A 115,343-nucleotide genomic window follows, 5' to 3' on the forward strand; every position below is an offset into this window, starting at 1 on the left:
TTATGTTCGCATACTTGGTAATGCCCGAAAAAATCACTATTTTGGCGGGCTTAGTTTTGTTCGGTCTTAAAACGAAGTTTTTACTCGAATAACTACTCCTTTTCACTTGACTTACTACCACTAGACTCTTCCCTATTTCGATTACTGCAAGGATAGCAGATATCTACTCACTTCGCATGTATTTTGCTTACAACTAGATAACTGTATGTACCACTTTTTTTGAAAAGTTAAACTTTTTTTGATAAAAGCTTAAAATATAATTTAATACCTCAGTATGATTGATAACTAAACACGACAAAAAATCGCCAAACCTATTATGCCAGGTAAGACGAAAATTTTGCTTTAAACAAATCGAGCGAAAGCGTTTGTATTCAGGGAGTTTGGTGGAACGAGGATGTATCACATCCTTGTTTTAAATATCTAGAAGGAACGCCTATTCTCGATGCTTATAGGTATAACTCATTTCGAACAGCCGGGAAGGATTACATGCTCGCTTCGCTCTCATGCATATTGGGGCTGTAGCTCATTTCATTTCGAACAGCCCCAACAATACGAGCGCTTGTCGCCGATTTATCTGGGATATAATCTATTTCTCTAGAGGTCCTTTTCCTAGGAAGGCTTTGAACATCCAGATATGTTTGTCAATCGATGCTTTGAAGCCGATGAGCATGTCTTGTGTCACGTCGTCGCCTTCTTTTCCTGTTAGTTCGATGCCTTGTTGGTATTCGTCACGTAATAATTCTAACGTGCCAACAAGATCTGCCATGAACTGCTCGATTGTTTTTGGTTTTGTGTATGGTGCTTCTTCTACGCTTGCGTTTTCTGAAAACTCTTTTAGGGTGGAGAATGGTGCGCCACCGATTGCTAGTAAGCGTTCTGCCACTTCATCCATTTGTTCGCCGAATTCGCTGTAAAGGTCATCCATTTTTTCGTGCAGTGTGAAGAAATTGTGCCCGCGCATGAACCAGTGGATTTGGTGAATTTTTACCGTAAATACGTTTAAGTTCGCCACCTGATGGTTTAAAAATTCTTTTGTGTCTACTGAATTGATTGTTTTCATTTATAATTCTCCTCCTTATTTATAATAACTATTATCTAATAATAATTATAAACTAGTTTTACCGATTTGTCCAATCGTGTTATGCCTCACAATAACTTGTACCACTATGCGTCATTTTAAAACATGGTTGACATCTTCTTATTTTGTAACTACAATGGTTACAAAGGAGTTGGTTTGGATGAAAATAAGTAGCCGTTTCACCGTTGCTACCCATATTTTATCACTAATTGCTACCCAAGAGCCACCATTAACCTCTGAACGAATTGCTGGGAGTGTTAATACGAATCCAGTTGTGATTCGGCGCATCAGTGGTCAGCTGAAAAAGGCTGGGCTTATTGCAGTCAAGGCTGGGACTGGCGGCGCGACGCTTTTGAAGCCTCTCGATCAAATCACGCTTTTGGAAGTGTATAAGGCCGTGGATAGTGTCGAGGATGGGGAATTGTTTCAATTTCATGAGAATCCGAATCCGCATTGTGAGGTTGGAGCGCATATTCAAGGTGCGATGGAGCAGACATTGCGTGACGCACAAACCGCGATGGAGCAGGTTTTGGCGGATAAAACGATGGCGGATGTTGTGGAATCGATTCGTGCGGAACTGGCATAAAAAAAGAACGGAATCATTTTTGATGTTAAGGCGCGTCAAAAATGATTCTTTTTGGTATACTGGGTGTAGAAAGAGGTGAATCGGATGAGTATTTGGTTGCGTGGAGCGAGTCCTGCTTTGGATAGTGAGATCGAGGCTTGGGAAGAAACGCATCATCTTTCGCTACCGGGCGGATATAAGGATATGTTGCGTGTACATAATGGTGGTTTGCTTGCGAAAAATCATTTTCCGGTTGCGGAGCCGACGTCGTATGGACTCGCGGATGCAGAAATTTATTCGATCGCGGGGCTTGATGGGTTGCAGCGCCACATTTTGGAGGAGCAGGATGTGGATTTGCCGGGTAATCAGGTGTATTTTCATCAAGATGGGCATCGGTATATTGGGCTCGATTATCAGAGGGCGGAACCGCGCGTGATTTATGTGGATTTCGAGACGTTGCAAACGCTTGTTGTCGCGGAAAATTTTGCGGATTTCGTGGAATCGCTGTACTTTTCTCCTTTTGATGTGGCTTTTGCGCCGGATTATCCGCTTGAAAAATTGGAGCAGATGTTGGCGATGGCGAATGTGAAGAAGGCATTGGAAATTTTGCAGTTGCTGGAGGATCGTGCCGAGAAGGATTGGTATTTGACGCAGATTGATTGTTTGCTACATTCTGAGGAAGCGCCTTTTCGACAAATCGGGGTGACGTTGCTTGAGAATCAGATTTATTATTTCAGGAGAAAATTGGATGCTACGCGTGTTGATGATATGTTGCGTTGGCTGGAATCACAGCATTTTTGGCAGGAAAAGGTCGCGGAGTTAAGAAAGGAATGGGAGGATTAAGATGGTAGTTCGTGTGTTGTTTGTGTGTTTGGGAAATATATGTCGGTCTCCGATGGCGGAAGGAATGTTTCGTGCAAAGGTTAATGCGGCGGGGCTGACGGATCAGATTCGAATTGATTCGGCGGCGACGGGAAATTGGAATTTAGGTAATCCGCCACATCGCGGGACGCAGCAAGTTTTGACGAAGCACGGCATTGATTATTCGCAAATGCGTGCGCGCCTTATTGGTCAGGATGATTTTTCTGATTTCGATTATGTGATTGGGATGGATAGCTCAAATATGGCAGATTTGGAGGCGTTGAAACCGCTGGACAGTGATGTTGTCCTGAAAAAATTGATGGACTTTGCGCCTGATGAAAAAGAGTCGGAGGTTCCCGATCCTTATTATACGGGGAATTTCGAGGAAACAGAACGGCTTGTGAGCGCTGGTTGTGAAGGGCTTTTACACGCAATTCGTGAAAAATTCGATATGTAACAAAAACGACGATTCAGGCTCGAATCGTCGTTTTTTCTTATTTTTTGCCTAGGTTCTTGCTCGCTAGAAAATCTTTGATATCCTGTCTTGTGGTATGTCGCAAGCCGCGTTCGATTTGGTCGGTCCAGCCCTCTACGCGTTTACCACCCGTTCGCGCCGCATAATAATCGCGAATCGTCGCGTCATAGTTTTTGAAGTCTTCCATGTCTTTTGGTTGATAGTGATTTTCGTGGTAGACAAGTTCCGTCGCAAGCCTTGGTTTGGGTTCGGAACTCGTTGTCGGATGGCCAATCGTCAGGCCAAATAAGGGTGTCGCGTAGTCCGGAATATGTAGTAATTCGGAAACTTTTGCAAGATTGTTTCGGATTCCGCCGATGTAACAAATACCTAACCCCATCGATTCTGCTGCGATTGCCATGTTTTGAGCGGCCAGTGTTGCGTCCACGGTTGCCACGAGGAAACGTTCCATCGTTGACAGCGATTCTGTGTCTGCACCGCGCGCCTTCCCGATTTCATGATGCCTTGACAAATCTGCGACGAAAACGAAGAATTGGCCTGTTTTCACGACATAATCTTGATTTCCTGCAATCACAGAGAGCTCCTGACGCAGTTTTAAATCGGAAACACCGATAATCGAGTAGGCTTGCACAAAACTCGACGTAGAGGCCGCCTGTGCGCTTTTTACAAGCAAAGCAATCTCGTTCTCCGTCAATGCCTGATCCTTGAAATCACGCACCGAATAATGACTTAAAATTCCTTCAATCGTTTCGTTCATTGGACTCATCCCCTAGTCTTTAAAAATTTTACGATCATAGTGCGGCAGTTGATCCAGCGTCCCGAACTCTTGTTGACGCAAGCATTCATAAATTAAAATAGCCGCCGTATTTGACAGATTGAGCGACCGAATATGGTCTGTCATCGGAATCCGCAAACACGTATCCTCATGCGCCTCTAAAACCGCATCCGGCAAGCCCGTCGTTTCCTTCCCAAAAATAAAGAAGTAATCCTTATTCGTGTCTCGATAATCCACATCACTATACAAATGGCGTCCAAATTTTGTAATAAAATAAAATTCGCCGCCCGCATTCACTTCAAAAAATTCCTCTATCGAATCGTAGTATTTCAATTTCACGTGATCCCAATAATCAAGCCCAGCCCGCTTCAACATCTTGTCATCCGTCGAAAATCCGAGCGGTCGAATCAGATGCAAATACGTATCTGTCCCCGCACATGTTCGTGAAATGTTCCCTGTATTTGCCGGAATTTCCGGTTGATAAAGCACAATATGATTTGCCAATTTCTTCACCTTACTCCTATTAAATTCTTTGCCCGCGTCATTTCTGCTACAACTTCTGCGTCATCGTCATGCGCCTGCATCAACGCCTGTTCCGCGTCTGCCCCGCCAATTTTTCCGAGTGCCCAAGCCGCCGTTCCTCGAATAACCGGTCGCGGATCTTCCGTCATACACCGAATCAGCTCTGGCACCGCCGTTTTATCCTTATAGCGCGCCAACACAATAATCGCATTACGCTGAATCGGCTTCTTCCCACGCCACGAGCCCGCCATCGGACCAAATTTTTCCTTGAATTCCTTATTCGAAATCGACAAAAGCGGCTTCAATTCAGGTTTCACCAATTCCGGATTAGGCTCCATCGCCTCGTGAAAATGGAAATCATGCCCACGATTATACGGACACACCACCTGGCACGTATCGCAACCGTATAACCGATTATGCAACACTTCGCGATATTTTTCATCCAAAAAGCCTTTCGTCTGGCTCAAATAACTCAGACAAATTTTCGGATTCATCTTCCCTTCCCCGAGCAAACTCCCCGTAGGACAGGCCTCCACACACTTATTACAATCGCCACACAAATCTCCCATCGGCTTATCCGGCGCTAAAGGCAAATTCGTCAGCGTCTCGCCCAAATAAACAAATGAACCAAACTCCGGCGTTATCAAAAGCGTATTCTTAGCACGCGAACCAAGCCCAGCCCGTTCCGCCACTGCAACATCGGAAAACTCTCCCGTATCCACCATCGATTTAAAGCGAGCCTCCGGAACACGTTCGGTGATAAAAGTCTCGAGTAGCATCAATTTCTCACGAAGCACCGTATGATAATCCGTTCCCCACGAAGCCCGAGAAAAAACACCACGACGCGCCTCTTTCCGGCTCACCGGCTCATTCTTCATTTTCGAAGGATACGCCAACGCAATCGCAATAATCGACCGTGGCTCCTTAAAAATCAGATCAGGATACACACGCTCATCGATATTTGGATGCTCAAAACCAGTTAAAACATCCTCCTTCGCTGCAACTTCTAATCGCGTTTTCAATTCCAAAAAAGGATCAGCCGAAGCAAATCCTATTTTTTGAATACCTATTTCATCTGCGTACTCAATGATGTCTTGTTTTAATCCGTTCATATCTATATTCTGCAAGGTTCGCACCTCAGTTCTTAGTATCTTGTTTTTTTGTCTTTTTATCTTTTGTCTTTTTGGGTAAGAGTTAGATATGGCTTTAAACAAATCGAGCGAAAGCGTTTGTATTCAAGAAGTTTGGTGGAAGCCGGAAGCGGAGCGTACTCGTGTACGTGAGAACCGGAAGTCCACCAAACTTCTTGAATGCGAACGCTTGCCGCCGATTTACAGCGCATATGATCCACACAAAAATAAAACGCAATGCTTCGCTTATAAAGGTCGAAACACTGCGTTGATAACATATTTAAGAGCGGGTGATGAGAATCGAACTCACGACAACAGCTTGGAAGGCTGTAGTTTTACCACTAAACTACACCCGCATAGTTTAGAACAAGTTGTTCTAGCAACATTTAATATATTATCACTACTACGCGTGTTTGGCAAGGGGTTTTTTAAAACTTTTTTCAAATTCTTTTCGAAAAGCTAAACGGAGTTGAAATGCATCTATTATTAGACTACTTCTTCCCTCCTAAAATAAACATTTAAAACTATGTTCCCACTCTGTTCACTCATTTTTCACATTTGCCAGATACACTGGGATTATCAGTAAATGAAGGAAGTGATGGAAATGGTGAAACAACGACGGATTGATTGGTTTTTAATTGGTATTGCAGTGCTCGCTGCGTTTCTGAATTTTTGGGCTGTATGGAATGATGATACGGTAAACCCTTATTATACGGCGGCGGTTACGAGTATGACGGAGAATTGGTCTAACTTTTTCTACGGGGCGCTTGATCCTTCTGGGTTTGTAACGGTGGATAAGCCGCCTGTCGCGCTCTGGTTACAAACGATTAGTGCTCTTATTTTTGGGATTCATGGATGGAGCGTTATTTTACCGCAAGCGCTCGCAGGTGTAGCCTCGGTTCTATTACTTTATTTCCTCGTAAAACCGACATTTGGTAGCTGGGCCGCTCGAATCGCAGCACTTGTAATGGCTACGACGCCGATTGCTGTTGCAGTTAGTCGGACGAATAACGTAGATAGTATTCTCGTTTTCGTACTATTACTAGGTGCATGGGCGTTATTTAAAGCAGTACGCAGAGGAAAAATCGGCTTTTTATTATTGGCATTCGTTTTAATCGGTGTCGGATTTAATGTCAAAATGTTACAAGCTTACATGGTTGTTCCCGCCTTTTTATTATTTTATTTAATCGCAGCAAAATTAAACTGGAAGAAAAAACTGCTACATTTGGTGATTGCGCTCGTAATGATGCTCGGTGTTTCCGTATCATGGGCGGTTATCGTGGACAGCACCTCAGCGGACTCACGACCTTACATCGGCAGTAGTCAGACAAACTCCGTGTTAGAGCTTGCATTTGGCTATAACGGGATGGAGCGACTTCTAGGGCAGGAAACTGGTATGAGTACTGGTGGCGGTCAAGATGGAGCAAATGTACAAGCTGGAGCACCCGGCAGCTCCACTAATAACGACAATATCGCACCTGACGCAAGCACGGAATCGGCTCAAAATGGGCAATCAATGTCCGGTCAACCGCCACAACCTCCAAGCGGTTCCACAAATGGCATGAATGGCGGTGGTCCTGGTGGAAACGGTGGCGGCCCTGGTGGCGGCTCCAAAATGATGGGTGGTACAGGCATGTTTGGTACTGGTACAGCCGGCCCATTACGTCTTTTCCAAACGGCACTCGGTGATCAAATCAGTTGGTTATTACCAATGGCATTGTTCGGCACGGCGGCTATTTTCATCGCTAACTGGAGTCGTAAACGTCGCTTCTTCCAATGGAATACGGAGCAAAAAGAGATGGCTTTCTGGGCTGCGTGGCTTATTCCAGTTGCCGGATTCTTCAGTATTGCTGGCTTCTTCCATCACTATTATTTAATCATGTTAGCTCCTGCAATCGCAGCGTTAACTGGTGCTGGATTTATGGCCCTACTCAAACTTTATCGCAAAAATAAAGGCGTGCCTGGTTACTTATTACCAAGTGCAGTAGTCGCAACAACAGGTCTACAAATGTTCTTCATCGCACAATATTCGATGCTTTGGATGGGATTCGTCGGCGTGATTGGTCTAGGTCTTGCAACGACACTATTCATCGTGAAGCATAAACAACCTGCATGGACTTCTTGGATCGCCGTAGCCTCCTTGGTTGCGCTCCTTTTAGCCCCGACTTATTGGGCATTAACGCCGATGATGTACGGTGGCAACAGCGCGCTTCCAGAAGCTGGTCCACAACTGAAAACAAGTAGTGGTGACGGTTTTGCCGATGCAACGGTGAACGAAAAATTGATTTCCTATCTAGAGGAAAACAGTAGCGGAACGGAATTCTTATTTGGAACAACAGATGCTTCCACAGCAGCACCTTACATTATCAAAACTGGTGAATCCGTGATGGCACTTGGTGGGTTCAACGGCACCGATCCAATTTTGACAGTGAAGGAATTGAAGCAAATAATCAAGGATGGCAAAATAAAATACTTCTATTTACCATCGAATAATAAGGCGAGTAATTCAGATGTTGTGGCTTGGATCGAGGAAAATGGTATGAAAGTGGATAGCTCGGAATGGAGCGACGAAACGACGACGACAGATGCAACAACGAGCGCGACAACAGGGGGAAATTCGCAACGTGGCGGCATGCAAGGTGGACAATCTGGTGGCACACTCTACAAACTGACGGAGGAGGATGGAGGACAATGACGAAAAAAATCTCTGTGGTTATCCCGCTCTATAATGAGGCAGCGGTCATGGAACAAACGTATCAGCGCTTGAAAAATGTGATGGAGCAGTTGGCCTTGGATTACGAACTCCTCTTCGTGAATGATGGGAGTAAAGATAAGACGCTAGCCATCGTTCAGGCGATTAGTTTCGCCGATCCACACGTGAAATGCCTCGCTTTTTCTAGGAATTTTGGGCATCAAGTGGCAATCACGGCTGGGACGGATTACGCAAGTGGCGATGCGGTCATTATTATCGACGCTGATTTGCAAGATCCGCCAGAGCTAATTCTAGAAATGGTGCATAAGTGGCAGGAAGGTTACGATGTCGTCTATGCGCAACGGTCAAAACGAGATGGTGAGACTTTATTCAAAAAATGGAGTGCCAAGATGTTCTATCGGATGCTGCATAAACTGACAGATGTGGAGATTCCCGTTGATACTGGGGATTTCCGCCTCATGGATCGAAAAGTTTATACGGAGCTGAAAAAGCTGAATGAGAAAAATCCATTTGTTCGTGGTTTGGTGAGCTGGCTGGGCTTTAAGCAGATTGCAGTAGCATATGAACGTGATGCACGGGCGGCTGGAGAAACGAAATATCCCCTCAAAAAAATGCTCAAACTCTCCATCGACGGTATTACTTCTTTTTCCCACCAGCCGTTGAAACTAGCGAGTTACGCAGGTGTCGTCTTATCGGGCGCTGGTTTCATATACATGTTGATCGTGCTGTTTCAAGCGTTATTCACAAGCACGACGGTGAGCGGTTGGTCTTCGATGATTGTTATTCAGTTATTGTTTAGCGGATTTGTCCTCGTGATTCTAGGTATGATTGGCGAATATATCGGTCGGATTTACGATGAGGTCAAGGATCGACCGCTGTATATCGTCGCCGAACAGTATGGCTTTGAAAAATCGCGCGTGCAGAGTGAAGCAGTATTTATGAATCAAAAAGCGAATTAACCAGACGCAAAACCATAGTTTCTCGTGATGCCCAAATATCGCGGAAAATATGGTTTTGTTTTGCTTCAGTAGCTTGAAAATGCAATTTTGCGGGTATTATGAGAAAATAATAGAAAACTGTTAGGAATTGGGTGGGGTAGCTATGATAGATTGGTATAATTCGATGAAAGAGTTTTTCTCATATGATAATGTGATGCAGTGGATGCAGTCGTATCGGGCATTTGGGCCGTTATTAGCATTTTTCTTGCCGTTTATTGAAGCTTTTCTGCCATTTTTACCGTTCTCTTTGTTTGTGATTGTCAACGTGAGCGCGTACGGTTTATTTTGGGGCTTCGTGATTTCGTGTAGCGCGGCGATCCTTGGGAGCTTGTGCGTCTTCTGGATTGTGCGACGGTTCGGGCAAACTCGTTTTTTGCGGTTTGTGACGCATCATCGGCACGTTCGCAAAGTCATGGATTGGATTGATGAACATGGATTTGGTCCGATTTTTATTTTGCTTGTGATGCCGTTTACACCGTCTTCTGCAGTCAATGTGGTCGCTGCTTTGTCGGAAATCCGCTTTTTCCAATTTTTGATGGCGCTTATCGGTGGGAAAGTGATTAAGGTTTTTGCGATTAGTTACATTGGATATGATCTGCGGGACATCTTGCAACATCCTGTGAAATTGCTTATTTTGATCGTGATTGTCGTTGTTTTGTGGTACGTCGGCAAGCGGTTGGAGCGTTGGATGGGGTCGAAAAAGAAGGATATCGTTTAGGAGGTTAGGATGAACATACATGAGCTATTTTTTCACATTCATTATTGTAACGGCGGTGGTTCGAAGTTGATTTTGGCGAAAAAGTTGACGCGGACATTGCAACACCATGCGTTGATTCTAGTGACTAGCGGGACTGGTACGTATGACATTGCGGATAAAGTCGGGACTTTTCGTGAGGGAACGCTTTTCTATATGCCTGCAAATGTGTCGCATTCGATCGAAACGAGCGGCGCTTCCCTGTTTACCGTTCATTTTAGTTACGCGCGTGTTGGATTTAGCGATACCGCTTGGACGATTCAGCCGGAACAAGATTTGCTGGCTTTTTCTCCTGTGATGGCACTTCAAGATTATTATGCTGTGAGTGAAACTTTTGAGAAGTTAGTTACTAGCTGGCACGCAAAGTTACCTGGCTATGAATTTGTGGCCAAAACATTCTTACAACAACTATTTCTCGCGATTAATCAGAATCTTCGGGCACAACATAAAAATGACGGTGCACGTTTAAAAGTGGAAAAAGTGATTGCCTATATGCGGCGTCACGTGCAACAAAATATCACACTGACAGAACTAGCGAATCTTGTCCAGCTCTCTCCGACTTACTTATCCCGAATTTTCAAGGAAACGACTGGCTATTCTGTGATTGCTTTTTTCAATAAAATGAAGGTGGATTATGCGAAAGAATTGATGATGAACGGGATGAAAAAGGTGAAAGATATCGCCGGACAGCTTGGTTTTAGCGATGAATTTTACTTTAGTCGGCTTTTTAAACAGCTGGAAGGAGTCAGCCCAACGGAATATTATCATAGGAATATCCATGGCTTTTAAAATTGTGCATGGATTAGCGATGTTTCCTCGTTTATACTTAGGTTGTTATTGTCTAAGATAACAAAAGGAGATGCGGTCACATGCCGATTTGGAAGCGAAATTTAATTGTTTGTTGGTTTGGAACGTTTGTTACCAGCATCGGGATGAGTCAGATAGCTCCTGTTTTACCGCTTTACATAAAGCATCTCGGCGTTGATAATACGGCGCTTGTCGCTCAGCTAGCCGGCGTGACATTCGGCATTACTTTTATTATGTCCGCTATTTTTTCACCGATTTGGGGGCAGGCGGCGGATCGATTTGGACGGAAACCCATGTTGTTGCGCGCGAGTCTTGGGATGGCGATTATTATTGGCTGCATGGGATTTGCGCACAACGTCTATGAACTGATTGCTCTGCGTACGTTGCAGGGTGTCGTAACTGGATTCGCAACAGCTTGTACAGCACTCGTCGCCACGCAAACCGATGAGGCGCACGCGGGTTGGGCACTCGGAACGCTTTCGACTGGCGCCATCACAGGTTCGCTGCTCGGTCCACTCGTCGGCGGCATCATCGCGGAACATTTCGGATTGCAAAATGTCTTTTTCATGACTGGCGGACTTTTATTCGCCGCTTTTATTTTAACAGCGCTGTTCGTGAAAGAGAATTTTGTGCGGTCGGAGAAAAAGGTGATGAATACGAAGGAAGTTTGGCGTGCTTTGCCGAACAAAAGCTTTATTTTGACGATGTTTGTGACTTTTTTTACGCTGACTTTAGCGCTTTACTCAGTGGAACCTATCATCACAGTCTATATGCAACAACTATCGAGGGGGGCGTCGCATATCGCGCTACTTTCAGGGCTCGCATTCTCTGCGTCAGGCCTAGCGAGCATCATCGCAGCACCACGACTCGGCAAACTTTCGGATAAAATTGGGGCACAACGCGTTATTTTCGTCGCCCTGATTGTGGCGGGTGTTGTTTTTATTCCTCAAGCCTTTGTAAACCATCCGTGGGAACTGATTGCGTTGCGATTTATACTTGGTCTCGCGGTCGCCGGTCTCAATCCTTCCGTCAATATTTTGATTAAAAAAATGACACCACCGGATTTCACTGGTCGCGTCTTTGGTATCACAAATTCGGCGGGTTATCTAGGAATTTTCATGGGATCGGTTTTTGGCGGTCAAATTGAGGCATGGCTCGGCATCCAATACGTCTTTTTCATTACCAGCGCCCTGCTTTTCGTCAACGCTGTCTGGGTTTATTTTAAAGTGTATAAAAAGCTAAATGTAAAACACCAACTAGTAAAGGAGCAAATAAAATGAATTTATCAATCGAAAAAACAGCACTTGTCCTCATCGACTTACAAAATGGAATTATCGGACATCATAGCGCGCCGTATACGCCAGAAGCTATTATCGAGCGTGCAGGAGCGCTAGTCAAAGCCTTTGTAGAAAAAGGCGGATTCGTGGTATTAGTTCGTGTTTCGACGTTAGATGGGAAAGATATGCTACATCCAATAACAGACACGGAGCAAGGCCCAGCCTCGTATCCAGCAGGTTGGGATGCGATTGTCCCGGCACTTGCGGAAATAGATGGCACGTATACGATGACAAAACGGCAATGGGGCGCGTTTCATGGTACAGACCTTGATTTGCAATTACGTCGCCGTGGTATGGATACGATTGTGCTCGGTGGTGTGTCTACTGGCATCGGCGTGGATACGACAGCCCGCGAAGCCTTCCAACTTGGCTATAATCAAGTTTTTGTGGAAGATGTAATGGGCGCTGCGAACAAAGAAATGCATGATTATGTATGCCAAACTATTTTTCCAAGAATCGGAAAAGTACGGTCTAGCGCGGAAGTTATTTCGTATCTATAAAAAAGAGACGATGCAACATGTATGTTAGAATGCAGCAGACTGTAGAAAACTGCTTTACATGATATTTCTCCAAACTTCAGCATGTCGAAAAATACTTAGTTTCTAGGCAAAAGCGAGTACCAGAGCGGAGCGTACTGAGGTACGTGAGCACTGGAACGGAGCTTTTAACGACGAAAATGAGTGTTTGTCGACATGCTGAGCATGTATTTTAGAATGCTGTAACTTCTCTTTTTCGCTTTAGTTGAAGAAAAATCCATAGGCTGCGATGCTGGTTTCATGAATATTCGCGGACTCTAAAACCGGCCGCCAATCATCACGCTCTGGATAGATCGTCGTTACGTCCACTTGCTGCTCCTGGCCTGTCGGATTCATCACAAACAGGTGCCAATTATCGTCGTCAATATAACGAATCACACCGAATAACAGGCCTAACGAGAATGGATAATACCGACCTTTTCGCAGCGCTTCATTCTGGTTTCGAAGCTGAATCGCTGTATGGAAAAAGTCGCTAATATCAGCGTCTTCACGCCCCCACGGATAAAACTTGCGATTGTCCGGATCCGCACCACCTGTTAGTCCCGCCTCATCTCCGTAATACACGCACGGCACACCCGGCAACACCATCAACAGATAAATCGCCAAACGCAACTTCGCTTTATTTTCTGATAGCATCGTAAAAATCCGCGCGGTATCATGCGTCCCGATATTATTCAAATTCGCCTGCAACGCCTCATTGGGATAATTCTCCTTCAGCGCCATCATTTTTTGCGCCGCTTGTTGTGCCGTCAAGCTTCCGTTAATCAAGTCAATAATAATTTGGCGGAACGGGTAGTTCATCACGCCTTGCAACATACCACCCTCTAAATAATGTCGCCGGTTATCATACGCAATTTTGTTCGTGGCATCTTCCCAAACCTCACCGATTAACACGCGATCTGGATATTTCATCAACGTCTGGCGAATCCCACCGATAAACGCATCCGGAAGCTCATCCGCGACATCTAACCGCCAGCCAGCAATCCCGCGCGACGTCCAATAATCGATGACACTGTCCGGCCCGCCATAAATCAACCGCTGAAAATCTGCATCCTGCTTGTTCACAACTGGCAAATTACTAACGCCCCACCAAGCATCGTACTGATCCGGAAACTGGTGGAACGTAAACCAAGAATGATACGGCGAATCCACGCTTTGATAAGCCCCGACCGAATCAAAATTCCCATACCGATTAAAATACACACTATCCTCACCAACATGGTTGAAAACGCCATCTAGAACGATCCGCATCCCCATCTCGCCAGCCTTCTGAATCAGCTCCGCCAAAATCGACTCATCGCCAAACATCGGATCAATTTTCTTATAATCAGACGTATCGTATTTATGATTACTCTTCGCCTCAAAAATTGGACTCAAATACAGCCCCGTGATGCCGAGCTCCTTCAAATACGTCAGCTTCTGCGTAATCCCGTCCAAATTCCCGCCAAAGAATTCCCAGCGCACAATTTCACCTTGCGCATTTTTAATATAATAAGGCGTGTCCTCAGATCTCGCATAAATAAACGAATCCGGCTTCGGCGAGTGCACATGATCATCCGCATTGAAAAACCGATCCACAAAAATATGATAGAAAACCGCATTCTGATACCATTCTGGCGCCTTATCCGCATACTGGAAACACGTCAGCTGATACGTGCACATATCATGATAATTCTCCGTGAAAAAACCTTCCCCACCATGCAAATCATGATTATTAAAATAGTACGTCGTCCGCGTCTGCGTATCAAAATCCTGCTGAATTTTAAAATAATAAAAATAAAGCCCCGTTGCCGCATATGGCTGGAAGGAAACCTGGTAAGCATTACCCTGCGTAGGGTTCATCTCAAAACTTTGCTCCTCCATGCCATCTTTGTGAATCTTAAGTTCCACTTTGGAAACGTAAGGAAGCGCGACATCGATTCGAAAATCAATCGTCGCGCTCACATTCACTGCGCCAAAAGGTCGTTTGTAAAGCTCATTCCATGAATCAAATAAGACTACTTTCACCACTGGCTAAACTCCCTCTCGTCACAGATTTTTATTGTGGTGCACATTCCAAATCTCATCCGCATAATGCATAATCGTATAATCCGACGAAAACTCGCCCGCATGTGCAATATTCAAAAGCGACATCTGATTCCACTTCTTCCGATCACGATACAGCCCGTCAATCCGCGACTGCGCGTGCACATACGACTCATAATCCTTCAACACAAAATACTCATCATTGTACTTCAAAAGCGAATCAAAAATCTCGCGTCCTTCCGCCTCAATGTTCGGAATCGTTCCATCAACCAGCGCATCCAGACAACGTTTCAAGCGCGGATTGTGATCATAAATCTCCTGTGAATGATACGAATTAGAATCATAAAAATGATACAATTCCTGATCCTGCATCCCAAACAACAGCATATTCTCATCGCCTACTTTATCCCGAATTTCCACATTCGCCCCGTCAAGCGTCGCAAGCGTAATCGCCCCGTTTAGCATCAATTTCATATTACTCGTTCCCGACGCCTCTTTCGTCACAAGCGAGATCTGCTCACTAATGTCCGCCGCTGGAATAATTTTCTCCGCCAATGTCACGCCGTAGTTTTCCACAAAAACGACCTTAATTTTGTTATCAATCGTCGTGTCGTTGTTGATCAAATCCGCCACCGCATTAATCAGCTTGATAATTTCCTTCGCGTACGAGTAACTCGGTGCCGCCTTCGCCCCAAAAATAAAGACGCGCGGTACTATCTCTTCCTCCGAATGCGTTTCCTTCAACTTCAAATACAGTGATAAAATATGCAACACATTCAAGAGTTGGCGTTTATACGCGTGAAGTCGCTTGATTTGAACATCAAAAACCGCATTAGGATCAATCTCAATCCCCATCGCTTCCTTCACGTAATCCGCCAACCGTTTCTTATTCGCCAATTTGACCTGTTCTAATTTTTCAAGCAGAACCGTGTCTTCTTTAAAGGCTTTCAGTAAGTATAGCTCATTTGGCTTCTTCTTCCATTCGGTGCCGATATAGTCGCTAATCAAATCGCTCAAACCTTCATTGCTCAGAAGCAACCACCGGCGATGCGTAATGCCATTCGTCTTATTATTAAAACGAGCCGGATACGCCAAATAAAAATCATGCAGCGCCTTCTCTTTCAAAATTTCCGTATGCAGCTTAGCCACACCGTTAATACTGTGGCTACCAATAATCGCCAAATGCGCCATGTGAATAACGCCATCTTGAATCACCGCTGTACGATGCGTAAAATTCTCCCCATAAAGCGGCGTCATGCTTTCCAGATGTCGGCGATTAATCTCACAAATAATCTGGTAAATCCGCGGCACTAGATTCGAAACCATTTGCTCCGGCCACTTCTCAAGCGCTTCCGCCATAATCGTATGGTTCGTGTACGAGCACGTTTTCATCGTAATCGCCCAAGCAGCATCCCAGCTCAAACCCTCTTCATCAAGCAAAATCCGCATCAATTCAGGGATACACATCGTCGGGTGCGTGTCATTAATATGAATCGAAATCTTCTCCGCCAAATGCTCCATCGGCACGCCCAGCTTCCGGTAATACCGAATAATGCTCTGCACACCCGCCGACACGAAAAAGTACTCCTGCTTCAAGCGTAGCAAGCGACCATCATAACTCGAATCATCCGGATAAAGCATCTCTGAAATACTATGAATCGACTTCCGCCGCTCTTCCGAAAAGTAATCCATTTCCTCACTCGGCGGAATTTCAGCCGACCAAAGCCGCAAATTGTTCACCGTGTCATTTTCATAACCCGTCATTGCCGTATCGTAAGGCACTGCCAAAATATCCTCCGTATGCGCATAAATCGGCTTAATATTGCCATCCTTGTCCTCTTCCAAATGCACATCACCGAAAAAGCGCACAATCTCCGCCTTATTCTCGCGCCGCGTTTCCCACACATTCGCATGTCTCAACCAATCATCCGGCAGCTCCACTTGGTAACCATTCACAAACTTCTGCTTAAACAAGCCATAGCGATACCGAATCCCGTTCCCATTTCCAGGCACATCACACGTCGCCATCGAATCCATAAAGCAAGCCGCCAATCGGCCTAGCCCGCCATTTCCAAGTCCAGGATCCGCCTCAATCGCCTCTAAACTGGCAAATTCCACGCCAAGCTCCGCCAATCCCTCACGAACCGTATCCAAAATTCCTAAATTCAACAAATTGCTTTTTAATAACTTCCCAGGTAGAAACTCAATCGAAAAATAGTAAACTTGCTTTGCCTGATCCTGCTGATATTCCTTCTTCGTCTGCATCCAATTTTGAGCCGTGTACTCCTTGACTACACTTCCCAATGTGATGTACTGTTCCAATGGCGTCAAATCATGAATTTCAGAGGCATAAAGACTCGTCAATGCACGACTATACTCTTTCTTAAAATGCTCCTTACTAATTTCCAATATGATTCCTCCTTATCGGGCTTAAAAAAACTATGTGTTTCCGCCAAACCACAAGCGCGGCGACAAATGATTAGATCCTAGGCAAAAGCGAGTACCAGCGCGGAGCTGATCGTGTGTCGCCGCGCTTGATCAGTGTTCCTCGTAAATACCCTTATACTTTTCCGCTGAAACTTTCCAGCTGAAATCCTTGTTCATCGCTTGTGTCACGAGTTGTTGCCAGACAGCGGGTTGCGTATCATAAAGCGCGATTGCCGATTCCAAAATATTTCTGAAAACACCAGCCTCATAATTATGAAAACTAAAACCAGTTCCCTCTCCTGTATACTGATTAAAAGGCTGTACGGTATCTTTCAAACCACCCGTTTCATGCACAACAGGAAGCGTCCCGTACCGCATCGCAATCAACTGCGCAATCCCGCACGGTTCAAACCAAGACGGCATCAACAACATGTCCCCAGCCGCATACAACTGTTGTGCAAAACCAATATCAAAATCAATATTCGCCGACATTTTTTCAGGATACACATGCTCGAAAAAGCGATACGAATCCTCAAAACCTGTCTCGCCCATGCCAAGAATCGCGATTTGAATATCCTTTTGCAATAACGCATCTAGGCTTTCCTCGACTAAATGGCATCCTTTTTGATGGGTTAATCGCGAGACCATGATGATTAGCGGCACATCCGTACGAACCGGTAATCCCAAACGTTTCTGCATCGCCGCCTTATTCGCCGCTTTTCCAGACATATCCGCCTGACTAAAAGCGTTTGGAATGAGCGAATCCCTCGCCGGATCATTCAACTCCTGATCAATCCCGTTCAGAATCCCCGTCAATTTCCAAGCATTCGCGCGAAGCAAACCATCCAAACGCTCCCCATAAAGCGGCGTCTGAATTTCCTGCGCATAGCTCGGACTCACCGTCGTAATCCGATCCGCAAACTGAATCGCGCCCTTCATAAAGTTCACATCATCATAATACTTAATCCCGTCCTCATGCCACGTCTGCATCCCAATCCCGAGCAATTCCTCCAACACACGCGGCGAATAAATCCCCTGGAACTGCAAATTATGAATCGTGAGCACCGTCCGAATCCCGCGATAAGCCTCAATCCAATGATACTTATCCGCAAGAAGCAGCGGAATAATCCCCGTATGCCAATCATTCACGTGTAGCCAATCTGGAATAAAATCAATTTTCTCCATCATTTCACAAACCGCCATCGAGAAAAACGCGTAACGCTCCGCATCATCATAATCCCCATACACATTCGGGCGGTCAAAATAATACAAGTTATCAATAAAGTAAAACGTCACACCGTCACGCACCAGTGTCTTCACACCACAAAACTGCTTGCGCCAACCAACGTCCACCGTAAACTGCGTCACATCAACCATCTCGTCCTTAAATTCCTGCACCATCTTCGTGTGAAACGGCAACACCACGCGAATATCCACGCCCTGCTTCACCAACTCTTTCGGCAACGCATACGCCACATCCGCCAAGCCACCCACTTTCACAAACGGAAAGACCTCCGCTGCTGCAAATAAGACTTTCATCCGACTTCCGCCCCTCTGCTCGTCTCAATCTGTTCATCCTTTTTAACCACAATCGGGTTCTCACGCGTACCTATCAACTCGACACCCGGCGCAATCACGCTCTTCTTATCCGCAATCACGTACTCCAATCGCGCACCCGCACCGACTCGCGCACCCTGCATCACCATCGAATGCTTCACACGCGCGCCCTCTTCCAGCACCACATTCCGGAACAGAAGCGAATGCTCCGCCGATCCACGCAACAAGCAACCGTTCGCGACCAAGCAATCCTTAACATCCGAATGCTCCGCGTAAAAAGTTGGCACCTCGTTCTTCGCTTTCGTATGGATTTTCTGGTTTTCTTGGAACAACGCCGACAAATGACGATCCTCCAACATATCAAAATTCCCTTCAAAATACGAGTTCACCGAATAAATTTGGCGCAAATAACCCGTATACTCAAACCCATTCGCATTCGTATGTTCCACCGCCTGTTTCATCACCGCATCCAGCGAAAAATCACGCCCGGTTTCCCGATAATTCGCAAGCAATTTCAACAACAATTCCTGCTTCAACAAATAAATTTCCAAGCTAAGCGCACTACTTTCAGTCACCCGCTCCGATTTGCCCACTTCCTCATGCGCCAAAATTTTACCTTCCGGCGTCACATCAAGCGTCATCAAATTCTCATGATTCCCCGCCTCAATCGGCGCCGTTAGCTTTTTATAAACGACCGTAATATCCGCTTCCTGCTGCTTATGATGTTGCAAAACACCCTTCAAATCGATATTACAAATCATCTTACTTCCCATAATAACCACGTATTCCGTCGCCGATTTCGTCAAGAAGTTCAGGCTATTATCATAATTCTCCTGCGAAAAATCATCCGCATTCCGCTCATCAAACACGAACAAACCACCGTACATCGTGTTCAAATCCCATTCCTTCCCGCTCCGAATATGATCAAATAACGAACGATTATTCTCATTCAAAAACATCGCAATCGTATTGATACCAGCATTCGTCATATTCGACAACGGGAAATCAATCAAGCGATACCGACATGCAAATGGCATCGCCGCAAGAGGCCGGTTTTTCGTCAAAGGCTGCAGTCCTTCTTTATTTTCCGATAAGTTTAAGATTCCACATATTTTATTAGCCTTCATCTTCCGACACTCCTATCATTTCATGGTGACCAACAACCTCAATCTCGTCGCCACCCAAAATTTCCACATTATCCGCAATAACCGCATTTTCGCCTACAATCGCGCGTTTTAACACGACATTTTTCCCAATCACCGCATTTGGCATGATGACACTATCCTCAATCACGCTATTCTCGCCAACCTTCACATTTTGCGACAATATCGAATGCTTCACCTGCCCATTAATAAAACAGCCATCCACAATCAGCGCATTTTTCACATCCGCCTGCTTCGTAATATGCTGTGGCGGCGCAATCGGGTTTTTCGAATAAATTCGCCATTCCCTATCCCGAATATTCAACTCGTGGCAAGGATTAATGAACTCCATATTCGCCTCCCACAAACTCGAAATCGTCCCAACATCCTTCCAATAACCCGAAAAACGGTACGCGAAAATAGGCTCGCCATTATTCAAATACGCTGGCACGATATTTTTACCGAAGTCACTCATATCAATATTTTTAGACTGCGCATCTTTCAAATACTGCTTCAACAAACTCCATTTAAATATATAAATCCCCATCGATGCCAAATTACTCTTCGGCTCAGCAGGTTTCTCATCAAACTCAATAATCCGCTCCGTATTATCCACGTTCATAATCCCGAACCGCGACGCCTCTTCCATCGGCACCTCAATAACAGCCACCGTCAACGCCGCATTTTTCGCCTTATGATAATCGAGCATTTTCTCATAATCCATTTTATAAATATGATCACCCGACAAAATAAGCACATACTCAGGATCATGACTATCGATAAAACTCACATTCTGATGAATCGCGTGCGCCGTCCCCTTAAACCACTTCTCACCTTCCAAACTAAGATGCGGTTGCAAAATCGTCACGCCACCATTTTTATAATCCAGATCAAAATAAGACCCATCTCCAATATGATCGTTCAACTCGAGCGGCTGGTACTGCGTCACCACGCCCACCGTATCAATCCCTGAATTCGAACAATTGCTCAGCGAAAAATCAATAATGCGATATTTCCCGCCAAACGAAACAGCCGGTTTTGCCATCGTTTTCGTTAAATCGCCGAGCCTTGAACCTTGTCCACCTGCTAAAATCATTGCAATCATGTCATTTTTCATAATTATCTGGGACTGCTAACGAAAGCAAATCCCTCTCACCGCCCTTTTTTATATCCTTTTATCCGTTTCGGTTTTATAATCAGTACACTCATTGCTGGCATTATTACTTCAATACTATAGGCTTGCCCGTTATGCCCCTCATGACTCGTGCGCATTTCCGGCTGAGCCACATGCCACGTTCCGCCAAAATCATGCGACTCCGTATTCAATAGCTCCTCGTAAATCCCTTCATAAGGTACGCCAATCCGCACCCGCTGTCTTTCCACTGGCACAAAATTACACGCCACAATCAAGAAATCGCGAGGCTTTACACCTTGGCGAATAAACGTCAACAACGACTCATCCCGATTATCCGCATCCAAAATCGCCATTCCTGCCGGATCATGATCCAGCTCAAACAACGCCCGATGCTCCACATAAATCTCATTCAACGTCCGCACAAAAAACTGATACTGGTGATTCAAATCCTGCTCCAAATCCGTCCATTCCAATTCCTCCGCAAACTTCCATTCCAAAAATTGCCCCGTCTCATTGCCCATGAAATTCAATTTTTTCCCAGGGTGCGTCATCAAAAACGCCTCCAGCGTTCGGATCCCAGCAAATTGATTATAACGATCGCCTGGCATTTTGTGCATCATCGACTTCTTGCCATGCACCACTTCATCATGGGACAGCGCCAAAATATAATTCTCCTTAAACATATACATAAACGAAAACGTCACGAGGTTAAAATGATCCTTGCGAAACAATGGGTCCATCTCGAAAAATTTCAAAATATCGTTCATCCAACCCATATTCCACTTATAATTAAAACCAAGTCCGTTCGCATCCACAGGCATCGTCACAGCAGGATAAGCCGTACTTTCCTCCGCGATCATCAACATATCCGGATACCGCTTAAAAACCTCGGTGTTTAACTTTTGAACAAAAGCGACACCCGCCTTATTCACGTTGCCGCCATCCTCGTTCGCTTCCCAATACCCATCGTCATAATCCAAATAAATCATGGCAGACACCGCATCGACACGCAAACCATCCAAATGGCACATCTCAATCCAAAACAGCGCATTCGAAATCAAAAAACTATGCACCTCAGCCTTAGATAAGTCAAAATTAAGCGTTCCCCAGCGCACATTATCCGCCTGAAACGACTTCCAATACTCAAATTGCGGCGTCCCATCAAAATAAGACAACGCATTATCATTCCGGCAAAAATGCCCCGGCACCCAGTCCATAATCACGCCAATATTCGCCGCATGACACGCATCCACAAAGCCCATAAAATCTTCCAAGCTCCCGTAACGCGCCGACAATGCATAATATCCCGTAATCTGATAGCCCCAAGACGCGTCCAGCGGGTGTTCCATGAGCGGCATAAACTCAATATGCGTAAAGCCCATCTCCGCCACATAAGGAATCAACGTCTCCGCAAGTTCCGAAAACGTGTAAAACTCCGCATCTCTGCCATCCTGTGGTTTCCGCCAAGAACCCGCATGAACCTCATAAATATTCAGCGGCGCCTGATACACACTTTTGCGCTTCCGCTTCGCCATCCAGCGCCCATCCGACCACTTAAAATCCGGTAATTTCGTCACAACCGCCGCATCTTTCGGCCTCGTCTCAAACGCCAATGCATACGGGTCCATTTTTAATTTCCTGTGCCCATTCGCATCTTCCACCAGAACCTTATAATGCTGTCCCGGCTCCGCATCCGTCGAAAACCCTTCCCAAATCCCAGTCTCACCAATTTTCCTCAATTTCATTCCAGCATCCCAATCGCAAAAATCGCCCACAATGGCAATTCCCCTCGCGTTAGGAGCCCAGACACGAAACGAGAATCCTTCCTTACCGCGTCCATCAACTGCAAACTGACATCCCATCAGCTGATAACTCTGAAAATGACTCCCCGTATTAAATAAATATGTATCCGCTTCTGACATGTTCCCGATCTGCAATTTATTGCTCACTTCACCACACCCTTTTTGAATAATCTGTTTTTTCTCTTTCTCAAAACAAAAAAATCATTCTGTCGCGTTCATTATGAAGTCAATCGGAAACCGTCAAACCTAATTTCCTTATTTCTAATATACCAGATTTCTTCCCTTTTTGAAAATAATACCACCAGTAAAATATATAACATTTTCATATTTTTAGAAATACGTCCAAAATAAAGAGCCTAAGCGCCGTAGCCTAGACTCTCCCGTCCTATTTAATAAACCAAATCTAAAAAATCTTCCATTGTAATGTTACCAAAATAATGTTTTATCTCCACATCGGATAACGCTTTTTCAATCGCTTTTCGCTCGTAATTGACACCACGAAGCTTATCCTCAATCTCCGTCACATCACCAACCCCGAAGAAATCACCGAAAATTTTCACGTCCGCAATCACGCTCTTCACAACGTCAAGACGCACATCGATGCCACCGACTGGAAAGCGCTTCGTCCGCTCCAAGTTAAACTTAGGTGACTTGCCATAATTCCAATCCCAGTTATTATAACGCTTCTCAGAAATCGCATGAATCTTCTCCCAGTCCGCCTCCGTGAGCACATACTCCTTCACATCCGCGACATTCTCCACATCGAAAATATCGAGCAATAACAAATCGCGAAACTCCTCCGTCGTCATCTTGTTTTCCATGAACTCCGAAATGTTCGCAACCCGGCTACGCACCGACTTAATGCCCTTCGATTCGATCTTATCCTTGCGCACCTTCAGCGACGCCACAACATGATCCAAATTCAGATCAAGCATCAACGTTCCATGTGAAAACATCTTGCCCTTCGTTGCAAATTGCGCATTCCCAGACACTTTGAAGCCATCAATCAGCAAATCATTGCGCCCTTTCAACTCTGCATTCACACCTTGCTTCTTAAGCGCCGTCACAATCGGCTCCGTAAATTTCGCGAAGTTGTGGAACGAATCCCCATCATCCTTCGTAATAAAGCTGAAATTCAGATTCCCCTCATCATGATAAACCGCGCCACCGCCCGATAAACGACGCACAACCTTGACGTTATTTGCCGCCACATATTCCGTATTAATTTCCTCAATCGTATTCTGATTCCGCCCAATAATAATCGACGGCTGGTTAATATAGAAAAGCAACACCGGCTCGTCCAAATCGAGCTCCGTCAAAATAAACTCTTCCACCGCCAAATTTATCGTCGGATCCAACACATTCTTATTATCAATAAAATACACGCCTTACTTCCTCCTTAAAACTCGATAATCAGGCCTTTTTCAGCCAACACAATTTGCCCATCAAATGCCGACGCCGCTTCTGCTTTTAGCGTCGCCAACTCACCAAACTGCGGCAAATGCGATAACAATAACGTCTTCACGCCAGCATCCTGCGCCAATTTTCCAACTTCCGTACTCGCCATATGAATCTGACTTTTCCCAGCCAAATCCTTATAAAAATTCGTGTCCGCCATCAACAAATCCGCCCCCTTCGCAAAAGGAACAAACGACTCCTGATACGCCGAATCAGCCGTGAATACAAACACCTTCCCGTTCGCCTCCATCCGCATCGCATAACAAACAACCGGATGCACCGTCTTCAAAAACGTAATCGCAAAAGGCCCAACGTGGAGCGGCTTGTTCGGATCATACGCCATACCCTCCGAGACATTTGGCATCGAAAGATAAGAAAAACCACGCGCATCCTCGTCATGCCCATACATCGGCAACACCGGAACATCCGCGTTCATCCCACCAATCAAACGATAATGCTGCAAAATCCCAACATCCGCCACATGATCCGGATGATAATGCGAAATAATCGCCGCATCAATCTCGTTCGGATCCACATAATTCTGCATAATAGAAACGGCACTCGCACCGACATCAATCAATAATTTAAATCCATCCTCTTCCAATAAATAACTTGACGTTCCCTCATCCACTTTCGGAAAGCCACCCCAATGACCAAACACAGTCAACTTCATGCCGCCACGTCCTCTCTCGATTTAGTTTACCTATTTATCATACACTAAAATGGAGGTGGAGGGTAGATTTTGCGACTGAAAAAAACACGCCATCTTTTTCATGACCTGCTCTCTTCTTATTACCTATTTCAGTTATTGATTTTGCATTGAGGCTGGCGGTTGGTATTTTAGTTCCTTGGTTCTAGGATCATCTATGCCAACCTCCGTTCCTTTTATATATGCGCTATAATCTACACGTTTTTCCTTTGAAATGTATTGGAATATATAACGGATATCATCACCCTCGTTCTTGGAGTACACAATTTTCACAAACCCCGGTGGCGCATTCGCATAGCCAAAAGATTCATCTCTGATTGCGCTCTGAGGTATACCATATTCCGCGATATAAGCATCAATCGCATTTTCCGCTACATTTTTCTTGTATAGATAAACGCCGAAAACTACTAAGAAAGCTATCACAATCACACCGAGTATTTTCACAACTTTTTTCAAAATTTCACCTCCAAGGTAGATAACAATCGAGACCCTTCAGAAAAACGGAATGAAGATTCTTTTATACATTTTTAATTTCACGACTTCTTCATAGTTTTTTCCATCTTTCTCCCAAGCCATTTTTATTGCCTAAACACTGCTGATATCTGGACCATTGTAAAGTGTTTCAGGATCAAAGATAGCTCGTCCGTCAAAATTGCCATCTTTTCATTTTTCAGATCATGCTCTTCAAGGAAATTAACTAATTCGCTACCCATCATCATATCTACTCGTAACACTCTTGGTTCTCTATGGCCTCACCACTTTATATAGCCACTCCAAGGACACTCTGTTGAATCCGTCACCCCCGCAGCTCTCGGTTTATATACAACTTTCCAATACTCTCCTTTTGAATATACAATAACTGGTTGCAGTAAAGAGTAGGTTATCCAGCCGCTCATAAAAATAATCACAAGGAACCAGCGATATTTCTTTTTTATCCTAACAAAGCTCTCCATTATCTAATAATTCAAATCCTCTGCCGCTAAAATAATGATGTCACGAAAAACCTTCTCTTCCAGTGTAAAACTACAAGCTCTGACTTTATTTCACCATATTTCTTCCACGTCAATTTAAACGTTATCCCATCACTCAAATCAGTTTTTTTAGGCGGATTATAAAACGTTTCATTATCCACTAATTTCTTCCCATTAAAGTTACCTGATTCAACTGCTAGCATTTCTTTGTCGAATAAAGGATATGTTTTTCTGCCATCAAGCTGTTCAACTTTTAATAACTCAACTTTACTTAATTTCTTCCATTTCATTACGCCTACCCATGGATATTTCTCAGTATCTTCCTCGTCACCTTTTCTCGGTTTATAAACTATGCACCAATTTTCACTACCGCCCTTAAGAATTGGTGGTTGACTGAAAGAAATACCTAAATAAACTAAGATCACGCTTAGCGCTACAACTACAAATATTTTCTTTTTCATATTACCACTTAAATTTGAATGCCTTTTATTGACTTTGTAGCTGTTACTCATTTTCCCAACCCCCTCGCTTCATCTATTTTCCAAGACTTCATACTAAAAGTACCTCAAAATTCTCATCTAAGCAATGCCATATGAACCTTCTTTAGGATATATTTAATATCATAGGCGCTTTCTTTAACAATTATTAAGAACTATAGTTGATTGAACTAGGAAAATAGTTTTACGAAAAATAATCCCAACAAAAAAACACGCCACACAGAATAAAAATCCCATGTGACGCATTCTAAAAATCTTATTCAAAATATTTTTCTTTCTTCTCTTTCGTTAGCTTCTCTGTCGAAACCAATTTCCCTGTCGCGATAAAACGTTGATCGGTCTCTGTCGCAACATCACACGTGACTAGCGTAATCTGCGGTTCTTCCGTATCATCAATCACGCCGACTTCTGTATCTTTCACGATTTTTGTGTTCGTTACTTCATAGGTGTACAGATTCGTCAAATCGGTCAAATATACTTTGGCGCCTTCTTTCACATTCATTACTGGGCCAAATAGCATCGAACCGTTGCGCATATGATGTCCGGCAAGTGGGTAATTTCCTTTCCCCATCACCTGATCTGATCGCATTGTCGTCGCACCAGCAAGTAGGTTCGCTGTGTTTGTCCCTTTTAAGACCATCAAACTGAGGTCAACGCTCGGAATGGCAATCGAGCCTACAACGGCATTTTTGTCATAATCTGCGGCACCTTTCACCACCGATGTCATCGAGGGCAATTCGACGCTCGCAAAATCAAAGTTCGCGTCTCTGTTATTATTTTTTTCAAGCGTTTCTGCACTGTAATTCGTTACCGAGTCCCGTCCACTTAGGTACTTCACAATCCCGCTTTTAATGAACGGCGAAAGTACAAGAAGTAACCCGACTATTAAAATGATAATGGCAATCGTTTTCTTCAATATATATTCCTCCTTGCTGTTCTTTTTATTATATAGTAGGTTTAGTGTCAAATGCAACCTAGAAAAGTGTTCGATATTATTCTCTACGTTTTTATTATACACGTAATCTCCTTCCTATATTCCCCAGTCTATTTCCAAATAAACCACCCAAGATTCCCCCTCCGAGCATCGATATTCCGCGCCGTTGAGGCATTCCTAGATGAACTCGGTCTCTAGACGCATGTTTTTTAGTTTTGTTTTTGTTAAAGTTATGTTACAATTAGATTAACGTGGGTTTGGAATTAGCGTAACGCTTCTTACATATAGAGCCCAGTTTTTTTTATTCTATTAAAGATGAAAGTACTTACTCACACAGAGTATTAGGAGAGGTGAACTATGAACGAATGGAAACAAAAAGTCCTCAGCTTCTTAAGTAAGAACTACGGATTTTTTATTCTAGCCGTCATTCTATTCTGGCTAAAAACGTATATTGCTTATCAAACGGAATTTAATCTTGGTATCGAGAATGCTATGCAACAATTTTTATTACTTATTAATCCGCTGAGTTCGGCTGTGTTCTTTATGGGACTTGCCTTATTTGCGAAAGGTCGACGCTCGTTTGTCTGGATTATTATCATCGATCTACTATTGACTATCGTCTTGTTTGCGAACATGGTTTACTACCGGTTCTTCAGTGATTTTATTACACTGCCAAACATTAAAGAGGCGTCAAGCCTTGGCGAACAAAGTGGTAGTATCGGCGCTTTAATGAACTGGACCGATGCGCTTTACTTCTTGGATATCGTTTTCCTGATTGGTTTATTGGTATTCCGCGTTGTGAAACCAAATAAAGAAGCGCGTATTCGTGCTCGTAAAACGGTTGGTGTGTTGACGCTAGGTGTGGCGATGTTCTTTGCTAACTTAGGTCTTGCTGAAATCGATCGTCCGGAGCTGTTAACGCGTACTTTTGACCGGACGTATATTGTGAAATATCTTGGTATGACGAACTTCCAGCTGTATGATGCAGTGAAAAGTACACAGAACTCGACCCAGCGTGCCCTTGCTGATAGTAGCGATGTCAATGCCGTGTTGAACTATACGAAATCGAATTATGCCGCGCCAAATCCAGAATACTTTGGTAAAGCGAAAGGCAAAAACGTGATTTACATTCACTTGGAGAGTTTCCAGCAGTTCTTGATTGGTTACAAGCTTCATGGTGAAGAAGTTACGCCATTTATCAACTCGTTCTTTAAGGACAAAAATACATTTAGCTTCACGAATTTCTTCCATCAAACTGGACAAGGAAAAACTTCCGATGCCGAAATGATGCTTGAGAATTCTTTATTCGGACTTCCACAAGGTTCTGCCTTCTCAACAAAAGGTAAGAATACGTATCAATCAGCGCCTGCGATTTTAGGTCAGCAAGGTTATGATTCAGCGGTTTTCCACGGTAACTATAAGAGTTTCTGGAATCGCGACGAAATTTACAAGCAATTCGGTTATAATCATTTCTTCGATGCCAGTTATTATGACATGAATGAAAAAGATGTTTCCAACTACGGTTTGAAAGATAAGCCTTTCTTCCAAGAATCAGAGAAGTATATTCAAACACTGAAACAGCCGTTTTACGCGAAGTTTATCACGCTGACGAACCACTTCCCTTATCCGATTTCGGAGGAAGAAGCAACGATTAAACCAGCAGAGACTGGTGATGCTTCCGTGGATAGCTACTTCCAAACTGCGCGTTATTTAGATGAATCTGTGAAAAGTTTTGTCCAGTATTTGAAGGATAGCGGTTTGTATGAGAATTCGGTTATCGTGATGTACGGCGATCACTACGGTATTTCTGATAATCACGCGCAGGCTATGAGTAAAGTGCTTGGTACGGATTACGATGCTTACCAAAACGCTCAAGCGCAACGTGTACCATTCATGGTTCGTGTTCCTGGTGTGGAAGGTGGCGTGAAAGATACGTACGGCGGTGAAATCGATATTTTACCTACGCTTCTTCACTTGCTAGGTACGGATACGAAAAACTACGTCCAATTAGGTAATGACCTGCTTTCTAAAGATGCGAAACAAGTCGTGCCATTCCGAAACGGCGATTTCATTACTCCTGCTTACTCGATGATTGGTGGCAAGTTCTACAATCAGAAAACAGGCGAGGAAATCACAACTGAGACGGACGCTATGAAAGCAATGAAAGACAATGTAGCTAAAGAGCTCGAACTTTCCGATGAAGTGTTACAAGGCGACCTGCTTCGTTTCTACACACCGGAAGGCTTCAAGAAAACAGATCCTTCGAAGTACAACTATAACAACAAGAATAAAACAATCAGCACAGACAAAGATAGTACAGACGGCACTTCGACTGAAACTAAATAATCATCCAACCTCCCGTTCTAAGAAACTTTTAGGATGGGAGGTTTTCTTTTGCACTTCTTTTAAAAAGCGCTTCCCTTTCGTGCTTTAAAATGCTATTCTAGAAAAAGATAAAGGGAGGTTTACTACATATGAAAATACTGAAAAACTACGCATTCAGCTTATTCTTAATCGCTGGAATTATCGTCGGAGGTGCGGCTGGCCTTATTTTTGGAGATAAGACATCGGTGGTTCGGCCGATTGGGGAATTATTTCTTAACTTGATGTTTGTCGTGATTGTGCCGCTGGTGTTTTTGAGCGTTTCGAGTGCGATTGCGAACATGCAAGGAATGAAGCGGCTTGGGAAGATTATGGGGACTATTTTTGCGGTATTCTTTACGACGGCTTTGATTGCTGCGGTGATTGCGTTTATCGGGACGACGATTTATAATCCGCTAAAAGGCGTGGATATGACGCAGATTATCAAGAACTTGCCTGCTGCTCCAGAGGCGGCTAGCTCGACAATTGGCGAGACGATCGTCAAAACGTTCACAGTGCCTGATTTTCTGGACTTATTCTCTAAATCTAACTTATTGCCCTTGATTGTGTTTTCGATCCTCTTGGGGCTCGCTACGTCGATGGCAGGCGCGAAAGGAAAACCAGTGGCTGATTTCTTGAACGCTGGAACGGAAGTTATTTTGAAAATGGTGAAGGTGATTATGTACGCCGCGCCGATTGGTCTTGGTTGTTACTTTGCAGATACAGTTGGAAAACTCGGACCGCAGATTATTAATGGTTATTTGAATTCTTTCTTACTTTATTTAGTACTCGCGGTTATTTATTATTTCGGCGCTTTCACCTTGTATGCTTTTATCGCGGGTGGTCCGCTAGGTGTCAAAGTTTACTGGAAAAACGTTATTACACCTTCGATTACAGCGATTGCTACATCATCGAGTGCGGCGTGTATTCCGGTTAACTTGCAGGCGACGAAAAAAATGGGTGTGCCGGATGATATCGCTGAAACGGTCATTCCTCTTGGGGCTAATACGCATAAGGATGGCTCTGTGATGGGCGGAATTATCAAGATTATCTTCCTGTTCACGTTGTTTGGGAAGGATATGACTTCGCCGATGAGCATTCTTGCAATTATTGGTGTCGCTTTCCTTGTTGGTGCCGTCATGGGCGCGATTCCAAGTGGCGGTATGACTGGGGAATTGATGATTTGTGCGGTGTTTGGTTTCAATCCTGAGCTCGTTGGGACGATTATGATTATTAGCACTATAATTGATATACCTGCAACATTATTGAATTCCACAGGAAACACGGTTTGTGCGATGCTTGTCAGCCGATTTGTGGAAGGTAAGAATTGGCTTTCGAAACAGTTTGCTTAGATTTACTTGCAAGGCGAAGAGAGGTTTTAGGACTTCTCTTCGTCTTTTTATTTTGCCTAAAATCGTGGCCCCTCCCCGCTTCAAAAAATTATTTTAAATTATGGTTTACTTTTCTCAGTTTTAGGAGTATGATATGTCGCATAGCTCGAAATAGAAATAATAGTTCACTTTATGAAGTACTGGTATAACTAGCGTTTCGGGATTTTTCGACAACTATGTTTTCGTTTGAAAATCGATTTCTAACAAGTGCATACGGCGTGAATCACAGGATACAGAACCTGTATTTCGCGATAAGAAAAGGGAGATGAAGCATTGTTTAGTTAAGGTTCCTTACTTATGATCCGCGGATGATGAATCTGGGGTGTTTTTTTATTGGACTCTAGCTTAAAACTTAGCCTAGGGAATTGTGGGAGGTTTATTGGATGATACTAATGCTGGTATTTGCGATTTTGTTGTTGGGTTACTTGGTTTATGCGTTAATCCATCCGGAGAAATTTTAGTTGAGGGAGATAGGGAGACATGGAGATTTTACAAATTGTTGTTGTCATTTTGATTTTGTTTTGCTTAATCAAGCCGCTTGGGAGTTACATGTACAAGATTTTTGCGGGGGCACCGACAAAGGGGAATCGCTTTTTTGAGAAAATAGAAGCCGGGATTTTTCGGTTGGCTGGCTTGAGCGAGCGCCCTGCGATGACTTGGAAACGGTATGCTTTTTCACTCGTTTTAGTCAACGGGATTTTGATGATTGTTGGTTTTGTGATTGTTTTTATGCAAGGGCTTTGGGCGAATCCTGATGGTTTGAAGGGGCTTGATCCGACGCTTGCTTTTAATACGGTGATTAGTTTTATGACGAATACGAACCTGCAACATTATAGCGGGGAAACGGCGCTGACGAACATGACGCAGATGATTTTTATTACGATGATGATGTTTACGTCGGCGGCAACTGGAATTTCGGTGGCGATTGCTTTTATTCGTGGGATTACGAGTAAGGGCGAGACGCTGGGCAATTTTTATGAGGATTTCACGAAGGCGATAACGCGCTTATTGTTGCCACTGGCTTTTATTTTAACGCTTGTTTTGGTTGGGCTCGCGGTACCGCAGACGTTGGCGAGCTCGCATGTGATGACGACGCTGGAAGGTGTGAAGCAGACGATTGCGCTTGGTCCTGTGGCGTCGCTTGAGGCGATTAAACACTTGGGCACGAACGGTGGTGGCTTTTTCGGGGCTAACTCGGCGCATCCTTTTGAGAACCCGACGCCGCTCACGAATGTGCTCGAAATGCTGGCGATGTGGTGTATCCCTGCTTCCTTGACCTACACGTACGGTCGCTTCGCTAAAAATCAAAAGCAAGGCTGGGTCATTTTTTCAGCGATGTTTGTCTTGTTTATCGTGTTTCTCGGACTTATTTTCATGTCGGAAAAAGCGGGAAATCCGGTGTTGACGGAGCTTGGTGTTTCGAACGCGCAGGGCAGCATGGAAGGCAAGGAAATGCGATTTGGACTTGGCGGTTCTACGTTGTTTAGTACGATTACGACGGCGGCTACGACTGGTTCGGTGAATAATATGCATGATACGTTGACGCCGCTTGGTGGTATGGGGACGCTCGCGCTAATGATGCTGAACGTGGTGTTTGGCGGTGACGGTGTTGGCTTGATTAATATGTTGATGTACGCGATGCTAGGCGTGTTTTTATGCGGGCTTTTGATTGGTCGCACACCGGAATTTCTCGGTCGCAAAATTGAGCCGCGCGAGATGAAGTTGATTACGCTGACGCTTCTGATACATCCGATTATTATTTTGATCCCTACTGCGGTGGCCTTGCTTACATCAGCAGGAACGGATGCAATTTCCAATCCTGGTTTTCACGGGATGACGCAGGTTTTATATGAATTTACGTCTTCTGCTGCGAATAATGGTTCGGGATTTGAGGGGCTTGGCGATAATACGGCGTTTTGGAATATGACGACCGGCATTGTGATGTTTTTAGGTCGGTATCTGTCGATTGTGCTGCTACTCGCCGTCGCTGGTTCGATGACGCGCAAGCAATTTATTCCAGAAACGATTGGAACTTTCAGAACGGACAATGGCTTGTTTACTGGGATTTTAGTGATGGTTGTGCTCATTATCGGCGCCCTCACCTTCTTGCCAGTTCTCGTACTTGGACCGATTGCAGAAAGTTTAACTTTATAGGAGTGTGTGAAAATGGAGAAAAAAAACGTATTATTTAACCGCGAAATGATGCTCACTGCTGTGAAAGATAGCTTTGTGAAATTAAATCCAGTAGCGATGATTAAAAATCCAGTCATGTTTGTTGTGGAAGTCGGAACTTTTGTGGTCTTGTTGTTAATGCTTTTTCCGCAGTTCTTCGGAATTAGCGCTTCGCTTGGCTATGAGTTGACGGTTTTTCTGATTTTGTTGGTAACAATTTTGTTCGCTAATTTTGCAGAGAGTTTGGCAGAAGGTCGCGGAAAAGCTCAGGCTGATTCACTCAAAAAAACGAAGCAAGATACAACGGCCAAACTTATTCAAAAAGATGGTTCGGTGAAGGAAGTCGCGGCCTCGACATTGCATAAAGAGGACATTGTGCTTGTCGAAATGGGTGATTTGATACCGAGTGATGGCGAAATTATTGAAGGGCTTGCCTCGATTGATGAGTCCGCGATTACTGGGGAATCCGCGCCTGTCATTAAGGAAAGTGGCGGTGATTTTGCCTCGGTTACGGGCGGAACGATGGTGCTGAGTGATTCGATTAAAGTTCGGATTGAGAGTAATCCCGGTGAATCTTTCCTCGATAAAATGATTTCCATGGTCGAAGGAGCTAAGCGTCAAAAAACACCGAATGAGATTGCGCTCACGATTTTGCTGATTACACTCACGATTATTTTTATGATCGTTGTGATTACGCTTTATCCGATTGCTCGTTTTAATGGTGTCGAGCTTTCGATTCCAACGCTTGTTGCGCTACTTGTTTGCCTGATTCCAACGACGATTGGTGCTCTGCTTTCGGCGATTGGTATTGCAGGAATGGACCGGGTGACGCGTTTTAACGTCCTTGCGATGAGCGGGAAAGCCGTGGAGGCTGCCGGTGATATCAACACGATTATTTTGGACAAAACGGGAACGATTACGTTTGGAAATCGGATGGCGAGTGAATTTTTGCCTGTGGGTGGTCATTCGGTGGCGGAGATAGCTGAAATTGCAGCGATAAGTTCGCTAAAAGATGATACGCCAGAAGGTAAGTCGGTCTTGGCACTCGCAAAGCAAATGCACATCGCGTTCCCTAGTGATGACGCGCAAATTGCTGAGGAAATCGAGTTCCAAGCAGAAACACGGATGAGCGGCATTACACTACAAGATGGTCGCAAAATTCGAAAAGGCGCGGCGGATTCGATTAGCCGCTGGGTCGAGAGTCTTGGTGGCATTTTGCCCGCAGAAATGCAAGAAGTTGGGGATAGCATCGCGCGCCTTGGTGGTACGCCGCTCGCTGTCTCGGTTGATTCGGAGGTTTACGGCTTTATTTATTTGAAAGATACCGTGAAACCTGGAATGCAAGAACGATTCGCCGAGCTCCGAAAAATGGGAATCAAAACGATTATGTGTACCGGTGACAATCCATTGACCGCCAAAACGATTGCGGCAGAGGCTGGCGTCGATGATTATATCGCAGAATCAAAACCCGAGGATAAGATTCAGGTCATTAAAGATGAACAAGCGCTCGGCAAACTCGTTGCGATGACTGGCGACGGAACCAACGATGCGCCGGCTCTGGCTCAAGCAGATGTCGGTCTCGCGATGAATTCTGGAACGATCGCTGCAAAAGAAGCGGCTAACATGGTCGATCTCGATTCTGATCCAACAAAAATCATCGAAGTCGTGTCGATTGGTAAGCAGTTACTTATGACACGTGGCGCGTTGACAACGTTCAGCATTGCAAATGACATTGCCAAATACTTTGCGATTATTCCAGCCATGTTTGCCATCGCGATTCCTGCCATGGACAAGCTGAATATTATGCAACTCGACTCCCCTACTAGCGCGATTATTTCGGCACTGATTTTTAACGCCGTCATTATTCCGATTTTGATTCCACTCGCGATGAAAGGCGTCAAGTATGTACCGATGAAAGCTAGCAAACTGCTTAAAAAGAACCTATTCGTCTACGGACTTGGCGGCGTCATTGCCCCATTTTTCGGTATTAAAATCATTGATATGGCCGTTTCGGTCTTTATGTAGGAGGGAAAACAAGATGAAAGCACTACGATTATGTCTCGTGTTCACCGTCATTTGCGGGCTGATCTATCCGCTCGCTGCAACCGGCGTCGCACAAGTTATATTTCCAAGCCAAGCGAACGGTTCTTTGATTAAAAAGGATAACCAGGTCGTCGGCTCCAAATGGATCGGTCAAAATTTTGCATCAGAAAAATTCTTTCACGGCCGCGTTTCATCGATTGAAAATGATGCCAGCGCAAGCGGTTCGATGAATTTAGCACCATCAAATCCAGAACTGAAAAAACGCGTGGAAGCATCGATTAAGCGTCTAGAAAAAGAAAATCCATCGATGCCACGCACGAATATCCCTGCTGATTTAGTCACGAATTCAGGCTCAGGACTCGATCCTGATATCTCGGTTGACAGTGCAAATTTACAAGTCGCACGTGTTGCCAAAGCAAACAACCTAAAACCCGACGCTGTTCAAAAACTGGTAGCAAACAACACGACAACACGCTCCCTCGGTATTTTTGGTGAACCGCGCATCAACGTTCTTGAACTAAATCTAGCCTTGGAAAAACTACTTGATTAAGGAGGTCCACCGCCATGTCCGAAGAAGCTGATTTTTCCTTTCGCCGTAAAAGTCCAGAAGAAATCCTTGCCGAAATCGAGCGCTTGAAAAAAGGGAAGCTGAAAATCTACATCGGCTCGGCTCCGGGCGTCGGCAAAACCTATCGGATGCTCTCAGAGGCTCAAGATTTGCGTAAAGAAGGCATCGATGTCGTTATCGGTCTTGTGGAAACGCATAATCGCCCAGAAACAGCAGCCATGATTGGTAATCTCGAAACGATTCCTTTAAAAGAGATTCCCTACAAAGGCACCGTTTTCCAAGACCTAGACGTTGAAGCGATTCTAGCACGCAATCCAGATGTTGTGGTGATTGACGAACTCGCGCACACCAACATCCCCGGCTCCAAGCATAGCAAGCGATATCAAGATGTGCTCGAAATCCTCGATCATCGCATTAATGTGTTATCCGCCGTCAATATTCAACATTTAGAAAGTCTACATGACGCTGTGCAAACCGTTACCGGTGTCAAAGTCCGTGAACGCATTCCCGACCATCTTTTGGACACAGCAAGCGAAGTCATCCTGATCGACGTCTCCGCTGAAACGCTTCAAAAACGGCTTCGTGAAGGAAAAATATATGCCAGTCATAAAATCAACCAATCACTCGAAAATTTCTTTACGCAACGCAACTTGTCCGCCCTTCGTGAAATGGCGCTTCGAGAAGTTGCCGATGACGTCGATGACAAAACGGACAAAACCGAAGCAAAACTCCGCGCTGCTGCCGTAAATGAGAAAATTCTTGTTTGCGTTAAAAATGACGACAATGCAGAAAAACTAATCCGGCGTGGCTGGCGAATTGCCAATCGCTTGCGTGCCGAGCTATTCATTCTAACCGCCATACCCGGGAGCCTTAGCGATTTAGATCCCTATACACGTAAAAAATACGAATCCTGGAAAAAACTTGCGAATGAATTCGATGCCCATTTTCTAATTGAAACAAACCATAATCGCAAAATTTTCAGCGTCATTACAGAGGTGGCCAAAAAACATCACATCACGCAAATCATCCTGGGTCAATCGGTAAAAACACGATTGGAAGAGCTCACAAAAGGCTCCGTTGTCAACGCGATTATGCGAGAAACAGACGGCATCGATATTCACATCGTCGCAGATTCCAGAAAAAACTAAAGAAACAGGGTGGATATGCTAAATCTGGCGCATCCACCCTGTTTTGTTAACTAATACCATTTAAAATACAACTCACCGTCCGCTCAATCTCCGCCTCATCGTCCCACTCCGCGCTCGGCATAATCATAAACCGCGTCACCAAAAAGCCAACAATATTCGTAATCAACGTCCGCATAATCGTACTGTTCGGCATCTCACTTATTTCCCCACGCTCTTTATAAAAGCCAATAATCCGATCAAACTGCCCCTTCACATGCACCATAAATACCCTCGAAAACTGATCCCGCATCTCCTCGTGATACAGCAATTCCTGCATATAAATCTTGATCACCTGACTATTCTCTCGCGCAAACTCAAACCGATTCCGAACAAGCGTCATTAAAAAAGTCCGAAAATCAGGATATTCCTGCTCAAAAACCTCCGCCACAAAAGCCTGCGCTAAAAACGGAGCCACGCTATCAATCATAATCGGCACCGTAATCGAGGTCAACAAATCCTTCTTCGTCTTATAATGCCTAAAAATCGTCCCCTCTGCAACACCAGCACGCTTCGCAATTTCACTCGTCGATGTCGCTGCAAAACCACGTTCCGCAAACAATTCAATCGCCGCCGCCACGATTTTTTTCTGCTTCTCACTCATTTTTTTATCCTGCTCTGCCACCTCTAACATTTGCGTCAGAATGTCCTTACTTTCCGCCATCGCCGCCAGTCCTTCCTATATTTTACGATATTTTTTCAATGCAAAAATGTTTAGAATCATGAATACGAGCGCAAATCCGACCAAAATGTAGAAATCCGTTGCAAAACCACTGAATCCTTCTCCTTTTACCATAATCGACGTCAAAGCATCCGCACCATAATAAAGCGGCATAATGTGAGCGATCCACTGCAACCAATCCGCCATGCCCTCCAGCGGGAAAATCCCACAAAATAGCACTTGCGGCACAATCACAATCGGGATAAACTGCACAATTTGGAACTCATTATTCGCAAACGTCGACAGCAAAATTCCGAGCGTCAAAGCAACCATAGCCAGCATCAACGTGATCAGCAAGACATACCAAATCGACCCCATCTGCACCATATCTAGCACATGAATCGAGTACAGCGCCACAATAATCGACTGCGCTAGGGCAAAAATACCAAATCCGAGCAAATATCCCGTTTCCAGCTCCCACCGCTTAATCGGCGTCGCCATCAACCGTTCCAAAGTCCCCGTTGTCCGCTCCCGCAAGAAAGAAATTCCAGCAATCAAAAAGACAAAGAAGAAAACAAAGAACCCAATAAAAATCGGTCCAATCGTATCAAAAAACGTCGTGTCCGCATCTCCATATATATACGCCGTGTCAATCGATAACTGCTGCTGTTCCGGAATCTTCAAATTCACCGCCGGAATATCCAATTGTTGCCCTGTTTGCGCCGCATACTGTTTAGCAATTCCCGCCAACGACTGCTGTATCTTCGCACTCGCCTCCTGCATCGAAACGCCCAGCTGCTTCATCGCGTCCTTTTGCTCCGCCATCAAAGCCGCCTGCAATTTCATCTGAATCTGCTTACTAACACCAGGATCACTATTCTCAAAAGTCAGCATCACATCCGCGCCATCCTGCTTCACGAAAGCATCCAGCCCGTCTGACTTTATCGTCCCCTTCACGTCTCCAACAGAACTATACTGCTTCACCGACATATCCGTATCCTTGAGCTGCGTTACCATCGATGACGACACACCTTCCACGCCAATTTTCGGCTTCACCGTATCCCCATCAAACAAATAATTAATCAACGTAATCAAAATAAGCGGCGCAATAAACATCAAAGCCAGCGTCCTTTTATCCCGTCTAAACTGATTCGCAATCCGCTTCACAATCGCCATAACTCGCATCATGATTTCGCACCCCCGAATTGTAAAAAGGCATCTTCCAATTTCCCAGTCGACGTCTGCGCTTCCAATTCCGCTGGCGTCCCAACCGCGATAATTTTCCCATCACGAACCATCGCCAACCGATCACATTTCTCCGCCTCATCCATCACATGCGTCGTCACGAGAATACATTTGCCTTCCCCCTTCAACATGTCCAGTTCCTCCCAAATCGACTTCCGCAATTCCGGATCAATCCCAACTGTCGGCTCATCCAAAATCAGCACATCAGGATCCTGCAACATCGAAATGGCCAGCGACAACCGCCGCTTCATCCCCCCCGAAAAATCGCTCACCTGCTTATTCAATTCCCCTTCCAAATTCACAAGTTTCGCCGCATACGCAATCCGTTCCTTCCGTTTCGCCCCTTTAAGCGAATACAGCGCCGCAAAAAACTCCATGTTCTCCTTCGCCGTCAAATCAATGTATAACGCATCCGATTGCGCCATATAACCAATATTGGCAATCACACTAAGATCCGGCATCCGCTTATACAGCACCGTCACCTCGCCAGAATCCCCTTTTTCCATTCCGACAATGACTTTCACAAGCGTCGTTTTCCCAGCCCCAGAAGGACCAATCAATCCAAAAATTTCACCCTTCGCCACTTCCAGTCCAATATCCGTTAAAATCTGTTTTTTCCCGAATGACACATCAAGATCTGCCACCCGAATCGCTACTTCTCCCATTTCTAAAACCTCCTCTAGGTTAAAAACCATAAATGAGTGATTACTCACTTTTATTTTAACCTAAAAAAAATAAAAGTAAAGTAAAAAGCTGTAAACAGGGGTAGAAAAACATCCAAATGCATTAGAATAAAAATTTACAATAAAGACTTAATTTAGTCAGGGAGGCGTGTTCCATTGATTCTGATTTTTTCCAGCATTGTTGCTCCGATTCTTGTAGGTATAACGCTCGTCACTTATAAGTATTGGTTAGAACATCGTGGCAAATCGAGCTCATATTTATGTACAGCAATTAGTCACGTATAACCACTAAAGGATTACATGTTCACTTCGTTCTCATGCATATTGAGGCTCTAATTCAGCAAGAAATGCTTCATAAGAGCCACAACAAAAGCCCCGACGTCTCTAACCAGATTCGGGGCTCTTCTGTGTGTCCATTGATTCTTTTTCCTAACACCATCTTAACACATTTTTTTCCTTTTTCAACACCTTGCGCTACTTCCTTAAATAAACATCCGATATCAAATGGTCTGCGCCTTTTTTCAAAATAAGTTGGGCGCGATATTTCGTCCGTTCAATGTTTTCCCTCAAATTCACGCCATTAATTTTATCCCAAGTATCTAAGGCGAACTGGCGTGCTTCGGCCTCACTGATTTTTGTATAGCGGTGGAAATAGGAGCTTGTATCTTGAAAAGCGGTCTCGCGCAGCATGAAGAATCTCTCCAAATACCAACGCTTAATCTCGCTTTCTTCCGCGTCCATATAAATCGTGAAATCAAAGAAATCACTTGGAAAAACGGCTTGTTCAGGGTCCACTTGCAACACATTAATCCCTTCTACAATGATGATATCCGGCTGACTAATCATGCGCGTCTCCTCCAAGATATCATACGTAAAATGCGAATAAAGCGGCACTTCTACGTTCTCCTTATTACTTTTCAAATCGCTCAAAAAAGCAACAAACCGACTCCGATCATAGCTCTCTGGAAAACCTTTACGCTCCATCAAGCCTTTCTCCTCGAGCACCGCGTTTGGATATAAAAAGCCATCCGTCGTGATCAACTCGACTTTACGCGTTTTCGAAAACCAGCGATCAAGCATGATTTTCAGCACCCGCGCCGTTGTACTTTTGCCAACAGCCACACTACCTGCGATACCGATCACGAACGGTGTGTGCGTCGCATGTCGTTTCAAGTATTCCATTTTTTCACCGTGAATGAAGATTTGCTCATGATAATGAATCGCGAGTAATTTCACGAGTGGTAAATATATTTCAGCGATATCTTCGAGTGAGATTCGGTCGTTTAAACCACGTATATCTTCCAATTCTTCCGCCGATAACATCTGGTCTTTACTTACTTCCAGCTTACGCCAATCCTCGCGCGGAAAATGAAAGTAGGGGGAATAATGATTCATAGTCATTCCATCCTTCTCTAGTTTGTTTTCGTTTTCACAGGTTTAAGCATAACGTATCTGACCCGATTCCGCAACCTAATATTTGCGATATACATACACATCTTTTGGCTTCGAAATTTCGCCGTATTTCGTCACCTTGACAGCCGGGATATCCATTTTAAAAGGAGCATAGTATTCCTGCTCAATCACGCCGCTCACCTTCACCCATGTATCATTGCTCAGATCCGTCTCCTCATCCGGCATATGCACAAGCATTCCGTAAACGCCAGAATCCGCAACACAATGAATAATACCAAAACGGAATACAAACAGATTCGCGCCCTTCGTCACAGGATCGTTATAAACAAAACCAGTAAATTCAATCCGCTTCCCTTCAAATTCACCAGGATAGCTGTAAATAATCTCCATCGTCATCAAGTAATTCGCATCCGTTACTTTAATTGGATCCTGATCAATAATCTGGTTCTTCTCTTTTGCAATCATCTTCTCATAATCAGACTTACCAAAATAACCACTCGTATCCGGCTTCAAAAACTGATTCATCGCATACGGATCATCGCCCGCCGCATTATTTTTAGGAAAATGGAATCCTTTTGCGTCCACAATCGTCGAATTCAGCGTCGCAATCGGAAACATAAATCCAGCAATCAGAGGATAAATAAGCAGTCCATATACCAAAATCTTTTTCCAAAACGTATTCTCGCCGTCATGCGTGTGCCCCATATGCGCATGATCCTGCTCCAAATCCTCGTCGCGGAAAATCATGATAAGCTGCACCAAACCGAGGAAAAACGCAGCAATCATCGCAGCTAGAGACAAATAGGAGTATTTCATATTAATATACTTACTAATATCGCCCGTCACGTGCAGTTGCATCAAGTAGAAGGCGAATCCGAATAAAATAAACACACGAAACATCAAAACGCCCTCTTTCTAAATAAATAATGCATAGACAAACACCGTCACCGTAACGCCGATCACGATAAATGCCACAAACTTCGCTTTAAAAGTCGCCAGCATCATCATGAGATTTTTAATATCGAGCATCGGTCCAAAAACAAGAAACGCAACAATCGATTGCGTCGAAAAAACACTGCGGAAAGAAGCACCAATAAACGCGTCCGCCTCCGAGCAAAGCGATAAAACAAACGCCAAAACCATCATTAATAGGATTGACAAAACTGGCCCGTGCCCAATCGAAACGAGCGTCGACGTCTTAATATACGTCTGCATCACCGCCGCTAGTAACGCGCCAAACACAAGAAATTTCCCAACTGAGAAAAATTCATCCACCGCATGTTGCAACGTATGCCAAATCCTATCTTTCATCGGCATTTTAGCATCATCATGACTATGATCGTGATGATGGTGGTGTTCCGTCTCCATTGGCATCGTATGCGCCGTTCCCGAAGCAACCGCCCCGCCCATTCCGGCAATCGCCATCACAGCAGGTGCCTCAGCCTTCTCCCTGCGCTCACCCGCCGTTTCATACAATAGAAACTTTTCCTTCAAACCCTCACCTTTATAAAAATAAGCAATCGCGTTCCCTACAACCATCGCGACGACTAAACTCCCTAAAACACGAAGCAGTGGCACTTCCCACGTACTTCCAAACGCAACATAGGTCGAAAATAGCACGACTGGATTAATGATTGGCGCCGTCAACATAAACGCGATTCCCGCATGAAGCGGTACCCCTTTTGCAATCAAATTCCGGACAATCGGTACTATCCCGCACTCACACGACGGAAAAAGCACACCGATAACCGAACCAACAATCACCGCTAAAAATCGATTTTTGGGTATAATCTTAGCAATAAACGCCTCAGAAATAAACATTTGAATGAAACCTGCAATAAAAACACCAATCAACACAAACGGCAAAGCCTCAATCATAATCGAGATAAAAATCGTATTCATTTGTAAAAAAGAATCTGGTAAATTTTGAAACATATGTTCACTTCCTTGCCTCTTTCAGTTTTGCTAAGCTAACCTCTTGATTTTATGCTTCTTGGGGCAAGAAATCAAGTTGTACATGTCATTTCGAAGTCATACAAATAAAGATAGTAAGTAAAGCCAATGTATCGCGACTCTACCTACCATCTCTCTATACTTTATTAACCTCCAATTTGTACATCTAAATCATCCACTTCTACGTAAGCACCATACCCGATTTTTGTCCTCCCCCAACTACTTTCATATTTCAGTTTATTTACGTTTCCTATTACATCAACGTTAAATAGTTGATGATTAATAAAATAATAAGTCGTGCTGTTGCCGTCTAGTCTCACACCAGAGAGGCTAGAATAGCTACCTGTTGAATTGCCAATCAAATTTCGTAATTGGAGTGTTGCTGCGTCTATCCATTTTATTTCGAGTAAAGCTACATCATCAGGACTCAGTATGCTTAATGTTCTACCAAGATTTTGATTGTGTGCATTAATACGTTCCAATGGTTTAGAAGAAATCGTAGGAGCCCAATCTGATAATATTTTACTATTCATTATTTGATTCCCACTAATATCCACGGTGACCAGTTTTGCTAGCTTTGTTGCTGGAACAATGCCCTCGTTCGTAATTCTGTTGTTATCCAGTTTTAGCGTCTTTAAATTGCTTGCATACTCGATTCCTGTTAAATCCACAATACCTTTATCCAATGCTGTAAATTCCGTTAAGGTTTCCATCTTTGTTTTTGTGATTTGATTGTCATCCGTTACACGAAGCGCCTCTTTTATAGCTGTGCGCAAATGACTATCGGGAATTTCGACTACTTCATCTGGAATGGTCGTCGATGGATCTGCGACGATATTCCAGTTTAAGGAGGCTTGCTGTTTCCCAACCGTGGCGTCTTTCGGAATCGTTAGCGTCACGCCGTCCATTCCGCCAAGTAACGCCGAGTGACTCCCCATTCCAGCATTTTCTCCTGCAATCAGTAAATCTATCTCATCGCCGTCACTAGCAAGCTCGCCACCGACCGTCTCGATACCTTTGTCAGCGCCATTATATTCTGGTTGGAACCCAAGAACACCGCCACGAACAAGCTCACCATTTTGCGATACTTTTAAAGACCAACCTTCTCCAGTCCCACGTAAATCGGCAATATTGATAAACGCTGGTAGTTCTTGATCTGTTTTCGTCTTCACTTTTTCAGCGTGTAGCGTTTCTTTCCGACCCGTTAATGTGACATCGCCAAAATTCAAGTCTGATACGTGGTTAATTCGCAGTGCACCAGGATTCGGATTGATTGGGTCAACTGGCACGCTAGGCTCTCCTGGATCGATTGGATTTGTGATTTCAGGATCAGTCGTGCCTGTCCCTGGTAAAATTCGAATGGACGCCTCGCTTTCGGCACTGTCTGGTCCATCAAATGTTGCTGCTAACACCGAATTTCCCGGTGTTGTCGTAACCAGTAAACCAGTCATGACAATGATACTTAATTTCTTCATAAATGTGTCGCACTCCTTTAAAATTTTACTTTAAAGGTTAATGATACCTGTACGCTCACCGTTCTGCCATCACTTCTTTTACAGTTTTTTGGAAAATTACGATAGAAAAAAGCAACGAGCTTACATCTAATTTTAGATTTATACTCGTCGCCTTTCACATATTATTTAGCAAATCGCGAATACGGTTGCGCGTGGAACATCCATGTTAAACCGTATTTATCTTTAATAATACCCATTCTACCGCCCCAGAATTGTTCTTTTAGCGGGTCGATAATTTCTACGCCACTTTCTGTGACATTCTTGTATAGTGTCTCTAGTGCCGCAACTTCTTCTGCGTCTTCTGAATTGAAATCAAGCATCAACGTAACGCTTGAGGAAAACGGTTGGCCTTCACCAAAACGGTCGCTACAGAAAATCGTATTTCCCAACACAACAAATCCGCCATGAATCGTTGTATCCTCTAGATTGTCTGTTGTTACGCCCCACTCTTTCGCCATGTTTGCATCCATTTTCATACGCTCCAATAAAGTTGCTCCAAACACGTCTTTATAGTATTCCATCGATTCTTTCGCATTTTCAAAACTTAAATAGGAATGTAATTTTGCCATCTTATTTTCCACCTTTCAAATGAAGTTACATCTGGATTATAAGGGATGAATCGATGAATTACAATCTATAACCTAGCTGCACACAAAAGTTGGGTGATTTCACAAAAATGGTCTACTTACGATACATTTTGAATTCCAAGAATAATTCATTATAATGCGCCAACATTTTCTTTCCTAGATTATCGTAAACCTCTAAATTTTTCAATTGGTCTAGGTCTGGATAGAAGCGTTCATCACTCGAAATTTCTTTTGGCAAAAGTTTCACCGCGGCTTCATTTGGCGTCGCATAACCGACATATTCCGCATTTTGCGCTGCATTTTCAGGTTTTAGCATGAAATTGATGAATTTATGCGCCCCATCGACGTTTTTCGCAGTTTTCGGGATGACCATATTATCAAACCATAGATTCGAGCCCTCTTTTGGAATCACGTACTCCAAATCCTCATTTTGGTCCAGCATCTCGGCAGCCTCACCAGAGAACGTCACCGCAACTCCGGCCTCATTTCCAGCCATCAAAATCTTGATTTCATCCCCAACAATCGCCTTCACATTCGGCGTCATTTCCTTCAATTTCATCAACGCTTCCTGCAATTGCGCCTCATCCGTACTGTTCAGCGAGAAGCCAAGGCTGTTCAGTCCCAGCCCCATCACCTCACGCGCACCGTCAATGAGCAGAATCTGATTTTTCAATTCCGGGCGCCACAAATCATTCCAACTCGTGAACGGGATGTCCTGAATCATTTTCTTGTTGTAAATAATGCCCAGCGTGCCCCAGAAATACGGCATCGAATACTTGTTTCCCGGATCAAACGACAAGTCCATAAAACGCGGATTCAAGTACTTCATATTCGGCAATTTCGCCTTATCGAGCGGAATCAACAAATTCTCCTCCCGCATCTTACTAATCGCGTAATCACTCGGCACCGCGATGTCAAACGTTGTCCCGCCTTGCTCAATCTTCGTCATCATCGCCTCATTCGAATCAAACGTCTGGTAAATCACTTTGATACCAGATTCTTTTTCAAATTTTTTCAGTAAGTCGGGGTCCACATAATCGCCCCAATTGTAAATTGTCAGCGTGTTGCCACCTGAATAGCCTTCCGATTTGTTCAGCGAATACGTCAGCACCATCATCAGAAGCGCCGCAACAACGACCAGACCAAAAACACGAACTAATTGCTTCATTTTTTCGGCACCTCCATCGCTTGTGCGGCCTTCGCATTGCGCTGATTAATGAAGTAGTAGCCAATCACGAGCACAATCGTAAATAGGAATAGCAAGGTCGACAACGCATTAATCGATAGCGAAATCCCCTGGCGCGCCCGCGAATAAATCTCTACAGAAAGCGTCGAAAAGCCATTTCCCGTTACGAAAAAAGTCACCGCAAAATCATCGAGTGAATACGTTAAAGCCATAAAGAATCCGGCAAAAATACCAGGCGAAATATACGGCAAAATCACCTTGCTAAGCACGTTCCACTGGCTTGCTCCCAAGTCACGCGCTGCATCGATTAGCGTCGGACTCATCTCTTGCAATTTTGGCAAAACCATCAAGACGACAATCGGAATACTAAACGCAATATGCGATACGAGTACCGAAATAAAGCCCAGTTTCACACCTAAAATCGTGAAGAAGATCAGAAACGAAGCACCAATCACAACATCCGGACTAACGATCAGCACGTTGTTCAAGCTCAGCAAGGAATTTTTAGCAAACGGGCGCGGCATGTAGCGAATCGCCAGTGCACCGAGAACGCCGAGAATCGTTGCTACGACAGAAGAAAGTAGCGCAATCACGAACGTATTCAACACAATAATCAACAGTCGCGTATCCTGAAATACTTCTTTATAATAATCCCACGTAAAGCCACTAAAATGATTCATCGTTCCGCCCGCATTAAAGGAGTAGAACATCAAATAGAAGATTGGCGCGTACAAAACAAAGAATACGACGGCTAAATAAATTTTTCCCAACTTGTTATTTTTCTTCATTTCACCGCCCCTTTCTTCCGTTTGGCACCACTTACAAACATAATAATAAACATCGCAATAATCAAGAATACGCCAATTGTCGAGCCCATTCCCCAGTCCTGTGTCACCAAGAAATGCTCCTCAATCGCCGTCCCAAGCGTGATCACCCGGTTTCCCGCAATCAAACGCGTAATCATAAAGAGCGACAAGGCCGGAATAAACACCGCTTGACATCCCGCTTTGACACCATCGAGCGTAATCGGAAAAACAACCCGCCAAAAAGTAGTCCAGCGCGTAGCACCCAAATCCTGCGCCGCGTGTGTGAGCGACGGATTCATCTCCTCGAGTGCATTATAAATCGGCAAAATCATAAACGGAATAAAAATATACGTCGACACAAACAGGAAACTAAAGTCCGTAAACAAAATCTGCTGCGTGCCGATCCCGATAAATTCTAAAAACTTGTTTGCCGTCCCGTACGTCCCAAAAATCCCCATAAACGCGTAGGCTTTCAACAACAAATTAATCCAAGTCGGCAAAATAATCAACAATAACCAAAGCTGTTTATGCTTCAATTTTGTCAAAACGAGCGCCGTCGGATATGAAATCAATAAGGTGAATAGCATAATCAAAAACGCATACCAGAACGAGCTCACCGTCATTTTTAAATAAACCGGCGTAAAGAAATTCACGTAATTCGAAAACGTAAAGTTCCCATCAATATCAAAAAACGAATAGTAGGCGATCAACACGATCGGCGCAATAACAAAAAGCAAAATCCAAAAGGCATAAGGAATCAGATAAAAAGTCCGCGCTCGTCTCGTCATCTCATTACGCCTCTTCGTAACTTTCTAGACGGGCATCAAACTCTTCTTCGGTTTCCCCAAGACGCATAATATGGATTGCTTCTGGATCAAACGCCAGTCCTAATTTTTCACCAATTCGTGCTTTTTTAGTCGAATGCACAAGCCACTCATTCCCGTCCTCATCGATACAACCAATCTCATAGTGAACGCCGCGGAACAAGACCCAGTCAACCGTCACGCGCAGATTCCCTTTTTCCTCCGCCGTAATTTCCAAATCCTCCGGTCGAATAATGACTTCGACAACCTCATTCGGATTGAAACCTTGGTCGACACACTCAAACCGGCGTTCCACAAACTCGACCTCGAAATCCTGCACCATTTTACCAGAAACGATGTTCGACTCCCCGATAAAGTCCGCCACAAAGCGATTAATCGGCTCATCATAAATGTCCATCGGCGTCCCACTTTGCTGAATCTCGCCCTTATTCAACACAAAAATCTCATCGCTCATCGCGAGCGCCTCTTCTTGATCATGCGTGACAAAAATAAACGTAATGCCAAGCCGACGTTGCAAATCACGCAACTCATATTGCATCTCCGTCCGCAACTTCAAATCAAGTGCCGACAACGGCTCATCTAGCAAAATAACTTCCGGCTCATTCACAATCGCGCGCGCAATCGCCACACGTTGACGCTGACCACCAGACATTTCCGTAATCTCACGCTGCTCATATCCCGCCAAATTCACAAACCGCAACGCCTCCGTCACTTTTTGCTGAATCACGTCTTTCTTCAATTTCTTAATACGCAACCCAAAAGCCACATTCTCAAACACATTCAAGTGCGGAAATAGCGCATAATCCTGAAAAACCGTATTGACCGGTCGCTTATTCGCCGGAATATCATTAATCACCTTATCATTCAGAAAAATCTTGCCATCACTTGCCTCCAAAAAACCAGCAATCAGCCGCAAAATCGTCGTTTTACCACAACCAGACGGCCCGAGCAGCGTATAGAATTTCCCTTTTTCAATCTCAAAACTTACATTATCAAGTACTGGTGGATCATTATCGAACTGCTTTGTCACATTTTCAAAGCGAATAATTGTTTCTGCCATTTGCGTCTTCCTCCTTACAAATACGAATCCGTCGCCACCAAAATCAGCGTCGCCGGCACGTCTTCCTCATTACAAATTTGGTGTTCATCCGAAGCATGGAAATAAATTGCCTCGCCTTTTTCCGCCGTATATATTTTCCTACCTAATTTGATAGTCACTTTCCCCTCTAACACATAGGCAAACGTCTCTGATAACGAAGGCTCAAATTGTTTAAAAGCCCCTTTTCCAGAGAGCGTTAAATACACTGGTTCGATTTCCTTCTCGTTCGATTCAGGTACCAACCACTTTACTTGATACCCTTTTTCCTCATCTTCAAAAAAAGTATGCTCACTCGCGCCGTACACAACCTTCTGCTCCTGCTCTTCCTCATCAAAAAATTCTTTCGGCGTACAACCCAGCACCTCTAATATATCAAATAACGTTTCAATAGAAGGCGAGCTCAGATCCCGCTCTAACTGTGAAATATAGCCCTTCGTTAGATCCGTTCGCTCCCCAAGCTCTTCCTGCGTCAAATTCTTGCTAAGTCGTAAATTCTTAATCCTCTTGCCAATATCCATAGTCGCAACCTTCCTATTAGTTTAGTAGAAGTAAACTCCGAGTCATTATTGTTTAGTAATAGTAAACTCCATGTTTACTACAGCACCGCTAATTATACATCATCCCCCCTACTACCGCAATACTTTTTTATAAAAAAACAAGCCTGTGAAAGTTGGATACTCCCATCAGGCTTGCCTATTCACGCTAATTCTTCATTCCCAAAATAATACGTTTCATATAAATTCAAGTTCTGCCTCAACTCACGCGCCAAATCCCTTGAAATTTTACCTTGTTCGAATAGATTTTGGATGACATCCCGCTCAATTTGGACCGCTTGAAGTTGCACATCTTTTTTCGCTTGTTCGAATTTCTCTCTGGATTTGATAGTGCCACGTTCTTGCTTCATCTGTTCCATAATCCGTTTATTCTCATTGATGAGCGGCCAAATCACCGCTTGGTTCGTATCGTTCAACAAAGCCATCAAGTTCTCATTGACAACATGCGTATTCTTTTCACGCAAATCCCTAATCTCGCCAATCATTTCTTGGTATTGTTCCGGATTTTGCTTCATCTCGCTCATTTTTTCCTTCGCCTTTTGCCACTGCTTCGGATGCATCACTTGGCGCATCAGCCGTTTGAACATCATACCCATCATACCAGAGCGCGAACGGCCCCTACCTGATAGGGCTTTTTCCATCGCATCTAGATAGTTATTATAACGATTAGCCGCCTGCTTACTAGCCTCGCCCTGCGTCAACAATTTCTCCGTATTTTGCTTTTCCCACTCTACAATTTGTAATCGCAAAGCATGTTGCTCTTTATCGATTTCTCGTTGTTTGCCCGCATCTATATCCTCTTTCTGAATAGCACGCATACGCCCGCGGTAATCGTCCATCACAACCTGTGTCGCCGCCTTGTTTTCCGATGTTATTTCTCGATTTAATTGCTCTACGACATGCCGACAAACGCTCAGCTTCATTGATTTCTCCGCGCGAGGACTATCCGACTTGCTCTCATCTTTTCGAGCTAAAATTGGTAAAATCGCCGTCGCAATAATCAGCGAGCATAAAATAACGCCGGATGCGATGCAAATAATCAAAGATCGCTGCGGAAACGGGCTGCCATCTCCGAGTACAAACGGAATCGAGAGCGCCGAAGCAAGCGTTACCGCGCCACGAACACCCGATAAAGAAGTCAGCACCGTCGCTCGTAAATTCGGCTTACTCAAATCATTTCCCTTCATCAAATGCGGAATCAGCCAGCCTAAATGAATCCACAAGAAGCGAATCCCAATCAAGCTAAACGTAATGAGAAGAACGTAAAACACGACTTGCCAGTTACTCACGCCCGAATTTTGCCAAACGACTTGAATAATATCTGGCAATTGTGTTCCTAAAATGATAAAAACTAAACCGTTCAACACGAAAATAATAACCGACCACGTACCTTGTGAAACCACGTTCAATTTCACCGTCATCGGATCCATTTTCCGCTTCTCGAACGCATGCATAATCCCAGCCGCAACGACCGCTAAAATACCAGATACATGCAGTTCCTCCGCCACCAAATAAATCACAAATGGCGTCAAAATTTGAATCAACATATGTAGCGTAACATCCTCCATGCCCAAACTACGAATCCATTTTAGAAATTTAAATTTAATGAAAGTCAGCACGAGACCGCAAATAATCCCGCCAACCGCGATAATCACAAAGCTAACCGAAGCACTCCAAATCGAGAACACTCCCGTTACCATCGCCGCAATCGCAAATTGGAAGGCAACCAAGCCCGAAGCATCGTTCATGAGCGCCTCGCCCTCTAAAAGATGCGTGATTTTTTTCGGCAAATCGATGCGTCCAGAAAGCGAACCTACAGCCACAGCGTCCGTCGGTGCAAGTGCTGCTGCCAGTGCAAACGCCGCCGCGAGTGGAATCGTTGGAATCATCCAGTTGACAAAATACCCAATCACGAGCACCGTCACAAACACAAGCCCTAACGCCAACATTAAAATCGGCGCGCGCAGGTTCCACAACGCCTGCCGATCCGTTCGCTTCCCATCATTAAATAGCAATGGCGCGATAAATAACACCAAAAATAGTTCCGGATTCAATTTCAACTCGAACGCAAGCGGCATGCAAGCCACCAAAACACCCAATCCGATTTGTATCAACGGTATCGACACAAACGGAATGAACCGGTTTACAACGTTCGAAATTAAAATCGTCGCCAGCATGATTAATACGTAATAAAATATGTCCACCCTTTTTCAACCCCTTATTCGCCTTCAACCTCAGTTTTATATTGGTCAATTTCGTCATTTAAATACTTCATTTTCTCATCTAAGTGCTGGATAATTGCCGCAGCTTCATAAAGTTCCTGCGTCAGATGCGCCGGCGCCGTCGATTTATATTTATAGTAAATCTTATGCTCCAAACTCGCCCAAAAATCCATCGCAACCGTTCTAATCTGAATTTCCACACACATTTTGCGCGAGGTATTCGTCAAGAAAATTGGCACTTCACAAATCAAATGCAGACTCCGATACCCATTAGGCTTTGGATTCTCCACATAATCCTTCACATTCAAAATAGTCATATCATCTTGGTTCGCCAACATCTCATAAATCTTATAAATATCCGACACAAACGAACACGTCACTCGGATGCCGGCAATATCATGCACATGCTCATAGGCATTCTCCGGCGTAATATCGAGTCCTTTTTTCTCCAATTTCGCCGTCAAACTCTCAAAACTCTTCACCCGTGATTTCAAATGCTCCATCGGGTTATAATCATGCAGGAATTGGAACTCATCATTCAATATTTTTAATTTTGTATTCACTTCTTCTAAGGCAAAACGATGCATTAACATCACATTACGCCATTCTTTCAACTCATTTACGGAAGGTTGTTGTTGCACAAAAATTACTCCTCTCTCCACTTCACTATTCTACCCTCCTATGTTACTACATTTTGCACATTTTCGCACAGTAATTCGTCAAATAAAAGAGCTTTCTTACTATATTATCATCATTTTATCAGAAAAAAAGCTATTTTTAACAATACCGTACCTTTATGAACGGCAGATGAATTTTCCAAAAAGCCATTTCTATTTGCTGTCATTTTTGGTATGATGGACATATCTAAAAATCGAAAACGGGGGCTTGTTTGGCATGTTAAATAAAGAAGCAGAGTTGCAATTCAATATTATTCTAAAAGCATTAAATATGACCAGTGTTGGCGTTATCATTACGGACGGCGATTTACCGAAAAATCCAATTATTTATGTGAATAGTGGCTTCGAACGAATCACCGGCTACACCTCCGAAGAAGTTATGGGGAAAAACTGCCACATGCTCCAAGGTCGCAAAACAGACAAATCCGCGCTAGCTAAAATCGGCCAAGCCATTAAAAATCGCACAACCGTCAGCGTCTTCCTTCAAAATTACCGCAAAAATGGCGATATCTTTTTCAATGAATTGACGATCGATCCGATTCACGACGAAGCATCTGGGAAAAACTACTTTATCGGCATTCAACGAGATGTCACGCGTGAAGAAAAATACAAAATGCTGCTCGAAGATTCAATTGAAGAAATCGTCAAAATGTCGACGCCGATCGTTCCCGTCCAAGAAGGCGTCGCTGTTCTTCCCTTAGTTGGCGCGTTATCGACAGATCGCTTTGAAGAAATGACGCAAAATGTAGCTTCCTATCTTGAGGTAAGTCACATCGATTATTTAATTATGGACATTTCTGGGCTAGCTGATTTCAATGAAGAAGTGGCCGCGAATTTGATCAAATTTTTAGCCTTAACGAAATTAACGGGCGTGAGCCTCATGTTGACCGGTGTTTCCCCACGATTCGCGATGTTGATGGTTAATTACGACAATCGCCTACCAAGCATTCCCACTTACAGCACCGTTCGTGAAGCCTTAAAAAACGTTTAAAATACAAAAAAGCCTTGCAATTCCTCGCTATATTCGTTACTATAGAACATGAAAACTTAATAAAATCCTCATCCAAACGGTGAGGTAGAGGTTGCGAAATTCACAAGTAACGCTGACGAGGTGCATCACACACCGATGACTCATCGCGAAAAGGATGCTCGCCGAAGTGAAGACAGGTGTATGACTGCTCTTTAGCTGGGACTGTTGTCGAAAGAAACAGGACTGCCGTTTTTGCCATTAGCTTGACGAAACGGATGTGCTATCTAACGCTTTTTGATGTTGGTATCTATAGACTGATCTCGAAAGAAGCACACGGGATCGGTTTTTTTGTTCCCAAAACCTCATTTTCAAACAGAGAAGAAAGGGAGTTTTACTTGTGAAAAAAGAACATCAACAAGGTCACATTCGTAGAGATTTAAAAACGCGTCATTTATCGATGATCGCGATTGGGGGCTCGATTGGAACAGGATTATTCCTAGCGAGCGGAAATGCCATTGCAGTAGCAGGTCCCGGCGGCGCACTTGTCGCTTACGCTGCGATTGGCTTAATGGTTTACTTTTTAATGACGAGCCTCGGGGAAATGGCGACATACATGCCTGTCTCGGGTTCCTTTAGTACGTATGCCTCCCGTTTTGTTGATCCAGCATTTGGATTCGCACTCGGCTGGAACTATTGGTTCAACTGGGCGATCACACTTGCTGTCGATATTTCAACTGCCGCACTCATTATTCAATTTTGGTATCCAGATGCACCGGCTTGGCTGTGGAGCGCCGTATTCCTATTGCTCATATTCGGCCTAAATGCCCTATCCGTCAAAGCTTATGGGGAATCAGAATACTGGTTCTCGATTATCAAAGTAGTCACCGTTATCGTCTTTTTAATCATCGGTGTGCTAACGATTCTTGGTATTCTTGGTGGTCATTTCATCGGTTTTGAGAACTTCACAATGGGAGATGCACCATTTAACGGTGGATTCTTCGCGATACTCGGGACCTTCCTGCTCGCCGGTTTCTCCTTCCAAGGAACGGAGCTCGTAGGTATTGCAGCTGGCGAAAGCGCGACACCTGAAAAAAGCGTGCCTAAAGCTATTAAACAAGTATTCTGGCGTATCTTACTCTTCTATATTTTTGCGATTTTCGTTATCGGGATGATTATTCCTTACACTAGTCCAAATTTACTTGGCGGCGAAGCAACAGACGTAGCGATCAGCCCGTTCACGCTCGTTTTTGAAAAAGCTGGTCTGGCCATTGCAGCCTCTGTGATGAACGCGGTTATCTTGACGTCCGTGCTATCCGCTGGTAACTCTGGACTTTATGCTTCGACGCGGATGTTATGGTCCATGGCAAAAGACGGGAAAGCACCGAAATTCCTATCCAAAGTAAACCGCCGCGGGATTCCGATGGCAGCTCTTATTTTGACAACAATTGTTGGTGCAATGACATTTATCACGACGTTAAGCGACAATGGTGCCGTTATTTACACTTGGCTTCTAAGCGCATCTGGTCTGACCGGTTTCATCGCTTGGGTCGGCATCGCGATTAGTCATTATCGTTTCCGACGTGCATACGTGAAACAAGGTCTGAACTTAGACGACCTGAAATATAAGGCCAAATTCTTCCCATTCGGCCCGATTTTGGCGCTAGTACTGTGTTTATTAGTTATCGTTGGGCAAGATTACAACGCCTTCTTACATCCAGATATTACAAACCCACAATGGTGGCAGAAAATCGCGATTTCCTATATCGGATTACCGATTTTCCTAGCATTTTGGCTTATTTACAAGTATACGCAAAAATCAAAAGTGATCCCACTCGACGAATGTTCTTTTGATGAACACTCATATGCAGATGGAAAACGTGACTGAAAAAAGCAGATTGGCTTGATGCCAATCTGCTTTTTTCAATCTCTCAATGCGCTGACATTTGCCGTCTTCGATAGAGACGTTTCGCAGTTTTTCCTAGTCTGTTTTTAACAAACTTTCAATTCTCCGGTTAATCTCAATCAACTTATCTATATCCGCATCATCGATTTCATCCAACGCTTTCATCATGGCTTTATAAGCAAAAGCGTTTTGCGTCGAGCGCTCTGACATCTCTTTGCCCTTTTCCGTCAATTGCAAGCGCCAAGCATCTGCGTTTTCCACGAATTCCGTATTCATTTTTTCGACTAGTCTGGCGTGAACTAAGCCATCAACATTTGCCGAAATGACTTCTGTCGATGTGAATAGTTTCTTCTTTAAATCATCTACCGTCGATTCTGGACGTCCATACAAAATATTAAGTATCGCCATTTGTTGCAATGACAGGCCTAAACTCAATGCGTTCTGTTCCGCATGTTTCGCGGTAATCCGGTTGATTGCCCAATACGAGCCCAACACGTCCCGTACCCGATTTACTCTATCTTCACTCAATTCCATCTATCATCACCTCTTCCTCTTCTATTTTACGCTACTTTCTATTATACACAATCATCTTTACATAAACTTAACGAAATCCACTTTTTTTAAAATTTTTTTCTAAATCTCTTGACTTACTTTTTATAAGTATGTTATTATTTGTTTGTAAGATATTTCGATATTAAAACATTTTGTTGAAACGAGGTGGTTTCCTTGGACAATGTTGATCTGAAATTGTTTACCGTTTTGTTAAGATCAGCAGGCTGGATTCAAAAACTCACGGCCAGATTGGTCGAGGAACATGGTATTACGCCAAGTGAATTCGGTGTTTTAGAGCAGATTTATCATCTTGGACCACAACAACTGCAAGCTATCGGTCAGAAAAATCTGATTTCAAACGGCAACACGACGTACATGGTCACCAAACTTGAAAAGAAACAATACTTAGTTCGCACAGCAGACCCGAATGATCGCCGTATCATTTATGCAGAGCTAACAGAACAAGGCACAGCTTTCATCAGCAACTTATTTCCGCAGTTCGAAGCATTGATAAAAGCACAACTCGATGTGTTAGACGAGGAAGAGAAGGAAACCTTAATAATGGGACTAAAAACAATCGGTCTAAACGCCGAATCCCACTGGCGAGCAAAATGAAGATGGCGCCAACAAAAAATTATATTAATTGGAGGAATTTTAAAATGACAGTAGAAAAATGGAATGTAGACCCAGCACACAGTTCAATCGAGTTTCAAGTAAAACACATGATGGTATCTAAAGTGAAAGGCGTTTTCAAAGATTTCAGCGCTGATTTAACGCTTGATCCAGAAGACTTAACAACGGCTAGCCTAACGTTCACCGTTGATGCGGCGTCTATCGATACGCGTCAAGAAGCGCGCGATGGTCACTTGAAGAGCCCGGATTTCTTCGATGTTGAGAACTACCCATCGATTACTTTTAAATCTACTAATATCGTTGCAGATGGCGGTAACGAGTACAAAGTGACTGGTGATTTGACGGTTCGTTCCGTTACAAAACCAATCACGCTAAATGTGGAGTACGAAGGAACAAGCAAAGACCCAATGTCAGGCAATATGGTTGCTGGCTTTGAAGGAACTGGAAAATTCAATCGTAAAGACTTTGGCCTAAATTACAACGCAGTACTTGAAACTGGCGGCGTACTGATTGGCGACGAAGTAAAACTTAACATCCAAATCGAAGTTTCCAAATAATGCAAAAGGTGAAGTTAAGACGCTCAATCTACAATGGTACCTATAGAATGGACACTTCAAAAAAGAAGTGCATTCTATAGGTTTTTTTTATACTCAAATAAAGCAATAACTCCGCTAGAAAGGAAGCAATCATGAGCAAAAAACTATTCTCGAACGCCGAAATCCAAAAAATAAAACAAAATCCAAATGGAAGAAACGTTTCGAGCAATGTGCCAGCCACTGGAAAAAGCCTATGAAAAAGACAGTGTCATTGGTTTGATGGACAATCGCAAAAGGCTCAAAAAATCTCAAACGAGTACTGACACTTGAAGAATCAATCCAACGACAACAAGCAAGAACAGCTGTATTAGAAGAACAAGTAGAGGTTTTAAAAAAAGCTTGAGAAGATAGAAGGAAGGTGCTTCACAAGAAAAAACAGATTAACAACGGATATGAAATTTCAATAGATTCAAACACTGGTCTCAAATAACAACTTTTCTCGTTGCGTTAGCTATTTCTGTAGCTTATTAGAGGTATCTAGATCAGGCTATTATCGGTATGTACAGTGTCAATCGCAACGAACACAGCTAGAAAATCAAGACGAGGCCTCGCGCGATATTATACTAAAAGCTTTCCATCGTCACGGTTTTAAAAAGGGCGCTAGAAGTATCAAAATGATACTAGAGAATGAATTTGGCATCATTTTCTCCATCTATCGCCACATCTACACCATACAAGTTTCTAGTAGTTATTGGACTTCGGCTTCTTTTGCAACCTTATCCTTGCATGTCGCCTTCTATGTGATTTCTGTTTGTCGGATCAGAGATTTGCCTTGAGCTTCCTTCAGATTCCACGTCGCCATGGACACCCTTGCTGTTGGCTAGGTGCTTACCACTACCAGATCGCACTCGGGACTTTCATCCGTTAGAGTTTGCCCAGCATGGGCAAACAAAAAATGGCTCCTGTACAATACAGAAACCATCTTCTAGCAAGTGCTTAATTCTTTTTTTACAAGCGTCCGTGACATGGGTACCACTTTATTTAGGGGGTAAAAGGGCGCTTTTTGTTTGTTAGTGTTACTTGCTTTTTTTATTTTTTTTGTAATTTCGGTAGGTAATTAGTGTCATCAATATGAAATATATCATGGCTCCTAATGATAAGAGTATAAGGCTTTTATCTGCTTTTGTGATTGTCATATAGCTTAAGAATAGAAAAAATATTATGCTTCCGAATATATGTACAATTAATGAAAGACGCATATGATTTATCTCCTTTTTGATTATGAGTATCATAACTTCACCTTTTATTTTTCTGGATTTTTTTCCATACGAGTGCCGCTGTCATAAATCCTCCAACGCCTAGTATCAATTCAAACAAAGCTCCGCCGCTCATTACGGGGCCTAGGTCTGGCAAAATCATCAACAAGAATACAAGTACAAAAACATACATAACGACAATACCACTGCCTATTAAAAAGTAGGCAGCCATTGATTTCGATTCTGTGACCGAATAATGCTTCCACAATATGTACCCGCCTATTAAAATACACACGATACAAATAAAAACCATCAAAACGGTCAACACAAATGTCCCTGCATAAATAACACTATCTTTAGTGACCAGGCCGATAATCCCCATAGCGACTAAAAAGAGACTTATGCCCAAAATTCCTATCAAAACAAACAACGGAATCTGACTCGTATAATCCGTCTTTGTATTTGGTGATTGCTCCGCCTTTTGCTTCGTCAATTGCCTACCGTAAGCTGTTGCATCCATCCCTAGAACCTGAGCGGGATTTGCTTTTTCTGATGCTACGAGTTGATCCATCGCCTGCAACACAAATGCATCTTTCTCCTGCTCTGACACATTTTTCTCAGCGCCAATGATCCATTCCACCGTCTTCATGTACGCTTTTTTATCAGGCGTCAACTGTTCTCTTTTCTCATCAATCACTTGCTTTTTCGTTAGCATAAATCACGCACCTACTCCCATAGTTCTCCCCTTATCATATGCGAAAAAAAATATTTCAGCAACTTATATTAAATTTCCGCCTTGTCCCCTCCAAATATGTGTTACAATGGTTCTATTATTTTTTAATAGAAAAGGTGAGGACATGCATGCAGAAAAAGAAAAAACATTAGGTATATTAGCTGCTATCGGGGCTTATATTATCTGGGGAGTATTACCGCTATATTGGAAAATGGCTGGGGCTGTCCCGGCTAGCGAAATTCTAGCGTACCGAATTATTTGGTCGTTCGTATTTATGGTGGCGATTATAGCGATTCTTGGCAAAACAAAAGAGGTATGGACGGAAATCATCTCGATTTTCAAACGTCCCAAACTGATTCTAGCGATTTCCGTTGCTTCCGTTTTAATCACGGCCAATTGGTTCATTTTTATCTTCACCGTGAATGACGGTCATGTAATCAGCGCGAGCCTTGGTTACTATATTAATCCACTCGTGAACGTCCTGCTTGCAACAGTCTTTCTAAAAGAAAAACTCAGCCGTGGCGAAATGTTAGCCGTGCTATCCGCTGCAATCGGCGTACTTATTTTAGCCATTCATCAAGGCGTTTTCCCATGGGCGGCAATTTCGATGGCTGTCACATTCGGACTTTACGGCTTGATTAAGAAATTAGTTCCCATCAGTGCGTGGGGCGGGTTAACGATTGAAACGCTTATTATGACACCATTCGCGATGATCTTTTTGCTATTTTTCGCGCAGGATGCTTTCATGCAATTCGGTTTGGATACTAATCTCGTTCTTTTCGGAGCTGGCGTCGTTACAGCCATTCCACTACTGCTCTTTGCAACAAGTGCGAGACGAATTTCCTACGTCATGCTCGGCTTCATCCAATACGTTGGGCCAACACTCATGCTCATCCTAGGCGTCTTCGTATTCCACGAAGCCTTCGATAGCACACAACTCATCGCGTTCCTATTCATCTGGGCCGCACTGCTTATTTTCACGGTCTCCAACATCGTCATCACACAAAAAATGAAAAAAGTGACTCTATCTTAATACAGCAATGAGGCAAGGTCTACCAACGACTTCTTGCCTCTTTTTTTATGCTCGAAAAACTTTATCCTTTACATTTCACAGGATTATCGGTATACTAAAATCAATCGTTGTAACAATAATAGTTACAACTAAAATCATGAGGAGGTCATTTATTATGAAAATCGGTATTATCGGAGCAACAGGTCGCACAGGTTCACGCGTATTGACGGAGGCCAAAAATCGAGGGCATGAGGTAACAGCCATCGTTCGCAACGCTAGTAAACTAGAGGACACATCATTGCCCGCGATTGAAAAAGATATTTTCAGCCTCACAAAAGAAGATGTCGCCGCTTTTGACGTTTTAGTGGATGCTTTTAGCGCACCAATCGAGGTATCAGATAACCATTGGAAATCGATCGACCATCTGATTACGGAACTAAATGGAACAACAACGCCTCGTCTCATCGTTGTTGGCGGTGCAGCAAGCTCGCTAGTGGACGATAAAGGAACGCGCGTTCTAGACACACCATTATTCAAAGAAGCTCCCTATTACGCAACAGGAGCCGCACAAGCGATTCAATTAGACCACCTAAAATCAGATGCGACGTTTGACTGGACGTTCATCAGCCCAGCAGGATTATTCGAACCCGGCGAACGCACAGGTACTTACACAACAGGAACAGACGAGCTCATTGTTGATGCAAAAGGAAACAGCTACATCAGCATGGAAGACTACGCCATCGCACTTGTAGACGAAGCCGAGAACGCGAAACACGTACGCGCTCGTTTCACAGTCGGACAACGATAATATCAAAAGAAGCCCGATGAACGCTGCATGTTACGCGTTCGTCGGGCTTCCCTTATTGGCTCAAATATTAAGATTGAACCGTGCCAGTGAAGAAGGCTAAATAAAGATTTTGTGCAAACTTGTCTGCATCTTTAATTTTCCACTGATCTTTGTTTGATTCTAGATTCATTTTCACTTTAACGGCTTTCTCAGAAACTTTTGCTTTTGCGATGGTTTCTTGATACACGTCAAGCATGGCAGTAGCGGCTTTTTTCGCATCGGTTTGAATCGATGGGTCGGCTTTTACTTTAGCTTGTAAAGCGGTTGTCATTTCTGCTTGCACGCCTGTCATATCAAGGCCGTTTACAGAGATTTCAACGGTTGGTTTGTCTTTATCGTCATTTGTTACTTTTGTTGTATATTTTGTGACTTCTTTTACGCGTTTGGCGAACGTATCGTATAATTTATCAACCTCATCATCGATACTACCATCTGTAATATTTAAGCTACTCGTGAACCCTTTTTTGAAACCTGTTTTGATTTCTTTTTCTAAATTCTTCGCATCTTCCCCAAATACGTCCTCGAACTTATCTGTGTCTTTGTTGAAGATGATTGTGTTAACAGCGATATCTGCCGCTTCTTTCGGCTCTACCGCACTACTTCCACATGCAGCTAGGGTAATCGCAGCTGTTAAAACAACGACAAGCATTAAAGCTAACTTTTTCTTCATGTGATACACTCCTTTTTCCCAACCTTATTTTCATACTCTTCCTATTTTAAAGGAATCCCAGCAGATTACAAGTATTTAGACGGGAATGTTTCGCATAATAGTTTCAAGTCAGCTAGCCTCTTTGCGACGCAACTCTTTTATTGTGCGGTTCCAGTAAAGAACGCTCGGTATAAATTGTTGGCAAAATCTTCGTCATCCTTGATCTTCCACTGATCTTCATTAGCTTCTAGATTCAGTTTTACTTGAACTGCTTTTTTGGACGCTTTTGCTTTTGGAATCGTTGTTTTATAGCCATCAATGACCGCTTTTGCAGATTTTTTTTTGTCTTTTTCAATGGATGGGTCTGCTTTCACTTTTGCTTTAAAAGCGGCCAATCTTTCTGCCTGCATGCTTGCCATATCCAGACCGTTGACAGAAATTTCGACAGTTGGCTTTTTCTTGTCGTCGTTCGTTACTTTTGATGTATATTTGGTTACTTCTTTCGCACGTTTTGTATAGGCATCGTATAAATCGCCTATTTCCTCATTCATACTACCATCCGTTATTTTTAAGTTCGCTGCAAATCGCTTTGTAAAGGTTTCTTTATTGTTTATTTGCAGAGCGGTGGCACTTTTACCGAATGTATCTTTGTATTTCTCGACATCTTTATTGAAGATAATCGTATTCACAGCGATGTCTGCGGCTGCCTTTGGTTCCACGGCATTGTTACTCCCACATGCACTTAGAGTAATCACAGCTGTCAAAACGACTACGAACATTAAAGTAAGTTTTTTCTTCATGCAGTACACTCCTCATTGTTATCCATTTTTTCACACTCCTTTTATTCTAAAGGAATCCAGATAGATTACAAGAGGTTGGGCAATACCGTCACAAAGTCTACATACAATGACTAAAATTGCATGACCCTTACTTTTCGATTTCTTTCTTTGGAATGCTCGGAATGAATTTCGATGTTCGCTTGGCATAAGCCTGAAAATCGGGGCGGTCCTTGTATTTCTTTTCAAGAAGTGGCACGCCGGATACGAATAAAAGTAGCAGTGTGATAATGATGGGACCAATAATGCCCCACAGACTGGTTGCACCAATGATGCTCACTAGAAAAATTCCCCACCAACTGAGCGCCTCGCCAAAATAATTCGGATGGCGTGTATATTTCCAGAGCCCCGTCATGATGAGTTTACCTTTATTGGCTGGATTCTTTTTGAAACGGCGCAATTGTTCGTCTCCCACGACTTCGAAAAAGAAACCGATAATCCAAATCGCGATTCCTGCGTAGTTCCACCAAGCCAGTTCGTTTGCGGGTGTTGTATTCACAAGTAGAATCGGCAAACTAATAATATAAAGCAGCACGCCTTGCAAAATAAAGACGTTCAAATACGCTTTTAGTTTCGCAAAATTTGTCCCCCAACGTTTGCGCATATTGACGTAGCGATAGTCCTCTGGTTTTCCGATATTTCGATTCGCCAAGTGTAGAAAAAGGCGCATGCCCCAAATAAAGACGAAGATCGTTACCATCAAGCCTTGCGTTGTCATCTCGCCACCGAAAAAATACGTATAGAGCGCGACAATAACAAATCCTGGTCCCCACGCTAAATCGACAATCGAGTTATTTTTTAATTTTTGCGCCCATAGGAACAAAATTGTAAAGTAAATCCATAATAATAAGCCTGCTATCCAATATACCATCTTATGTTTCCTCCCCTTCATCTAACTGCATTCGAATCGCAATCGCCACGCAGCCCTCGCCCGCACTCATCGCAATAATCGATGAAATCTCCATCATGTAGGCTGGCGGCTTTCCAACGATGCCCGTAAACAATGCCTCATATTCCGCCGCTCGTTCTGGCGTGTGCGCATGGACAATCGCGTATTCTGCTACTTCGGCCCGCGCGACCATTTTCTTCACGCGCGACGCAATTTTCTTCGTGCTACTCTGTAAGCTAAAAGCAATATCGCTCACCGTTCCAGCGCCAGTATCAGACAGCGAAACGACCGGCTTCAAGCGCAACGTATTGCCAATCGCGCCCCCTTTTTCACCGAGGCGTCCCGATCGAATCATCGCATCCAAATTCGGCACACTGACAAAAATCTTCGTTTGCGAAATGCTCTGCGTCACGAACGACTGCACTTCCGCAAACGTTTTTCCAAGCGCAATTTGTTCAGCCGCCGCCTTCACGAGCAATCCTTGCGCACCCGAATTCTGCCGCGTATCCAGCACCACAATATCCCGCGACACACTCTCCGCCGCTTTTTTCACCGTTTCATGCGTACCGCTAAGTTTTCCCGATACCGTCAAAACCAGCACATGCTCATAATGATTCGCCAAAAATGACAACTGATTCGCGACCGCTTTCACACTCGGCTGAGAAGACGTCGGATACGCATCACTACCTTCCAAACGCTCAAACAACGTTCCCGTATCCATCGTGACCTTATCCAAATAATCATTCCCAGCAAGCGTGATGTGTAGCGGAATAACCTGAATTTGGTAGTCCTCCATCACACTCTGTGGCAAATCCGCCACCGAATCCGTCACCAACGCAATCCGATATTTTCGATGATGAATCACGTCAAATTGATTTTGCATATCATCCACTTTCTGCTGCACCATCACGCCATAATCAGCCAAATAAGCACAAACCGCGCGTGGCTCATCCGTATGAATATGTACCCGAATTTTCACATCCGTTCCCGCAACAATCAGCGAATCCCCAAACGACGCCAATCCTGATTGGATCTCGTCCACGTCCAGCCCCTCGCCCTGCAACAAAACCTCCGTGCAATAACGAAAAACCGGCGCCTGATCCAACGCTTCCTCCTTCACCAACTGCGGCAAACTTGCCGTCTCCGCCACATATACCTCGTCATTAATCACAGACGTAAACCCTTCAACAAACGTGAAAAAGCCCTTCGCACCAGCGTCCACGACCCCATTATCCCGCAAGACACGCAACATATTCGGCGTGCCCTCCAAAGCCGTTTTAGCCTGTTGCAACGCATGTATTAACACCTCTTGAAAAGTCGCGCTATGATGCTTCGCCTGCGCAATCGCCTCCGACCACGCCCGAATCACCGTAATCATCGTGCCTTCCACTGGATTTCCCATCGCGTTATACGCATAATCAGCACCGCCCGCGACACTACGCGCAAAACAGCCTAACGAAACACGCTTATCATCCGATAAATGAACGTGCATACCATTCACATATTGCGCAAAAATAATCCCCGAGTTCCCACGAGCACCGAATAAAGCAGCTTCTGAAATCGTATACAGCGTCTCTTTTGCCGATGCTGCCATTTTCGACTCTTCCACAATCGATAACATCGTCGACGCGAGATTGCTCCCCGTATCACCATCCGCCACCGGAAAAACATTGATCGCATTCAGCCCATCCTTTGCATCAATAACTGCCTTGGCTCCACCCAAAAAGGCATGATACAACTTTTTACTATCTAAAAAATCCGTCATCGTTCCCGTCCTCACTTTCATGAAATCTGCCATACTCTTGCTAGCCAAAATACAATGCCCGACGTTGCTGCCGTAATAAACGCGCCCCAAACCAAATCAATCACCGTGACAAATACTGGCCAATCTTTTAGCGTCGCCAAGTTCGTTAAATCGTATGTCGCGTAACAAAGCAAACCTAAAAATGCTCCTGCAAAAATCGCAAATTGGAGGCTGTCTTTTGCAAGCGCTGGTTCAATAACGAAAAAGACCATCCCAACTATAAACAAAAGATAAAACAAAAGTGCCGCGCCAAATCGGATATTCGTTGCCATCAAATCACCTAAATAATGCTTATATAGATTTTTAGCAATGACTCCTAGCCATACAGCGTCAATCACTAAAAAGACAACAAAGGCGATTCCAGCAAGCTTCGCGAAATAAATCATCGTGAATTCCCCCTTCCTGCTTTCTTTACCCGTTCTAACATCAAATTATAGCAATGAAGTAGTATTTTTAGCTATTTTTCTGTTTGTGAATTTTGTTACATGAAAAACAGGTTTCCTGCTAATCAAGAAACCTGCATCTATATTCATGATTCTGTTTGTACTTTTTCTGATTCCGTGGAAGCTTTCACTTTCCCTGCGATGTGGCCAACAGGATCGGCTTCACGTGCCCGTTTTACCGTACTGCCGAGTTTTTCAATTGGCGCGGAATCCCGCACGCGTTTTGCTGTATCCACAATTTTTTCTTTCGGATGGAAGCCTTCTTTTTTAACGATAACTTCCGACTCAGATGTAGCTGCTGTTTCAAGCTGTTTTTTCGCAATCGAAAGCATCAGTTTCATCCGATTTAGCTGGTTGACTGAACTCGAACCCGCGTCGTAATCGATGGACATGATGTTTGCGCTCGGGTACATTTTTTTCAAGCCTTTGATCATGCCACGGCCTGTAATATGGTTCGGCAAACACGCGAATGGCTGCAAGCACGCGATATTCGGCACATCACTATCCAGCAACTCAATCATTTCGCCCGTCAAGAACCAGCCTTCTCCCATCTTGTTTCCAAGCGACAACAATCGGCTCGCTTTTTCCGCGATGACCTCAATATTTTCAGGCGCCTCAAATCGCTTACTCGCGCGCAAAGCATCCGACATCGGCTTCCGATATTTATTGATCATTGGAATCGCCAAACTATGCTTCGCGAACGATTTCACCTTCGACATCCCGAACGTATTCGCTGCAAAATGACTGTCATAACAACAATACAGCAAGAAATCGACAAAATCAGGCACGACCGCTTCCCCGCCTTCCTCCTCAATCACGCCAACAATATCATTATTCGCACCAGGATGGAATTTCACTAAAATCTCCCCGACAACGCCAACTTTCGGCTTCACTTCCTCTTTCAACGGCAAACTATCAAAAGCCATCACCATTTCCTTGCAAAATTTCGCGTACGCCGCTTGACTATAATTCGCCAGCATCTCCTTGCCCTTTTCGATAAAATGACGGTGCAGTTTATTCGCGCTACCCGGAATCACCTCATAGGGACGCGTCTTATACAACATCCGGTCCAAGCCGTCACCAACACAAAGCCCAACCAAGAAACGAACACCGACTTTTGGCGTTATTTTGAATCCCGGCTGTTTTTCCAAGCCATTAGCGTTCAGCGAAATCACCGGAATATGATCCAAATCCGCCTGTCCTAGCGCCTTTTTCAGCATCGAAATATAGTTCGTCGCGCGGCAACCACCACCCGTTTGCGTCATCAAAACCGCCAAATTATCCAGATCATAGTCCCCATGTTTGAGCGCATCCATCATTTGCCCAATCGTCAAAATCGCAGGGAAACACGCGTCATTATTCACATAACGCAATCCTTCATCCACCGCGCGCGGCGTCACAGCAGGCAATACTTCCAGCTTATACCCAACCTCACGCCCCGCAGCTTCCACCAACTCGAAATGCGTCGGAGCCAGTTGCGGCGCCAAAATCGTATAGTTTTTTCGCATCTCTTTCGTAAACATCACGCGTGGCTTCGGCGCTGGCATCTCCGTCGGCAACACGTTATGACGCGCCCGCTCATCCATCGCCGCTTTTAACGAACGAATCCGAATCCGCGCCGCACCCAGGTTATTAATCTCATCAATTTTTAGCAACGTGTAGACTTTATTATGCCCCTCAATAATTTCCTGCACCATATCCGTCGTAATCGCGTCCAAGCCGCAACCAAAAGAAGTCAGCTGCACAACCTCCAGATTCTCCTGCTCCGCGACAAAGCTCGCCGCCCGGTAAAGCCGCGCATGATATTTCCACTGGTTCTCGACACGTAACGGATGCTTGATTTCGCCAAGATGCGACACCGAATCCTCCGTCAAAACCGCCATCCCATTCATCGTAATCAACTCCGGCAAACCGTGATTCACCTCCGGGTCAATATGATACGGATGCCCACAAAGCACAATCCCGCGAATCTTGTTTTTCTCGATATATTCGAGCGCCTCTTCCCCTTTTTGGCGAATATCATCCCGGAAGTTCCGAGCCTCTAAAAGTCCCGCCGCAACCGCAAGCTCCATCTCTTTTAGCGGTATATCAGGAAACGCCTCATGCATCCCTTTCACTAGAGCCGCCTCATTATCCAACGTCAAAAATGGCGCAATCAGCGGTACATTCTCTTCTTCCAGCGCATCAATATTCACGCGAATCACTTCTGGATATCCCGCAACCACAGGACAATTAAAGTTATTCGTTGCTTCGCCAAATTCCTTATTTTCATACACGACCGCTGGATAAAAAATCCTATCCACTTTCTTCTTAATCAAATCCATCACATGCCCGTGCGTCAATTTCGCCGGATAGCAAACCGCTTCGGACGCAATCGTTTCAATCCCTTTTTCATATAAGTTCTTCGAGGATTTCATCGATAACTTCACCTGAAAACCGAGCTCCGTAAATATCGTGTGCCACAACGGATAATTTTCAAAAACGTTCAATGCCCGCGGAATCCCAATCGTCCCACGCGTCGCCTCGTCTTTTTTCAACGACTTATAATCAAACACGCGCTTGTATTTATACGCATACACATTCGGCAGCAAATTCTTCGTAGACTCCACCCGTTCGCCACGCTCACAGCGATTCCCACTGACAAACTTGCGATCATCGCCAAATCTCGTAATCGTTAATTGACAGGAATTACTGCATAAATTACATCTCGATTGGGACGTCTCCGCCTGGAATTCGCGCAATTTTTCCAAGACAAGGAGTTGCGTCACTTCCCCGGTTTCGTAGTTCTCCTTCGCAATTAGCGCCGCACCGTAAGCGCCCATCATGCCCGCGATGTCTGGACGCACAACTTCGCGCTCCGTCAACAACTCAAACGCCCGCAGAACCGCCTCATTGTAGAAGGTTCCGCCTTGCACGATGACCTTGTTCCCGATATCTTTTGGACTCCGCAGTTTAATCACCTTTTGCAAAGCATTTTTGACGACCGAATAAGCCAATCCCGCCGACAAATCCTCCATCTGCACGCCCTCTTTTTGCACCTGTTTCACTTTGGAATTCATAAATACCGTACAACGCGAGCCCAAATCCACCGGTTCCCGCGCCTGCAACGCCTTATCCGCAAAATCTTGAATCGACACGCCAAGCGTCTGCGCAAATGTCTCCAAAAACGAGCCACAGCCTGCCGAACACGCCTCATTTAACATCAAACTATCCAGCGCCTGATTCTTGATTTTCATACATTTCATATCTTGCCCGCCGATATCCAAAATAAAATCCACATCCGGCAAAAACTCGCGCGCCGCCCGATAATGCGCCACCGTCTCAATTTCCCCGACATCAATTTTCAGTGCAGCCTTAATCAGCGACTCACCGTAACCCGTAATCCCCGACTGCCGAATCTTCACCTTCTCCGGCAAAATTTCATACAAATCGCTCGTCGCATCAATCACAGACTGCAACGGATTTCCCTTATTACTATCATAAAACGAATACAAAATCTCATGATCCGCGCCCATCAACACCAGTTTCGTCGTCGTGGAACCCGCATCAATGCCCAAATAAACATCGCCCACGTAACTCGCTAAATCCCCGCGCGGCGCCTTCATCTGATTGTGCCGCTCCCGAAAAGCAACCAAATCCCCCGCACGCGTAAATAAAGCTGGCAAAATCGTCGTATCCGTCGCCATACTCGAAAAATCCAAATCACGCAACCGCGCAATCATCTCCGCAATCTCCACAGCCTCATCATTCCAGCCATTGTAAGCCGTTCCAAGCGCAATAAAATACTCCGCATTCGCCGGCGCAATAATGTCCGCATCCCGCATTTTCAACGTCTCCGTAAACCGGTAGCGCAACTGATCCAAAAACGTCAGCGGTCCGCCCAAAAACGCAACTTTTCCACGAATCGGCCGTCCACACGCCAGCCCACTTATTGTCTGCGTCACTACACTCTGAAAAATTGACGCCGCAATATCCTCTTTTCGCGCGCCCTCATTGAGCAAGGGCTGCACATCCGTTTTCGCAAAAACACCACAACGCGAAGCAATCGGATAAATCGTCTCCGCCCCTTTTGCCAGCGCGTTTAAGCCATTCGGGTCCGTCTGAAGCAGCGTCGCAATCTGGTCAATAAACGCCCCCGTCCCGCCAGCACACGCATTATTCATCCGCTGCTCAATCCCGCCAGAAAAATAAACAATCTTCGCATCCTCACCGCCAAGCTCAATCACGACATCCGTCTCCGGAATCACCTGCTCCACAGCCTCCGTGCACGCGATAACCTCCTGAATAAACGCCACCTTCAAAAACTTCGCAATCGCAAGCCCCGAAGATCCCGTAATCTTAAAAGTCATCTCCGTTTCGCCACACGTCTTCTCTAAATCCTGCATAATTTGCAATGTCACCGCTTTAATATCCGAGAAATGGCGCCGATACGTCTGAAAAATAATCGCGCCCGATGCATCCATGGCCACCACTTTTGCCGTCGTCGAACCTACATCTAAACCTACATGAATCATTTCCCCATCATTCCTTCCCCATAGCTATCATTTTGATTGCTCATAAAATCACAAAAATAAGCATAAATGAGTGATTACTCACTTTTAAAACCCGCGAAATATTGTTACGCTATACACAAGGATAATTTTACACTTTTATAATAGAAAGTAAAGTAAAAATAAGCATAACTGGATTAGATTTACATCCTAATCCAGTTATGCTTCCGTTCCTAAGTCCTATTATCAATGGCTAACCCGTTTTCTTTAAAACTCATATACATTCCATTTTTTAAATACAGGACGGCACAATATAAAGAATCCAAACCCAATCATCGCTCCTGCTGTATTCAAAATTAAGTCATCTATATCAATTCTATGCGGAACAGTCTGATATAAAATATTCTGCATAAGCTGTAGTAATTCAATAGAGACCGTACTAACAAACGCCAAAACAAGCATTCGTTTCCAGCTTACTTTATATTTAGAACACAGCGGATATAAACACCCTAATGGCACGAACATAATAATATTAGCTACTACTTGGAATACGGAAGCGTACGTGTCATATTCTCTGTATGTGTATATCTCACTTATTGTTCCAAAGGGTATTAAATTAAACCAACTTAAATCAGAAAACATTGCCGCTCTATCACCAGTAGCCAAATCTATAGGAAATAACGTGAATGAAATAACACCAACAATATAGACAAACATAAAACTTTTGAATACTATTTTTTCAATGGCTGCTTTTTGTTTCATCCAATGAATTAAAAACGGAATATATACAAGTGGTGCAATAACAAGTAATATTTCAGCTTTTATGACTATCAAATTTATTCCACCTACCTATTTATTTTTAAGCGTTCCTGTAGCTCTAACCTCATAATATCTACCTGATTTCTCAGCAACTAAATAATAACTCGATGAATTGCCATCAACATAATATTGGTGTGTTGTGGTTTTGGAGCTCCACTTTTTTCCGGGAATGAAGTTGCGCTTACCATATGACGTATCAAAGCCAAACTTTTCTTTCATAAGTGAAACTGTCACAGTAGGTGTTGCTGCACCTGATGCTGCCACACTTAGCTTTAAATTAGCATACCCTTTAGATAGTTTGTGGTATTTATTATTCTTCGCTCCATTAGTCACCTCGTGTTGCATCGAAATATCTACGTTTTGACTTACTGACGCGTACGCTGTAACTAGTGGAATACTGAGCAAAGCACTCCCCAATGCAAACGCTGTTATAAATTTTTTTAACTCTTTCTTTCTCATACCTTCCAACTCCTCTTTTATGTTTTATTTATATCAAATTTGACTATAACTTAAATCAGTACTATTCGCAAAACATTTCCATTTCATATTTATGAATATCAAACAAAAAACGATACCCCAATGTAGAGGTACCGCTTGGACTGCAAAAAACGATTAAAACAAGCTAATCCGACGAGCACTTTCCTCAATCGCCGCGTTCAAAATCTCATCTTTACGCGTTGGATCGTAGTCCACGCCTTCTACAAACACGCTCGGCAATGTCTCCACTCCAATAAAATTCAAAATCGTGTTGATATAAGGCTCGCCATGCGTTTCCAAATCTGATTCACCCGTAGAATAAACGCCGCCACTTCCGTGAATTTGTAATGCTTTCTTATCTTTCAACAAGGCTTCCGGACCATTCGCTGTATAACGGAATGTTTTTCCAGCAACGACCACGGTATCAAAATACGCTTTCAACATTGGCGGGATACCAAGATTCCAAAGCGGCGACACAATCACATAACGATCCGCGTCCATGAACTGCTGTGTCAACGCGTCAAACTTCGTCAACTGTTCTTGCATCGCAGGATCTAGGTCCGTAAAAGCCTTGCCAGCGCGTAACTCATTCCCGGCTGCCAAGAAAGCCCCATCAATCATCGGAATATCTTGCTCGTACACGTCTACACGCTCAATCACGTCATCCGGATTTTCTTGTTTATACTTCTCCAAAAAAGCGCTTGCTACAACCATGCTGCGTGAAACATCGTCTGGAAGCGGCGATGCTTTAATAAATAATAATTTTGTCAAAGGGATTCAACTCCAATTTTTAATAATTTCTTTCCTATTTTAGCCCACTTATCTGGGCTCGTCAATCAGCCGACCTGTAAGCGCTTGACAAATCGGCAAAGCATGCTAAACTAAATACAGAAATTCACTAGTGTATCACGGTTATTAATACACTATTTTTCCAATCAAGGAACTGGAGGGATACGTCATGAAGCGCATCGAGCGTATTTATCAGTATATAAAGCAATACGACTATGACAATATAAAGCAACAATTGGAACAAAATGAAGGCGTTACTGCAACGGAAGTATCAGATGCCCTCGACATTTTACGAAATAACGTCAGCATGGAGCTCAATGAACTGCACCGCCAAGGAAAAATCATCAAGATTGCCGGTCGGCCCGTTCGTTATTTTGACCGCCAAGCCATCGAGGAAAAAATCGAACGGTTACTACCAGATGACGAACTCGAATTCGAAAATTGCCAGTCATTACTAAAAATTATGCATCATAATATCGTGCAAAGAAGCCCATTCGACGACTTAATCGGATCAGACGCTAGCCTGCGAACACAAGTCGAACAAGCCAAAGCCGCTGTGCTCTATCCACCAAATGGCCTGCACACGCTCATCGTTGGGCAAACCGGTGTCGGCAAAACATTATTCGCCAACCTCATGTACCGCTATTCCCAGCACGCGGAACGCTTATCGAGCCAATCCCCGTTCATCATTTTTAACTGTGCAGATTATTATAACAACCCGCAACTATTGATGTCTCACATTTTTGGCCATACGAAAGGCGCTTTTACAGGTGCGGAAAATGAAAAAGAAGGCCTCGTTGAAAAAGCGGACGGCGGTATTTTGTTCCTAGATGAGATTCACCGTCTCCCACCGGAAGGCCAAGAAATGATTTTCTACTTGATGGATACCGGCACATTTAATAAGTTAGGCGAGACAGATCGGCGTCGCAAATCGAATGTACTGATCATTGGTGCCACGACAGAAGACCCTGAGTCCTCTTTACTGCGCACTTTTGTTCGGCGGATTCCGATTGTGATTTCCTTACCAAGCTTGGAAGAGCGAACCGCCAAAGAACGCGTCGACCTCTTGAAAAACTTACTTTCAAACGAAGCACACCGTATTAGTAAGCCATTACGCATTGAAGACGAAGCCGCAAAAGCCTTGATCGGGAACACCACTTTTGGTAATATCGGGCAATTGAAATCGAATATTCAACTCGTCTGCGCGCAAGGATTTTTAAATAGTTTTGATAAAGAGGAAGAAATCTTGATTAACTTTAAAACGCTGCCGATGAATATCAAAGACGGTTTCTTCCATTTTAGTGGGCGTAGAAAAGAGCTACAGGAAATTTCGAAATATCTCGATCCATACACGATAATTATGCCAGAACGCGGCAAACAGCTCATCAATTCCGACGAGTACGAGCCCAATTTTAACCTGTACAAAATCATCGAAGACAAGGCGTCTATTCTGATGGATCAAGGCGTGGAGGATGAGGACATCAAGAAATTCATCACGATGGACATCGACGTGCACCTCAATAGCTTCTATAACAAATTCAAAAATACGATACACGACCGCGAAAACATTTTGAAAATCGTCAATGAGGACATTCTTAATTTCACGGAAGATATCCAAATCAAGATTGAGCAACAACTTGGGAAAAAATTAAACGAGCGTTTCCTACTCGCGTTCAGTCTGCACCTCACATCATTTCTCAAACGAGCGCGTAGTAATAAGCCGTTGAAGTACACCAATATCGAGAATGTCGTCAATGATAAGCCGGAGAGTTATGCGATTGCGCGTGAAATGAAGAAAGAAATCGAAGCCGAATTTCAGATTCGCGTGCCCAATATGGAAGTCCTCTATTTGACTTTGCTAATCAGTTCACTTCTGAAAGATCAAGAGGAAAATCGCGTCGCCGTCCTCGTTGCAACACACGGAAATAGTAGCGCAACAAGTATGGTCAACGTGGCGAAGAAATTGCTTGGCGAAGGCCTCGTGGACAGCATCGATATGCCACTTGATCTCAGCCCGAAAGTCGTTCTCGACAAAATTACCCAACGTGCGCGGGAACTCGATATGGGGCGCGGCGTCTTGCTGCTTGTCGACATGGGCTCGCTCACCAGTTTTGGCTCGGTGATTTCTGAGCGCACTGGCATCCCTGTTCGCACGATCGACATGGTTTCCACCGCCACCGTCATCGAAGCCGTCCGCAAATCCAACATTCTCGACATGGATTTAGACAGCATTTACGATTCGCTAAAAGATTTTCGCGGCTACGGCGGTTACGATTCCGAGGCTACCGCGACACTAAGCGATAAGCCACACGCGATCGTCACCATTTGCGCGACCGGCGAAGGCACTGCGGAGAAACTGCAAGCCTTCATCGAGCACATCCTAGAAACCATCACCACCGTCAACATCAAAGTCATTCCCATCGGCGTCCATGAAGCCAATCAAAAAATCGAGCAGCTACAAGAGGAAAATGACATCCTGATGATTGTCGGCATCCACGACCCGAAAGTCCAAATTCCATTCCTGCCAATTGAGCGACTTTTTGCCAAAGATGGCGAGGATCAAATCATCCAGATCGTCAAACAACGCGATATTTTCATCAAAAAAAGTGAGACAAGCTGGATTGCCCGCGAAGTCATTGAGGACAGCCTCAGCGAATTTTTAACGTATCTCAATCCTAAAAAAATTCTGCCAAGCCTGTTGAAATTCGCAAGCATCCTCGAAACGCAGTTACAATACACGATGGAAAACACGCTCAAGATTAACCTGCTCATCCACGTCGGTTGCGCTATCGAACGCATGGTTTTAAAAGATAGCCTCACCTATCATGACTCGAGTGACGCCATCATCGGCACAACTATTTTTCAAGCAATTCAAGAAGCAAGTCACGCGTGTTTCCATCCGATGAAGCTAGCACTGACCAGCGATGAACAATATTATATTTATGACATCCTGACTAAAACACATCAAACAATTGAATAAAATAACCGCTCCTGCGAAAAAAACTCCTATTTATAAGTTTTTTTCGCAGTTTTTTGTTTTTAAGCCATCGTATTAGGGTAATAAACACTGTATGTACGGATTGATATTCTAGTACGCTATAGTATATCATTCAGCATCCCTACCGTATCAATCTACTAGCATACATAATTGATAAGGACACGTTAGCCCACATTTAGGCGCAATGAAGCACCACATAAAAATGAATACAAAACATTGGCACGCTCCTTGCAAATACATGAGGTGATGACAGAATCCTGACAAAGAGAAAAAGGAGGAATAACTATGCCAGTAGGTATCATTATTGGGACGCACGGTGAATCAGCCCGCGAATTGCTTAAATCGACAGAAATGATTATCGGTAAGCAAGATAACGTGGAATTCATCACCTTCGTTCCAGGGGAAAACACAGATACATTAATTCAAAAGTTCACTGACAAATTGGATGCGATTGACGCTTCAGAAGGTGTACTTTTCATGGTTGATTTATTTGGCGGCAGCCCGTATAATGCGGCGAGCCAGATTGCTTTACCGAAAGAAAAAATGGATGTCGTGACAGGCGTCAACATTCCGATGTTGCTTGAAACACTATCCATGCGCACAGTCAGTGGTTTTGAAGACTTACTTAACATAGCTCTTACAGCTGGTCGTGAAGGCGTAAAATCACTAAAACAATCACTGAAAAATGTCGAGGAGGATGATTTATAATGGAAATCCGTTTAGCAAGAATTGATGACCGCCTTATTCACGGTCAAGTAGCCACAGTTTGGACAAAAGAAACACAGGTAGAGCGTATTATTGTCTGCAATGATGAAGTTGCCAAAGACGAGATTCGCAGCACTTTGCTAAAACAAGTTGCACCACCTGGCGTTAAATCAAGTGTGGTAGATGTGGAGAAAGGGATTCGTGTATATAACAATCCAAAATACGAAACAACTCCCGTTATGCTACTTTTCACGAACCCAACCGATGTGTTGCGTTTCGTCGAAGCTGGTGTACCAATTACAACGGTAAACATTGGTGGCATGGCGTTCCGTGAAGGCAAAACCCAAATTACCAATGCCGTTTCAGTAGATGAAAAAGATGTTGCTGCTTTTAGAGCACTGAACGAAAAAGGCATTGAGCTTGAAATTCGCAAAGTTGCCGCTGACAGCAAAGTGATGATGATTCAACTGCTGGATAAAGAAGGTATGTAATTTTTGTGATTTTTGAATGAAAGTAGCACATTTCTTTTGCTCTATTCATTTATTTTTAGGAAAGCAAAATTGGGAGGGAATTTTATATGGATCCGATACAAATAGTTCTCGTCTTCCTTGTAGCTTGTATCTGTGGTATGGGAAGTATCTTGGATGAGTGGCAATCTCACCGTCCGTTGATCGCTTGTACGCTTACAGGTCTTGTACTTGGTGACATGACAACTGGTATTATTATTGGTGGTTCACTGGAAATGATCGCGCTAGGTTGGATGAACATTGGAGCAGCCGTTGCGCCAGATACAGCCTTGGCATCATTAATTTCTACTATCTTAGTTATTTCAGGGGGACAAGACATCAGCGTGGGTATCTCACTTGCGATTCCACTAGCTGCTGCTGGTCAAGTTTTAACAATTCTAGTTCGTACAATTACAGTCGGTTTCCAACATTCAGCGGATAAAATGGCGGAATCAGGGAATCTGAGGGGAATAGATCTGCTGCACGTCACGGCCTTGCTCCTACAGGCGATGCGGATTGCTATTCCAGTTTTAATCGTTGCCCTATCGATGGGTACAGATGTCGTAACAAACATGTTGAATGCCATTCCAGATTGGCTCGTTAACGGTCTAAACGTTTCCGGTGGCTTTATCGTTGTTGTCGGGTACGCGATGGTTATTAACATGATGGAAGCGAAATACTTAATGCCGTTCTTCTTCCTTGGTTTCGTAGTCGCAGCCTTCACCACGTTCAACTTAGTAGCACTTGGTGTTCTTGGACTTGTAGCAGCTATCATCTACATCCAACTGAGCCCTAAATATTATCTAAAAGAAGCACTTGCCCAATATGGTGCAGCAGGTGGCGGTGGGTCTAAACCAGCGAACGATCTGGATGACGACCTAGACGACTAAAAAAAGGGAGGTAACCAAATTATGAGTAACGAAACAGCAAAAGTAACCGTTGGCGAGAAAAAGCTAACAAAAGGTGACTTAATGGCCGTATTTATTCGTTCCAACCTATTCCAAGGGTCATGGAACTTTGAACGTATGCAAGCTTTGGGATTCTGTTTTACCGTTGTCCCGATTATTAACCGCTTATATGAAGGCGAAGAACGTACCGAAGCCATTAAGCGGCATCTCGAGTTTTTCAATACGCATCCATACATGGGAGCTCCGATTTTAGGGGTAACCGCAGCGATGGAGGAACAAAAATCTAACGGGTCACCAATCGATCAGGCCGCTATCAATGGTATTAAAGTAGGTCTCATGGGACCACTTGCCGGTGTTGGGGATCCTGTCTTCTGGGGAACTGTTCGTCCGGTACTTGCCGCGCTTGGTGCCACTTTTGCATCGACTGGTAGTATCTTTGGACCGATTCTATTCTTCGTACTCTTTAACGCGATTCGCCTTGGATTCCGTTACTGGGGTGTTTTCTACGGGTATCGCAAAGGAACCGACGTAGTTTCCGATATGGCCGGTGGGGTTATTCAGAAACTGACGGAAGGCGCCTCGATTCTTGGACTGTTCGTTATGGGTGGTCTGGTTAACAAGTGGACAAATATCGATATTCCACTCGTTGTTTCTAAAACGACGAACCAAGAAGGAAAAACAACAACAACTACCGTACAAGATATTTTGGACAGCTTGATGCCTGGTATCCTTGCATTAGGTTTAACATTCGCTTGTATGTGGTTGCTGAAGAAAAAAATCAACGCACTATGGATTATCTTCATGTTGTTTGGACTTGGTATTGTAGGTTATGTACTAGGAATTTTCGCAGTTCCTGGGTCTTGATTAGAGTTGAAAAACAAGGTCTAGGACATAACCCAAATAAATCGGCGGCAAGCGTTCGCATTCAGGAGATTTGGCGGACTTCCGGTTCTCACATACACCAGTATGCTCCGCTTTGTTGTGGTTCTTTGAAGCAAAGCAAATTAGAACCTCAATATGCAAAAAAATGGAATGAGTTTGCCATCCTCATTCCACCAAATCCCCTGAATACAAACGCTTTCGCTCGATTTGTGTAAAGCATGATTATCGTCTTACCCAAATAACGGGTAAGGCGATTTTATCTTGTTTGGAGTTTGTCACAGCTCCTTTTTTCATTTGAAGACGACATATAGGATAACGCTTTGCTCTCTATTCTTTAGACCTTCTTTGGCAAAAGTTTTATCATTAATACCCATCTCGCCTTTGCCCATTCCCCATGCTTGTAATATATAACGCTCCCCTTTTTTGATTTTTCCATCATCAAACGGCTGTGTTTGTGCTACCTGATTCTCTAATTTTCCAAAGACATCTTTTGGAACCGTAAAGGCATCTTGTGAGATTGCTCCACCATTTGTTATCGTCGCTCGGATTTCAGTAGGGTTAAAAACATCAAAGCCGGGAATACCCCAGACAAGGTTACCACTTAATTGTATTTCTTCATCACTTCCAGACTCCGTCACTAGCTCGTGCATCACACGTTTATCTCGCTGATATACATCAAAATAAACAGCCACGTTAATAGCTTTTACATTATATGTTACCTTACCACTCGCAGCCAGCAGTAACGACAATTCGTCTGCTTTGACAGGTTCGTTCAAATTTTTAATCTCACCATCTGGAATACCGGCTTCCTTCTGATCTTGAAACGGCCAATAATTCATGTGATTCAAATACATCAACGTGCCGCCTAGTACGATTACAATTGCAGCTAGGATAATTAGAAATTTTTTCATCATGATTTCCCCTTTTTGGATATTTCCTTTATCGACTGGACAACTTGCTCGGCTTCTTCCTGATATTTCTCCATTTTTGATTTTGGTCCGTATTCTAAAACTTGTAGATAAAAATCGCTCATTTCGATTAAATAGAGACGGTTTGAGTAGGTGAATCCGGATTCTTTCGTTTCAAATACGCTTAACTTGGCAGGATAATCGCCTACCTTCACATCTTGAAATGCTGGGAATTTCTCTACGCCATAATCTTTTGGAAACTCTTCTTCCACGATTTTTTGATAGGATGCCAAACTTACTCCACCTTCATAATCCTTGAAATCGTCTTTTAGCTCGGTCAATCCATTTAAAGAAATCTCGTCATCTTTCCGACTCACCGCAAGCTCGACATCTTCTGTGACAAGCTCTTTATCTACTTTCCAGTTCGCAGGAATTTCAAGTGACCATGTCCCTTTCGTACTCTTCACAACCTTCATTTTCTCTACTTCTACGGTTTTCTTTTTCTCTGTCACGCTGTCCGTCGTCGCCTCACTGGAACATCCTGCGACAAATACTAAACAGAGCGCTAAAAATAAAATTGGTAGCCTTTTCATTATTATTTTCCTCCCTTTCCCTGCTGTACAAAATGACTCGAATCCTAATTATAGTATTTAATGCGCCATTTCACAAGGATATTTTGGCTATTATTTCATTTCATGTCCTTCCCTTGAGAAATAAGGCGCTTGATAATGTGATTCGGTTCCTTTTTTAGGTAGATAATGATACAATAAGAGCAGAATTCAATGAATGCAGGTGTAAAATAATGAGCATGGATGCAACAAATATTTTCCTAATTATCATGATTGTCGGCGCGTTTTTATTTTCGATTTATGATGGCGTCATTCTTCATTTTTGGAAAGGTAAAACTGTTCTTAGTGTCCCGCTTCGTTCGCGAGGGAAATGGGATGGATACATATTCGTTGGCTTAATCGCGATGCTGTTTATCTCGAACGCGTTCTTACGTCACGGACCAACTTCCACATCCGTCTTACTAGCCATTCTGGGCATTCTCTTCTTCTACATTTGTTTCATCCGAAAAGGTCGCGTTATCTTCAAGGAACACGGTTTCTTCTACGCCCTCCTCTTCTTTGAATACAAAAAAATGGAGCGCATTAACCTATCCGAGGACGGTGTACTAGTGATTGAAACTGGTCGCCAACGTTTGCTCTTATTTGTGCGTAATGAAGAAGATTTAGAACAGATGTTAAAAGTATTTACGGAAAAAGGCTAAAAAAGCAACGTTTGGGCAAAATTCCCAAACGTTGCTTTTTAAATACCTACTTTACTCAAATGAATCCGTTCTACTTCAAACTCAATAAATTTTCCGTGTAAGGCTTCGATTTGCTCATCGTATTGCGTGTTGAAACAAATGATACTATCCTCTAGTCGCAAAACGGCAAAACCGTCTTCCTCGTAGTCTTCTAGTTGTCCGACAACATGAACATGCGCATCCTCGGTCTTTTCCAAAATGCAATGCTTCTCGTCGCTCTCCGCTAATTGCGCGGCCGTCAAATGCTCTGGTATTTCAATATCTACCGTATATTTGCGATTCGACTCCGGCTCGTCATCATTCCAAATTCCTTCACACGTGCCGAAATCACTTTCAAATCTAACTTGCCCAGTCGCAAGCTTTTTCTGAATCCTAATTTCCACTAAAAAATTCCTCCTGAAGTTTTTTCGCTTTTGTATATTATAGCATGAAATTGGCAAATCGCATCTTTTTTTTACTGCATCACGCTATAAATTTCTTTCACAAGCGCACCGTTATCTTTTTCCATTCGAATATTAGAAAAAAGAATCACCGCGTCTCGATAATCTTTTGAAAAACTATTGATCGTCTCGTAGTTATAAAGCACGCCGCGAGAAATATAGAAAGTCGGCCGTGTATAAAAACCATACCCATAATTCCCAGCGCCTGCATGAAGCATGCTCGCCAAACTCGCTTGATTTACTAGTTTTCCATCCGTTAACGCCTTATTAAACAGATAAATATCTCGCGGCGGCATATACATATTTCCAGCGCCGAATAATTGCGAAGTATCTTGCACAAAACTCGTTTTCGTCAACACACCATTCTTCAGTTTATAACTTATTGATTCGTTCGGATGCGTGAAAAAAGAATCACCAAATGCCGTAGATGTCATGCCAGCTGGTTTCAAAACGTGTTGCTTTAAATAGGCCTCTAAAGACTGATGTGACAACTTCTCAACCAATCTTCCCATCACCGCATAATTATCATCTTTATAATCCCATGTACCCGGTTGGCGCTTAATGCCCGCGTCCTCCACCTGCTCTAAAATTTGCTGCGACGTCACTTTGTTGTTTCCTTTTTCGCGACCCTCAAGGCCAGACGTATGACCTAAGAAATTCTTGATTTTGATATGTTGCCCGTTCGGAAACTCTGGAAAATACTTCGCGATTGGATCTTCCACGTTCAGCAATCCTTTTTCCTGTAATTGCATGATAGCCGTTGCGACCACTGCTTTTTCCATCGATCCTATAAAAAATAAGCTCTGGCTTGTATTGGCTTCCCCAGTCATTTTATTCGCCATACCATAGCCCTGATTTATAATGGCTTTGTTATTCTTCACGACATAGGCCGCCCCATTAAATTGATGTTTCTGTAGAATTAAATCGATTTTCGTTTTGAGTGAGGCATGTGGATCAATCACGATGTTCGCCTTCACATTTGCCGTCGAATCCTCGTTCATACTCATTTCGTTTGCCGTTACCTTAGAATGTGCCTGCATAAACAGATACGCACTTCCTAATCCCCCAAATAAAAAGCAAGCAATGACTGTAAAAATAACTCCTAGACGCCGCGTCTTGCGTTTCTTTCGCGCCCGCTCTGCTCTACTTACATGCATTTTATTTCCTCCTTGTTCTAATAAGTACGACATAATTGTAACACTTCGTAATATAATTGTAAAATATTTTTTCAACGTTTCTTTTTGTTCCCACTTGTTTTTTCCTAATAATACACGTATGCTTGAGTTAATTCAGCGAAAAGGAGTTCGGAAAATATGACATTATTAGCATTCGATATGGGCGGTACAGCCGTCAAATACGCTTTAGTAGAGCAAGACGGGACAATCCTTTCCAAAGGCAAATTCAAGACACCAGAAACATTAGACGCCCTCATAAACCAATTACAAACGACTAAACGTACATACAGCACACATCCACTGACTGGTATCGCTTTTAGTTGCCCCGGAGCAGTCGATAATGAAAGCGGTATTATCGGCGGTGCCAGCGCGATTCCGTACATTCACCATTTTCCATTCCGACAACTATTAGAAGAAAATCTAGAACTACCCATCGCACTCGAAAATGATGCCAATTGCGCAGCTCTCGCCGAAACGTGGTTGGGCGTAGCAAAACAAGCAAGCGACATCCTCTTTCTCATCATCGGTACAGGAATCGGTGGCGCCGTTATCAAAAATGGCAAAATCCATGCCGGCGCGCATCTTCACGGTGGCGAATTCGGTTATATGATTATGAATGACAAACTAGAAAATCTAAGCGACACTGGAACTGCGGTCAATGCCGCCTCACGCATCGCAAAACGAAAAGGCTTGCCATCGCTAAGTGGCATCGAAGCCTTCCAATTAAAAGAAGCCGGTGACCCAATCGCGATGGAGGAAATCGACTTCATGTTCCGCAACCTTGCAAAAGGCATTTTTAACTTGCAATATGTATATGACCCCGAACTCATCGTAATTGGCGGCGGTGTCAGCGAGCGTCCAGATTTCCTCTCAGCCATCCAAACCCAACTCGACGACCTACTAGCGCAAATCACAATCGCAAAAGTAGCGCCAACACTCGTTTCCTGCGAATTCGGAAATGACGCAAACCTCATCGGTGCCGTCGCAAACTTCAATCAAATCTACGACTAAAAAGGGACATAACCCAAATAAATCGGCGACAAGCGCTCGCATTCAGGGGATTTGGCGGACTTCCGGTTCTGCTACGCAATACTTGCTACGCTTAACTTCTTGCATGGTCGAGGAAACTACCCTCTCCCTGCTTTCAGTCATCACATACACCAGTATGCTCCGCTTTGTTGTGGTTCTTTGAAGCAAAGCGAATTAGAACCTCAATATGCAAAAAAATGGAATGAGTTTGCCATCCTCATTCCACCAAATCCCCTGAATACAAACGCTTTCGCTCGATTTGTGTATAGCGTTATCTTCGTCTTACCCAAAAATAAAGAGACTTGCGATTTTATCCTGTTTTGAGTTATGCCCCAGACACCGCTCCTCTATTTAGCCTGAACTAACTTTACCGCTTCCCCGCGCTCCGTAAGTACTCGTTCCAATGCGGCTAGCCATTTCTTCTGTTTGTTAATCACAAATTGGAAGGTATGTCCCTCTTTTGTTTCCACCTCAAGTAAATTAGATAACATATCCCGCCCTAAAATCTTCGTCATCACGCCCTCAATCCGCGCCACGTCTTCAAAAGGAATCATGACATCTTCCGAAAAATAATCATTTGGTTTGTGAATCAAATAATCCTGCGTCACATAAAGCTTCCCCGGTACCGGCTTAAAACCATTTTTCAGGTTCGCCAACCCTTTGTAAACAACATCTAGCGACTCACCCATACATTACTTCCTCCTCATCTCCTATTTTTCCAATGTATCTATTTACAATCGATTTGCTATGATTTCTCAACCCTTGCCACATCTTGACATCCGTTCACAATTTGGTGACATTTAAAATCTTTTTTTACGAAAACAGCTTGGCTTACGTCCCTATGCGGGTTAAAATATAGAGTATACAGCAATGCCATACACCATTTTGGAGGGAGTTAATCATTTTGCGCGCAATAATTTATATCGGCAATGGCACACAGCTAGCCGAGGGCAATGCAGAATTTCGTACATTTATTGCCGAAATCAGAAAGAAAAGACCCGAAACGATTCAAGAATTAGGCTTTCTAAAAATGAGCTACCCTACCATAGAAATCGCCTGTGAGAAGGCTATCGCGGCTGGTGCAGATGAACTTATCGTCGTCCCAGTATTCCTATTTTCCGCGACCAACATCAAATATGAAATCCCTAAAATTCTCGACTCCCTTACCATGAAACACCCAGAAATAACAATTAAAATGACAAAAACATTTGGCTTTGATCCAGAAATAATCGCACTAGCCAAAGAAAAAATACTACAGACCAATATCAACTTCACAAATTCAGAGGCTGTCTTGCTTGTAGGACTTGGAAATGAACGCGACAATGAACCCGCAAATCGGCTCTATAATGTCGCTCAATTATTAGAATCGCAGCTACATTTGCCGGTTTTCCATAGTGAAATCAAAGGCGAACCATGTTATCCAGAAATACTCGAAAAACTAGTCACCAAGTTCGAGAAAGTCTATATCCTCCCTTACTTTCTATTCACAGGAGCTCATGTGGTTGCCATTGATCAAGAACGGCTGCATTTACAGAAATTGTATCCAGCCTGCGAAACGGTACTTTGCGAATCATTTCACTATCATCCGTTGCTAGAACAAGCCATTCTTCACAAAATTAGCGAACTTACCGACTGATTCTACGATCTGGAATGCTTTTCGAATCTAGGTATTCCAGATCGTAAAATCACATCAACTAGGGACTAATACATCTAAATGCTCCCGCAAAACTTCAATTTGGATTGGGAACGTATCTCCGGGATCGCCGTCAACATTGACCTTCACATCTGGATCGGTGCAGGAAATATCGAGTTTTGTCGTGGAGAAATACATCACGCCGTCCGCTTTTTTCAACGTGCCCAACGCGATTTGCGGTAAAATTTTGGCAGCATCAATTAAGCCTAGTTTCGTTAAAATAAACACATGAATCAAGCCGTCATCTACCTCAGCTTCTGGCGCCCACTGTTCCATACCTCCGACCGAGTTCGTCAAGCTAGCAATAACCAACCCCGCTTTGCCGTCCCACTCTCCGTCATCATACTTCACTTCAAACTCCAGCAACTCGTGACGCGCAAAGGCTTTTAACCCTTCCGCAAAATAAGCAACAGAACCAAATTTCGTTTTTTGTTCCACGCTCACTTTATCGACAGCTTCTGCAATCATGCCCGCTGCGAGTACGTTCATGAAGTATGCATCACCAATTTTCCCAATATCCATTGGGCGTTTCCGAGCCGTTTCAAGCGCCTTTATCGCGCGATCTGCTCGTAATGGGACGCCGAGAGACCGAGCCAAATCATTCACCGTGCCCAGCGGAATAAAACCAAATGCAGGTCGGTGCGGCTTCTCTGCAATACCGTTGATAACCTCATTTAGCGTTCCATCTCCACCCATCGCGATGACCGCTTCATAACCATTATCAGCCGCCTCATGCGCAAAATCCGTCGCGTCTCCGCCCTTTTGCGTCTCTTTGACCTCGACCTCATCAAATCGCTTCAATAACGCCTGATGCGCCCGGTCCTTGTATACTCTCCCTTTCTCTTTGCCAGAGGAAGGATTCACAATCAATAATGCTTTTCCCATTATGTAACACACTCCTTCAATATACTCCTTTTCATTATACCCTGTTCCAAGCCCATAAAAACAGCAAAAACACACGAACTTAAGTAATTATTACTTGAAAAATTCCTCATTTGGCGTTACAGTTAAAACATAGTATTTTACTTGGGTATTGTAAGGAGGATTAAAAATGGAACGAATCACATTCAAAAACGAAGCTGGATTGACGCTAGTTGGTCATTTTTATGCCGCTCCTTCCGAGTCTATCGTCATTATGACACACGGTTTCTTATCCAATAAATCATCGAGCGGGCGCTTCGATCGCTTCGCCTTAAAATTACAACAAAACGGCTATAATGTGCTAACATACGATTGTGGCGGCTACGGAGAAAGCGATGATACCGCCATCCATTTTGAGAAACAAGTCGCTGATTTACAGGCTGCTAAAAAATATGGCTACCAAATAGGAATGAAGAACTTCGCTTTTTGGGGACACAGCCTTGGCGGACGCCTTTCCTTAACTTGTTACGAGCCAGACATTGACACGATGGTGTTGACTGGTCCGGTTACTGGCGCCATTGCCTATCAACATGTGGATAATTTTTCAAAAGAGCAGGTCGCGCAATGTGAATGCAACGGGAGCATGGTGTTTTACGTCGATGATCCTTGGCGTTCAGAAATCGTGCTGGATAAGCAGATGTTGACTGATTTTGATGAGATGGATCAGGCCGCGACTTTAGAAAATGTGCACTGTCCGGTCCTTGTGATTCATGGTACGGAAGGCGCGTTGGAGCAGGAACTTGCACAGATTACGAAGCAAGGCGCAGAACTTTTCCCAGATGGCACAAAGATGATCGAGCTAGACGGTGCGGATCATGGGTTTATGGAGCAATTAGATGAAATTGAAACACTTGGACTTCATTGGTTGCATGAACACTTTTCTGTAAAGTAAAAAAATAAAGATGAGGCAAAACTCAAAATAAAACAAAATCGCCTTACTCCATTTTAGTAAGACGAAAAATTTTGCTTTACACAAATCGAGCGAAAGCGTTTGTATTCAGGGGATTTGGCGGAATGAGGATGGCAAACTCATTCCATTCCTTTGCATATTGAGGTTCTAATTCGCCTTGCTTCAAAGAACCACAACAAAGCGGAGCATACTGGTGTATGTGATGACTGAAAGCAGGGAGAGGGTAGTTTCCTCGACCATGCAAGAAGTTAAGCGTAGCAAGTATTGCGTAGCAGAACCGGAAGTCCGCCAAATCCCCTGAATGCGAACGCTTGTCGCCGATTTATTTGGGTTATCATCTACCATACCCATTTTTATTTGACTGCGGATTCCATGGACATCCCAGGAACCATTCGGACGCGTGGTAATGTGTACATGCCATCATTTTTGTTGGCTTTTCCGGGTTCTGTCGTGAATCCCATCGCGTATCCTGTTGCCTCTGCGGCGCGTACTGTATCCTCATTATACCGACCGACTGGATAGCAGATGCTGTTCACCTTTTTGCCCGTCAGACGCTCAAGAACGGTTTTAGAATCCTGCAACTCCTTCAACTGCTCCTCGTAGGAAAGCGTATTTAATTCGTGATGGTGCACCGTGTGGCTGTCCATTTCAATGCCATACGCACTCATCTCTTTTAAAGCCGCTTCATCAAAATGATTATTTTTCGCAATTTTATCTGTGATCACGAAAATGTTGGCCTTTAAACCATATTTTTTAAGAATCGGATAAGCATTCGTATAATTATCTTGATAGCCGTCGTCAAACGTTATCACAACTGGCTTATCTGGTACATTTTTACCCGTTTCAAGCAACGCATCCAATTCGGCAAGCGTCACCGTATGATAGCCATTATCAACAAGCCATTTCATCTGCGCGTCAAACTCATTCGGAGGGGTAATTAAGTTATTTTTCACATTCGTGTTGATAGAATGATACATCAAAACCGGGATTTGCAACGTATCCGGATTCCTATCTGTCCCGAGTTGCACTGGCGGTTTTTCTTCTTTTGTCACAGGTGCTGGTTTCTTTTGTGGTGCAGGTTCTGACGGTTTTACTTCGTTCTGACCACATGCCGCGATTACGAAACAGCATAAAATCGCACAACTTATCCGTATAAATTGCTTCATGTAAATTCTCCTTTTGTCTTTTTTATCTGAAAATAAATAGAATCCGATCGTTAATAATTTGCTTCACAATTGCGCGCGCCTCGGCATAATCACGCGACTCCATCGCACGACCGCAAGCTACATAATTATCGATTGTTCTGTCGAAGAGCTTGGTTGCGGATTGAAACACATCTGGCTCACCAAACTCCAATAAATCATCGTAGAATTGATTGACCACCTGCAAATAATAGTCATTCTTGGCGTAACTCAAAATTTCATTCAAGAACCAGCGCTGATACTCCATGCATTGACGCTCCGTCGCTTCTTCCAACCCAACAAAATCAGCGGCTTTCTCAACTACACGGCGATTCGAAAAGGTAAGTGATTTTGCCTCTAATTTATCGATGGTGCCTATCAGCAGTAACTCCATAATATCGAGCATTTCAATATACCGTTCTTTTGTAATCGCGCAGTTTTTGACGATGACTCCTTTATAATCCTCAAATTCCAAATATCCATCCACCGTCAGCATCGCAAAAGCCTTCCGAACAGGCGTCCTGCTCAACTCGAGTTCCCGCGAAACATCCGCTTCAATCAAACGTTGCCCCACTTGAAACTCTCCGCGCTGAATCTTCTCCTTAATCATCCGATACGCCCTACTTTCCAGCGTTTCATTCCCAGGTTTATTCATCCCTTGACTCCCCTTTAAAATATCGCTTTTCCATCAATGATTTCTTTTAAAATATCATTGTTCGCGATCACTAACTCCATTTCACGATATGGTTGATACGCCGTGTTCTGCTCCATAATATAACTCGCGCTAAGCTCCTGCATATCCCGCACCAAAGCCCGCGTCAAGCGTTTGTCAGCCTCGAAAAAGTGCGAAACCACATACCCGATGATACGCAAAGCCGCCGCCAAAAATAGCACAAATAAAGCCATCATTCCTGCTAGAAAAATACGATGCCCCTCAGGACTGGCCTCCAAAATAAACACCGCACCAAGCGCTGCAAAAATAAGAATCACGAGCAAAGCTGCCATATTTTTTATAGTAAAAGTCTTCGTTAGAAACGCATCGTCCTCTTCCAGCACCTTTTGCAACGTCCCTAATTCCTCCGGGGATGCGAACCCATTGCGCGCCAAATAATTCCGCAGTAAACAAAGCTTCAACATATGCAATTTCTTAAAATCACGTATATGATACCTTTTCCACAGTTCCCTCCGTGCTTTTCTAACAATCAGTAGGTAATAAAAAAGCAAAAAAAGCACCGCATACCCAATAAGCCCAATCCAGAGTCCACTGGCACCAAAAGCCAAGCCAAAAGCAGTCGGTAAAGCCAACAAAAGAATCATCAGCAAGCAAAAAAGCCAAATCCGCTGCGTCATAAATCCATATATTAAGTTATAATTACTAAGTTTCGTCCGGTAAAACCGAATCAGCTTTTCCCCCGCCATAAACCAACACTCATTCCTTCTCATTCTTTCATCCTAGTTTATCACGTAAAGCCAAATAATAAAAGCCACAGACCATAAAAAATGGGGAGTATAGGCAGAAGAATATGACTGGTTAATCCATAAAAAAACAAGAACCACATCTATTAATAAAAATAGTTCGTGATTCTTGCTACTGTAAATTTTCAAGCCATCTTCGGTAGCCCTATACGCCACTTCCGTGCTGCCAAACCTCAGCGAGCCAGCAAATGCTTAGATCCTAGGCAAAAGCGCTTAAAGGATGGCAGTCTCACTTCGTTCTACTGCATATTGAGGCTCTAACTCAGTTCCACTTCGAATAGCCACAACAATGAGCGTTTGCTGGCGCGCTGAGCCCTTAGTCGTCTTGTTCGGTGGATAATACTTCCAAGGTTTTAGAGTCTAATTTCATCTCAACTTCTTGATTTCCGTTCATGATTTGAACGCTGAAATATGTTTGGTTTAACTCACGCTCAATCGTCCATTCTTTCACTGTTCCAGCTTGTTGTTTAAGCGCTGCTGTCATCGCTTCTTGCGGTGTTTTAATGCCTGTCAAGTCAAGCTTTTCATTTGCTCGTTCTTTCCCGTTTGCATCTTCAGCGTCCAATTTTTCATTATTATCTTGTAAAATAGCTTTTGTATCTGCATCGAATTTCATTTCAAACTCGTTGGAATCATCGACACCATCAATCGTGTAGACAAATTTCCCAAGTTCTTGTGATAATTCAATGGAGGTTATGTCTGTCTCTGGATGTTTATTTTTGAATATTTCTACTGCATCTGTGTAGCTCATCGAAAATTTCTTGTTATTCAAATCGGTTGTCGATGTGTTCGAATTGGAATTGCTGTTTGTCCCTGAATCTGTTGTTTGTTGCGTATTGTTCGAATTATTATTATCTTTTGCATCGTCATCCCCACAAGCTGCGAGCGTTCCTACCATCACCGTCGTCATTGCAATTACACTAATTTTTTTCCACATATTTTATTCCCTGCCTTCTTTAGTTTATAGACATAGTCTAACATACAGCTACTATGCAATACATCATACCTAAGACTTAGATTCGAAATTTCACTGAAAAATAATCGTTTGAAGTTCTTCTTTTGTGACTTCGCCAAAATAAAGCGGCACATTAATTCCTTCTAAAAAATCATCTAGCGTGTCTCGTGTGTAAGCGACTCCTAGCAACTTATTTTCCACTTCCTGTATATCTCCTGTCGCGAAAAAATCGCCGAAAATTTGCGCTATTGTAATCCGTCCTTTTTCGACTTGAAAACGTATTTCTACTAGTCCACCAGGGAATTTTTGCTCATTTTTAACGTTGAACTTAGGTGATTTTCCGTAATTCCAATCCCAATTTTGATAGCGTTCTTTTTGAATTTTACGAATCTGCGTCCAGTCGGCTTCTGAAAAACGATAGGTTGGTATTTCTGCTGTTTGGAAAATGGATTGTAGCAAGACTTCTTGGAATGCGTTGATATCCATATCTTCGCGCAAGTGTTCACGTATATTCGTCACACGCGACCGAACGGATTTCACGCCTTTTGCTTGTAGTTTTAGCGGATTCACACGGAGCGCTTTTTCCACATTAGCCAGGTTCACGTCAAATAGTAGCGTTCCGTGACTGTATAGCCTGCCACCCGTTGCGAACTGTGCGTTTCCAGATATTTTTTTGCCTGCAACTTCAATGTCATTGCGACCGCTCAATTTCGCGTCCACGCCAAGCTCAATCAGCGCATCAATGACCGGCTTTGTAAATCGCTCAAAATTATTAAAACTTGCCCCGTCATCTTTCGTGATTATGCTAAAACTGATATTGCCTTCATCGTTATAAACCGCGCCACCACCGGAAAGCCTGCGCAAAACCGGGATATCATGCTCATCGATATAGGCCTGGTTAATCTCGGCTAACGTATTCTGATTCTTCCCAACAATCACGGTCGGACGCATTCTGTAAAACATCACGTACGTCTCATTCGCATCCATTTGGCGCAACGCAAACTCTTCTATTGCAAAATTTTCGGTCTGATCTAAACAATCTTTCGTATCAATATAAATCACTGACTTCTCTCCATCCATAAAAGGACCCGAAACAACAGTTCTTTCTCTGTGCCTCGAGTCCTTTCTTGTTATTTATGTCGTAATATGATGATTGGTAAATCCGGCTCATTGAAAACGCGCGGTACAAGTGTGGCATTCCCAACTCCGCGGCTAATAATCATCGCTTTTCCCTTCGCTTCTTTCAATCCCGCGGTCCATTTCGGCATCAAACCTTGATGTGGCGCGTACAAACCTTCTGTAAAAGGTAATCGTACTTGCCCGCCATGCGCATGTCCACAACAAACGAGATCAACTGGCGCTTGTTGATATAATGGCCATTTTTCAGGTCGATGAGATAATAAAAAGGTAAATATAGAATCTGGAATCCCGGTCGTTGCTTCCTCGATTTCCGTCGCTACAATTTCTTCCTCACGCGCAATTTCTTCAGCAAAAGTAAGCTGGTGCGGCTTCTGAATCAACATACTTGGGTCATCAATACCCGCTAAAGCAAACGATTTCCCGTCACGCTCGATGTACACATGTTGATTTTTCAAATAGGTAATCCCAGCTTTATCTAATTCCGGCAACAAGTCTTCCAAATTCGCGCTTCGTGCCTCGTGATTGCCCGTCACATAATAAATTGGGTAACGTCGTGCAAGCTTGCGCATCAACGTTATCGCCGTATTAATACCCTCATCGCCATCTAGCAAATCGCCTGTCACGACAATGATATCCGGATCAATCGCCCAAATCTTCTTGATCAACCGATGATTATAACGCCCAAACGTATCGCCGTGCACATCCGATAATTGCAAAATCCGAAATCCATCCAACTCCGGTGCAATTTTCGCCGAAACAATGTTGTAATCCGTCGTTCTGAGCTGCTTCGTTGACCAATACGCATAGCCTGTAAAAGCAAGCGCGGCAAAACCTGTAACCTTCAAAAAATTATTTTTCATAGCTTCTATCCTTCACATCTTTTTCCCCATTATAACAAAGAAATCGCTTCTTAGCCTTCTTTTTGAGTATCCTCACTGATAAATGCGGCATATTTCATCCGATCTGATTCCTGGGCATTTACGCGCAGAACCGTTCCCTCGTTTTCGTAAGCTGTTTCAAGTACATCCGCGTTTTCGTTCAAATAGGAAACCACATCCCCGCGATCAAACGGAATTACGAAAGTCACCGTTTGATAGTCATTAAACACGCGCTCTTTAATCATCTCAATCAGCAATTCAAGCCCCGTGTCCTCTCGTGCAGACAAGTATAAGCTATCGCCCTCGCGTCTCGGGAACATCACGTTCGTCGCCAAATCCGCTTTATTATATGCAAAAATGATAGGACGGTCCGTAATATCGAGTTCCGCCAGCGTTTCCTCCGTGGTTTTTATCATCGCATCAAAATGTTCATGCGACACATCGACAACGTGAATCAACACATCTGCTTCCGCGGCTTCTTCCAGCGTCGAACGGAAAGCCTTCACTAAATTATGCGGCAATTTACTAACAAAACCAACTGTATCCGTGAGCAAAAACTGTTTTTTGTCCGGTAACACAATTTCGCGAACACTCGTCTCAAGCGTTGCAAACAACATATCCTTCTCAAAAACCTGTTTGTTCGCCGTCTGGCTGTGCGCAGTGACCATCGCATTCATGATTGTCGACTTGCCGGCATTTGTATACCCCACAAGCGACACGACAGGAATCTCATTTTTCTGTCTCTGACGACGCTGTACTTGCCGTTCCGCCACGAGACCGTCCAATTCCTTATTCAGCTGACTGATTTGATTTTTAATCCGGCGCCGATCCATTTCAAGCTTCGTTTCCCCAGCACCACGGTTTTTCAGTCCACCTTTTCCACTTTGCTGATCCATGCCTTCCCCTTGACCAACAACGCGCGGTAATTCATATTTCAATCGGGCAACCTGGACTTGCAGCTGCGCCTCTCTCGTTTTCGCCCGCTCCGCAAAAATATCTAAAATAAGTCGCGTCCGGTCCATCACTTCGATTTCCAGCAGTTCTTCTAAATTACGAATTTGCGAAGGCGCCAACTCATCATTAAAAATAACGAGGTCAACTGCTTCATAATCCACCAAGCTCTTGATTTCATCCACTTTTCCTTTTCCTACATAGGTTGCTTTATTTTTGCGATCCAATTTTTGTGTAATTTCGCCAACAGGTTCAATTGCGTTCGCCTCTGCCAAATTGGCAAGCTCCGCCATCGAGTACTCAAAATCGGCTTGTTGCATGGTGATTCCTACTAATATCGCTGTTCTAGTCATTGTTCATTCCTCCAGTGTTTTTTTATTTTTACACGTGCGAGGGAAATAGAGACGGCCAGTGCCCCCAAATAGGAAGTTCTAGGCACAGCAAAAAGAAGCAGACAATTCATCTGCTCCCCCGTCAATATCGACACGCATCCTAAGAAAAAAATCTAGGTACGCGAAAATATTTAGTTTTAGGGTTCCCTTCATGAAAGGCAGACCAATCCCGTGTCTAGTTCAGCGCATACTTCGAGGGAATCGGCGGCAACCGCTCGATTCGCGTTTCATCGAGTGTAGCATAGGTACATTTCGAATTACCCCTCTGTTTGTCCTGAACTCATTCTCGCACTATTTAGTTACGTTTAGCGAATTTGGAATTCTAAGTCTAACATACCACATCTGGACAACCCTCCGATCATTTTAATTAGTCACATTGTAACATGGTAAAAAGCGGTTTGCAAGTCATTAAATCAATTTGGACATCCAATATGTATCGTAATAATCCGTGCCAATCATGAAGGAATCGCGATGTGTCCCTTCGATTTCATAGCCAAGATTTTGATATAAATGCAAGGCGGCCTTGTTCTCACACAGCACACCCAATTCGATTCGGCGCACCACGCCACGCGCTTTTGCCCACGTCTCCATATGCGTAAATAAACGCGTCGCCACACCTTGCCCCCAGTGCGATTTCACAACACCGACCGCAATATACACGCTATGCTGCATCCGGTTCGGTGGGTTTCCATCCGCTATCAAAAATCCAATCAGCTCGTCCGTCTCCATATCCTCCGCCACTAAAATAAGCGAATACGGCAAATCTGCAAAAAACTCAATCCGTTTTCGCGCATCCTTCGTCGTAATCTCCCGCTCACCAGCGCCGTAGAGCATATAATCCGTCTCACCATCTATTTGTAATTGCATCTTCGCAAATCGTTTCGCGTCATACTCGCAAGCTTCCCGTATCTGGATCATCCGTCCACGCCTCCTTTCGCTCGTCTTTCATTATTATACCAGAAAAAAAAACGCAGCGCCTAGGTGGATGCGCTACGTTTTCCAAATATTATTCTTATTTAGGCCGTTCCACAACAAACGTCTCGCCCAATTTGGCGTAATTATTCCCCGCTAAACGCGCCACAGGTTTCAATTCGTCCGTCAAAACGTACTGCTTTTCAACATCAAAAACAGACGCATCCGCATGATAAAATACCACACGAGCCAAAATCAAATCTGTGACCGGATTCCCTTCATCATTCGAAATCGGAATATGCTGAAACAGTTTCGCTTCCATTCGAATCTTACCTTCTTTGACCCCTGGAACCGCCACTTTCTCACTCGGGATCACCGTCAAGCTCGTAGCATCCAACTCGTTTTCCTCTGGCGTGAGCCTCGCCGCCGTTTTGTTCATTTCCGCCGTCAAATCCTCATCCACAATATGAATCACCAGCTCACCCGTCTCGAGAATATTCCGCGCCGTGTCCTTCATCTGCCCATTATCCCGCTGAATCGCAATCGACACAATCGGCGGTTGACTCGACACCACATTGAAAAAACTAAACGGCGCCGCATTCAACACACCATTTTCTGATACCGTTGTCACAAAAGCAATCGGTCTCGGAATAATCGCTCCACTCAAAAACTTATAATTATCCTGCGGTGACAACTCGTTTGCATCCATCCTAATCATGTTGCGCCACATACCAATCTCGCGCAGCTTCGACTTCCACCATCGTCAAATTATGCCCATTTTGCGTCCAAAGCGACTCGACCGCCGCCCCTCGATGACTCAGCGCATCAATCAAAGACTGAGACCCCGCCGCCGTCACCAACGGATCATTCACGCCCGCCGTCACAAAAACAGCCGTCCGATCCAACGCGAAATCAGGCATCGCCTCACCCGACGGCATCGCATGAAACAAAATCGCCTTTTGAAAACTAGCAGCATCCGTCAACATCGCATTCGCCGCAATGTTCGCGCCATTCGAATAACCAACCGCGACCACTTGCTCCGCGTCAAAATCATATTTTTCAGCCAATACCTTGATTTCCGTCACTAATTCTCCCGTTTTCTCCTTCAAACTCGCCAAATCAAACGAGCCATCCGCATACCTCGCGAAAAACCGATTGGCCCCGTGTTCCAAAACATCACCGCGAAACGATAACACGCTCGCATCCGGCGCAATAATCTCCGCCAACTCTAATAGCGACTGCTCATCGCCTCCCGTCCCATGAAGCAAAACAAGCGGCATCAAAACCTTATTTTTCCCTTGTATAAAAATGTGTTCCATCCTTACCTCAGCTCCTTTTCGTATCTAGCGGGCGAACCTCCGCCTCAATTGATGCACGTTTTGCCTCTAAAAATGGTGGTAGCGAAAGCTTCTCGCCCATCGTTTCATACGGCTCATCCTGCGCAAAACCAGGTCCATCCGTCGCAAACTCAAACAAAATTTGTTGCGAAACCGGCATGTACAGCGATTCAAAATAGAAACGATCCACATAACCCGAATTCGGCGCCTGAAACTCATTCGCACGCGCAATCCATTTCTCCAATTCCGCATGATCCTCGACACGGAACGCGACATGGTGCACATTGCCATATCCTTGCATCGCCGGCAATATATCGTTTCGCTCCTCAACAATGACTTGCGCACCGTTTCCACCTTCACCAACCTCATATAAATGCTCCGCGCCGCTTGTAGCCACTTCTCTAAAACCAAGAATGACCGTCAACACCAGGCCAATATTTTCCTTATTTTGCACCGTCAAATACACAGGACCCAATCCATAAATCGCAAATTCAGCCGGAACTGGTCCTTTCTTCCACGGAATCCCAGGCGCCACCCCTTCATTCTTCTCATCCGAAATCAGTTGTAACGACTGCTCATCGAAATCGCGGAACGCCAACACTTTCTTCCCGAAACTTTCACCGATTGCGTCATGATCCACGCCCAACGCATCGAAGCGCTCCACCCAATATTCAAGCGCCGCATCACTCGGCACACGGAACGATGTTTTCGAAATGCTGTCCGTCCCTTTACGCCCTTTTGGCAAATTCGGAAAATCGAAAAACGTCATATCCGTTCCCGCCGAACCTGCATCATCCGCAAAAAATAAGTGGTACGTCTGAATATCATCCTGATTCACCGTTTTCTTCACAAGTCGCATCCCAAGCGTTTCCGTATAAAACGCATAATTCTTCTCCGCACTACTCGTCATCGCCGTTACATGGTGGATTCCTTTTAATTCTTTCATTTGTCATTCTCCTTTAAATTAGATTCAATGTCTACTCTTTTATCTTCTAAAAATGGCGGCAAGGCAAGCGTTTCACCCAGCGTCTCCACCGTTTCATCTATCGCAAAACCAGGCGTGTCACTCGCGATTTCAATCATCAGCCCATTCGGTTCGCGGACATACAAACTTGTAAAATAAGCCCGATCCACGAATTCTGCTATTTCCAGACCTGCGTCCACAGCCCGCTGATGCCATTTTGCCACATCCGCTTTCGTCCCGACCCGGTAAGCCACATGATCGATACTCCCGCGCCCCATCCTTGTTTTCGCCTCCGACACACTCGGAATAACATGCGTAAAAGGCGCTGGCTCCATCCTCAAAAACTGCTTCATAAAATCAGCCAAACGCTCCGTATCCCCCACATGCCAATCTATCCCGAGAATCCGTATCACCTGTTTAGCCGCAGGAATATCCGTATGCCGCGTCGCATTCTCCGCCAAAATCAGCTCATCCATCTCGACCAACATGATCCGAAAACTATCCGCATCTTCAAAAACCAAGCCCGCGCTAGTCCGCTCCATCTCCGTCACGTGCGGCGTCAACCGCTCCTCCCAAAAATCAAGCGCACCATTCGGCACCGCCAAATACGTCGTCCCATAAAAATCATGTTCCCGCCTCGCCCGACCAAGCCGCTTAATCTCAAAAAAAGTAAGCAACGTCCCCGGATTCCCGAGATAATCCCCATAAAACAAATGCCGCATCCGCGTATTATTCTGATTCACCGTGTTTTTCACCAACCGCAACCCAAGCACTTCCGTATAAAAAGCCCGATTTTCAGCCGCCGATTTCGTAAAAGCCGACACATGATGTATCCCCGTACTCATCTCCTCACAACCTTCCTTTTCATCTTTAAAAACAGTTTAACACTAAACTATAAAAAAAGAAAGAACTTTGCTTATAAAAAGTAAGCGACAAAAAAACTCCGAGACATAATCCGTGTCCCAGAGCCATTTTTTCAATATACGTCACGTTTCATAAACACCCAATACGATGTTATTAGTCCCGCAACCATCCACACAAGTAGCGTCACAACAGAAAATCCGAGCGTCATGCCATCCACCGGTGGACTCGTCCCGTTCAAGTAATTCGTCAACTGCAAATTAACCATGAACAAATATTTCGCGCTTGGCCAAGACGATACGAGATTGCTCAAAATCGATCCCGTAATCAGCGCCGACAGCATAATTCCCATCACGGCCGCCGTACTTCTCACCAATACCGAGCACATCAACGTCAGCACTCCAATCACCATCGCGACCAGCCACGCCAAGCCGAATTCCATCAATAAATACTGCCACATCGGCAACGAATACACGCCTGACGTTCCGACCGCATCTCCGCTCACATCGAATCCCGTCAGAATCGGCGCCGTCCAGCCACCATATCCGAACACAACGCCCGATATCGCATAGGCAATAATCGCCGACGCCAACAATATAATCGACACCGACAGCATCATCGAAATGAATTTACTCGTCAAAATTCGCCATCGTTTCACCGGCCTCGTCAGTAAGAATTTAATCGTCCCGCTCCCCGACTCCGAAGAAATCAAATCTGCCGCAATCACCATCACGAACAGCGGGAACAGCAAGCCAATCCCATTTTCAACAAACGATTTCAGGAAAGTCGGTGCTCCCGGCGCGTTCGGATTCACATCCTCGTCCAGATAATACTGCAACTGGCCCAGCGTCACGCGCATATATTTCTTATACTCATCCGGAATCCGATTCGAACTCAGCCGATTCTCAATGTCCACAATCTGTTGTTGCACCTGCACATGCCAATCCGTCGTCCCCGATTTCTGCTCATCCTCCTGATGCTGCCGAAACTGCGCATACGTAAAAATACCCACAATAATCGCGACCAAAAATAAAATAATCAGGAGTCGGCGTTTTCTGTAAAGCTTCAACTGCTCATTATAAACTAAGTTAATCAATGCCTTGCCCTCCTGTCAGTTCAATAAATAAGTCCTCTAAAGACGGCGTAATCTTCTGCATTTCGAGCACCTGCACGCCCGCACGCACCACACGACTATTCCAAACCGGCAATTTATCCGCCTCAAAACTTGTATAATACGCGCCATCCTGCTCCGTCACATTCGTCATTTCCGCCAAAATCGCCGCCCCTTTTGCCATTGGTTCGAAGCGCCAGCGCGTTTTTTCCCGATCTGAAAGCAGCTTATCCACGTCATCCGTCGCAATGATTTCGCCGTTTGTCATGATAGCCACGCGATCGCACAGCAGCTGAATCTCACTAAGTAAATGCGAAGAAACCAGCACGCTAATCCCTTCCTTCTTCGCCAAATAACGAATAAAGTCCCGCATCTCGCGAATTCCCGATGGATCAAGGCCATTCGTCGGCTCATCCAGAATCAACAATTTCGGATTCGACAACAACGCCTGCGCGATTCCCAAACGTTGACGCATCCCAAGCGAGTACGTCGAAACCCGGTCGTGCACGCGCGCCGTCATACCAACGAGCTCCGCCACTTCCTGCAAACGCTCCGGCCGAATCGACCGGTCCATTCGCGCAAAATAAGCAAGGTTCTCCCACCCCGTCAAAAATGGATAGAACTCCGGATTCTCAACGATGCACCCCAAACTCTTCATCGCTTCTGTGAAATTTTTGCGAATATCCTTGCCGCCAATTAAAATCGTCCCAGAAGTCGGTTTTATCAGACCAACGAGCATCCGAATCGTCGTCGTTTTTCCCGCTCCATTAGGACCTAGAAAGCCGAATACTTCGCCCTCATTGACCTCAAAACTCAAATCCTTAATAATTTGCCGCTTGCCAATTTTTTTATTTAAATCCTGTACTAATAGCGCCGCCGTCATTTCGCATCACTCTCCCCATCCGTTGTCATGACACTCGATACCCGATCCGCAAACAACTGATAACCCGCACCGTTCGGATGAAAATGATCGCTCGATAAATATTTTTTCCCATTCAAAATAAAATAATCATACGTCGGAACATAGACCACGCGTGAAAATTTACTCGCCAAATTCTGCGTATCCATATTCCATTTCGCCGCAATACTCGCCAGCTCCACCCGATTTTTCACATCTACAAATGGATTGTACAAACCGAGATGGTACACAACGGCATCTTTATTCAATTCCCGAATCCGCTTATACGTCTGCTCCAAATTTTTCAAGTACGCCGTTTCGTTCTTCTGAATTTCCGCCGCATTCAAATCCTCCAAAGCCGCGCCACCACGGAACAAATCGTTGCCACCAATCGTCATGAAAATCACATCCGCATTCGTCACTTGCTGCGCGATTTCTTTCTGGCCAAGTTGGCTGAGCAACTGATTACTACGCGCACCACTAATCGCCAAATTCGACAGCGTCACACTCGTACCATTCTTCTCCAAATTCTCAACGACACGGCGAACATAACCTTTTCCGTCCGTATCACCAACGCCAGCCGTCAACGAATCCCCGAGCCCCGTCACTTGGAACCGGTCCGTTTTCTTCGTTTCCGTCTTCGTCTCCGTTTTTTCCGTCGTACTATTTCCCGATTTCGTATGGCCTTGCGCCACAGCGATTAAACCCGCCACGCACAGCAATAGCGCCAATACCGAAATCCACGTCATCACCATTACCCATTTATTTCGTTTCAAGTCTGTTCCTCCTGTCCACCTCTTTTAGCCCCTCCTAAAAATAAAAGGAAGCCAATAAATCCAGTCACACCAACAAATAACGGCAATAATGCCAGCATCGTCAATGCCATATCATCACCCAGCAAGCCTTGCATTTGTAACCATCCAAAAAGCAATTCCCGCATCGCAATTCCCATTCCAACATAGGCGAGTAGCGGTTGCCATTTTTGAAATAGTAAAAAAGCCAAGAAAATAAAGGCCAGAGACACGAATAAATATTCACCCATTGAAATCATTGCCGGATAAAAAACCATTTTGCGAAAATCCTGCCCGTCCCAGCCTTGCATCGTCACATACGCCTGATACCTCAAAACAGCCAGCACGAGGCCAAGTCCCGCACCGAGTAACACCAATACAAAACCGCTCACTGTCACGATTCGATTCTCAGTTTTTGCAATAATCGCCCCAGCTTCCGTCGTATAAAATAAGATAAAAGCTGAAAACATCGCTAATCCCGCTAACATCGAGAAAATATTGGCATTCTGAATATTCACGGTTTCTTCCATCCCGATGACCGCCCGAATCACAAAATACGTAAAGTAGGTGACAAACAATAAGCTAACCACCACTTCCGTCCCTTTCAGCCGGCGACCAGAATAAGATAAAATGGCCGTCACAATCATGACAACAGCAAGCCCCAGCTCAACCATCCAATAAATACTGGAACGCTCCTGATCTAGTAGCAGCAGATACATCAAGCGCCGCAACGCACCAAGCCCCGTTATCACACCAAAAATCAGCATCAATGCCAGCCCAATCTGATGGGTATAATATTTTCTCATTCCTTCACCAGCCTCTCGCCACTTTTGATTAAGTATAGCAGAATTGGCGCCAAAGCTAAACAAAAAAGCCGAAATAGCAAGAAAATAAACCCATTCGGTCCTTCTCTCCTATTCCGACTTCCCTATTCGTTCTCAGATGCTAATTTTTCCTGCCAAAGTTCTAGCAAAACATCCAATTCTTCCTTAATATCCTGATTCGTCATCTCGTCCTTGATATCCACGAGCTCTAATTCCTCAAGCGCAATCGTGTCCATGCCATGTTTCTGGGCCTCCGCTGCAATCGTCCACGGCAACGCACCCGGCATATTCATTTTTTTCGCAAACGCGTACTTATTCTGAATACCCTTCAAATCCATGCTCGCCGCCAACGCATAAACACCCGTCTCCTGGCTAACAAATCGGTACACACCCGCACGATGCTTCATTTGCTTATACGCATTAATCTTTTCCTTACGCGTCTCTTTCTCCGATGTCATCAAAAAAACCTCCTCCTAATCTGACTCTATAAATTTTCATAATCTGCCACAAAACCTCAGCGTTTGTCGCCACGCTGCTAGTAACCAGCTTCTTTTAAAATCCGACTCAACGTCCGCAACCGCTCACTCAAAAGCTCATCGCTATCCGCTAACGCCTGCTGAAACAGCTCAATATCTTCACCAATCATCTGATTATCCTCACAAACCGACACCGTCATCGCGTCGCCCTGCAAACCAATCCGATCAATCTGTGGGTTTTCTTTATCGTATAATCCTTCATATTTATAAGCATCTTTAAAATAAAGCTTCGACCGCCCGATCAAAATGGCCAAGTCCAGCACGCGATGTAGCGGTAATTCCTCTGATTGGCGAGACCATTTCCCGCCAGTATGCCGCCACACTTTTGCTGAAATATCTACTTTGCCGCGATCATTCCATTGCGCCAAGCCAAGCGACAAGCCTTTCGCATCCGAATTGTAGGCATATTTGCCGTCCACTTCTTCATAGTTTTCAGCGACGATAACTGGTTTGTGTTTTAAATTTGTTGGGATTTTCATGGTATCTCTCCTTTAGTAGTTTAGTAAATTAGTAAACTTACTAACGTAGTATAACATCCTTTTCATGGAAAATCAACCCACCATAAAAAACACCATCCTATTGGACAGTGTCAAACTGTAGTCGTATATGCGCTGCTTGTTGCGATATCTTCATTTCCCCATTTTCTAAAACTTGAACCTCGGCACGCTCTCCATCCACAAAAGCCTGATATTTCCCTGGCTTCGGAAGCACAAACTCCTCCAACCCTGTCAGCAGATGCGTCCCATTTTCTGTCCGAACATTCCCTTCGATAAAATAAGGATGCCCCAACAAACGCTCCGCCTCCGCAAAGTTCCCCTCATATAAAGTAGCACGAATATCCGTCGAGCTCACCTTATGATCCGCGCCATCCCGCACAAACGGAATTTCCGTCACAGGAACCGAACGCTCACCACACAAATCCATCAGCAAATCGACATCCGAGTCCCGTCCTTTGCCGAAGTTGAAGCTCTCGCCAACAACAATATGCGCCAAGTTCAAGCCATTCAAATGCTCTCTAATGAACGTTTCCGCCGATGTTTCTGCATACTTTTCTGTAAACCCAATATTATACACCTTATCCACACCAAAATGTGCCAGCCAACGAAATTTTTCCACGCCAGGCGTAATCGCACGTCGATACCTAGGATCTTTTTTTAGCGCCCACAATGGATGCGGCGAAAAGCACACAATCGCGAGTTTCTCACCAGTTTTACAAAACGATTTCGCGCGTTTTAGCAAATGTTGATGTCCCTTATGCACACCGTCAAACTTGCCAATCACTAAGACAGCCGACTCCGCACTGTCCGGCAGCTTGTCCTTCACTTGAAAAATCTCCATTCCCGTTCCACTCCTCTACCATACAAAGATACTCCATTTCCCTCCCCTTTCTCAACTGCTTTGCTCACCTCACTAACAAATAGTAAGCAACTTGATTGAATTATACAGCCACACACGCTATACTGATCAGAGATGCACAAATTATTTTTTAGGAGGAACACATATGAAAGTAGAAATTTGGTCGGACTTCGCATGTCCGTTTTGTTATATTGGAAAACGTAATTTTGAGGCAGGTTTAAAGGAATTTGGCAAGGATGTAGAGGTGGAATATCGCAGTTTCGAACTCGATCCCAACGCGCCGGTTCAATACGATCAAACAATGGACGAGATCCTGGCTGAGAAATACGGCATGACGCTCGAAAAAGCCAAAAGCATGAACGATCAAGTCAGCGCACAGGCCAAAACGGTCGGCCTGGATTATCACTTCGATACGATGATTCCAACCAATACATTCGACGCCCACCGCTTACTCCAATTCGCGAAAACAAAAAGAGCCGCGGAAACGTTAAAAGAAACACTGCTCCACGCTTATTTCACCGAATCAAAAAATCTAGGCGACCACGAAACGCTCGCAACAATCGCCGCATCAACTGGTCTGGACAAAAAAGAAGTCCTCGATATGCTGGCCAGCGACGCTTTTGCAGCGGATGTTCGCGATGATGAACAAACCGGCGCTTCCCTTGGCATTCAAGGCGTTCCGTTCTTTGTTATCAACGAAAAATACGGCGTTTCCGGCGCCCAACCTGCGGCGAATTTTACAGAAGTTTTGACGAAGGTTTGGAACGAAGAGAATCCGCTAACGATGCTGAATAAATCAGACGCGGGCGACGATTGTTGTTCTGGCGGCTCATGTAACTGTTAATCATTGAAAAACCACATTCAACGCGGAATGTGGTTTTTCACTTATATTGAATTAGATGAAGAGCTTGTCGAAGAGTCTGTATCCGGATTCATAGACGCGCCTGAATTGGCATCCGTATCCCCGCTAGAATCCGAAGTCCCTCCTTGTTGACCATTTGGTCCACCACTTGGCGGCATTCCGTATGATTCGTCCGTACCACCCATCTGCGACTGATTATTGCTAGACATATTGCCAGACCCATTCATTCCAGCCTGATTTTGATTAAATAGTGCAAAGCCCATAAATGATATCGTTACAACTGAAATTACGCTTACAATAATAGTACTCCATTTCCATTTATTCACTTGCTTCTTCGGTGCCGTTTCTATCTCATTATTCATTTCATTCCAGCTCCTTTCACTTATTCTTATCTTATCCGATAAATAAGAAAAAACTATGAACGAGTCATGAAATTTATGATAACGTTTAAAAAGGCATTTCGCGGTTCAATAACCAGATTTTGCGATCGACATCATCACCATTATAACCACCTAATTTCCCGCCAGCTTGAATCACGCGATGACACGGAATAATAATTGGAATTGGATTCGCACGATTCGCCTGACCCACGGCACGCACTGCTTTCGGACTCCCCGCAACCTCCGCAATCTCTTTATACGAAACGACCTCCCCATATGGAATCTCCTGCAACGCCCGCCAAACCCGCATCTGAAAATCCGTTCCACTCACTTCAAGCGGTAGCGTAAAAGCCTGAATCTCCCCATCAAAAAACGCTTGCAATTCCGCCTTCAACTGCCACATCATCTCATTTTCCGCTGTAGAAAAATCCGTCCCTTCACCGACAAATGATGCTTCATCATACGCAATATATTTCACTGCCACCTCTGAAACCCCAAGATATAACTTCCCAAGCGGCGACTCCATTTCATTCACATAAAGCTGCATACACATCTCCTCCATCTCCCTTTCCAACATAGCATTTTCTAACCCAGATAACAAATATACCTTCATATTTCGTTATATTCACTATTTTTTCTATCAAAATCTTAAAATAACGGTTAGTCTTTTCAAATTGGGGTAAAATACTCTGTACGTATATTTTATTATACGAGACATTAGAGGACTTCTTCTCAGTAGCACAAGCTTGCTAACAAAAGAGTCCATCAGACAGGGGGATAAAAATATGTCAAGAACAGCAGAATTAGTTTTAGGTTTAATCGGCTCGATCGTTGGTTTAGTGGCTGGTTTTTGGATTATTGCGTACGGTAATGACGTCACGGACTACATCCAAACATTCACGTATCTAAATGGGGCACTTGGGGATAGCATTGCGACACTTGGTTGGATAACAGTCATTGCGTCCGCACTCGCTTTAATCGCAACCCTTCTTATCAAAAAAAGTCCACGTGGTTGGGGCGTCGTACTCACACTTATCGGTATCATTATGTTTTTCGTAGTGGGCCAGATTTGGATTATATCAGGAATTTTAATCATGCTTGCCGGCTTAATGGCACTTTTCCGTGTACCATCGCCTAAATATTAATACCCTTTTCAAGTCAAAAGTCGAGTCTAAAATATAGCGATAATTAGTGAATCGGGCGCCTCCCAAAACGCACTTTCACTAACGAAGCTGTGTTTCTGGCTCGTCTTTTTTGTGTTTTTATTGTACTCTAGATGTAAGGGGGTCTTGTTTATGCACGCTTATTTATTTCCAATCGAAGTCGCCGTGCTGGTTTTTCCAGTTCTCGCGTTTATTTTAACATTACCATTCGCGATCTATCAATACCGCAAATTCGGCGGCCTGAACTTCTTGCGTAATGTTGTTTTATACACGTTTATTTTTTACTTATTGTGTGCGTTTTTACTTATTCTACTACCATTACCAGACCCAGGTGATGTCGCAAAAATGACGGGTTCAGCGGTACAATTAACGCCATTCAAGTTTATTCACGATTTTTTAAGGCACACCGTACTCGTCTGGAATGATCCTAGTACATATTTGTCAGCCCTAACACAAGCCGTTGTTTTGCAGCCAGTGTTTAACGTACTTCTAGTCATCCCATTCGGCATTTATTTACGCTATTATTTCCGCTATCCTTTTTGGAAAACGACGCTTTTTTCTTTTTTGCTATCCCTATTTTTTGAAATAACACAATTAACCGGCATTTACGGCATTTATCCACATGCTTACCGCTTATTCGACGTCGATGATTTGATGTTAAACACGCTCGGCGGCATCGTTGGTTTCGCGATTGCCCCACTGTTCACGAGCCTTCTGCCATCACGCACAAAAATGGACGAAATGACATACATTCAAGGGAAACAAGTGAGCTATTTACGCCGTCTCATCGCCTTTCTTGTCGACTGGTTTCTGCTCGAAGTCATCACCGCAATCCTCGGTGCGATTCATGTCCTCCCATTTAAAAACTTAGAAACAAACGGTGGCGCGCGATTCACACAACTCTGGTGGCTCGTTCTGATCGTTTTCCTATACTTCATGCTCCTACCTAGGTTCACAAAAGGTCGCACGTTCGGAAAAATGCTCGTGCAAATCCGCATCAAATCCACCAATTCAGAACGCCTGAAACTACGGCAACTGATGATTCGAAACGGCCTGCTTTATTATGTAACACTGGCAATCATTCTCTTCCCGCAAAATCCATTTTTTGTTGATCATTTGTCGCCAGTCCTATTCCTAACGGTGATTGGAATCGGGTTTGTTGCAGGATTTATGTTTTTCATCCATATTTGCATCAATTTCTTCTCCAAAGACCGCCAGCTTTTTTATGAAAAATTGAGCCATACCGCACATGTAAGTACCTTCAAACCGAAAAAAGATAAAGATGTTGGGATATAACCCAAATAAATCGGCGACAAGCGCTCGCATTCCGGGGATTTGGCGGACTTCCGGTTCTGCTACGCAATACTTGCTACGCTTAACTTATTGCATGGTCGAGGAAACTACCCTCTCCCTGCTTTCAGTCATCACATACACCAGTATGCTCCGCTTCCGGCTTCCACCAAATCCCCAGAATACAAACGCTTTCGCTCGATTTGTGTAACGCATTATTTTCGTCTTACCCCAAAATAAGGTATAGCGATTTTATCTTGTTTGTAGTTATGTCCCAGACCCTTTATCTTTTTTGATGAGCCATTTGGCGAGAAAATAAGCCAGAAGTATACCGAACAACGCACCTGCAAAATCTAGCATGACGTCTTCGACAAGCGGTGTTCTGCCACCTGTTAGCAGTTGGTGAAACTCGTCAAACGCCGCGTAGGCTAACGGGATTCCCGCGCTGAAGACCATGACCAACCATTTTCTTTTGATAAACGCGCCAAATCCCATGAATAAACTGAATCCCATTAAAGCATAGGAAAAGAAATGCGCGCCTTTTCGGATGAAGAATTCGATAAAAGAGCTGTAACCCTTCGCTTGAATACTAATTTCTGAACCAGCATAGTGAAAAGATACCGCTGATAATTGCTTTTCAAATGGTTTATTGGCTAGCAATCTATCCAAACTAGACGTCATCGATTGCTGCTCGTAGGTTTGCGAGGAGGAGATGAATAGCATAAGAATAACTGCCAAAGCAATACCTATAAATAACCAAGATAATCTTCGCTGCAAAAAAGCCACTTCCTTACGTGTTTTTTATAACTTTAACATATCAAGATTAAAATTAAATGAAAAACGTGGCATTTGTTTGGCGCTCGAGCTCGGCACAAAAAAATGCCAGACGCTTGTCCTGACACTTTTTTGATATTGGAGTCAAAAACCGTTTTTCACCCCGTAATAATTTTCTCTTTTGGCAGTCTAATCGCGTTTTTCTTACCATCTTTGGTGCGGAAGGATAACATCATGTACATGATCCCAACGCGTCCTATGAACATTAACAGGATGATAATAATTTTGCCGAAGTGGCTCAAATCGGCCGTCAATCCCATGGATAAACCGCATGTTCCGAACGCTGAGAAGACCTCGACGATAATCGCCATTAGCTCGGCTTGCTCGGTATAGCCTAAAATAGTGATCGCGCCTACGCACAGTAATGTCGCAAAAACCGCAACAGCAAGCGCTTTACGTACATCTTCTTGATATAATTCGCGACCAAAAATGTAAATGTGATTCCGTCCGCGCATCACAGAATATAGGAACAAAATCGTAATCGCGAATGTCGTCGTCCGAATTCCACCACCGACTGAACTCGGCGATGCTCCGATGAACATCAATGCCGAAACCACGAGCAGCGTCGGATCTGTCAATGCGGATGTATCAATTGTTGACAGGCCGGCACTTCTAGAGGTCGCTGATAAGAACATCGAGTTAAAGAAGCCTTCATCAATGGACGTTCCTTTGAAATAATGTTGGCTTTCCATCGCCCAAATCAGCAATCCGCCAATCACAAGTAGCGCCATATAGGTCACCGTCGTCACTTTTACAAAAAGAGAAAAGCGGAACGGAATCAGCGTATTTTTTTCAAATAGGAATCGGCGTGCTTCAATTAACACTGGGAATCCTATCCCGCCGGCAATAATGAGTAAAATCGTGATAAATTGGACGAAATAATCATTTACGAACGGCGTCAGCGAGTATCCGGTAATATCCACGCCCGCATTCGTCACCGCGGAAACCGAGTTAAATAGTCCCTGGAACATCGCCTCGCCGACATCGCCATTATAAAATGGGATGAAATAAATCCCAAGAATTAGTCCGCCGATAATTTGAATACCGAAAATCAAAACGAGAATCTCGCGTAGCATCCGAACCATACCGCTCATCGAAAACTGATTCGTATCCGTCATAATTAACTGACGCTGTCGCAGGCCAACGCGGCGTTTCAGCACAAGATAGAAGAACGTACTCAGCATCATCACGCCGAGTCCACCGACTTGGAAAATCCCCATCAAAACCCAGATTCCCGCACGGCTGTAGGACTCGCCGACGTTCACCGATGCCAAACCGGTCACACTCACCGAGCTCGCCGCCGTAAATAGCGTATCGATGAATGGAATTTTGACGCCAGGTTTTTGTGTGAATGGCATACTAAGGAGTGCTGTCGCAAACGTAATCGATAGGAAGTAGAACGTGATGATGACTTGAATCGGCGTTAGCCTGGACATCCTTGCACGCGCTCTTCCTCGCCGCGATTTCCCGCCAATCATATAGTTATCCCTTTTGTTTCTCTTTTTTTCTAGCAATAATATAACCACCTAAACCGAGAATAATCATGACCGCCCAAAAGGTGATTTCCCACCCTGCTGAGTCTGGAAAACTCTCTGGTAAAATGCCTACTTGCGGGTTCGCCAATGTAATCACGGCCATTTTCACCCCAACCCAACCAACGATTAAGAAGGCGGCTGTTTCTAAAGTAGGGTAACGCTCCAGCAATTTCACAACTTGTGTCGCTGCAAAACGAATCACAATCAAACCTGCCAAACCACCTAAGAACATCACGGTAAACTGGCCTGCATTCATGCCACCAATTTCATATGTTCCGAGTGCTGGCAATGTCACAACTAAAGCGGCCGCGGCAAGCATCGAATCAAGTGCAAACGCAATATCCGTCAGCTCCACGCGCGCAACAGTTCCCCAGAAGGACGTTGGTTTCGCCTCTTTCTCTTCTTTTTCCTCTTTATCCTTGCCCTTGTTCTTATCCCAAATATGCTTAATCGCTAAATAAAGTAAGTACATCGCACCAATCGCTTGTATTTCCCAAAAATTAACTAAGTATGAAATAATAAGCATCGCAATCAGTCGGAAAACAAATGCCCCAACCAGCCCATAAAACAAGGCTTTGCGCTGCTGTTCATGTGGCAACTTTTTAACAATAACGGCCATAACCACCGCATTATCCGCCGAAAGTACACCCTCTAGTACAATCAGAATTAAAAAGACCCACACGTATTCTCCCCAAACCGATATATCCATTTTCACCCCACCGTTTCTGTACTCTCCACTTTACCATATTTACTAGTCAATTTGCTATTAATTTGTTGCCATATGTAACGGAAAAACTCCCGCATATAGGACGGGAGCCACATTCCATTTATATCAAGCTTTTGCATCTGGATTTTTCTTTGCTGCACGAACTGATACGAGCCAGCCCCAGATAATAATTCCGATCATCACAGCCCAGAATGTTAATTTCCATGTAGTTGAATGTGGGAAGTGTTCTGGAATAATGCCTAGTTCTGGGTGTGCTAACGTGTAGACGACTAGCTTCACGCCGACCCAACCAACGATTAAGAAAGCCGCTGTTTCCAGTGATGGGTATTTTTTCAGTAGTTTCACGAATTGTGTTGCTGCAAAACGGATGCAGATTAGTCCAACCAAGCCACCGATGAACATCACGCTGAATTGTCCTGTGTCAAGTCCACCAATCGTTCCCCAACCTGTTGCTGGAAGCGTGATTGCAAGTGCTACTGCCGCCAACATCGAATCAATCGCAAACGCAATATCCGCAATTTCGACTTTTAAAACGGTCATCCAAAAGCTTGAACCCTTGCCTTCTTTGACTTTGTGCCCATCATCCTTGCCTTTTGCGTGCTTCCACATATGGCTAATACAGATGTAAAGTAAATACGCAGCTCCTAATGCCTGCACTTGCCAAACTTCTGCCAAAAAGGAAATCAAGAAAAGGGCTGCAAAACGGAAAACGAATGCGCCAATTAAGCCGTAAAATAATGCTTTTTTCTGTTGCTCATCGGGTAAATGTTTGACCATAACGGCCATAACTACCGCGTTATCGGCGGCTAGAATACCCTCCAAACCAATCAGGACAAGTAAAACCCATCCATACTCCAAAATCATCGCTGTATCCAAATAAATTCCTCCTTCATCTTTCAACCGTCCCAAAGCGCCTCTTTTTAAACACGAAAAAACGAGACCCCTGCCAGAAGTTTGGCAAAGGTCTCGCTGACATTTTCATACAAAAAATGTTGATAAAACCGATGGACTCGCATCCATGTAATGACGACTTTATCTTAGCCTCCAAATAAGGCTAACGCTACTCCCCCTTGACGAATGTCAAAAGTGATATTTGATTGATAGGGAAATAATATCACAGAACTAGGCTAGATGTCAACAACACGCGCTGATTATCTGGAATGTTTATCTTTTTTTCATATTTTGTTTATGTGGGCTTTATTTTCTTTTGAGATACTGGAGAGTATAGAGGGGGAATTCGACTTGAAGAAAATAATCTTGGTACTCGCATCGCTCACATTAGTTGCTTGCTCCAATGAAAATAGCCAACCTGACGAACCGAAAGCGAAAAAAGTGGCTGTGGAATCGCAGGGGCATGACTATAATTATGACGTGGTGACATCCGCAACAACGACGACATTTGGTACGCATCCTGAAGCAAAATATACAAAAGAGGAGAAGGAAGCGCGCATGTTTTGGTCTGTCCAACCACCGACTGGCTTGATTAAAGGACATTATTATAAAAATGAAAGCGAGTTTGATGGCGGAAATCGCGGCATTTTGGAACTAGTCACGGATGATGATGGCAAGCTGACCCATGTGGAATTTAACGAAATGGCTTCGGCAAACTACTATGAACCGAAGTACGCCAATGCATCGAAGCGTCTTTCTGATTATGCTTTTTTCCAAGCTAGCAATACGCGAACCGACGATACGCTAGTGACTTGGGTGAATGGCATTACCTTTTTAGAAGGACAAATGCTGGCGGAAAATCGATTGGATGGGAATTTTGAGACTGTGAAAGGTTCTTCTACAAGCGCGCGAAACGGTATGATGCCACTGGCCGCGGAAATGAAAGACTGGGTGAAAAAGCCGTTTGGATTTTACTATTATGGCATCGCGGAGCCGCTTGGTAATGGTTTAACGGCGCGTCTTCAGGTGGTTACGGAAGACGGAAAACTTGTTTCGGTCAAATATGATGAAATCTTCGCGGATCAAAAACAGGAAATCACCGACCCTAATCTCCAAGCTTTTTATCGCCAATCGAAGTATTTCTCGCTTGATTATGGGAAAGAAACAGCAAATTCGTTTGTAAAATTCGCAGATGGTATAGAAAAACAGGTTTTGAAAACGCAAGACTTGCTTGATGTTCCGGAGCAGGATACAGAAAGCTTTCGAAACTATGAAAAACTCGCGCAGAAAATTCACGTTGAGATGGGCAAATGAAAAACCTAGCTGGGAATCAAAATCAGATTCTCGGCTAGGTTTTTGTTATTTTCTACGAGTTAAAAATGCACCTGATGTTAAGGCTAGTAACACGCCAATTAATTCTGCGACGCCGCTTGTTGCATCACCGGTTTGAGGCAATGTTTTCATGGTCGTTGTCGGACTCGGGCTTACATTAATTTCGCTTTTCACAGCTACTTTTCGCGGTGTTACTTTGACGATTAGCTTTTGACCGACTTTGATCTCATCATTTGTGAGATTGTTCCATATTTTCAATTGTTGCGTCGTTGTTTCGAATTTTTTAGCGATACTTGGAAGTGTGTCGCCTTCTTTGACGACGTAGATTTGGATTTCGTTATCGCCATCTATGATTGTGTTGACTTCTGGCTTCACAACAAGTGGGTCTGGATCCGTTTCTGGCTCTGGTGTTACTGGTGGCTCTGGAGGCGTTGGTGGATCAACTGGCGGTGGATTGTTGCCTCCGTTACCTTCTCCTTCTCCGCCTCCCGAATAGTCATTGACGGTTGCATTTCTCGTTTGCTCATCGATATTTGTACCGCCGATTTTCGCTGTATTTTTATAGCTAAACTGACCGCCCGCCATTTTTGTTTGGTAGGTGACGACGATCGAGGTATCTTGAAGATCGCCCAGCTCTAAGCGGAAACTACGATTGGCATCCAGCGTGACGCTCTCATTGCGGGTATAGCGTTCCTTTTTATCAGCATCGCGATATTTCAATTTCACCGGTCCAGTAAGCGTCTGCCCGGTACCCATGATGTCTGTGAAATACGCATTGTCGATATCCACAAGTGCATTATTCAGCGTGACCGTCCAATTAATCAGACTGCTATCCTTGTCGTCGATGCGCCCTTGCTTGAAGACCACAGTCGGTGTACCCGTTCCGCCACCACCGCTCGTCACCTTATGAATCATGACACCGAGCGTTGTAAAGTCGCCGCCCACAGGAAAAGCAATTGGATTCGTCTGATCTGTTACAATGTTGTTTTTGTTGAAATCTGCGTAGAAAAACATCGAGCCTTTAATATCCGAGTGTGTATCGACAAATGTCGTAAAAGTTAGGATGATTTTATTGTTAATCGGATCGACAACCGCTGTTGCCACTGTATTCCCGTTAGTATCCTTCAATAAAAATGGGGCAAAACTGACATACTTGAGTTGCGCGGGTAGTGAAATCGTCATCGTTTCACCGCTGTGTACCGCTTGTGTCAAATCCCAATTATAAACTACTTTCACACGGTCATTTTCTTTAAAGTCTGTGGATGCGACACCATTTTTATTTTGTAATTCCACGTGTGTGAAAAATTGGGAGCCGTAGTCTGTCGCCGCTTTTGCCTCGTGTCCTCCTAGTAACGAAACGCCTAAGAGTAGCAATCCCATCAATAAATAGATTGTTTTTTTCATTCCAGTCACCCCTTTAAATAATCTGGTGTTTATTTTCCCTTCTTTGTTTTAGGCAAAACATAAAAAAAGAGCCTAAAAATCGGGCTCTTCGTGTTTTTATAATAGAGAAGTTAATTCAATATCTGGATTCTTATCGTGGAACCAGTTCAAGGCGAACTCGTTTTCAAATAAGAATAGTGGTTTATCATAACGATCTTTCACTAGCATGCTGCGTTGCGTGGACAGTTTTTCATCCACGTCTTCTTCTTTAATCCAACGCGCGATTTTAGAACCGATTGGCTCCATTCGGATTTCGGAATTATACTCGTTGTTCATCCGGTGCTCAAATACTTCAAACTGTAGTTGACCCACCGCGCCAATGATGTAATCTTCCATGCGCCACGTTTTGAAAAGTTGAATCGCGCCTTCTTGTACTAGTTGCTCGACACCTTTGTGGAAATGTTTTTGTTTCATGACGTTTTTTGCGGAAACTTTCATGAATAACTCTGGCGTAAATTGTGGCAATTTCTCATATTGAAGCGTTTTGCTGACATTTGTAATCGTGTCGCCAATTTGATAATTTCCTGTGTCATACAGACCGATAATATCTCCCGCCACAGCGCTGTTCACCGTTTCGCGATCGTCCGCCATAAACTGCGTTGAATTTCCAAGCTTGATCGGTTTTCCAGTTCGCGTCAAGTTCACAGACATGCCACGTTCGAATTCCCCTGAACAAATGCGCACAAACGCGATTCTGTCACGGTGGGCTGGGTTCATGTTCGCTTGAATTTTGAAGATAAAGCCAGAGAATTTGTCCATGTATGGATCTACTTCACCTTCATTCGATTGTCGTGGTTGTGGTGCTGGCGCAAAGTTTACATATGTTTTCAAGAATGTTTCCACACCAAAATTCGTTAAGGCACTACCGAAAAATACGGGCGTCAATTCACCCGCCGCGATTCGCTCTTCGCTAAAATCATTCCCGGCCTCATCTAGCAACATAATTTCATCCAGCGCCTGTTCATAATAACTCGAATTTTGAATGGCATGAGGTTCTGCTAAATCGCCATTTTCACCGAGTGGTAAAAAGCGTTCGTCGCCATCCACACGGTACTGTTCGACTTGACGATGATAGCGATCGTACAAACCGCCAAGCTCTTTCCCCATCCCGATTGGCCAGTTCATCGGATACGATTCAATCCCCAAAACTTCTTCCAATTCTGCAAGCAATTCAAGTGGCGCCTTCCCTTGACGATCCATTTTATTAATAAAGGTAAAAATCGGAATACCGCGCATCCGACAAACTTTGAATAGTTTCAAGGTCTGCGCCTCGATCCCTTTCGCGCTATCGATTACCATCACTGCGCTATCTACAGCCATCAATGTCCGGTACGTATCCTCACTGAAATCCGAGTGACCCGGTGTATCCAAAATATTAATCCGTGAACCATCATAATCGAACTGCATCACGGAACTCGTTACCGAAATCCCACGCTGTTTCTCGATTTCCATCCAGTCACTTGTCGCAAACTTGCCTGATTTCTTCCCTTTTACTGTTCCTGCCGAACGTATCGCGCCCCCAAAAAGCAGTAATTGCTCGGTAATCGTTGTTTTCCCCGCATCGGGGTGAGATATAATTGCAAAAGTTTTGCGCGAAGCAACCTCTTTTTTCAAATCTTGCACCATTTTAAAATTCCTCCTAGACATACTCACATTTCTTTAGTATATCATATCCAGACGTTTTTGAGATAGTTTTTGGTGAAAATATTATGTAGAAAATGGAGCGAGACAAGGACCTGAAAACGGTCTTCGTTTCGCTCCATTTCTGGTTTAGTTCTGTTGTTTTCTGCGAGTTGCACGCATTATTATTATGCTTCCAATAATCAAAGCGCTACCGAGCAAAAGCATCCACAGAGAAAAATCGCTATCCCCCGTTGCTGGTAAGTCTTGTTTCGCCACTTCTTTCACTGGCTTGGCTTCGACTTTATTTACTTGCAGATTTGTATCTTT

General features: G+C 44.1%; 111 protein-coding genes, 1 tRNA gene and 2 riboswitches (1 of these 114 running past the window's edge). Of the genes, 36 read left to right on the top strand and 76 right to left on the bottom strand.

Features of this window, described 5'->3' with window-relative positions:
- Positions 1-586: 586 nt before the first annotated feature.
- Positions 587-1,060 (bottom strand): Dps family protein, encoded by a 474-nt coding sequence (locus DUK53_RS07055; RefSeq protein ID WP_036089159.1) that lies wholly within the window; start codon positions 1,058-1,060, stop codon positions 587-589.
- Positions 1,061-1,238: 178 nt separating this feature from the next.
- Between DUK53_RS07055 and DUK53_RS07060 the strand changes: the two genes are divergently transcribed.
- The 3 genes from DUK53_RS07060 to DUK53_RS07070 all read left to right on the top strand — a co-directional run bounded on the left by DUK53_RS07060 (position 1,239) and on the right by DUK53_RS07070 (position 2,961).
- Positions 1,239-1,664 carry an Rrf2 family transcriptional regulator gene (locus DUK53_RS07060; protein WP_036132768.1) on the top strand — a complete coding sequence of 142 codons (426 nt, stop codon included), beginning with the start codon at positions 1,239-1,241 and terminating at the stop codon, positions 1,662-1,664.
- Between the two features lie 84 nt (positions 1,665-1,748).
- Positions 1,749-2,486 (top strand): SMI1/KNR4 family protein, encoded by a 738-nt coding sequence (locus DUK53_RS07065; protein WP_036132769.1) that lies wholly within the window; start codon positions 1,749-1,751, stop codon positions 2,484-2,486.
- A 1-nt stretch (position 2,487) separates the two neighbouring features.
- Positions 2,488-2,961 (top strand): low molecular weight protein-tyrosine-phosphatase, encoded by a 474-nt coding sequence (locus DUK53_RS07070; RefSeq protein ID WP_036089164.1) that lies wholly within the window; start codon positions 2,488-2,490, stop codon positions 2,959-2,961.
- A gap of 37 nt (positions 2,962-2,998) precedes the next feature.
- On the opposite strand, the gene nfsA is transcribed toward DUK53_RS07070, so the two are convergent.
- From nfsA to DUK53_RS07090, 4 genes are all read right to left on the bottom strand, one after another.
- A complete protein-coding gene (gene nfsA, locus DUK53_RS07075) occupies positions 2,999-3,736 on the bottom strand; it encodes an oxygen-insensitive NADPH nitroreductase (protein WP_036089166.1) in 738 nt (245 codons plus the stop codon).
- A 12-nt stretch (positions 3,737-3,748) separates the two neighbouring features.
- Positions 3,749-4,258, bottom strand: a complete 510-nt coding sequence (gene trmL / locus DUK53_RS07080; protein ID WP_036132927.1) for a tRNA (uridine(34)/cytosine(34)/5-carboxymethylaminomethyluridine(34)-2'-O)-methyltransferase TrmL — start codon at positions 4,256-4,258, stop codon at positions 3,749-3,751.
- A 5-nt stretch (positions 4,259-4,263) separates the two neighbouring features.
- Positions 4,264-5,388 (bottom strand): tRNA epoxyqueuosine(34) reductase QueG, encoded by a 1,125-nt coding sequence (queG, locus tag DUK53_RS07085; RefSeq protein ID WP_124892662.1) that lies wholly within the window; start codon positions 5,386-5,388, stop codon positions 4,264-4,266.
- A gap of 303 nt (positions 5,389-5,691) precedes the next feature.
- Positions 5,692-5,762 (bottom strand) — tRNA-Gly (locus tag DUK53_RS07090).
- 230 nt (positions 5,763-5,992) lie between these two features.
- On the opposite strand from DUK53_RS07090, the gene DUK53_RS07095 reads away from it, so the two are divergent.
- The 6 genes from DUK53_RS07095 to DUK53_RS07120 all read left to right on the top strand — a co-directional run bounded on the left by DUK53_RS07095 (position 5,993) and on the right by DUK53_RS07120 (position 12,515).
- Positions 5,993-8,101 carry an ArnT family glycosyltransferase gene (locus tag DUK53_RS07095; protein ID WP_483306204.1) on the top strand — a complete coding sequence of 703 codons (2,109 nt, stop codon included), beginning with the start codon at positions 5,993-5,995 and terminating at the stop codon, positions 8,099-8,101.
- Positions 8,098-9,078, top strand: coding sequence for a glycosyltransferase family 2 protein (locus DUK53_RS07100; protein WP_036089168.1), 981 nt, complete (start codon positions 8,098-8,100; stop codon positions 9,076-9,078). The genes DUK53_RS07095 and DUK53_RS07100 overlap by 4 nt, the downstream gene beginning before the upstream one ends.
- A gap of 145 nt (positions 9,079-9,223) precedes the next feature.
- On the top strand, positions 9,224-9,835 hold the full coding sequence (locus tag DUK53_RS07105) for a TVP38/TMEM64 family protein (RefSeq protein ID WP_036089231.1): 612 nt from the start codon (positions 9,224-9,226) through the stop codon (positions 9,833-9,835).
- 9 nt (positions 9,836-9,844) lie between these two features.
- Complete coding sequence (locus DUK53_RS07110; protein ID WP_036132771.1) at positions 9,845-10,660, top strand: helix-turn-helix transcriptional regulator; 816 nt, start codon at positions 9,845-9,847, stop codon at positions 10,658-10,660.
- A gap of 80 nt (positions 10,661-10,740) precedes the next feature.
- Positions 10,741-11,958, top strand: a complete 1,218-nt coding sequence (locus DUK53_RS07115) for a multidrug efflux MFS transporter (RefSeq protein WP_036132773.1) — start codon at positions 10,741-10,743, stop codon at positions 11,956-11,958.
- Positions 11,955-12,515, top strand: a complete 561-nt coding sequence (locus tag DUK53_RS07120) for an isochorismatase family protein (RefSeq protein ID WP_036089172.1) — start codon at positions 11,955-11,957, stop codon at positions 12,513-12,515. The genes DUK53_RS07115 and DUK53_RS07120 overlap by 4 nt, the downstream gene beginning before the upstream one ends.
- 237 nt (positions 12,516-12,752) lie before the next feature.
- On the opposite strand, the gene DUK53_RS07125 is transcribed toward DUK53_RS07120, so the two are convergent.
- The 11 genes from DUK53_RS07125 to DUK53_RS07175 all read right to left on the bottom strand — a co-directional run bounded on the left by DUK53_RS07125 (position 12,753) and on the right by DUK53_RS07175 (position 27,193).
- Positions 12,753-14,561 carry a glycoside hydrolase family 13 protein gene (locus DUK53_RS07125; protein WP_081964454.1) on the bottom strand — a complete coding sequence of 603 codons (1,809 nt, stop codon included), beginning with the start codon at positions 14,559-14,561 and terminating at the stop codon, positions 12,753-12,755.
- 18 nt (positions 14,562-14,579) lie between these two features.
- A complete protein-coding gene (locus DUK53_RS07130) occupies positions 14,580-16,985 on the bottom strand; it encodes a glycogen/starch/alpha-glucan phosphorylase (RefSeq protein ID WP_036089173.1) in 2,406 nt (801 codons plus the stop codon).
- 129 nt (positions 16,986-17,114) lie between these two features.
- Complete coding sequence (glgA, locus tag DUK53_RS07135; RefSeq protein WP_036132775.1) at positions 17,115-18,542, bottom strand: glycogen synthase GlgA; 1,428 nt, start codon at positions 18,540-18,542, stop codon at positions 17,115-17,117.
- A complete protein-coding gene (gene glgD / locus DUK53_RS07140; protein ID WP_036132776.1) occupies positions 18,539-19,687 on the bottom strand; it encodes a glucose-1-phosphate adenylyltransferase subunit GlgD in 1,149 nt (382 codons plus the stop codon). The genes glgA and glgD overlap by 4 nt, the downstream gene beginning before the upstream one ends.
- Positions 19,677-20,819, bottom strand: coding sequence for a glucose-1-phosphate adenylyltransferase (locus DUK53_RS07145; RefSeq protein ID WP_036132778.1), 1,143 nt, complete (start codon positions 20,817-20,819; stop codon positions 19,677-19,679). Before DUK53_RS07145 ends, glgD begins: the two co-directional genes overlap by 11 nt.
- Before the next feature lie 35 nt (positions 20,820-20,854).
- On the bottom strand, positions 20,855-22,786 hold the full coding sequence (glgB, locus tag DUK53_RS07150; RefSeq protein WP_201740719.1) for a 1,4-alpha-glucan branching protein GlgB: 1,932 nt from the start codon (positions 22,784-22,786) through the stop codon (positions 20,855-20,857).
- Between the two features lie 242 nt (positions 22,787-23,028).
- Positions 23,029-24,024, bottom strand: coding sequence for a lipoate--protein ligase (gene lplA, locus DUK53_RS07155; RefSeq protein WP_036132780.1), 996 nt, complete (start codon positions 24,022-24,024; stop codon positions 23,029-23,031).
- A 14-nt stretch (positions 24,025-24,038) separates the two neighbouring features.
- Positions 24,039-24,770, bottom strand: coding sequence for an MBL fold metallo-hydrolase (locus DUK53_RS07160; protein ID WP_036132781.1), 732 nt, complete (start codon positions 24,768-24,770; stop codon positions 24,039-24,041).
- A 132-nt stretch (positions 24,771-24,902) separates the two neighbouring features.
- Positions 24,903-25,262 carry a hypothetical protein gene (locus DUK53_RS07165; protein WP_052164997.1) on the bottom strand — a complete coding sequence of 120 codons (360 nt, stop codon included), beginning with the start codon at positions 25,260-25,262 and terminating at the stop codon, positions 24,903-24,905.
- Between the two features lie 523 nt (positions 25,263-25,785).
- Positions 25,786-26,289 (bottom strand): hypothetical protein, encoded by a 504-nt coding sequence (locus DUK53_RS07170; RefSeq protein WP_036132782.1) that lies wholly within the window; start codon positions 26,287-26,289, stop codon positions 25,786-25,788.
- Between the two features lie 241 nt (positions 26,290-26,530).
- Positions 26,531-27,193 carry a class A sortase gene (locus DUK53_RS07175; RefSeq protein ID WP_036132934.1) on the bottom strand — a complete coding sequence of 221 codons (663 nt, stop codon included), beginning with the start codon at positions 27,191-27,193 and terminating at the stop codon, positions 26,531-26,533.
- Positions 27,194-27,565: 372 nt separating this feature from the next.
- Between DUK53_RS07175 and ltaS the strand changes: the two genes are divergently transcribed.
- The 7 genes from ltaS to kdpDN all read left to right on the top strand — a co-directional run bounded on the left by ltaS (position 27,566) and on the right by kdpDN (position 36,891).
- A complete protein-coding gene (gene ltaS, locus DUK53_RS07180) occupies positions 27,566-29,554 on the top strand; it encodes a lipoteichoic acid synthase (protein ID WP_036132784.1) in 1,989 nt (662 codons plus the stop codon).
- A 128-nt stretch (positions 29,555-29,682) separates the two neighbouring features.
- Positions 29,683-30,921 (top strand): dicarboxylate/amino acid:cation symporter, encoded by a 1,239-nt coding sequence (locus DUK53_RS07185; RefSeq protein ID WP_036089180.1) that lies wholly within the window; start codon positions 29,683-29,685, stop codon positions 30,919-30,921.
- A 431-nt stretch (positions 30,922-31,352) separates the two neighbouring features.
- Positions 31,353-31,421 carry a K(+)-transporting ATPase subunit F gene (gene kdpF / locus DUK53_RS18010; RefSeq protein ID WP_368665717.1) on the top strand — a complete coding sequence of 23 codons (69 nt, stop codon included), beginning with the start codon at positions 31,353-31,355 and terminating at the stop codon, positions 31,419-31,421.
- 19 nt (positions 31,422-31,440) lie between these two features.
- Positions 31,441-33,114, top strand: coding sequence for a potassium-transporting ATPase subunit KdpA (kdpA, locus tag DUK53_RS07195; protein ID WP_036132786.1), 1,674 nt, complete (start codon positions 31,441-31,443; stop codon positions 33,112-33,114).
- 12 nt (positions 33,115-33,126) lie between these two features.
- A complete protein-coding gene (gene kdpB / locus DUK53_RS07200; protein WP_036132788.1) occupies positions 33,127-35,157 on the top strand; it encodes a potassium-transporting ATPase subunit KdpB in 2,031 nt (676 codons plus the stop codon).
- Between the two features lie 13 nt (positions 35,158-35,170).
- Positions 35,171-35,725, top strand: a complete 555-nt coding sequence (gene kdpC / locus DUK53_RS07205) for a potassium-transporting ATPase subunit KdpC (protein WP_036089183.1) — start codon at positions 35,171-35,173, stop codon at positions 35,723-35,725.
- A gap of 14 nt (positions 35,726-35,739) precedes the next feature.
- Positions 35,740-36,891, top strand: a complete 1,152-nt coding sequence (kdpDN, locus tag DUK53_RS07210) for a KdpD-like non-kinase potassium sensor (protein ID WP_036089185.1) — start codon at positions 35,740-35,742, stop codon at positions 36,889-36,891.
- A 46-nt stretch (positions 36,892-36,937) separates the two neighbouring features.
- On the opposite strand, the gene DUK53_RS07215 is transcribed toward kdpDN, so the two are convergent.
- Genes DUK53_RS07215 through DUK53_RS07225 form a run of 3 tightly spaced genes read right to left on the bottom strand, consistent with a single transcriptional unit; the run spans position 36,938 to position 39,498 of the window.
- Positions 36,938-37,591: a TetR/AcrR family transcriptional regulator gene (locus DUK53_RS07215; protein ID WP_036132790.1), complete on the bottom strand. Its 654-nt coding sequence runs from the start codon at positions 37,589-37,591 to the stop codon at positions 36,938-36,940.
- A 15-nt stretch (positions 37,592-37,606) separates the two neighbouring features.
- Positions 37,607-38,773, bottom strand: coding sequence for an ABC transporter permease (locus DUK53_RS07220; protein WP_036089238.1), 1,167 nt, complete (start codon positions 38,771-38,773; stop codon positions 37,607-37,609).
- On the bottom strand, positions 38,773-39,498 hold the full coding sequence (locus DUK53_RS07225; RefSeq protein WP_036132792.1) for an ABC transporter ATP-binding protein: 726 nt from the start codon (positions 39,496-39,498) through the stop codon (positions 38,773-38,775). Before DUK53_RS07225 ends, DUK53_RS07220 begins: the two co-directional genes overlap by 1 nt.
- A gap of 174 nt (positions 39,499-39,672) precedes the next feature.
- On the opposite strand from DUK53_RS07225, the gene DUK53_RS07230 reads away from it, so the two are divergent.
- Complete coding sequence (locus DUK53_RS07230; RefSeq protein WP_167333274.1) at positions 39,673-39,801, top strand: type I toxin-antitoxin system Fst family toxin; 129 nt, start codon at positions 39,673-39,675, stop codon at positions 39,799-39,801.
- A 189-nt stretch (positions 39,802-39,990) separates the two neighbouring features.
- Here DUK53_RS07230 and coaA read toward each other — a convergent pair whose 3' ends face one another.
- From coaA to DUK53_RS07290, 12 genes are all read right to left on the bottom strand, one after another.
- Entirely contained in the window at positions 39,991-40,911 is a 921-nt protein-coding gene (gene coaA / locus DUK53_RS07235; RefSeq protein ID WP_036089190.1) for a type I pantothenate kinase, read from the bottom strand.
- A gap of 75 nt (positions 40,912-40,986) precedes the next feature.
- Complete coding sequence (locus DUK53_RS07240; protein ID WP_036132794.1) at positions 40,987-41,829, bottom strand: TIGR03943 family putative permease subunit; 843 nt, start codon at positions 41,827-41,829, stop codon at positions 40,987-40,989.
- 15 nt (positions 41,830-41,844) lie between these two features.
- Positions 41,845-42,864 (bottom strand): permease, encoded by a 1,020-nt coding sequence (locus DUK53_RS07245; protein ID WP_036132796.1) that lies wholly within the window; start codon positions 42,862-42,864, stop codon positions 41,845-41,847.
- Between the two features lie 164 nt (positions 42,865-43,028).
- The gene (locus DUK53_RS07250; protein ID WP_036132798.1) at positions 43,029-44,357 is read right to left on the bottom strand and encodes a WxL domain-containing protein; all 1,329 of its coding nucleotides are present in this window, start codon (positions 44,355-44,357) and stop codon (positions 43,029-43,031) included.
- Positions 44,358-44,518: 161 nt separating this feature from the next.
- Positions 44,519-44,965: a VOC family protein gene (locus DUK53_RS07255; RefSeq protein WP_036132800.1), complete on the bottom strand. Its 447-nt coding sequence runs from the start codon at positions 44,963-44,965 to the stop codon at positions 44,519-44,521.
- 112 nt (positions 44,966-45,077) lie between these two features.
- Positions 45,078-46,151: an ABC transporter substrate-binding protein gene (locus DUK53_RS07260; protein ID WP_036089197.1), complete on the bottom strand. Its 1,074-nt coding sequence runs from the start codon at positions 46,149-46,151 to the stop codon at positions 45,078-45,080.
- The gene (locus tag DUK53_RS07265) at positions 46,148-46,957 is read right to left on the bottom strand and encodes an ABC transporter permease (RefSeq protein ID WP_036132802.1); all 810 of its coding nucleotides are present in this window, start codon (positions 46,955-46,957) and stop codon (positions 46,148-46,150) included. Before DUK53_RS07265 ends, DUK53_RS07260 begins: the two co-directional genes overlap by 4 nt.
- The gene (locus tag DUK53_RS07270) at positions 46,954-47,763 is read right to left on the bottom strand and encodes an ABC transporter permease (protein WP_036089200.1); all 810 of its coding nucleotides are present in this window, start codon (positions 47,761-47,763) and stop codon (positions 46,954-46,956) included. The genes DUK53_RS07265 and DUK53_RS07270 overlap by 4 nt, the downstream gene beginning before the upstream one ends.
- Positions 47,764-47,767: 4 nt before the next feature.
- On the bottom strand, positions 47,768-48,859 hold the full coding sequence (locus tag DUK53_RS07275) for an ABC transporter ATP-binding protein (protein WP_036089202.1): 1,092 nt from the start codon (positions 48,857-48,859) through the stop codon (positions 47,768-47,770).
- 14 nt (positions 48,860-48,873) lie between these two features.
- Positions 48,874-49,416, bottom strand: coding sequence for a helix-turn-helix domain-containing protein (locus tag DUK53_RS07280; protein WP_036089203.1), 543 nt, complete (start codon positions 49,414-49,416; stop codon positions 48,874-48,876).
- A gap of 179 nt (positions 49,417-49,595) precedes the next feature.
- Positions 49,596-51,656 carry a Na+/H+ antiporter gene (locus tag DUK53_RS07285; protein WP_036132803.1) on the bottom strand — a complete coding sequence of 687 codons (2,061 nt, stop codon included), beginning with the start codon at positions 51,654-51,656 and terminating at the stop codon, positions 49,596-49,598.
- A gap of 14 nt (positions 51,657-51,670) precedes the next feature.
- The gene (locus tag DUK53_RS07290; RefSeq protein ID WP_052165020.1) at positions 51,671-52,267 is read right to left on the bottom strand and encodes a GTP pyrophosphokinase; all 597 of its coding nucleotides are present in this window, start codon (positions 52,265-52,267) and stop codon (positions 51,671-51,673) included.
- A 301-nt stretch (positions 52,268-52,568) separates the two neighbouring features.
- Here DUK53_RS07290 and ytvA point away from each other — a divergent pair, with 301 nt between their 5' ends.
- Together ytvA and DUK53_RS07300 are read left to right on the top strand one after the other, a co-directional pair.
- Positions 52,569-53,342: a YtvA family blue-light photoreceptor gene (ytvA, locus tag DUK53_RS07295; RefSeq protein WP_036089207.1), complete on the top strand. Its 774-nt coding sequence runs from the start codon at positions 52,569-52,571 to the stop codon at positions 53,340-53,342.
- A gap of 77 nt (positions 53,343-53,419) precedes the next feature.
- Positions 53,420-53,612: riboswitch (Lysine riboswitch) on the top strand.
- 106 nt (positions 53,613-53,718) lie between these two features.
- Positions 53,719-55,206, top strand: a complete 1,488-nt coding sequence (locus tag DUK53_RS07300; protein WP_036089209.1) for an amino acid permease — start codon at positions 53,719-53,721, stop codon at positions 55,204-55,206.
- Positions 55,207-55,299: 93 nt separating this feature from the next.
- Here DUK53_RS07300 and DUK53_RS07305 read toward each other — a convergent pair whose 3' ends face one another.
- Complete coding sequence (locus DUK53_RS07305) at positions 55,300-55,758, bottom strand: MarR family winged helix-turn-helix transcriptional regulator (protein ID WP_036089211.1); 459 nt, start codon at positions 55,756-55,758, stop codon at positions 55,300-55,302.
- 192 nt (positions 55,759-55,950) lie between these two features.
- On the opposite strand from DUK53_RS07305, the gene DUK53_RS07310 reads away from it, so the two are divergent.
- Together DUK53_RS07310 and DUK53_RS07315 are read left to right on the top strand one after the other, a co-directional pair.
- Positions 55,951-56,391 carry a MarR family winged helix-turn-helix transcriptional regulator gene (locus DUK53_RS07310; protein WP_052164998.1) on the top strand — a complete coding sequence of 147 codons (441 nt, stop codon included), beginning with the start codon at positions 55,951-55,953 and terminating at the stop codon, positions 56,389-56,391.
- A 44-nt stretch (positions 56,392-56,435) separates the two neighbouring features.
- Positions 56,436-56,966 (top strand): YceI family protein, encoded by a 531-nt coding sequence (locus DUK53_RS07315; protein WP_036089214.1) that lies wholly within the window; start codon positions 56,436-56,438, stop codon positions 56,964-56,966.
- Between the two features lie 1,275 nt (positions 56,967-58,241).
- On the opposite strand, the gene DUK53_RS07320 is transcribed toward DUK53_RS07315, so the two are convergent.
- On the bottom strand, positions 58,242-58,916 hold the full coding sequence (locus tag DUK53_RS07320) for a DUF1129 family protein (RefSeq protein ID WP_036089217.1): 675 nt from the start codon (positions 58,914-58,916) through the stop codon (positions 58,242-58,244).
- Between the two features lie 142 nt (positions 58,917-59,058).
- Here DUK53_RS07320 and rarD point away from each other — a divergent pair, with 142 nt between their 5' ends.
- Together rarD and DUK53_RS07330 are read left to right on the top strand one after the other, a co-directional pair.
- Positions 59,059-59,967 carry an EamA family transporter RarD gene (rarD, locus tag DUK53_RS07325; RefSeq protein WP_036089218.1) on the top strand — a complete coding sequence of 303 codons (909 nt, stop codon included), beginning with the start codon at positions 59,059-59,061 and terminating at the stop codon, positions 59,965-59,967.
- Positions 59,968-60,121: 154 nt separating this feature from the next.
- Positions 60,122-60,754 (top strand): NAD(P)-dependent oxidoreductase, encoded by a 633-nt coding sequence (locus DUK53_RS07330; RefSeq protein WP_036132805.1) that lies wholly within the window; start codon positions 60,122-60,124, stop codon positions 60,752-60,754.
- Between the two features lie 67 nt (positions 60,755-60,821).
- Here the strand turns inward: DUK53_RS07330 and DUK53_RS07335 are convergent, their stop codons facing one another.
- The 9 genes from DUK53_RS07335 to DUK53_RS07375 all read right to left on the bottom strand — a co-directional run bounded on the left by DUK53_RS07335 (position 60,822) and on the right by DUK53_RS07375 (position 71,971).
- Positions 60,822-61,463, bottom strand: coding sequence for a DUF5105 domain-containing protein (locus DUK53_RS07335; protein WP_036089222.1), 642 nt, complete (start codon positions 61,461-61,463; stop codon positions 60,822-60,824).
- 137 nt (positions 61,464-61,600) lie between these two features.
- Entirely contained in the window at positions 61,601-62,242 is a 642-nt protein-coding gene (locus tag DUK53_RS07340) for a DUF5105 domain-containing protein (protein ID WP_052164999.1), read from the bottom strand.
- Positions 62,243-62,369: 127 nt separating this feature from the next.
- Positions 62,370-63,149, bottom strand: coding sequence for a DUF1295 domain-containing protein (locus tag DUK53_RS07345; RefSeq protein WP_036091593.1), 780 nt, complete (start codon positions 63,147-63,149; stop codon positions 62,370-62,372).
- 1 nt (position 63,150) lies between these two features.
- Positions 63,151-64,965 (bottom strand): DAK2 domain-containing protein, encoded by a 1,815-nt coding sequence (locus DUK53_RS07350; protein WP_081964455.1) that lies wholly within the window; start codon positions 64,963-64,965, stop codon positions 63,151-63,153.
- Positions 64,950-65,357 carry a DUF2177 family protein gene (locus DUK53_RS07355; RefSeq protein WP_036091591.1) on the bottom strand — a complete coding sequence of 136 codons (408 nt, stop codon included), beginning with the start codon at positions 65,355-65,357 and terminating at the stop codon, positions 64,950-64,952. Before DUK53_RS07355 ends, DUK53_RS07350 begins: the two co-directional genes overlap by 16 nt.
- Positions 65,358-65,500: 143 nt before the next feature.
- The gene (locus DUK53_RS07360; protein ID WP_036132807.1) at positions 65,501-69,928 is read right to left on the bottom strand and encodes a 2-hydroxyacyl-CoA dehydratase; all 4,428 of its coding nucleotides are present in this window, start codon (positions 69,926-69,928) and stop codon (positions 65,501-65,503) included.
- A 243-nt stretch (positions 69,929-70,171) separates the two neighbouring features.
- Positions 70,172-70,738: a VanZ family protein gene (locus tag DUK53_RS07365; protein WP_052165001.1), complete on the bottom strand. Its 567-nt coding sequence runs from the start codon at positions 70,736-70,738 to the stop codon at positions 70,172-70,174.
- A gap of 15 nt (positions 70,739-70,753) precedes the next feature.
- Positions 70,754-71,182: a hypothetical protein gene (locus tag DUK53_RS07370; protein ID WP_036132809.1), complete on the bottom strand. Its 429-nt coding sequence runs from the start codon at positions 71,180-71,182 to the stop codon at positions 70,754-70,756.
- 153 nt (positions 71,183-71,335) lie between these two features.
- Positions 71,336-71,971: an FMN-dependent NADH-azoreductase gene (locus tag DUK53_RS07375; RefSeq protein WP_036091589.1), complete on the bottom strand. Its 636-nt coding sequence runs from the start codon at positions 71,969-71,971 to the stop codon at positions 71,336-71,338.
- A gap of 187 nt (positions 71,972-72,158) precedes the next feature.
- On the opposite strand from DUK53_RS07375, the gene DUK53_RS07380 reads away from it, so the two are divergent.
- The 5 genes from DUK53_RS07380 to DUK53_RS07400 all read left to right on the top strand — a co-directional run bounded on the left by DUK53_RS07380 (position 72,159) and on the right by DUK53_RS07400 (position 77,970).
- Entirely contained in the window at positions 72,159-74,969 is a 2,811-nt protein-coding gene (locus DUK53_RS07380; protein WP_036132810.1) for a sigma-54-dependent transcriptional regulator, read from the top strand.
- 303 nt (positions 74,970-75,272) lie between these two features.
- A complete protein-coding gene (locus DUK53_RS07385) occupies positions 75,273-75,695 on the top strand; it encodes a mannose/fructose/sorbose PTS transporter subunit IIA (protein ID WP_036091586.1) in 423 nt (140 codons plus the stop codon).
- Positions 75,695-76,183 carry a mannose/fructose/sorbose PTS transporter subunit IIB gene (locus tag DUK53_RS07390; RefSeq protein ID WP_036091584.1) on the top strand — a complete coding sequence of 163 codons (489 nt, stop codon included), beginning with the start codon at positions 75,695-75,697 and terminating at the stop codon, positions 76,181-76,183. Before DUK53_RS07385 ends, DUK53_RS07390 begins: the two co-directional genes overlap by 1 nt.
- Positions 76,184-76,269: 86 nt before the next feature.
- Positions 76,270-77,088 (top strand): PTS mannose/fructose/sorbose transporter subunit IIC, encoded by an 819-nt coding sequence (locus tag DUK53_RS07395; RefSeq protein WP_036132812.1) that lies wholly within the window; start codon positions 76,270-76,272, stop codon positions 77,086-77,088.
- A 21-nt stretch (positions 77,089-77,109) separates the two neighbouring features.
- Positions 77,110-77,970 carry a PTS mannose transporter subunit IID gene (locus DUK53_RS07400; RefSeq protein ID WP_036091581.1) on the top strand — a complete coding sequence of 287 codons (861 nt, stop codon included), beginning with the start codon at positions 77,110-77,112 and terminating at the stop codon, positions 77,968-77,970.
- A 308-nt stretch (positions 77,971-78,278) separates the two neighbouring features.
- On the opposite strand, the gene DUK53_RS07405 is transcribed toward DUK53_RS07400, so the two are convergent.
- Entirely contained in the window at positions 78,279-78,902 is a 624-nt protein-coding gene (locus DUK53_RS07405) for a hypothetical protein (RefSeq protein ID WP_124892668.1), read from the bottom strand.
- Entirely contained in the window at positions 78,899-79,489 is a 591-nt protein-coding gene (locus DUK53_RS07410; RefSeq protein WP_036132816.1) for a hypothetical protein, read from the bottom strand. The genes DUK53_RS07405 and DUK53_RS07410 overlap by 4 nt, the downstream gene beginning before the upstream one ends.
- Positions 79,490-79,698: 209 nt before the next feature.
- Here DUK53_RS07410 and DUK53_RS07415 point away from each other — a divergent pair, with 209 nt between their 5' ends.
- Complete coding sequence (locus DUK53_RS07415; protein WP_036091574.1) at positions 79,699-80,166, top strand: Lmo0779 family protein; 468 nt, start codon at positions 79,699-79,701, stop codon at positions 80,164-80,166.
- A 38-nt stretch (positions 80,167-80,204) separates the two neighbouring features.
- On the opposite strand, the gene DUK53_RS07420 is transcribed toward DUK53_RS07415, so the two are convergent.
- Together DUK53_RS07420 and DUK53_RS07425 are read right to left on the bottom strand one after the other, a co-directional pair.
- A complete protein-coding gene (locus tag DUK53_RS07420) occupies positions 80,205-80,588 on the bottom strand; it encodes a hypothetical protein (protein ID WP_036091573.1) in 384 nt (127 codons plus the stop codon).
- Positions 80,589-80,659: 71 nt separating this feature from the next.
- Positions 80,660-81,802: a serine hydrolase domain-containing protein gene (locus DUK53_RS07425; protein WP_052165002.1), complete on the bottom strand. Its 1,143-nt coding sequence runs from the start codon at positions 81,800-81,802 to the stop codon at positions 80,660-80,662.
- Positions 81,803-81,958: 156 nt separating this feature from the next.
- Between DUK53_RS07425 and DUK53_RS07430 the strand changes: the two genes are divergently transcribed.
- Positions 81,959-82,831, top strand: a complete 873-nt coding sequence (locus tag DUK53_RS07430) for an ROK family protein (protein WP_036091571.1) — start codon at positions 81,959-81,961, stop codon at positions 82,829-82,831.
- A gap of 365 nt (positions 82,832-83,196) precedes the next feature.
- Here the strand turns inward: DUK53_RS07430 and DUK53_RS07435 are convergent, their stop codons facing one another.
- A complete protein-coding gene (locus tag DUK53_RS07435; RefSeq protein ID WP_036091569.1) occupies positions 83,197-83,538 on the bottom strand; it encodes a GRAM domain-containing protein in 342 nt (113 codons plus the stop codon).
- Positions 83,539-83,753: 215 nt separating this feature from the next.
- Between DUK53_RS07435 and DUK53_RS07440 the strand changes: the two genes are divergently transcribed.
- Positions 83,754-84,485, top strand: coding sequence for a sirohydrochlorin chelatase (locus DUK53_RS07440; RefSeq protein WP_036091567.1), 732 nt, complete (start codon positions 83,754-83,756; stop codon positions 84,483-84,485).
- Positions 84,486-84,539: 54 nt separating this feature from the next.
- Here DUK53_RS07440 and DUK53_RS07445 read toward each other — a convergent pair whose 3' ends face one another.
- Entirely contained in the window at positions 84,540-85,427 is an 888-nt protein-coding gene (locus DUK53_RS07445; RefSeq protein WP_036132818.1) for a diacylglycerol/lipid kinase family protein, read from the bottom strand.
- Positions 85,428-85,593: 166 nt separating this feature from the next.
- Here DUK53_RS07445 and DUK53_RS07450 point away from each other — a divergent pair, with 166 nt between their 5' ends.
- Complete coding sequence (locus DUK53_RS07450) at positions 85,594-86,355, top strand: alpha/beta hydrolase (protein ID WP_036132820.1); 762 nt, start codon at positions 85,594-85,596, stop codon at positions 86,353-86,355.
- Between the two features lie 371 nt (positions 86,356-86,726).
- Here DUK53_RS07450 and DUK53_RS07455 read toward each other — a convergent pair whose 3' ends face one another.
- The 19 genes from DUK53_RS07455 to DUK53_RS07545 all read right to left on the bottom strand — a co-directional run bounded on the left by DUK53_RS07455 (position 86,727) and on the right by DUK53_RS07545 (position 102,918).
- Entirely contained in the window at positions 86,727-87,539 is an 813-nt protein-coding gene (locus tag DUK53_RS07455) for a polysaccharide deacetylase family protein (RefSeq protein WP_036132822.1), read from the bottom strand.
- A gap of 22 nt (positions 87,540-87,561) precedes the next feature.
- Entirely contained in the window at positions 87,562-88,209 is a 648-nt protein-coding gene (locus DUK53_RS07460) for a GntR family transcriptional regulator (RefSeq protein ID WP_036091559.1), read from the bottom strand.
- A 14-nt stretch (positions 88,210-88,223) separates the two neighbouring features.
- Positions 88,224-88,973 (bottom strand): hypothetical protein, encoded by a 750-nt coding sequence (locus tag DUK53_RS07465; protein ID WP_036132825.1) that lies wholly within the window; start codon positions 88,971-88,973, stop codon positions 88,224-88,226.
- Between the two features lie 373 nt (positions 88,974-89,346).
- Entirely contained in the window at positions 89,347-89,967 is a 621-nt protein-coding gene (locus tag DUK53_RS07470) for a PepSY domain-containing protein (protein WP_036132827.1), read from the bottom strand.
- A 90-nt stretch (positions 89,968-90,057) separates the two neighbouring features.
- The gene (lplA, locus tag DUK53_RS07475) at positions 90,058-91,047 is read right to left on the bottom strand and encodes a lipoate--protein ligase (RefSeq protein WP_036132829.1); all 990 of its coding nucleotides are present in this window, start codon (positions 91,045-91,047) and stop codon (positions 90,058-90,060) included.
- Between the two features lie 68 nt (positions 91,048-91,115).
- A complete protein-coding gene (locus tag DUK53_RS07480) occupies positions 91,116-91,985 on the bottom strand; it encodes a metallophosphoesterase (protein WP_036132831.1) in 870 nt (289 codons plus the stop codon).
- 50 nt (positions 91,986-92,035) lie between these two features.
- Entirely contained in the window at positions 92,036-93,307 is a 1,272-nt protein-coding gene (hflX, locus tag DUK53_RS07485; RefSeq protein ID WP_036132833.1) for a GTPase HflX, read from the bottom strand.
- A 447-nt stretch (positions 93,308-93,754) separates the two neighbouring features.
- Positions 93,755-94,264 (bottom strand): GNAT family N-acetyltransferase, encoded by a 510-nt coding sequence (locus tag DUK53_RS07490; protein WP_036091549.1) that lies wholly within the window; start codon positions 94,262-94,264, stop codon positions 93,755-93,757.
- Between the two features lie 94 nt (positions 94,265-94,358).
- Positions 94,359-94,976, bottom strand: coding sequence for a flavin reductase family protein (locus DUK53_RS07495; RefSeq protein ID WP_036132835.1), 618 nt, complete (start codon positions 94,974-94,976; stop codon positions 94,359-94,361).
- Positions 94,969-95,577, bottom strand: coding sequence for an alpha/beta hydrolase (locus DUK53_RS07500; protein WP_036132836.1), 609 nt, complete (start codon positions 95,575-95,577; stop codon positions 94,969-94,971). The genes DUK53_RS07495 and DUK53_RS07500 overlap by 8 nt, the downstream gene beginning before the upstream one ends.
- A 7-nt stretch (positions 95,578-95,584) precedes the next feature.
- Positions 95,585-96,541 carry a ring-cleaving dioxygenase gene (locus DUK53_RS07505; protein WP_036132837.1) on the bottom strand — a complete coding sequence of 319 codons (957 nt, stop codon included), beginning with the start codon at positions 96,539-96,541 and terminating at the stop codon, positions 95,585-95,587.
- Complete coding sequence (locus DUK53_RS07510) at positions 96,538-97,404, bottom strand: VOC family protein (RefSeq protein WP_036091539.1); 867 nt, start codon at positions 97,402-97,404, stop codon at positions 96,538-96,540. Before DUK53_RS07510 ends, DUK53_RS07505 begins: the two co-directional genes overlap by 4 nt.
- A gap of 131 nt (positions 97,405-97,535) precedes the next feature.
- The gene (locus DUK53_RS07515; RefSeq protein WP_036091537.1) at positions 97,536-98,516 is read right to left on the bottom strand and encodes an ABC transporter permease; all 981 of its coding nucleotides are present in this window, start codon (positions 98,514-98,516) and stop codon (positions 97,536-97,538) included.
- Positions 98,509-99,414 carry an ABC transporter ATP-binding protein gene (locus tag DUK53_RS07520; protein WP_036091536.1) on the bottom strand — a complete coding sequence of 302 codons (906 nt, stop codon included), beginning with the start codon at positions 99,412-99,414 and terminating at the stop codon, positions 98,509-98,511. The genes DUK53_RS07515 and DUK53_RS07520 overlap by 8 nt, the downstream gene beginning before the upstream one ends.
- Entirely contained in the window at positions 99,411-100,205 is a 795-nt protein-coding gene (locus tag DUK53_RS07525; RefSeq protein ID WP_036091534.1) for an SGNH/GDSL hydrolase family protein, read from the bottom strand. The genes DUK53_RS07520 and DUK53_RS07525 overlap by 4 nt, the downstream gene beginning before the upstream one ends.
- Entirely contained in the window at positions 100,202-101,026 is an 825-nt protein-coding gene (locus DUK53_RS07530) for a hypothetical protein (protein ID WP_036132838.1), read from the bottom strand. The genes DUK53_RS07525 and DUK53_RS07530 overlap by 4 nt, the downstream gene beginning before the upstream one ends.
- Before the next feature lie 122 nt (positions 101,027-101,148).
- Entirely contained in the window at positions 101,149-101,502 is a 354-nt protein-coding gene (locus DUK53_RS07535) for a GIY-YIG nuclease family protein (RefSeq protein ID WP_036091530.1), read from the bottom strand.
- Between the two features lie 77 nt (positions 101,503-101,579).
- The gene (locus DUK53_RS07540) at positions 101,580-102,059 is read right to left on the bottom strand and encodes a DUF6530 family protein (protein ID WP_036091528.1); all 480 of its coding nucleotides are present in this window, start codon (positions 102,057-102,059) and stop codon (positions 101,580-101,582) included.
- Between the two features lie 97 nt (positions 102,060-102,156).
- A complete protein-coding gene (locus DUK53_RS07545) occupies positions 102,157-102,918 on the bottom strand; it encodes an FAD synthetase family protein (RefSeq protein ID WP_036132839.1) in 762 nt (253 codons plus the stop codon).
- 163 nt (positions 102,919-103,081) lie between these two features.
- Between DUK53_RS07545 and DUK53_RS07550 the strand changes: the two genes are divergently transcribed.
- Positions 103,082-103,780 (top strand): DsbA family oxidoreductase, encoded by a 699-nt coding sequence (locus tag DUK53_RS07550; RefSeq protein ID WP_036091524.1) that lies wholly within the window; start codon positions 103,082-103,084, stop codon positions 103,778-103,780.
- A 41-nt stretch (positions 103,781-103,821) separates the two neighbouring features.
- Here the strand turns inward: DUK53_RS07550 and DUK53_RS07555 are convergent, their stop codons facing one another.
- Both DUK53_RS07555 and DUK53_RS07560 read right to left on the bottom strand, forming a co-directional pair.
- Entirely contained in the window at positions 103,822-104,160 is a 339-nt protein-coding gene (locus DUK53_RS07555) for a hypothetical protein (protein ID WP_052165003.1), read from the bottom strand.
- 85 nt (positions 104,161-104,245) lie between these two features.
- Positions 104,246-104,725, bottom strand: coding sequence for a methylated-DNA--[protein]-cysteine S-methyltransferase (locus DUK53_RS07560; protein WP_036091522.1), 480 nt, complete (start codon positions 104,723-104,725; stop codon positions 104,246-104,248).
- Positions 104,726-104,963: 238 nt separating this feature from the next.
- Here DUK53_RS07560 and DUK53_RS07565 point away from each other — a divergent pair, with 238 nt between their 5' ends.
- Together DUK53_RS07565 and DUK53_RS07570 are read left to right on the top strand one after the other, a co-directional pair.
- The gene (locus DUK53_RS07565) at positions 104,964-105,323 is read left to right on the top strand and encodes a DUF4064 domain-containing protein (protein WP_036132840.1); all 360 of its coding nucleotides are present in this window, start codon (positions 104,964-104,966) and stop codon (positions 105,321-105,323) included.
- 150 nt (positions 105,324-105,473) lie between these two features.
- Positions 105,474-106,637: a VanZ family protein gene (locus tag DUK53_RS07570; protein WP_036091518.1), complete on the top strand. Its 1,164-nt coding sequence runs from the start codon at positions 105,474-105,476 to the stop codon at positions 106,635-106,637.
- A gap of 261 nt (positions 106,638-106,898) precedes the next feature.
- On the opposite strand, the gene DUK53_RS07575 is transcribed toward DUK53_RS07570, so the two are convergent.
- From DUK53_RS07575 to DUK53_RS07590, 4 genes are all read right to left on the bottom strand, one after another.
- Positions 106,899-107,408, bottom strand: a complete 510-nt coding sequence (locus tag DUK53_RS07575; protein ID WP_036091517.1) for a VanZ family protein — start codon at positions 107,406-107,408, stop codon at positions 106,899-106,901.
- A gap of 155 nt (positions 107,409-107,563) precedes the next feature.
- Positions 107,564-108,901 carry a TrkH family potassium uptake protein gene (locus DUK53_RS07580; RefSeq protein WP_077917865.1) on the bottom strand — a complete coding sequence of 446 codons (1,338 nt, stop codon included), beginning with the start codon at positions 108,899-108,901 and terminating at the stop codon, positions 107,564-107,566.
- Between the two features lie 46 nt (positions 108,902-108,947).
- Complete coding sequence (locus tag DUK53_RS07585; RefSeq protein WP_036091792.1) at positions 108,948-109,709, bottom strand: TerC family protein; 762 nt, start codon at positions 109,707-109,709, stop codon at positions 108,948-108,950.
- A 123-nt stretch (positions 109,710-109,832) separates the two neighbouring features.
- Positions 109,833-110,603 (bottom strand): TerC family protein, encoded by a 771-nt coding sequence (locus DUK53_RS07590; protein ID WP_036091512.1) that lies wholly within the window; start codon positions 110,601-110,603, stop codon positions 109,833-109,835.
- Between the two features lie 32 nt (positions 110,604-110,635).
- A riboswitch (yybP-ykoY riboswitch) is annotated at positions 110,636-110,808 on the bottom strand.
- 161 nt (positions 110,809-110,969) lie between these two features.
- Here DUK53_RS07590 and DUK53_RS07595 point away from each other — a divergent pair.
- On the top strand, positions 110,970-111,932 hold the full coding sequence (locus DUK53_RS07595) for a hypothetical protein (RefSeq protein WP_201740720.1): 963 nt from the start codon (positions 110,970-110,972) through the stop codon (positions 111,930-111,932).
- A 45-nt stretch (positions 111,933-111,977) separates the two neighbouring features.
- Here DUK53_RS07595 and DUK53_RS07600 read toward each other — a convergent pair whose 3' ends face one another.
- The 3 genes from DUK53_RS07600 to pulA form a co-directional block, all read right to left on the bottom strand.
- A complete protein-coding gene (locus DUK53_RS07600) occupies positions 111,978-113,354 on the bottom strand; it encodes a collagen binding domain-containing protein (protein WP_036132841.1) in 1,377 nt (458 codons plus the stop codon).
- Between the two features lie 96 nt (positions 113,355-113,450).
- The gene (locus DUK53_RS07605; RefSeq protein WP_036091507.1) at positions 113,451-115,019 is read right to left on the bottom strand and encodes a peptide chain release factor 3; all 1,569 of its coding nucleotides are present in this window, start codon (positions 115,017-115,019) and stop codon (positions 113,451-113,453) included.
- Between the two features lie 144 nt (positions 115,020-115,163).
- Positions 115,164-115,343, bottom strand: the final stretch of a protein-coding gene (gene pulA / locus DUK53_RS07610) for a type I pullulanase (RefSeq protein WP_052165004.1). Its footprint extends 3,654 nt past the window's final position; 180 of the gene's 3,834 nt are visible here — the last part of the coding sequence; the start codon falls outside the window, past its right edge; the stop codon is at positions 115,164-115,166.

This window comes from Listeria sp. SHR_NRA_18 (assembly GCF_003856515.1).
Taxonomy (GTDB): domain Bacteria; phylum Bacillota; class Bacilli; order Lactobacillales; family Listeriaceae; genus Listeria_A; species Listeria_A newyorkensis.

Coding starts and splice junctions, on each gene's coding strand:
- DUK53_RS07545 (WP_036132839.1), bottom strand. CDS start 102,918: ATGGAGATTTTTCAAGTGAAGGACAAGCTGCCGGACAGTGCGGAGTCG.
- DUK53_RS07385 (WP_036091586.1), top strand. CDS start 75,273: ATGCCAGTAGGTATCATTATTGGGACGCACGGTGAATCAGCCCGCGAA.
- DUK53_RS07585 (WP_036091792.1), bottom strand. CDS start 109,709: ATGGATATATCGGTTTGGGGAGAATACGTGTGGGTCTTTTTAATTCTG.
- DUK53_RS07330 (WP_036132805.1), top strand. CDS start 60,122: ATGAAAATCGGTATTATCGGAGCAACAGGTCGCACAGGTTCACGCGTA.
- hflX (WP_036132833.1), bottom strand. CDS start 93,307: ATGACTAGAACAGCGATATTAGTAGGAATCACCATGCAACAAGCCGAT.
- DUK53_RS07355 (WP_036091591.1), bottom strand. CDS start 65,357: ATGATTTATTTCGCGAAGCTTGCTGGAATCGCCTTTGTTGTCTTTTTA.
- kdpA (WP_036132786.1), top strand. CDS start 31,441: ATGGAGATTTTACAAATTGTTGTTGTCATTTTGATTTTGTTTTGCTTA.
- DUK53_RS07520 (WP_036091536.1), bottom strand. CDS start 99,414: ATGACGGCGGCGCTATTAGTACAGGATTTAAATAAAAAAATTGGCAAG.
- DUK53_RS07565 (WP_036132840.1), top strand. CDS start 104,964: ATGTCAAGAACAGCAGAATTAGTTTTAGGTTTAATCGGCTCGATCGTT.
- DUK53_RS07060 (WP_036132768.1), top strand. CDS start 1,239: ATGAAAATAAGTAGCCGTTTCACCGTTGCTACCCATATTTTATCACTA.
- ltaS (WP_036132784.1), top strand. CDS start 27,566: ATGAACGAATGGAAACAAAAAGTCCTCAGCTTCTTAAGTAAGAACTAC.
- DUK53_RS07065 (WP_036132769.1), top strand. CDS start 1,749: ATGAGTATTTGGTTGCGTGGAGCGAGTCCTGCTTTGGATAGTGAGATC.
- DUK53_RS07220 (WP_036089238.1), bottom strand. CDS start 38,773: ATGCGAGTTATGGCGATTGTGAAGCGGATTGCGAATCAGTTTAGACGG.
- DUK53_RS07350 (WP_081964455.1), bottom strand. CDS start 64,965: ATGGCAGATTTCATGAAAGTGAGGACGGGAACGATGACGGATTTTTTA.
- DUK53_RS07495 (WP_036132835.1), bottom strand. CDS start 94,976: ATGATTAGGATGGATGCAAACGAGTTGTCACCGCAGGATAATTATAAG.
- DUK53_RS07390 (WP_036091584.1), top strand. CDS start 75,695: ATGGAAATCCGTTTAGCAAGAATTGATGACCGCCTTATTCACGGTCAA.
- DUK53_RS07580 (WP_077917865.1), bottom strand. CDS start 108,901: ATGTCCAGGCTAACGCCGATTCAAGTCATCATCACGTTCTACTTCCTA.
- DUK53_RS07480 (WP_036132831.1), bottom strand. CDS start 91,985: ATGAAAAATAATTTTTTGAAGGTTACAGGTTTTGCCGCGCTTGCTTTT.
- DUK53_RS07560 (WP_036091522.1), bottom strand. CDS start 104,725: ATGCAGCTTTATGTGAATGAAATGGAGTCGCCGCTTGGGAAGTTATAT.
- DUK53_RS07535 (WP_036091530.1), bottom strand. CDS start 101,502: ATGACATCGGAGAAAGAGACGCGTAAGGAAAAGATTAATGCGTATAAG.
- DUK53_RS07240 (WP_036132794.1), bottom strand. CDS start 41,829: ATGTTTCGTGTGTTTATTTTATTCGGATTCGCCTTCTACTTGATGCAA.
- DUK53_RS07305 (WP_036089211.1), bottom strand. CDS start 55,758: ATGGAATTGAGTGAAGATAGAGTAAATCGGGTACGGGACGTGTTGGGC.
- DUK53_RS07320 (WP_036089217.1), bottom strand. CDS start 58,916: ATGCTAACGAAAAAGCAAGTGATTGATGAGAAAAGAGAACAGTTGACG.
- DUK53_RS07275 (WP_036089202.1), bottom strand. CDS start 48,859: ATGGCAGAAACAATTATTCGCTTTGAAAATGTGACAAAGCAGTTCGAT.
- DUK53_RS07345 (WP_036091593.1), bottom strand. CDS start 63,149: ATGGTATATTGGATAGCAGGCTTATTATTATGGATTTACTTTACAATT.
- glgA (WP_036132775.1), bottom strand. CDS start 18,542: ATGAAAGTCTTATTTGCAGCAGCGGAGGTCTTTCCGTTTGTGAAAGTG.
- DUK53_RS07340 (WP_052164999.1), bottom strand. CDS start 62,242: ATGAAGAAAAAACTTACTTTAATGTTCGTAGTCGTTTTGACAGCTGTG.
- DUK53_RS07510 (WP_036091539.1), bottom strand. CDS start 97,404: ATGAGTACGGGGATACATCATGTGTCGGCTTTTACGAAATCGGCGGCT.
- DUK53_RS07270 (WP_036089200.1), bottom strand. CDS start 47,763: ATGACGAGACGAGCGCGGACTTTTTATCTGATTCCTTATGCCTTTTGG.
- DUK53_RS07435 (WP_036091569.1), bottom strand. CDS start 83,538: ATGGGTGAGTCGCTAGATGTTGTTTACAAAGGGTTGGCGAACCTGAAA.
- DUK53_RS07160 (WP_036132781.1), bottom strand. CDS start 24,770: ATGAAGTTGACTGTGTTTGGTCATTGGGGTGGCTTTCCGAAAGTGGAT.
- DUK53_RS07460 (WP_036091559.1), bottom strand. CDS start 88,209: ATGAATAAACCTGGGAATGAAACGCTGGAAAGTAGGGCGTATCGGATG.
- DUK53_RS07490 (WP_036091549.1), bottom strand. CDS start 94,264: ATGATCCAGATACGGGAAGCTTGCGAGTATGACGCGAAACGATTTGCG.
- ytvA (WP_036089207.1), top strand. CDS start 52,569: ATGTTAAATAAAGAAGCAGAGTTGCAATTCAATATTATTCTAAAAGCA.
- DUK53_RS07070 (WP_036089164.1), top strand. CDS start 2,488: ATGGTAGTTCGTGTGTTGTTTGTGTGTTTGGGAAATATATGTCGGTCT.
- kdpC (WP_036089183.1), top strand. CDS start 35,171: ATGAAAGCACTACGATTATGTCTCGTGTTCACCGTCATTTGCGGGCTG.
- DUK53_RS07265 (WP_036132802.1), bottom strand. CDS start 46,957: ATGAAGAAAAATAACAAGTTGGGAAAAATTTATTTAGCCGTCGTATTC.
- DUK53_RS07315 (WP_036089214.1), top strand. CDS start 56,436: ATGACAGTAGAAAAATGGAATGTAGACCCAGCACACAGTTCAATCGAG.
- DUK53_RS07100 (WP_036089168.1), top strand. CDS start 8,098: ATGACGAAAAAAATCTCTGTGGTTATCCCGCTCTATAATGAGGCAGCG.
- kdpDN (WP_036089185.1), top strand. CDS start 35,740: ATGTCCGAAGAAGCTGATTTTTCCTTTCGCCGTAAAAGTCCAGAAGAA.
- rarD (WP_036089218.1), top strand. CDS start 59,059: ATGCATGCAGAAAAAGAAAAAACATTAGGTATATTAGCTGCTATCGGG.
- DUK53_RS07280 (WP_036089203.1), bottom strand. CDS start 49,416: ATGGATATTGGCAAGAGGATTAAGAATTTACGACTTAGCAAGAATTTG.
- DUK53_RS07540 (WP_036091528.1), bottom strand. CDS start 102,059: ATGAAAATCCCAACAAATTTAAAACACAAACCAGTTATCGTCGCTGAA.
- DUK53_RS07530 (WP_036132838.1), bottom strand. CDS start 101,026: ATGAGAAAATATTATACCCATCAGATTGGGCTGGCATTGATGCTGATT.
- DUK53_RS07225 (WP_036132792.1), bottom strand. CDS start 39,498: ATGGGAGAAGTAGCGATTCGGGTGGCAGATCTTGATGTGTCATTCGGG.
- DUK53_RS07470 (WP_036132827.1), bottom strand. CDS start 89,967: ATGTGGAAAAAAATTAGTGTAATTGCAATGACGACGGTGATGGTAGGA.
- DUK53_RS07505 (WP_036132837.1), bottom strand. CDS start 96,541: ATGAAAGAATTAAAAGGAATCCACCATGTAACGGCGATGACGAGTAGT.
- DUK53_RS07260 (WP_036089197.1), bottom strand. CDS start 46,151: ATGAAGCAATTAGTTCGTGTTTTTGGTCTGGTCGTTGTTGCGGCGCTT.
- DUK53_RS07250 (WP_036132798.1), bottom strand. CDS start 44,357: ATGAAGAAATTAAGTATCATTGTCATGACTGGTTTACTGGTTACGACA.
- DUK53_RS07555 (WP_052165003.1), bottom strand. CDS start 104,160: ATGAATAATGAGATAGAAACGGCACCGAAGAAGCAAGTGAATAAATGG.
- DUK53_RS07380 (WP_036132810.1), top strand. CDS start 72,159: ATGAAGCGCATCGAGCGTATTTATCAGTATATAAAGCAATACGACTAT.
- DUK53_RS07465 (WP_036132825.1), bottom strand. CDS start 88,973: ATGGCGGGGGAAAAGCTGATTCGGTTTTACCGGACGAAACTTAGTAAT.
- DUK53_RS07170 (WP_036132782.1), bottom strand. CDS start 26,289: ATGAGTAACAGCTACAAAGTCAATAAAAGGCATTCAAATTTAAGTGGT.
- DUK53_RS07055 (WP_036089159.1), bottom strand. CDS start 1,060: ATGAAAACAATCAATTCAGTAGACACAAAAGAATTTTTAAACCATCAG.
- DUK53_RS07550 (WP_036091524.1), top strand. CDS start 103,082: ATGAAAGTAGAAATTTGGTCGGACTTCGCATGTCCGTTTTGTTATATT.
- DUK53_RS07455 (WP_036132822.1), bottom strand. CDS start 87,539: ATGAAGCAATTTATACGGATAAGTTGTGCGATTTTATGCTGTTTCGTA.
- DUK53_RS07115 (WP_036132773.1), top strand. CDS start 10,741: ATGCCGATTTGGAAGCGAAATTTAATTGTTTGTTGGTTTGGAACGTTT.
- DUK53_RS07095 (WP_483306204.1), top strand. CDS start 5,993: ATGAAGGAAGTGATGGAAATGGTGAAACAACGACGGATTGATTGGTTT.
- DUK53_RS07450 (WP_036132820.1), top strand. CDS start 85,594: ATGGAACGAATCACATTCAAAAACGAAGCTGGATTGACGCTAGTTGGT.
- DUK53_RS07430 (WP_036091571.1), top strand. CDS start 81,959: ATGACATTATTAGCATTCGATATGGGCGGTACAGCCGTCAAATACGCT.
- queG (WP_124892662.1), bottom strand. CDS start 5,388: ATGAACGGATTAAAACAAGACATCATTGAGTACGCAGATGAAATAGGT.
- DUK53_RS07605 (WP_036091507.1), bottom strand. CDS start 115,019: ATGGTGCAAGATTTGAAAAAAGAGGTTGCTTCGCGCAAAACTTTTGCA.
- coaA (WP_036089190.1), bottom strand. CDS start 40,911: ATGAATCATTATTCCCCCTACTTTCATTTTCCGCGCGAGGATTGGCGT.
- DUK53_RS07600 (WP_036132841.1), bottom strand. CDS start 113,354: ATGAAAAAAACAATCTATTTATTGATGGGATTGCTACTCTTAGGCGTT.
- DUK53_RS07410 (WP_036132816.1), bottom strand. CDS start 79,489: ATGAAAAGGCTACCAATTTTATTTTTAGCGCTCTGTTTAGTATTTGTC.
- DUK53_RS07145 (WP_036132778.1), bottom strand. CDS start 20,819: ATGAAAAATGACATGATTGCAATGATTTTAGCAGGTGGACAAGGTTCA.
- DUK53_RS07395 (WP_036132812.1), top strand. CDS start 76,270: ATGGATCCGATACAAATAGTTCTCGTCTTCCTTGTAGCTTGTATCTGT.
- DUK53_RS07290 (WP_052165020.1), bottom strand. CDS start 52,267: ATGTTAATGCATCGTTTTGCCTTAGAAGAAGTGAATACAAAATTAAAA.
- DUK53_RS07405 (WP_124892668.1), bottom strand. CDS start 78,902: ATGATGAAAAAATTTCTAATTATCCTAGCTGCAATTGTAATCGTACTA.
- DUK53_RS07370 (WP_036132809.1), bottom strand. CDS start 71,182: ATGAGAAAGAAAGAGTTAAAAAAATTTATAACAGCGTTTGCATTGGGG.
- DUK53_RS07120 (WP_036089172.1), top strand. CDS start 11,955: ATGAATTTATCAATCGAAAAAACAGCACTTGTCCTCATCGACTTACAA.
- kdpB (WP_036132788.1), top strand. CDS start 33,127: ATGGAGAAAAAAAACGTATTATTTAACCGCGAAATGATGCTCACTGCT.
- DUK53_RS07445 (WP_036132818.1), bottom strand. CDS start 85,427: ATGGGAAAAGCATTATTGATTGTGAATCCTTCCTCTGGCAAAGAGAAA.
- DUK53_RS07255 (WP_036132800.1), bottom strand. CDS start 44,965: ATGGCAAAATTACATTCCTATTTAAGTTTTGAAAATGCGAAAGAATCG.
- DUK53_RS07245 (WP_036132796.1), bottom strand. CDS start 42,864: ATGTTTCAAAATTTACCAGATTCTTTTTTACAAATGAATACGATTTTT.
- glgD (WP_036132776.1), bottom strand. CDS start 19,687: ATGAAGGCTAATAAAATATGTGGAATCTTAAACTTATCGGAAAATAAA.
- DUK53_RS07425 (WP_052165002.1), bottom strand. CDS start 81,802: ATGCATGTAAGTAGAGCAGAGCGGGCGCGAAAGAAACGCAAGACGCGG.
- DUK53_RS07215 (WP_036132790.1), bottom strand. CDS start 37,591: ATGGCGGAAAGTAAGGACATTCTGACGCAAATGTTAGAGGTGGCAGAG.
- DUK53_RS07415 (WP_036091574.1), top strand. CDS start 79,699: ATGAGCATGGATGCAACAAATATTTTCCTAATTATCATGATTGTCGGC.
- DUK53_RS07335 (WP_036089222.1), bottom strand. CDS start 61,463: ATGAAGAAAAAGTTAGCTTTAATGCTTGTCGTTGTTTTAACAGCTGCG.
- DUK53_RS07570 (WP_036091518.1), top strand. CDS start 105,474: ATGCACGCTTATTTATTTCCAATCGAAGTCGCCGTGCTGGTTTTTCCA.
- DUK53_RS07185 (WP_036089180.1), top strand. CDS start 29,683: ATGAAAATACTGAAAAACTACGCATTCAGCTTATTCTTAATCGCTGGA.
- DUK53_RS07500 (WP_036132836.1), bottom strand. CDS start 95,577: ATGGAACACATTTTTATACAAGGGAAAAATAAGGTTTTGATGCCGCTT.
- nfsA (WP_036089166.1), bottom strand. CDS start 3,736: ATGAACGAAACGATTGAAGGAATTTTAAGTCATTATTCGGTGCGTGAT.
- DUK53_RS07110 (WP_036132771.1), top strand. CDS start 9,845: ATGAACATACATGAGCTATTTTTTCACATTCATTATTGTAACGGCGGT.
- DUK53_RS07360 (WP_036132807.1), bottom strand. CDS start 69,928: ATGATTCATGTAGGTTTAGATGTAGGTTCGACGACGGCAAAAGTGGTG.
- DUK53_RS07400 (WP_036091581.1), top strand. CDS start 77,110: ATGAGTAACGAAACAGCAAAAGTAACCGTTGGCGAGAAAAAGCTAACA.